Annotated in this window: 118 protein-coding genes, 3 pseudogenes, 1 riboswitch and 1 other annotated feature (2 of these 123 running past the window's edge); of the genes and pseudogenes, 70 read left to right on the forward strand and 51 right to left on the reverse strand. The window is 45.5% G+C overall.

Annotated features, from left to right (window positions below; translation table 11 throughout):
- Positions 1-125, reverse strand: the beginning of a protein-coding gene (locus tag ACQXR1_RS16785; protein ID WP_430772530.1) for an FAD-dependent oxidoreductase. It extends 1,405 nt beyond the left edge of the window; 125 of the gene's 1,530 nt are visible here — the first part of the coding sequence; the start codon lies at positions 123-125; the stop codon falls past the left edge of the window.
- 111 nt (positions 126-236) lie between these two features.
- Between ACQXR1_RS16785 and ACQXR1_RS16790 the strand changes: the two genes are divergently transcribed.
- Positions 237-1,094: an SDR family oxidoreductase gene (locus ACQXR1_RS16790; RefSeq protein ID WP_014663440.1), complete on the forward strand. Its 858-nt coding sequence runs from the start codon at positions 237-239 to the stop codon at positions 1,092-1,094.
- A gap of 26 nt (positions 1,095-1,120) precedes the next feature.
- Here the strand turns inward: ACQXR1_RS16790 and ACQXR1_RS16795 are convergent, their stop codons facing one another.
- Positions 1,121-1,354 (reverse strand): IDEAL domain-containing protein, encoded by a 234-nt coding sequence (locus ACQXR1_RS16795; RefSeq protein WP_014663441.1) that lies wholly within the window; start codon positions 1,352-1,354, stop codon positions 1,121-1,123.
- A gap of 292 nt (positions 1,355-1,646) precedes the next feature.
- Between ACQXR1_RS16795 and comK the strand changes: the two genes are divergently transcribed.
- The gene (gene comK, locus ACQXR1_RS16800; protein ID WP_014663442.1) at positions 1,647-2,225 is read left to right on the forward strand and encodes a competence transcription factor ComK; all 579 of its coding nucleotides are present in this window, start codon (positions 1,647-1,649) and stop codon (positions 2,223-2,225) included.
- A gap of 44 nt (positions 2,226-2,269) precedes the next feature.
- On the opposite strand, the gene ACQXR1_RS16805 is transcribed toward comK, so the two are convergent.
- Positions 2,270-3,169 (reverse strand): SDR family oxidoreductase, encoded by a 900-nt coding sequence (locus ACQXR1_RS16805; protein WP_430772531.1) that lies wholly within the window; start codon positions 3,167-3,169, stop codon positions 2,270-2,272.
- Positions 3,170-3,384: 215 nt separating this feature from the next.
- Here ACQXR1_RS16805 and ACQXR1_RS16810 point away from each other — a divergent pair, with 215 nt between their 5' ends.
- Positions 3,385-3,654, forward strand: a complete 270-nt coding sequence (locus ACQXR1_RS16810; RefSeq protein WP_024571730.1) for an excalibur calcium-binding domain-containing protein — start codon at positions 3,385-3,387, stop codon at positions 3,652-3,654.
- A gap of 43 nt (positions 3,655-3,697) precedes the next feature.
- On the opposite strand, the gene ACQXR1_RS16815 is transcribed toward ACQXR1_RS16810, so the two are convergent.
- From ACQXR1_RS16815 to ACQXR1_RS16825, 3 genes are all read right to left on the reverse strand, one after another.
- Complete coding sequence (locus ACQXR1_RS16815) at positions 3,698-5,167, reverse strand: sodium:solute symporter family protein (protein ID WP_416722792.1); 1,470 nt, start codon at positions 5,165-5,167, stop codon at positions 3,698-3,700.
- On the reverse strand, positions 5,164-5,364 hold the full coding sequence (locus ACQXR1_RS16820) for a DUF3311 domain-containing protein (protein WP_003224377.1): 201 nt from the start codon (positions 5,362-5,364) through the stop codon (positions 5,164-5,166). The genes ACQXR1_RS16815 and ACQXR1_RS16820 overlap by 4 nt, the downstream gene beginning before the upstream one ends.
- Positions 5,365-5,573: 209 nt before the next feature.
- Positions 5,574-5,936, reverse strand: a complete 363-nt coding sequence (locus tag ACQXR1_RS16825; RefSeq protein WP_069839063.1) for a hypothetical protein — start codon at positions 5,934-5,936, stop codon at positions 5,574-5,576.
- A 152-nt stretch (positions 5,937-6,088) separates the two neighbouring features.
- Here ACQXR1_RS16825 and ACQXR1_RS16830 point away from each other — a divergent pair, with 152 nt between their 5' ends.
- The 4 genes from ACQXR1_RS16830 to ACQXR1_RS16845 all read left to right on the forward strand — a co-directional run bounded on the left by ACQXR1_RS16830 (position 6,089) and on the right by ACQXR1_RS16845 (position 9,503).
- Complete coding sequence (locus ACQXR1_RS16830) at positions 6,089-6,712, forward strand: TVP38/TMEM64 family protein (RefSeq protein ID WP_243572003.1); 624 nt, start codon at positions 6,089-6,091, stop codon at positions 6,710-6,712.
- Between the two features lies 1 nt (position 6,713).
- The gene (gene lepB, locus ACQXR1_RS16835; RefSeq protein ID WP_014663449.1) at positions 6,714-7,220 is read left to right on the forward strand and encodes a signal peptidase I; all 507 of its coding nucleotides are present in this window, start codon (positions 6,714-6,716) and stop codon (positions 7,218-7,220) included.
- Between the two features lie 179 nt (positions 7,221-7,399).
- Positions 7,400-8,899: a monooxygenase gene (locus tag ACQXR1_RS16840; protein ID WP_430772532.1), complete on the forward strand. Its 1,500-nt coding sequence runs from the start codon at positions 7,400-7,402 to the stop codon at positions 8,897-8,899.
- 76 nt (positions 8,900-8,975) lie between these two features.
- Positions 8,976-9,503, forward strand: a complete 528-nt coding sequence (locus tag ACQXR1_RS16845) for a MarR family transcriptional regulator (protein ID WP_014663451.1) — start codon at positions 8,976-8,978, stop codon at positions 9,501-9,503.
- Between the two features lie 26 nt (positions 9,504-9,529).
- On the opposite strand, the gene ACQXR1_RS16850 is transcribed toward ACQXR1_RS16845, so the two are convergent.
- The 3 genes from ACQXR1_RS16850 to ACQXR1_RS16860 form a co-directional block, all read right to left on the reverse strand.
- Positions 9,530-9,757, reverse strand: a complete 228-nt coding sequence (locus ACQXR1_RS16850; RefSeq protein ID WP_069149321.1) for a hypothetical protein — start codon at positions 9,755-9,757, stop codon at positions 9,530-9,532.
- Positions 9,758-10,906, reverse strand: coding sequence for an AbrB family transcriptional regulator (locus ACQXR1_RS16855; RefSeq protein ID WP_430772533.1), 1,149 nt, complete (start codon positions 10,904-10,906; stop codon positions 9,758-9,760). It lies immediately after the preceding gene.
- A gap of 107 nt (positions 10,907-11,013) precedes the next feature.
- Positions 11,014-12,216, reverse strand: a complete 1,203-nt coding sequence (locus ACQXR1_RS16860; RefSeq protein ID WP_430772534.1) for an MDR family MFS transporter — start codon at positions 12,214-12,216, stop codon at positions 11,014-11,016.
- A 113-nt stretch (positions 12,217-12,329) separates the two neighbouring features.
- Here ACQXR1_RS16860 and ACQXR1_RS16865 point away from each other — a divergent pair, with 113 nt between their 5' ends.
- On the forward strand, positions 12,330-14,057 hold the full coding sequence (locus tag ACQXR1_RS16865) for an ABC transporter substrate-binding protein (protein ID WP_430772535.1): 1,728 nt from the start codon (positions 12,330-12,332) through the stop codon (positions 14,055-14,057).
- Positions 14,058-14,092: 35 nt separating this feature from the next.
- On the opposite strand, the gene ACQXR1_RS16870 is transcribed toward ACQXR1_RS16865, so the two are convergent.
- Positions 14,093-14,422 carry a four-helix bundle copper-binding protein gene (locus tag ACQXR1_RS16870; RefSeq protein WP_014663456.1) on the reverse strand — a complete coding sequence of 110 codons (330 nt, stop codon included), beginning with the start codon at positions 14,420-14,422 and terminating at the stop codon, positions 14,093-14,095.
- Positions 14,423-14,540: 118 nt separating this feature from the next.
- Positions 14,541-14,978 (reverse strand): ferritin family protein, encoded by a 438-nt coding sequence (locus ACQXR1_RS16875; protein WP_430772536.1) that lies wholly within the window; start codon positions 14,976-14,978, stop codon positions 14,541-14,543.
- A gap of 183 nt (positions 14,979-15,161) precedes the next feature.
- Between ACQXR1_RS16875 and addB the strand changes: the two genes are divergently transcribed.
- The 5 genes from addB (at position 15,162) to hlpB (ending at position 27,305) form a co-directional block, all read left to right on the forward strand.
- The gene (addB, locus tag ACQXR1_RS16880) at positions 15,162-18,662 is read left to right on the forward strand and encodes a helicase-exonuclease AddAB subunit AddB (RefSeq protein ID WP_430772537.1); all 3,501 of its coding nucleotides are present in this window, start codon (positions 15,162-15,164) and stop codon (positions 18,660-18,662) included.
- On the forward strand, positions 18,649-22,353 hold the full coding sequence (addA, locus tag ACQXR1_RS16885; RefSeq protein ID WP_430772538.1) for a helicase-exonuclease AddAB subunit AddA: 3,705 nt from the start codon (positions 18,649-18,651) through the stop codon (positions 22,351-22,353). The genes addB and addA overlap by 14 nt, the downstream gene beginning before the upstream one ends.
- Before the next feature lie 71 nt (positions 22,354-22,424).
- On the forward strand, positions 22,425-23,600 hold the full coding sequence (sbcD, locus tag ACQXR1_RS16890; RefSeq protein ID WP_227098357.1) for an exonuclease subunit SbcD: 1,176 nt from the start codon (positions 22,425-22,427) through the stop codon (positions 23,598-23,600).
- A complete protein-coding gene (gene sbcC, locus ACQXR1_RS16895; protein ID WP_430772539.1) occupies positions 23,597-26,989 on the forward strand; it encodes an exonuclease subunit SbcC in 3,393 nt (1,130 codons plus the stop codon). The genes sbcD and sbcC overlap by 4 nt, the downstream gene beginning before the upstream one ends.
- Positions 26,990-27,002: 13 nt before the next feature.
- Positions 27,003-27,305 (forward strand): HNH nuclease-like protein HlpB, encoded by a 303-nt coding sequence (gene hlpB / locus ACQXR1_RS16900; protein WP_014663462.1) that lies wholly within the window; start codon positions 27,003-27,005, stop codon positions 27,303-27,305.
- A gap of 36 nt (positions 27,306-27,341) precedes the next feature.
- Here the strand turns inward: hlpB and ACQXR1_RS16905 are convergent, their stop codons facing one another.
- From ACQXR1_RS16905 to ACQXR1_RS16940, 8 genes are all read right to left on the reverse strand, one after another.
- Positions 27,342-27,560: a spore germination protein gene (locus ACQXR1_RS16905; RefSeq protein ID WP_003233096.1), complete on the reverse strand. Its 219-nt coding sequence runs from the start codon at positions 27,558-27,560 to the stop codon at positions 27,342-27,344.
- Positions 27,561-27,591: 31 nt separating this feature from the next.
- The gene (locus tag ACQXR1_RS16910; RefSeq protein WP_041521292.1) at positions 27,592-27,993 is read right to left on the reverse strand and encodes a spore germination protein GerPE; all 402 of its coding nucleotides are present in this window, start codon (positions 27,991-27,993) and stop codon (positions 27,592-27,594) included.
- On the reverse strand, positions 27,993-28,169 hold the full coding sequence (gerPD, locus tag ACQXR1_RS16915; RefSeq protein ID WP_003233093.1) for a spore germination protein GerPD: 177 nt from the start codon (positions 28,167-28,169) through the stop codon (positions 27,993-27,995). The genes ACQXR1_RS16910 and gerPD overlap by 1 nt, the downstream gene beginning before the upstream one ends.
- Positions 28,166-28,783 carry a spore germination protein GerPC gene (locus tag ACQXR1_RS16920; protein WP_151256818.1) on the reverse strand — a complete coding sequence of 206 codons (618 nt, stop codon included), beginning with the start codon at positions 28,781-28,783 and terminating at the stop codon, positions 28,166-28,168. Before ACQXR1_RS16920 ends, gerPD begins: the two co-directional genes overlap by 4 nt.
- Positions 28,784-28,805: 22 nt before the next feature.
- A complete protein-coding gene (gerPB, locus tag ACQXR1_RS16925) occupies positions 28,806-29,039 on the reverse strand; it encodes a spore germination protein GerPB (RefSeq protein WP_014663465.1) in 234 nt (77 codons plus the stop codon).
- A 14-nt stretch (positions 29,040-29,053) separates the two neighbouring features.
- The gene (locus ACQXR1_RS16930) at positions 29,054-29,275 is read right to left on the reverse strand and encodes a spore germination protein (RefSeq protein ID WP_003233088.1); all 222 of its coding nucleotides are present in this window, start codon (positions 29,273-29,275) and stop codon (positions 29,054-29,056) included.
- A gap of 402 nt (positions 29,276-29,677) precedes the next feature.
- On the reverse strand, positions 29,678-29,848 hold the full coding sequence (locus tag ACQXR1_RS16935; RefSeq protein ID WP_014663466.1) for an aspartyl-phosphate phosphatase Spo0E family protein: 171 nt from the start codon (positions 29,846-29,848) through the stop codon (positions 29,678-29,680).
- A 144-nt stretch (positions 29,849-29,992) separates the two neighbouring features.
- Positions 29,993-30,916, reverse strand: a complete 924-nt coding sequence (locus ACQXR1_RS16940) for a CotH kinase family protein (RefSeq protein WP_069839051.1) — start codon at positions 30,914-30,916, stop codon at positions 29,993-29,995.
- A gap of 154 nt (positions 30,917-31,070) precedes the next feature.
- On the opposite strand from ACQXR1_RS16940, the gene ACQXR1_RS16945 reads away from it, so the two are divergent.
- From ACQXR1_RS16945 to wprA, 3 genes are all read left to right on the forward strand, one after another.
- Positions 31,071-31,976 (forward strand): fumarylacetoacetate hydrolase family protein, encoded by a 906-nt coding sequence (locus ACQXR1_RS16945; RefSeq protein WP_430772540.1) that lies wholly within the window; start codon positions 31,071-31,073, stop codon positions 31,974-31,976.
- A gap of 115 nt (positions 31,977-32,091) precedes the next feature.
- Complete coding sequence (locus ACQXR1_RS16950; protein ID WP_014663470.1) at positions 32,092-32,448, forward strand: YisL family protein; 357 nt, start codon at positions 32,092-32,094, stop codon at positions 32,446-32,448.
- Between the two features lie 167 nt (positions 32,449-32,615).
- Positions 32,616-35,300 carry a cell wall-associated protease WprA gene (gene wprA / locus ACQXR1_RS16955; protein WP_430772541.1) on the forward strand — a complete coding sequence of 895 codons (2,685 nt, stop codon included), beginning with the start codon at positions 32,616-32,618 and terminating at the stop codon, positions 35,298-35,300.
- Positions 35,301-35,331: 31 nt separating this feature from the next.
- Here the strand turns inward: wprA and ACQXR1_RS16960 are convergent, their stop codons facing one another.
- The gene (locus ACQXR1_RS16960) at positions 35,332-35,913 is read right to left on the reverse strand and encodes a DUF2777 domain-containing protein (protein WP_430772542.1); all 582 of its coding nucleotides are present in this window, start codon (positions 35,911-35,913) and stop codon (positions 35,332-35,334) included.
- Between the two features lie 145 nt (positions 35,914-36,058).
- On the opposite strand from ACQXR1_RS16960, the gene asnB reads away from it, so the two are divergent.
- Both asnB and ACQXR1_RS16970 read left to right on the forward strand, forming a co-directional pair.
- Positions 36,059-37,903, forward strand: a complete 1,845-nt coding sequence (asnB, locus tag ACQXR1_RS16965; RefSeq protein WP_430772543.1) for an asparagine synthase (glutamine-hydrolyzing) — start codon at positions 36,059-36,061, stop codon at positions 37,901-37,903.
- An 81-nt stretch (positions 37,904-37,984) separates the two neighbouring features.
- Positions 37,985-38,814, forward strand: a pseudogene (locus ACQXR1_RS16970) (phytoene/squalene synthase family protein).
- 29 nt (positions 38,815-38,843) lie between these two features.
- On the opposite strand, the gene ACQXR1_RS16975 reads toward ACQXR1_RS16970, so the two are convergent.
- Positions 38,844-40,211 (reverse strand): MATE family efflux transporter, encoded by a 1,368-nt coding sequence (locus tag ACQXR1_RS16975; protein ID WP_418657090.1) that lies wholly within the window; start codon positions 40,209-40,211, stop codon positions 38,844-38,846.
- Positions 40,212-40,334: 123 nt separating this feature from the next.
- Here ACQXR1_RS16975 and ACQXR1_RS16980 point away from each other — a divergent pair, with 123 nt between their 5' ends.
- From ACQXR1_RS16980 to iolX, 3 genes are all read left to right on the forward strand, one after another.
- Positions 40,335-41,198, forward strand: coding sequence for an AraC family transcriptional regulator (locus ACQXR1_RS16980; RefSeq protein ID WP_069149336.1), 864 nt, complete (start codon positions 40,335-40,337; stop codon positions 41,196-41,198).
- Between the two features lie 17 nt (positions 41,199-41,215).
- On the forward strand, positions 41,216-42,229 hold the full coding sequence (degA, locus tag ACQXR1_RS16985; RefSeq protein ID WP_069839045.1) for a transcriptional regulator DegA: 1,014 nt from the start codon (positions 41,216-41,218) through the stop codon (positions 42,227-42,229).
- A gap of 191 nt (positions 42,230-42,420) precedes the next feature.
- A complete protein-coding gene (iolX, locus tag ACQXR1_RS16990; protein ID WP_151256820.1) occupies positions 42,421-43,449 on the forward strand; it encodes a scyllo-inositol 2-dehydrogenase in 1,029 nt (342 codons plus the stop codon).
- Positions 43,450-43,498: 49 nt separating this feature from the next.
- On the opposite strand, the gene ACQXR1_RS16995 is transcribed toward iolX, so the two are convergent.
- Positions 43,499-44,008, reverse strand: coding sequence for a DinB family protein (locus tag ACQXR1_RS16995; RefSeq protein WP_147772418.1), 510 nt, complete (start codon positions 44,006-44,008; stop codon positions 43,499-43,501).
- Positions 44,009-44,058: 50 nt separating this feature from the next.
- Positions 44,059-44,708: pseudogene (locus ACQXR1_RS17000) on the reverse strand (LysE family transporter).
- Positions 44,709-44,787: 79 nt separating this feature from the next.
- Here ACQXR1_RS17000 and ACQXR1_RS17005 point away from each other — a divergent pair.
- Entirely contained in the window at positions 44,788-46,242 is a 1,455-nt protein-coding gene (locus tag ACQXR1_RS17005; RefSeq protein WP_430772544.1) for a PLP-dependent aminotransferase family protein, read from the forward strand.
- 7 nt (positions 46,243-46,249) lie between these two features.
- Here the strand turns inward: ACQXR1_RS17005 and ACQXR1_RS17010 are convergent, their stop codons facing one another.
- The gene (locus ACQXR1_RS17010; protein WP_014663482.1) at positions 46,250-46,888 is read right to left on the reverse strand and encodes a pentapeptide repeat-containing protein; all 639 of its coding nucleotides are present in this window, start codon (positions 46,886-46,888) and stop codon (positions 46,250-46,252) included.
- A 204-nt stretch (positions 46,889-47,092) separates the two neighbouring features.
- On the opposite strand from ACQXR1_RS17010, the gene ACQXR1_RS17015 reads away from it, so the two are divergent.
- Positions 47,093-47,899: an alpha/beta fold hydrolase gene (locus ACQXR1_RS17015; protein ID WP_430772545.1), complete on the forward strand. Its 807-nt coding sequence runs from the start codon at positions 47,093-47,095 to the stop codon at positions 47,897-47,899.
- A 26-nt stretch (positions 47,900-47,925) separates the two neighbouring features.
- Here ACQXR1_RS17015 and cysC read toward each other — a convergent pair whose 3' ends face one another.
- The 3 genes from cysC to ACQXR1_RS17030 form a co-directional block, all read right to left on the reverse strand.
- Positions 47,926-48,525, reverse strand: a complete 600-nt coding sequence (gene cysC / locus ACQXR1_RS17020; protein ID WP_430772546.1) for an adenylyl-sulfate kinase — start codon at positions 48,523-48,525, stop codon at positions 47,926-47,928.
- Complete coding sequence (gene sat / locus ACQXR1_RS17025; RefSeq protein ID WP_430772547.1) at positions 48,522-49,691, reverse strand: sulfate adenylyltransferase; 1,170 nt, start codon at positions 49,689-49,691, stop codon at positions 48,522-48,524. Before sat ends, cysC begins: the two co-directional genes overlap by 4 nt.
- 113 nt (positions 49,692-49,804) lie before the next feature.
- Positions 49,805-50,515 carry a phosphoadenylyl-sulfate reductase gene (locus ACQXR1_RS17030; RefSeq protein ID WP_430772548.1) on the reverse strand — a complete coding sequence of 237 codons (711 nt, stop codon included), beginning with the start codon at positions 50,513-50,515 and terminating at the stop codon, positions 49,805-49,807.
- Positions 50,516-50,700: 185 nt separating this feature from the next.
- Here ACQXR1_RS17030 and ACQXR1_RS17035 point away from each other — a divergent pair, with 185 nt between their 5' ends.
- Positions 50,701-51,387: a 2-phosphosulfolactate phosphatase gene (locus tag ACQXR1_RS17035; RefSeq protein WP_430772549.1), complete on the forward strand. Its 687-nt coding sequence runs from the start codon at positions 50,701-50,703 to the stop codon at positions 51,385-51,387.
- Entirely contained in the window at positions 51,384-52,142 is a 759-nt protein-coding gene (locus ACQXR1_RS17040) for a phosphosulfolactate synthase (RefSeq protein WP_071582240.1), read from the forward strand. Before ACQXR1_RS17035 ends, ACQXR1_RS17040 begins: the two co-directional genes overlap by 4 nt.
- A gap of 44 nt (positions 52,143-52,186) precedes the next feature.
- On the opposite strand, the gene ACQXR1_RS17045 is transcribed toward ACQXR1_RS17040, so the two are convergent.
- From ACQXR1_RS17045 to ACQXR1_RS17075, 7 genes are all read right to left on the reverse strand, one after another.
- On the reverse strand, positions 52,187-52,816 hold the full coding sequence (locus ACQXR1_RS17045) for a YitT family protein (RefSeq protein WP_009966972.1): 630 nt from the start codon (positions 52,814-52,816) through the stop codon (positions 52,187-52,189).
- A 94-nt stretch (positions 52,817-52,910) separates the two neighbouring features.
- Positions 52,911-54,026: a mandelate racemase/muconate lactonizing enzyme family protein gene (locus ACQXR1_RS17050; RefSeq protein WP_430772550.1), complete on the reverse strand. Its 1,116-nt coding sequence runs from the start codon at positions 54,024-54,026 to the stop codon at positions 52,911-52,913.
- A gap of 8 nt (positions 54,027-54,034) precedes the next feature.
- The gene (locus tag ACQXR1_RS17055) at positions 54,035-55,303 is read right to left on the reverse strand and encodes an MFS transporter (protein ID WP_181216965.1); all 1,269 of its coding nucleotides are present in this window, start codon (positions 55,301-55,303) and stop codon (positions 54,035-54,037) included.
- A gap of 111 nt (positions 55,304-55,414) precedes the next feature.
- Positions 55,415-56,263 (reverse strand): GNAT family N-acetyltransferase, encoded by an 849-nt coding sequence (locus tag ACQXR1_RS17060; protein WP_430772551.1) that lies wholly within the window; start codon positions 56,261-56,263, stop codon positions 55,415-55,417.
- Between the two features lie 4 nt (positions 56,264-56,267).
- Positions 56,268-56,717 (reverse strand): GNAT family N-acetyltransferase, encoded by a 450-nt coding sequence (locus ACQXR1_RS17065; protein WP_430772552.1) that lies wholly within the window; start codon positions 56,715-56,717, stop codon positions 56,268-56,270.
- 89 nt (positions 56,718-56,806) lie between these two features.
- Positions 56,807-58,645: a bifunctional homocysteine S-methyltransferase/methylenetetrahydrofolate reductase gene (locus ACQXR1_RS17070; protein ID WP_430772553.1), complete on the reverse strand. Its 1,839-nt coding sequence runs from the start codon at positions 58,643-58,645 to the stop codon at positions 56,807-56,809.
- An 89-nt stretch (positions 58,646-58,734) separates the two neighbouring features.
- Positions 58,735-58,852: riboswitch (SAM riboswitch) on the reverse strand.
- Positions 58,853-58,958: 106 nt separating this feature from the next.
- Positions 58,959-59,450 carry a YajQ family cyclic di-GMP-binding protein gene (locus ACQXR1_RS17075; protein WP_014663495.1) on the reverse strand — a complete coding sequence of 164 codons (492 nt, stop codon included), beginning with the start codon at positions 59,448-59,450 and terminating at the stop codon, positions 58,959-58,961.
- 98 nt (positions 59,451-59,548) lie between these two features.
- On the opposite strand from ACQXR1_RS17075, the gene ACQXR1_RS17080 reads away from it, so the two are divergent.
- Positions 59,549-60,445: a CvfB family protein gene (locus tag ACQXR1_RS17080; protein ID WP_430772554.1), complete on the forward strand. Its 897-nt coding sequence runs from the start codon at positions 59,549-59,551 to the stop codon at positions 60,443-60,445.
- A gap of 52 nt (positions 60,446-60,497) precedes the next feature.
- Here the strand turns inward: ACQXR1_RS17080 and ACQXR1_RS17085 are convergent, their stop codons facing one another.
- Genes ACQXR1_RS17085 through ACQXR1_RS17095 form a run of 3 tightly spaced genes read right to left on the reverse strand, consistent with a single transcriptional unit; the run spans position 60,498 to position 62,529 of the window.
- Complete coding sequence (locus ACQXR1_RS17085) at positions 60,498-61,082, reverse strand: sporulation delaying protein family toxin (RefSeq protein ID WP_003244950.1); 585 nt, start codon at positions 61,080-61,082, stop codon at positions 60,498-60,500.
- Positions 61,079-62,008, reverse strand: coding sequence for a sporulation-delaying protein SdpB family protein (locus ACQXR1_RS17090; RefSeq protein WP_040083476.1), 930 nt, complete (start codon positions 62,006-62,008; stop codon positions 61,079-61,081). The genes ACQXR1_RS17085 and ACQXR1_RS17090 overlap by 4 nt, the downstream gene beginning before the upstream one ends.
- Positions 61,993-62,529, reverse strand: a complete 537-nt coding sequence (locus tag ACQXR1_RS17095; RefSeq protein WP_040083475.1) for an SdpA family antimicrobial peptide system protein — start codon at positions 62,527-62,529, stop codon at positions 61,993-61,995. The genes ACQXR1_RS17090 and ACQXR1_RS17095 overlap by 16 nt, the downstream gene beginning before the upstream one ends.
- A 177-nt stretch (positions 62,530-62,706) precedes the next feature.
- Between ACQXR1_RS17095 and ACQXR1_RS17100 the strand changes: the two genes are divergently transcribed.
- The 4 genes from ACQXR1_RS17100 to nprB all read left to right on the forward strand — a co-directional run bounded on the left by ACQXR1_RS17100 (position 62,707) and on the right by nprB (position 65,703).
- Positions 62,707-63,054, forward strand: a complete 348-nt coding sequence (locus tag ACQXR1_RS17100; RefSeq protein WP_003245674.1) for a PadR family transcriptional regulator — start codon at positions 62,707-62,709, stop codon at positions 63,052-63,054.
- A complete protein-coding gene (locus ACQXR1_RS17105; RefSeq protein ID WP_430772555.1) occupies positions 63,051-63,638 on the forward strand; it encodes an HAAS signaling domain-containing protein in 588 nt (195 codons plus the stop codon). Before ACQXR1_RS17100 ends, ACQXR1_RS17105 begins: the two co-directional genes overlap by 4 nt.
- 18 nt (positions 63,639-63,656) lie before the next feature.
- Positions 63,657-63,950: a DUF3784 domain-containing protein gene (locus tag ACQXR1_RS17110; RefSeq protein WP_003233021.1), complete on the forward strand. Its 294-nt coding sequence runs from the start codon at positions 63,657-63,659 to the stop codon at positions 63,948-63,950.
- Positions 63,951-64,086: 136 nt separating this feature from the next.
- Entirely contained in the window at positions 64,087-65,703 is a 1,617-nt protein-coding gene (nprB, locus tag ACQXR1_RS17115) for a neutral protease NprB (protein WP_430772556.1), read from the forward strand.
- Positions 65,704-65,749: 46 nt separating this feature from the next.
- Here the strand turns inward: nprB and ACQXR1_RS17120 are convergent, their stop codons facing one another.
- The gene (locus ACQXR1_RS17120) at positions 65,750-66,601 is read right to left on the reverse strand and encodes a DegV family protein (protein WP_069149351.1); all 852 of its coding nucleotides are present in this window, start codon (positions 66,599-66,601) and stop codon (positions 65,750-65,752) included.
- 138 nt (positions 66,602-66,739) lie between these two features.
- Between ACQXR1_RS17120 and ACQXR1_RS17125 the strand changes: the two genes are divergently transcribed.
- Both ACQXR1_RS17125 and ACQXR1_RS17130 read left to right on the forward strand, forming a co-directional pair.
- Positions 66,740-67,582 carry a YitT family protein gene (locus tag ACQXR1_RS17125; protein ID WP_003245017.1) on the forward strand — a complete coding sequence of 281 codons (843 nt, stop codon included), beginning with the start codon at positions 66,740-66,742 and terminating at the stop codon, positions 67,580-67,582.
- An 18-nt stretch (positions 67,583-67,600) separates the two neighbouring features.
- The gene (locus ACQXR1_RS17130; protein WP_014663502.1) at positions 67,601-68,056 is read left to right on the forward strand and encodes a BsuPI-related putative proteinase inhibitor; all 456 of its coding nucleotides are present in this window, start codon (positions 67,601-67,603) and stop codon (positions 68,054-68,056) included.
- 30 nt (positions 68,057-68,086) lie between these two features.
- On the opposite strand, the gene ACQXR1_RS17135 is transcribed toward ACQXR1_RS17130, so the two are convergent.
- The 3 genes from ACQXR1_RS17135 to yitU form a co-directional block, all read right to left on the reverse strand.
- Complete coding sequence (locus ACQXR1_RS17135; protein ID WP_003233010.1) at positions 68,087-68,284, reverse strand: DUF3813 domain-containing protein; 198 nt, start codon at positions 68,282-68,284, stop codon at positions 68,087-68,089.
- Entirely contained in the window at positions 68,285-68,437 is a 153-nt protein-coding gene (locus tag ACQXR1_RS17140) for a hypothetical protein (protein WP_003239346.1), read from the reverse strand.
- A 103-nt stretch (positions 68,438-68,540) separates the two neighbouring features.
- A complete protein-coding gene (gene yitU / locus ACQXR1_RS17145; protein WP_069839028.1) occupies positions 68,541-69,353 on the reverse strand; it encodes a 5-amino-6-(5-phospho-D-ribitylamino)uracil phosphatase YitU in 813 nt (270 codons plus the stop codon).
- 119 nt (positions 69,354-69,472) lie between these two features.
- Here yitU and ACQXR1_RS17150 point away from each other — a divergent pair, with 119 nt between their 5' ends.
- The 13 genes from ACQXR1_RS17150 to ACQXR1_RS17210 all read left to right on the forward strand — a co-directional run bounded on the left by ACQXR1_RS17150 (position 69,473) and on the right by ACQXR1_RS17210 (position 82,736).
- Positions 69,473-70,240 carry a prolyl oligopeptidase family serine peptidase gene (locus tag ACQXR1_RS17150; RefSeq protein ID WP_151256836.1) on the forward strand — a complete coding sequence of 256 codons (768 nt, stop codon included), beginning with the start codon at positions 69,473-69,475 and terminating at the stop codon, positions 70,238-70,240.
- Between the two features lie 63 nt (positions 70,241-70,303).
- A complete protein-coding gene (locus tag ACQXR1_RS17155) occupies positions 70,304-70,612 on the forward strand; it encodes a metal-sulfur cluster assembly factor (protein ID WP_014663505.1) in 309 nt (102 codons plus the stop codon).
- A 64-nt stretch (positions 70,613-70,676) separates the two neighbouring features.
- The gene (locus tag ACQXR1_RS17160) at positions 70,677-70,847 is read left to right on the forward strand and encodes a YqaE/Pmp3 family membrane protein (protein ID WP_003232996.1); all 171 of its coding nucleotides are present in this window, start codon (positions 70,677-70,679) and stop codon (positions 70,845-70,847) included.
- A 62-nt stretch (positions 70,848-70,909) separates the two neighbouring features.
- Positions 70,910-72,340, forward strand: coding sequence for an FAD-binding oxidoreductase (locus ACQXR1_RS17165; RefSeq protein WP_306646091.1), 1,431 nt, complete (start codon positions 70,910-70,912; stop codon positions 72,338-72,340).
- Positions 72,340-72,879 (forward strand): MFS transporter, encoded by a 540-nt coding sequence (locus ACQXR1_RS17170; protein ID WP_014663507.1) that lies wholly within the window; start codon positions 72,340-72,342, stop codon positions 72,877-72,879. The genes ACQXR1_RS17165 and ACQXR1_RS17170 overlap by 1 nt, the downstream gene beginning before the upstream one ends.
- Before the next feature lie 204 nt (positions 72,880-73,083).
- Entirely contained in the window at positions 73,084-74,121 is a 1,038-nt protein-coding gene (gene argC, locus ACQXR1_RS17175; protein ID WP_418657085.1) for an N-acetyl-gamma-glutamyl-phosphate reductase, read from the forward strand.
- Between the two features lie 19 nt (positions 74,122-74,140).
- A complete protein-coding gene (argJ, locus tag ACQXR1_RS17180; RefSeq protein WP_168780808.1) occupies positions 74,141-75,361 on the forward strand; it encodes a bifunctional ornithine acetyltransferase/N-acetylglutamate synthase in 1,221 nt (406 codons plus the stop codon).
- A 14-nt stretch (positions 75,362-75,375) separates the two neighbouring features.
- Positions 75,376-76,152, forward strand: a complete 777-nt coding sequence (gene argB, locus ACQXR1_RS17185) for an acetylglutamate kinase (RefSeq protein WP_069149359.1) — start codon at positions 75,376-75,378, stop codon at positions 76,150-76,152.
- On the forward strand, positions 76,149-77,306 hold the full coding sequence (locus ACQXR1_RS17190) for an acetylornithine transaminase (protein WP_430772557.1): 1,158 nt from the start codon (positions 76,149-76,151) through the stop codon (positions 77,304-77,306). Before argB ends, ACQXR1_RS17190 begins: the two co-directional genes overlap by 4 nt.
- A gap of 71 nt (positions 77,307-77,377) precedes the next feature.
- Entirely contained in the window at positions 77,378-78,439 is a 1,062-nt protein-coding gene (locus ACQXR1_RS17195) for a carbamoyl phosphate synthase small subunit (protein ID WP_069839021.1), read from the forward strand.
- Positions 78,432-81,524 (forward strand): carbamoyl phosphate synthase large subunit, encoded by a 3,093-nt coding sequence (locus ACQXR1_RS17200; protein ID WP_430772558.1) that lies wholly within the window; start codon positions 78,432-78,434, stop codon positions 81,522-81,524. Before ACQXR1_RS17195 ends, ACQXR1_RS17200 begins: the two co-directional genes overlap by 8 nt.
- A complete protein-coding gene (argF, locus tag ACQXR1_RS17205; protein ID WP_069839019.1) occupies positions 81,512-82,471 on the forward strand; it encodes an ornithine carbamoyltransferase in 960 nt (319 codons plus the stop codon). The genes ACQXR1_RS17200 and argF overlap by 13 nt, the downstream gene beginning before the upstream one ends.
- An 85-nt stretch (positions 82,472-82,556) precedes the next feature.
- Complete coding sequence (locus ACQXR1_RS17210) at positions 82,557-82,736, forward strand: YjzC family protein (protein ID WP_003245356.1); 180 nt, start codon at positions 82,557-82,559, stop codon at positions 82,734-82,736.
- A 45-nt stretch (positions 82,737-82,781) separates the two neighbouring features.
- Here the strand turns inward: ACQXR1_RS17210 and ACQXR1_RS17215 are convergent, their stop codons facing one another.
- On the reverse strand, positions 82,782-82,967 hold the full coding sequence (locus ACQXR1_RS17215; protein WP_003245236.1) for a YjzD family protein: 186 nt from the start codon (positions 82,965-82,967) through the stop codon (positions 82,782-82,784).
- A 250-nt stretch (positions 82,968-83,217) separates the two neighbouring features.
- Between ACQXR1_RS17215 and ACQXR1_RS17220 the strand changes: the two genes are divergently transcribed.
- From ACQXR1_RS17220 to comZ, 4 genes are all read left to right on the forward strand, one after another.
- The gene (locus ACQXR1_RS17220) at positions 83,218-83,952 is read left to right on the forward strand and encodes a hypothetical protein (protein WP_040083462.1); all 735 of its coding nucleotides are present in this window, start codon (positions 83,218-83,220) and stop codon (positions 83,950-83,952) included.
- 81 nt (positions 83,953-84,033) lie between these two features.
- Positions 84,034-84,591 (forward strand): hypothetical protein, encoded by a 558-nt coding sequence (locus ACQXR1_RS17225; protein WP_069149365.1) that lies wholly within the window; start codon positions 84,034-84,036, stop codon positions 84,589-84,591.
- An 89-nt stretch (positions 84,592-84,680) separates the two neighbouring features.
- A complete protein-coding gene (med, locus tag ACQXR1_RS17230; protein ID WP_430772559.1) occupies positions 84,681-85,634 on the forward strand; it encodes a transcriptional regulator Med in 954 nt (317 codons plus the stop codon).
- 14 nt (positions 85,635-85,648) lie between these two features.
- Complete coding sequence (gene comZ / locus ACQXR1_RS17235; protein ID WP_003224559.1) at positions 85,649-85,840, forward strand: ComG operon transcriptional repressor ComZ; 192 nt, start codon at positions 85,649-85,651, stop codon at positions 85,838-85,840.
- 29 nt (positions 85,841-85,869) lie between these two features.
- Here the strand turns inward: comZ and ACQXR1_RS17240 are convergent, their stop codons facing one another.
- Positions 85,870-86,097, reverse strand: coding sequence for a hypothetical protein (locus ACQXR1_RS17240; RefSeq protein WP_080478200.1), 228 nt, complete (start codon positions 86,095-86,097; stop codon positions 85,870-85,872).
- A gap of 164 nt (positions 86,098-86,261) precedes the next feature.
- Between ACQXR1_RS17240 and fabH the strand changes: the two genes are divergently transcribed.
- The 9 genes from fabH to ACQXR1_RS17285 all read left to right on the forward strand — a co-directional run bounded on the left by fabH (position 86,262) and on the right by ACQXR1_RS17285 (position 96,118).
- Positions 86,262-87,200 (forward strand): beta-ketoacyl-ACP synthase III, encoded by a 939-nt coding sequence (fabH, locus tag ACQXR1_RS17245; protein ID WP_014663519.1) that lies wholly within the window; start codon positions 86,262-86,264, stop codon positions 87,198-87,200.
- A 22-nt stretch (positions 87,201-87,222) separates the two neighbouring features.
- On the forward strand, positions 87,223-88,464 hold the full coding sequence (fabF, locus tag ACQXR1_RS17250; RefSeq protein WP_014663520.1) for a beta-ketoacyl-ACP synthase II: 1,242 nt from the start codon (positions 87,223-87,225) through the stop codon (positions 88,462-88,464).
- Between the two features lie 74 nt (positions 88,465-88,538).
- On the forward strand, positions 88,539-89,324 hold the full coding sequence (locus ACQXR1_RS17255) for a DUF2268 domain-containing protein (RefSeq protein ID WP_430772560.1): 786 nt from the start codon (positions 88,539-88,541) through the stop codon (positions 89,322-89,324).
- A gap of 192 nt (positions 89,325-89,516) precedes the next feature.
- The gene (appD, locus tag ACQXR1_RS17260; RefSeq protein WP_430772561.1) at positions 89,517-90,503 is read left to right on the forward strand and encodes an oligopeptide ABC transporter ATP-binding protein AppD; all 987 of its coding nucleotides are present in this window, start codon (positions 89,517-89,519) and stop codon (positions 90,501-90,503) included.
- Complete coding sequence (appF, locus tag ACQXR1_RS17265; protein WP_095432627.1) at positions 90,500-91,489, forward strand: oligopeptide ABC transporter ATP-binding protein AppF; 990 nt, start codon at positions 90,500-90,502, stop codon at positions 91,487-91,489. Before appD ends, appF begins: the two co-directional genes overlap by 4 nt.
- An 87-nt stretch (positions 91,490-91,576) precedes the next feature.
- Entirely contained in the window at positions 91,577-93,205 is a 1,629-nt protein-coding gene (locus ACQXR1_RS17270; RefSeq protein ID WP_430772562.1) for a peptide-binding protein, read from the forward strand.
- Between the two features lie 74 nt (positions 93,206-93,279).
- Positions 93,280-94,230 (forward strand): ABC transporter permease, encoded by a 951-nt coding sequence (locus ACQXR1_RS17275; RefSeq protein WP_015252362.1) that lies wholly within the window; start codon positions 93,280-93,282, stop codon positions 94,228-94,230.
- 15 nt (positions 94,231-94,245) lie between these two features.
- Positions 94,246-95,160, forward strand: coding sequence for an oligopeptide ABC transporter permease (gene opp4C, locus ACQXR1_RS17280; RefSeq protein WP_430772563.1), 915 nt, complete (start codon positions 94,246-94,248; stop codon positions 95,158-95,160).
- 205 nt (positions 95,161-95,365) lie between these two features.
- Complete coding sequence (locus ACQXR1_RS17285) at positions 95,366-96,118, forward strand: YjbA family protein (protein WP_014663526.1); 753 nt, start codon at positions 95,366-95,368, stop codon at positions 96,116-96,118.
- 40 nt (positions 96,119-96,158) lie between these two features.
- Here ACQXR1_RS17285 and trpS read toward each other — a convergent pair whose 3' ends face one another.
- Positions 96,159-97,151: a tryptophan--tRNA ligase gene (gene trpS, locus ACQXR1_RS17290; RefSeq protein WP_040083808.1), complete on the reverse strand. Its 993-nt coding sequence runs from the start codon at positions 97,149-97,151 to the stop codon at positions 96,159-96,161.
- A 58-nt stretch (positions 97,152-97,209) separates the two neighbouring features.
- Positions 97,210-97,424 (reverse strand) — a binding site (T-box leader).
- Between the two features lie 471 nt (positions 97,425-97,895).
- Between trpS and oppA the strand changes: the two genes are divergently transcribed.
- The 8 genes from oppA to spx all read left to right on the forward strand — a co-directional run bounded on the left by oppA (position 97,896) and on the right by spx (position 106,139).
- Complete coding sequence (gene oppA, locus ACQXR1_RS17295) at positions 97,896-99,533, forward strand: oligopeptide ABC transporter substrate-binding protein OppA (RefSeq protein WP_040083451.1); 1,638 nt, start codon at positions 97,896-97,898, stop codon at positions 99,531-99,533.
- Positions 99,534-99,639: 106 nt separating this feature from the next.
- A complete protein-coding gene (oppB, locus tag ACQXR1_RS17300) occupies positions 99,640-100,575 on the forward strand; it encodes an oligopeptide ABC transporter permease OppB (protein ID WP_041345470.1) in 936 nt (311 codons plus the stop codon).
- Between the two features lie 3 nt (positions 100,576-100,578).
- Positions 100,579-101,496: an oligopeptide ABC transporter permease OppC gene (gene oppC / locus ACQXR1_RS17305; RefSeq protein WP_430772564.1), complete on the forward strand. Its 918-nt coding sequence runs from the start codon at positions 100,579-100,581 to the stop codon at positions 101,494-101,496.
- A 4-nt stretch (positions 101,497-101,500) separates the two neighbouring features.
- Complete coding sequence (gene oppD, locus ACQXR1_RS17310) at positions 101,501-102,577, forward strand: oligopeptide ABC transporter ATP-binding protein OppD (protein WP_080488797.1); 1,077 nt, start codon at positions 101,501-101,503, stop codon at positions 102,575-102,577.
- A gap of 1 nt (position 102,578) precedes the next feature.
- Positions 102,579-103,496 carry an oligopeptide ABC transporter ATP-binding protein OppF gene (gene oppF / locus ACQXR1_RS17315; RefSeq protein WP_003239287.1) on the forward strand — a complete coding sequence of 306 codons (918 nt, stop codon included), beginning with the start codon at positions 102,579-102,581 and terminating at the stop codon, positions 103,494-103,496.
- Positions 103,497-103,603: 107 nt separating this feature from the next.
- A complete protein-coding gene (locus ACQXR1_RS17320) occupies positions 103,604-104,821 on the forward strand; it encodes an MFS transporter (protein WP_430772585.1) in 1,218 nt (405 codons plus the stop codon).
- A gap of 163 nt (positions 104,822-104,984) precedes the next feature.
- A complete protein-coding gene (locus ACQXR1_RS17325; RefSeq protein ID WP_003244921.1) occupies positions 104,985-105,563 on the forward strand; it encodes a GNAT family N-acetyltransferase in 579 nt (192 codons plus the stop codon).
- Positions 105,564-105,743: 180 nt separating this feature from the next.
- On the forward strand, positions 105,744-106,139 hold the full coding sequence (gene spx / locus ACQXR1_RS17330) for a transcriptional regulator Spx (protein WP_003245483.1): 396 nt from the start codon (positions 105,744-105,746) through the stop codon (positions 106,137-106,139).
- A gap of 254 nt (positions 106,140-106,393) precedes the next feature.
- On the opposite strand, the gene ACQXR1_RS17335 is transcribed toward spx, so the two are convergent.
- Positions 106,394-107,050, reverse strand: a complete 657-nt coding sequence (locus ACQXR1_RS17335) for a TerC family protein (RefSeq protein WP_014663533.1) — start codon at positions 107,048-107,050, stop codon at positions 106,394-106,396.
- 169 nt (positions 107,051-107,219) lie between these two features.
- Here ACQXR1_RS17335 and ACQXR1_RS17340 point away from each other — a divergent pair, with 169 nt between their 5' ends.
- Together ACQXR1_RS17340 and mecA are read left to right on the forward strand one after the other, a co-directional pair.
- Positions 107,220-107,360, forward strand: a complete 141-nt coding sequence (locus ACQXR1_RS17340) for a hypothetical protein (RefSeq protein ID WP_134975725.1) — start codon at positions 107,220-107,222, stop codon at positions 107,358-107,360.
- Positions 107,327-107,983 carry an adaptor protein MecA gene (gene mecA / locus ACQXR1_RS17345; protein ID WP_430772565.1) on the forward strand — a complete coding sequence of 219 codons (657 nt, stop codon included), beginning with the start codon at positions 107,327-107,329 and terminating at the stop codon, positions 107,981-107,983. Before ACQXR1_RS17340 ends, mecA begins: the two co-directional genes overlap by 34 nt.
- Here the strand turns inward: mecA and ACQXR1_RS17350 are convergent.
- Positions 107,978-108,097: pseudogene (locus ACQXR1_RS17350) on the reverse strand (hypothetical protein). The gene mecA and the pseudogene ACQXR1_RS17350 overlap by 6 nt on opposite strands.
- Before the next feature lie 43 nt (positions 108,098-108,140).
- Here ACQXR1_RS17350 and ACQXR1_RS17355 point away from each other — a divergent pair.
- A complete protein-coding gene (locus ACQXR1_RS17355; protein WP_430772566.1) occupies positions 108,141-109,292 on the forward strand; it encodes a competence protein CoiA in 1,152 nt (383 codons plus the stop codon).
- Positions 109,293-109,521: 229 nt separating this feature from the next.
- A complete protein-coding gene (gene pepF, locus ACQXR1_RS17360; protein WP_168780813.1) occupies positions 109,522-111,351 on the forward strand; it encodes an oligoendopeptidase F in 1,830 nt (609 codons plus the stop codon).
- 37 nt (positions 111,352-111,388) lie between these two features.
- Here pepF and ACQXR1_RS17365 read toward each other — a convergent pair whose 3' ends face one another.
- The 5 genes from ACQXR1_RS17365 to ACQXR1_RS17385 form a co-directional block, all read right to left on the reverse strand.
- On the reverse strand, positions 111,389-111,556 hold the full coding sequence (locus ACQXR1_RS17365) for a hypothetical protein (RefSeq protein ID WP_003244944.1): 168 nt from the start codon (positions 111,554-111,556) through the stop codon (positions 111,389-111,391).
- Positions 111,557-111,870: 314 nt separating this feature from the next.
- Complete coding sequence (gene spxH / locus ACQXR1_RS17370) at positions 111,871-112,770, reverse strand: protease adaptor protein SpxH (RefSeq protein WP_041521296.1); 900 nt, start codon at positions 112,768-112,770, stop codon at positions 111,871-111,873.
- Positions 112,767-113,165 (reverse strand): group 2 truncated hemoglobin YjbI, encoded by a 399-nt coding sequence (locus ACQXR1_RS17375; RefSeq protein ID WP_003232928.1) that lies wholly within the window; start codon positions 113,163-113,165, stop codon positions 112,767-112,769. The genes spxH and ACQXR1_RS17375 overlap by 4 nt, the downstream gene beginning before the upstream one ends.
- Positions 113,166-113,416: 251 nt before the next feature.
- Positions 113,417-114,151 (reverse strand): bifunctional muramidase/murein lytic transglycosylase, encoded by a 735-nt coding sequence (cwlQ, locus tag ACQXR1_RS17380; protein WP_041521297.1) that lies wholly within the window; start codon positions 114,149-114,151, stop codon positions 113,417-113,419.
- Between the two features lie 14 nt (positions 114,152-114,165).
- On the reverse strand, positions 114,166-114,172 hold the 3' portion of the coding sequence (locus ACQXR1_RS17385) for a CYTH domain-containing protein (protein WP_103031882.1). 566 nt of this gene lie beyond the right edge of the window; the window shows 7 of its 573 coding nt (coding positions 567-573); its start codon lies beyond the right edge, outside the window; the stop codon is at positions 114,166-114,168.

Raw genomic sequence — 114,172 nt, forward strand, 5'->3', positions numbered from 1 at the left:
ATCCCGCCTCCGATAATGGTGACGTCACATTCAGTGTCCTCTTGAAGCGCAGGAAAAGAAGGCAGGTCAGTTGATGTTTTCCAGTATGTTTCAGGTGCTTCCTTTGCAAAATGTTGATTAGCCAAGCCGTTATACCTCCAATCAGATTTATTCTTAATTTTTCCATATTCTATCTTTTCATACATAGGAAGCAGGCATTGTTCATAACATAATAAGGTTGAAAAGGAGTGATTTCATTGGCGAATCAAAAAAAGAAAACATTACCGCCTCAGCACCAGAACCAGCAGCCTGGTTTTGAATATCTCATGGACCCGCGTCCGGTTTTTGATAAGCCGAAGAAAGCGAAAAAATTAGAGGGCAAAACCGCTATTATTACTGGAGGAGACAGCGGAATTGGACGCGCTGTATCGGTGTTATTCGCAAAAGAAGGGGCTAATGTGGTCATTGTGTATTTGAATGAACATCAGGACGCCGAGGAAACAAAGCAGTATGTAGAAAAGGAAGGGGTAAAATGCCTGCTGATTGCAGGAGATGTCGGGGATGAAGCGTTTTGCAATGATGTAGTCGGAAGGGCAAGCCAAGCGTTTCCATCCATTGATATATTGGTTAACAATGCAGCTGAGCAGCATGTCCAGCCCAGCATTGAAAAAATCACCAGCCACCAGCTGCTCAGAACCTTCCAAACAAACATTTTTTCCATGTTTTACTTAACAAAGGCAGTGCTGCCTCATTTAAAAAAAGGGAGCTCTATCATTAATACCGCTTCAATTACCGCCTATAAAGGCAATAAAACGCTGATCGATTATTCAGCGACAAAAGGAGCGATCGTCACGTTTACAAGATCCCTTTCCCAGTCGCTTGTTCAGCAGGGCATACGGGTCAATGCGGTGGCACCGGGTCCCATTTGGACACCGCTTATCCCGGCCAGCTTTGCCGCAAAAGACGTGGAAGTGTTTGGTTCAGACGTGCCGATGGAGCGTCCGGGACAGCCGGTCGAAGTGGCGCCAAGCTATTTATACCTAGCCAGCGACGATTCCACATATGTCACAGGACAGACGATTCACGTCAATGGCGGAACCATTGTGAATGGATAATAAAAAGCCAATCCTTAAGGATTGGCTTATTCGCTCTGCTTGAGCGTTGCATATTCTTTAGAGAGCGTCAGAAACGCATCTTTATCTTTTTCGTCCAAGGCTTTGTTGATTTGGTCCGTCAGCATGGCCAGCCGACGCTTATACAAGGATTCATCGAGCACCATTTGAATATAGACATCCGTCATTGTGACATCAAGTTCTTTTGTTTTTTGCGTGTTGCGGGACTTCATGAGCTCAGTGTACGATTTTTTCTCTTTCATAAAGAATCCCCCCAATGCCTTTTTTATAGTATATGGATAACGGTCGAAAAAATCAATAAATTTTTATAATTTTTAGACAACTAATACTTGGCAATCTATCGACATATCCTGCAAAATGCCGTAAACCGGCAAGTCTAATCAAAGTAAAATCGGTTTATTACTAGTCATTTAGTACCATTAAATATCATTAAAAGATGATTTTATCTTAATTGTTAAAAAAACCTGTCGTTTTATAAAAACAGATGATAGATTATTAGTATAAATTTTGCAGAAAAAGGATGGAGGCCAAAATATGAGTCAGAAAACAGACGCACCTTTAGAATCGTATGAAGTGAACGGCGCAACAATTGCCGTGCTGCCAGAAGAAATAGACGGCAAAATCTGTTCCAAAATTATTGAAAAAGATTGTGTGTTTTATGTCAGCATGAAGCCGCTGCAAATTGTCGACAGGAGCTGCCGATTTTTCGGATCAAGCTATGCGGGAAGAAAAGCAGGAACTTATGAAGTGACAAAAATTTCACACAAGCCGCCAATCATGGTGGACCCTTCGAACCAAATCTTTTTATTCCCTACACTTTCTTCGACAAGACCTCAATGCGGCTGGATTTCCCATGTGCATGTAAAAGAATTCAAAGCGACTGAATTCGACGATACGGAAGTGACGTTTTCGAATGGGAAAACGATGGAGCTGCCGATTTCCTATAATTCGTTCGAGAACCAGGTATACCGAACAGCGTGGCTCAGAACCAAATTCCAGGACAGAATCGACCACCGCGTGCCGAAAAGGCAGGAATTTATGCTGTACCCGAAGGAAGAGCGGACGAAGATGATTTATGATTTTATTTTGCGTGAGCTGGGGGAGCGGTATTAGAAAATAGAAAGGAGCTGACCCACAGGGCAGCTCCTTTCATAAAGCTATGCCGTCGGAATTCCCCCGGTGATGCCATATACCTGAGATGTTACATAGCTTGAATTCTCTGAAGCTAAAAATACATAAACATCCGCCAATTCCGCTGGCTGTCCAGCGCGGTTTAATGGAGCTGGAGGCGTGCCTTGTCCGAATTTCGGGATGTTTTCCGTCGGCTGTCCGCCGGAAATTTGCAGCGGTGTCCAAATGGGTCCGGGCGCAACTGAATTCACTCTGATTCCTTTGGAAGCCAGCTGTTTTCCCAGTCCGACGGTAAAGCCGATAATGGCGTTTTTCGTTGCTGCGTAATCTAACAGCATCGGGCTTGGATTATAGCCTTCAACTGAGGTAGTTGTGATAATTGAAGCTCCCTCCGGCAAATACGGAAGCGCCGCTTTTACTACCCAGTAAAGGGAGAAGACGTTCACTTCAAATGTTTTATAGATTTGTTCAGTAGGCAGATCTTCGATGTTTTCGATTGCTTGCTGTTTGCCTGCAACGAGCGCCAGCACATCCAGTCCTCCGAGCTCCTGCTGCGCCTGTTTGACCAGATCCTGGCAAAAGGATTCGTCGCTCAAGTCTCCGGGGATCAGCACTGCTTTTCGACCTTCTGCTTCGATCAGTTCTTTTACCTCTTCAGCATCAGGCTGCTCTGCGGGCAAGTAATTAATGGCCACATCGGCGCCTTCTCTGGCGTAAGCGATCGCGGCAGCGCGGCCGATGCCGGAATCGCCGCCGGTGACAAGCGCTTTCCGGCCGATTAGTTTACCAGACCCCTTGTAGCTTTTTTCTCCGCAATCAGGAACAGGCTTCATGTTCTTTTGCAGGCCTGGCGGCTCTTGATATTGTTCAGGAAATTCATCATGGAAAAATGCTTTTATAGGATTCGTAAGATTTGAATCAGACATCATCAACGCTCCCTTTCTGTTTGGTGTACATTCGTATGTGTACCCCTGAGCATGTAGAGAAAAACATGTGTTGGCAGTTTGAATAGTGAAGGAAAAAGAAAACAAGAAAAACAAACTCTTCTTCCATATTTATCTTGTCAAATAAGACTATATGAATTATGATAAATTCGAGCTATAAATCAACTAAATATTGGGTGTTGGGGGAGTGAATTGTCATGAAAAAAGCGGCGGCGGTTTTGCTGTCACTCGGTCTCGTTTTCGGTTTTTCATACGGAGCTGACCATGTGGCGGAAGCCAAAACAAAGGTGAAGGTCTATAAGAACTGCAAGGAGTTAAACAAAGTATACAAAGGCGGAGTGGCACGCACATCGAAGGTGAAAAATAAAGGCGGAAAAACGAAGTACAAGCCTTACGTCTCTAAGGCCCTTTATGATGCCAATAAAAAGAAAGACCGCGATAAAGATCTTATCGCCTGTGAACGGTAAATAAGAAAAAGCAATCTGGTGTCCAGATTGCTTTTTCTATTGCTTAAGCCGCCTGATCGGCCGCAGCGCTTTTCGCCTTCCTTGTCATAAGGCTGACTGCCGTCATGACCATGATATTCAAAAGCAGGGCGACGATGCCGACATTCAAGTCTTTTGCGGCTTGCGGCAACGCCGGAAATAAAGTGCCGATCGTCGTTTCCGTCATTGTAATATAAGTAACTGCTCCAACACCTGCAATAATGCCGGCGAAGGCTCCCTGCTTTGTCACCATATTATGCTTGAACAGGCTGAACAAAAGGGCGGGGAATAGCTGTGTGACAAGGCTGTAGCCCATCAAAAGCAGCGTAACGATGGTATTCCCGCCTTTGAAGGTAAAATACACCGAAATCAGCGCGATCACCGGCACTAAAAACTTAGCAAGCGCCGATACTTGCTGTTCCGTCGTGCGGGGCGCGATTACCTTGTACACATTTTTTGCAAACAGCGTGGAGGCGGACATTAAGATCATAGAGCCTGGCACAAGTGCTGTCAGCAGTCCGGCAGCACCGATAATTCCGACAAACCATGGGTCAAATGCTTGCAGGGACAGTCTCAAAAGCGATAGATCCCCGTCTGCGCCTTTCAGATCTGGAACTTGCAGGATAGCCGCGAAGCCAACGAAAAGGACGAAGAGCAGGACCAGCTGGTACAAAGGCATGATGATGGCGTTTTTGCGAAAGACTTTTGGATTTTCAGCTGAATACGAAGCGGAAAACGTGTGAGGCCACATGTAAAATCCAAGCGCTGTCAAGAGTACGGTTGAACTGAACCACGCCGTACTTTGTCCTGTTTCGGGCAGCGTAAGAAAGCCAGGCTTTGCCGTTTCAATCTGCTGAAACATGTCTTGAAATCCGCCGTAGTAATGAATTGGCAAATACACACCTAAAAACAGAACGACAACCAGAATCATGATGTCCTTCACAACCGATATCCAAGCTGACCCGTGAATGCCGGAAACCATAACATAAACCGTAATGGAAATGGCACCGATCCAGATGGCGGCGGTCGGGGTGATTTTGCCGTACGAGGTTTCCGATACAATCAGCCCGAGGCCTTTCAGCTGCAGTACAAGATAGGGAATGAGTGCGGCGATGCCGACCAGTGAAACGAGAATGCCAAGCAGCGGACTGTTGTATTTTTTTGTGAAAAAATCAGACTGCGACATCAGTTTATGCTGTTTCGCGTACGTCCAAACTGCCGGAAGAAGCCAGTAAGATAGGATGTAGGCCAGGCATCCGTAGGCGATGATATAAAAGGCTGGACCGCCCTTTCCGTAGGCCCAGCCGCTGCCGCCGAGAAACGTAAAAGTAGTGTAAATTTCGCCTGCCATCAAAAGGAAGACGAACACAGTTCCGAAGCCGCGTCCTCCGACCGTCCACTGCTCCAGGTTCATGTCTTTTCCTTTTTGGGCGCGTATACCGAGAAAAATACTCAAGAGCAGGACGCCAAAAATGATGATGAGAGCTGCGTTCATTCTGCTTCCTCCTTTTTATTTTCCTTGTCGAGGACATACACAATTGCCATCAGCGCAGAGGTCAAAAGAGCCCACATCACAATATAGGCAAGGATAAACGGCATGCCGAACACATAGGGGGTCACTTTATTTGCAAAAGGGATGCCGAGTAAGATTCCGATAAAGGGCAACGCGGCGAGAACGTGAATCAGTTTCATAAAATCCTCCTTCTCATTAGGATTGGGGGTGTACAAGCCCGGCCGTACTGAAAATGGTGTCGTCGATATGGCAGTACATGTCATATTTCGGGGTGAAAGGCTGTGGTTCGAATTATAAATAAATTTATTTTGTTTGTATAGTGTGAATTGTCTGAAATTTATGATCGGGATCGCCCCGAAGAGGGAACGGACAATATGATTCAAAAGGCTCAGGTCCTGTCCGGGGCAAATAGATAGTATGTTAATAATTCGCTGACCTGCTCACGGATTCGGGGATTAAAATAGCGGTGCTTTTCTTCATAACCGTCCATGACAAATACATAGAGCGTAAACGCCTCATCGCGTTCCATCTCGCGGATCGCAATTTTCCTCTTCCTCAGTTCTTTTCTGACCTCTATCAAATCCTTTTGTGCTATTTTTAATGATTCGCTGATAAGCTGTTTATAAGGATGCTTCAATTTTAATGTGCTTTCTTCAATTGCGGCGAGATCACGGTTAAAAATCGTAATGGCCATGGGCAAAAAGAGAGCACGTTCAATTAAATCGTATATTTCCTCTTGCAGATTCGGCATGTTGACTCCTTCTTTCTAAAGGGAACATTTGTTCTATTTGTATTCTATATCGGCTGGTGAAATGTTTCAAGACAGAAAAAAACACCAAAACTTTTTAGTTTTCTGCTGATAATGTGTAGAATAAGGATAGACAAACCCGGTAAGGAGTATAAATGTTGGAGCATTTTTTATCCTATTTGACACAAGAACATTTAACTGAATTATTTCAAAGCTATAGGGCTTTCGGTCCGCTCATAGCTGTGCTGCTGCCTTTAATTGAAGCGTTTCTCCCGTTTTTGCCGCTGATCGTGTTTGTGGTGGCGAATACGAACTCGTTTGGCTTATGGGAAGGATTCATCCTGTCCTGGGCGGGATCAACTGCTGGTTCCATTCTCGTATTTTTGATCGTCCGTCAATACGGACAGAGAAAATTGCTTGGATTTATCCGCAGTCATCCGTCTGTCAGAAAGCTGATGTTATGGGTGGAAAGACACGGCTTCGGCCCCATGTTTCTTCTGCTTTGTTTTCCATTTACACCGTCAGCCGCGGTGAATGTTGTTGCCGGTTTGTCAAGGATCGGATCGCGGCCGTTTATTTTGGCGGCAGCCTCAGGGAAGCTTGTCATGATTTTTATGATCAGCTTCATCGGATATGATCTGCACGCGCTGATTACACAGCCGATTCGAACGGTCATCGCCGTATTGGTGATCACTGTCTTATGGTATGTCGGCAAAAAGGTGGAGCGGCATCTGCATGTAAGAGCCAGTCAGCGTGAGCATGATGGAGGGAGACAGTAACATGAAAAAACGGTTTTTGTTTCTTGCCGGTGTAGTGTCCGTCGTTCTCGCCATTCAGGTTAAAAATGCCGTCTTTATTGATTACAAGGTAGAAGGTGTCAGTATGAACCCGACGTTTCAGGAAGGGAACGAATTGTTGGTCAATAAATTTTCACATCGATTTAAGACTATCCATCGTTTTGACATCGTTCTTTTTAAAGGCCCTGATCATAAAGTGCTGATTAAACGGGTGATCGGCTTGCCCGGTGAAACGATCAAATATCAAGATGATCAGCTGTATGTGAACGGAAAGCAGGTTGCTGAGCCATTTTTGAAGCATTTGAAATCCGTTTCTGCCGGAAGCCATGTAACAGGTGATTTTTCTTTGAAAGATGTGACGGGAACAAGCAAGGTGCCGAAAGGAAAATATTTTGTCGTTGGAGATAATCGCATATACAGCTTCGACAGTCGGCATTTTGGTCCGATAAGAGAAAAAAATATTGTCGGTGTGATTTCTGATGCCGAATAAAAAGACGCTAATTGAAGAGGCGTCTTTTTGTATGCCGTTTGGAAAAATGTGTTGAAGAAAAATTTGTAAGGAGCTATAATCAATATTGTTACGTGTGTAACAATATTCGTATACTTTTTGATTGGAGGTCCATTTTTATTGGGTTTTGTTCGTTTTTTATGAAACAAAAGGAGTGGTGAATGATGATGAAATATGAAGCAGTGATTATAGGTGGAGGGCCGGTCGGATTTATGCTGGCTTCTGAGCTTGCGATGGCCGGGGTGAAAACATGTGTGATTGAACGGCTTGAAAAACCTGTTCCACATTCCAAAGCGTTGACATTGCATCCCCGAACGCTGGAGCTCCTTGAGATGAGAGGGATTTTAGAGCGGTTCGTATCCAAGGGAAGCAAGATACCTTCCGGACATTTTTCAATGCTGGATACCCGTCTGGATTTTTCAGGCTTGGATACGAGTTGCCCTTACACGCTTTTGCTCCCGCAGTCCAAAACAGAAAAGCTGCTTGAAGATCGTGCACGACGTCTGGGTGCAGAGGTGTTTCGGGGTGCAGAGGCGCTCGCGGTAACGCAAAATGGGGAAGCGGTGCAAACGATTTTTAAGGATCGTGACGGCAGTGTACGGACGATCACAAGTAAGTTTGCCGTTGGTGCCGATGGCGGTGGAAGTACCGTCCGGAAACAGGCTGGAATTGAGTTTCCGGGAACAGACAGTACTGTCACCGCTGCGCTTGGAGATGTGGTGCTCCATTCTCCGCCGCCGTCAGGAGTACTGTCCCTTTGCACAAAAGAGGGCGGTGTTATGATTGTTCCGTTATCACCAGGCCAATACCGTGTAGTTGTCGTCAGCCCTTATCGCACACAAACGCCGAAAGATGTGCCGGTGACTGAGGAGGAGCTGAAAGCTGATCTTCTGCGAATTTGCGGGACTGACTTCGGTTTAACCGACCCTTCGTGGATGTCGCGGTTCGGAAACGCCGCGCGCCAAGCAAAACGGTATCGGAACGGCAGAATCTTTCTAGCAGGTGATGCCGCACATATTCATTTTCCAGCGGGCGGGCAAGGATTGAATGTCGGCCTTCAGGATGCGATGAACCTTGGGTGGAAGCTTGCAGCGGCGATCAAGGGCTCTGCGCCTTCATGGCTTTTGGACAGCTATCATGACGAGCGGCACCCGGCAGCTGAAGGGCTTTTGAGGAACACGGAGGCACAGACAAGGCTGATCGATTTTACTCAAGCAGGTCTCCATTTGCGAGGGATGATGTCGAAGCTGCTGGCCTTCCCTGATGTGAATCGATATGTAGCGGGGCAAATTTCTGCGCTTGATGTCAGATATGAAGCTGATCTCACCATGCCGCCGCATCGTTTGAATGGAGGAAGGCTCCCTGATATGGAGCTGATTCTTTCCGACGCCAGTTCGGAACGGCTGTACAGCCTTCTCCGAAACGGGACATTCGTTTTGCTGTCGTTGATGCAGGAAGCTGATGATCATATCAAAGTGAAAGGCTTACGAACGGTGAACGCCTCGCTTGCAGAACCGAATGAAAAGTTGCGGGATGTGCATACCATATTGATTCGTCCTGATGGACATGTAGCCTGGGCGGTAGATGCATCAGCGCCCGATTGTGCCGAGGTGATTCAAAAAGGGATCAGCCGCTGGTTTTCCGTCACCAGCCGAGTATAATTCAATTCGATTGTTTCATCTGTAACAAAACGGTATGATAGAAGAAACAATCGAATGAAAAAGGATGGAAAACCCGATGAACACAGATCATACGAAACGCAATCTTTTTGAATTGTATGCGGAGCTCATTCATCAGCAGGAGAAATGGGAGGGGCTTATTAAAGCTTTTTTATCCGACGAATTGAGGAAGCTGGATGTAGAGCACGGGAGTAAATCTCAATTGACGATGACAGAAATTCATGTTCTGTCCTGTGTCGGGGACAATGAACCAATCAATGTCACGTCGATAGCAGAAAAAATGAATACGACAAAAGCGACTGTATCACGCATCAGCACAAAATTGCTCGGCGCAGGCTTCCTGCACAGAACACAGCTCAGCGATAATAAAAAGGAAGTCTACTTCCGATTGACGCCTGCTGGAAAAAAGCTGCACAATTTGCACAAATATTATCATCAGAAGGCTGAACAGCGTTTTCTGTCATTTTTTGACCGCTATACCGAGGAGGAAATTCTTTTTGCGGAACGGCTGTTTCGTGATCTGGTGACAAAATGGTATCCGACGTCAGAAGAAATTGAAGGAGGCCTTCCCGGCATTTTTAAATAAAAAACACGCACTGCGGTGCGTGTTTTTTACGTTTTTTCTTTCTTTTTTAGGATGATGAGGTAAATCAAATTTCCTCCGACTAAAATCGTAAGCGGCAGTCCGGGGGAGCCGGTTGCCACCAAATTATAAATCAGCCAGATTCCTAAGCATATGCCATAATATAAGTGCATTGCCTTCTCTGGATTGTCGCGCAGCAAAAGAGTCACTCCTTCCCCATCTGCTATAAGTGTATCATGGAAGGATTTTGTTTCCAATTATGCATTGCTGCTGATCGAGCCCTCTTTTCCTTTTTTTTCACCATGGAGATGGTGAAGCAGACGATAAAACGGTGGCAGCAGGGCAATGACAAGGATGACGCGGATGACCTGAACCGCAACGACAAAGGTGGAATCAGCATGTAATGTAACTGACGTCGTCGCCATCTCTGCAATCCCGCCGGGCGCAAATGCCAGAACAGAGGTGATGAGCGAGATTCCTGTCAGTTCGGATACGATCACGGCGCTCAAAAACATAGCTGCGATTAAACCGACGGACGAGACAAACCCGACGATGATAATGCGGGTGACGCCGGCAAACATGCTTTTGTACATTTTAGAGCCGATCGTTGCCCCGAGAAATACTTGTGATACATGGTTCGCTTGTGACGGCCACCATGCCGTCATGTCGTGCCCTATCGCCGCAGCTCCGCCAACATGTACAATTGCTACACCGAGCATGCTGCCAAGCAGCCATGGAGCCGGAAACTTTAAACATTTCGCCGCTTTACAGGCTCCCCAGGCAGCGAGAATCAGAATGATGGTCCACAAAACGGGAGCGAGCCTAAAATCTGTCGTTGCTGAAGAAAGCCCTGCCGCAGCACTTGTGGAACTGTCTTGTTTTGTATAGATCATGATAACCAAAAACGGAATGGAAAGGACCACGAGCAGCACCCGCATCATTTGCACGAGGCTGACAATGGCGGTGTTGGCGCCGACCTCCTGTGCGATGCTCGGCATGGCAGAAAGCCCGCCGGGAGCTGTGCCGACAAAGCTAGTCATCATATCCGTTTTGCTGAAACGCCAAAGCACATATCCTGACAGCATGGCCAGCAGGATAGACAATATCAGCATAACGCCGACTGAAAACCAATGGTCTTTGAGAACAGAGAGAACGGATAAATTCAGCTTTTGGCCCAATTCGATGCCTAGGATCATCTGCCCGAGGGCGAGCCATCGTCGGTTAATTCCTTTTTGGTCTGGTGCCATCATCAGCCATGCCGGCCGTATCATGGCGAGGCAGCAGGCGACAATCAGCGTTCCGATCATCCATCCAATTGATATTCCGGTTAATGAAAGAATAAACCCCCCGGCTGCACTGATTGCGATAAACCATAGATCTTTGAGGAGATTTTCGTCTTTCTTCAATGTAAACCCTTCTTCCTTTTCGCGTAACACTCCAATTGTTCACGTAGTGAATGTATTTATTACTATAGTATATTTTTGTTGATAAAGAAATTATGAATTATTTTCTATTAGTGATTCACTTTTCTTATGACTTTATGTTCGAGCTTCTCTATTGTGTAAGTCAGGCATAAACCCGCTGCCAGCAGACACACGGCAAGGGCGTAAAATATCACTTCTCCGCCAAACGATGTCAGGATCAGCCCGCCAGCGAGCGGTCCGATTGAGCGGGATATATCCCAATGCAGACCATAGACAGCATAGAACCGGCCAAGCAAATGAGGCGGTGCCAATTTTGAGATGAAGGTCTGGATGTGAGTTAATCCGATGCTTTCGCCAACCGTCATTACCGCTGCCGTCACTAAAAGCATTGTCGGGGATGTTGAGCATGCAAAGCCGGCAGCCGCAAGGGAGTAGCAGATATAAGTAATGAAAAGAATCGTTTTCATTGTAAGCTTTTCAGTCCCTTTGACAAGAGGAACCTGGAAAACAAAGCTGAATAAAGCCTTTGCTGCTGAGTAGATGGTCAGCATGGACAGATAATCAGAAAACATATTTTTGCTGAACAGTCGGTATGTTGTTTCTGTTTGCGCATATAACATGCTGATGGGGAGAGAAAGCAGCAAAAGAAGCAGGACGGGCCTGTATATCGTAAAGCTCGCAGACTTTTCCTGTGTCACAGCTGTGTTTTGCGGCTTTGTCTCAGGAAGTTTCAATGCAGCTGCCAGAAAGTAGATGAACAAGGCTGCGGCATCTAAAGCGAATATCCATTCAGGATTTTGTTTGTACAGGAGCATTCCGAGCAGCGGCCCTGCCGTCAGGCCGGCTGAATAGATCGCGTTGATGACCGCAAATACTTCCGAACGCCTGCTTTCTGGCGTGCTTTCGGCGATTTGGGCGCGGGAAGCGGGAATGTATAACGATCTTCCGATGCCATTCACGACATAAAGAATGGCGAAAACATACGCATGCTCAGCAAATACAAACCCTGTCATTGCAGATGATTGCAGAAGCAATGCGATCAAAATCGCTGTACGCCGCCCAAGCTGGTCCGTCACTCGTCCGGCAGCGAGCGTCAGGAAAAGATCAGCAAATGGCTGAAGGCTGATGATCAGCATTGGCATCATGACATTGCCGTTTAATTGTGCATGCAGATACAGCACCATAAAAGGTCCCATCATTGCACCTGTCAGGCTTGTCAGCATTTCGCCGAAAAAGCGGAGCCAAACGGGAGCGGTATATCTTGATTTAATAGATTGAAAGCTGGTCAGCATGTGATCGCCGCCTTTCGGTGTTTGTTATAGTAGTAGTGTATAGAAGGGGCGGCGACCCAAAAAGTGAAGAAAAGAAGAGATAAAAGTTCCCCTTTTGTCGGGAGGTGCGGGGATTGAAGCTAATTGAGCACTACGTGGCACTTGTAAAAACAGGACGGGCTGAGTATGGGCAAATGAACGAAATGACGCTCACTGAGATTGCCGACAGTTTATTTTGTACGGAAAGAAATGCAAAGCTCATTTTACATAAGCTGGAGAACAGCAATTGGATTACCCGGGAAAGCGGGGCGGGGCGCGGCCGTAAATCAAAAATCGCGTTTCTTCGGAGGCCTGAGGAACTGCTTCTTCAAACTGCCAAGGAATATACCATGGCTGGAAAGCTTAAAAAGGCAAAGGAGCTGCTTCATCAGTATCAGTCCGCGTTTCCGGAGCTTCAAAATGAATATGGTATGTGGTTTTCTGAGGTATTTGGTTTTGTGACAGAGTCCGGCCGGGACGGGGTAAAGGATGTTCTCCGGCTGTTCATCTCCCCTGAATCTGTCAGCAGTTTTGATCCATGCCAAATATTTTTGCGGTCTGAGGGCCATTTCGTCAAACAGATATTTGATACGCTTCTCACGTTTGATCCGGATATGCAGGAGCCGAAGCCTCATTTGGTTCATGGATGGGAAGAGGACGGAAAAAAACGGTGGAGATTTTTTCTTCGAAAAGGTGTGTCGTTTCATAATGGGCAGCCGCTGACATCGCGGGACGTTGCGTTTACGTTTCAGCGCTTTTTGGAACTGGCTGACAACCCGTATAAATGGCTGCTGCACGGAGTGAAACAAGTCTTAGAAAAGGGCCCTTATTGTGTGGAGATCATACTCGATAAGCCGAATGTGTTTTTGCCGTATGCTCTTTGTGATGAACGGTTGTCCATATTGTCGGCAGAGCAGGGCAGCGGGATCAATGGAACAGGGCCTTTTCGGGTGAATCAGCATCACGGCTGGATGCTTGTGCTTGAAGCCTATGAGCGCTACTTTAAGGGGCGCCCCTATTTGGATCGCGTGGAGTTTGTGTTTTCTGAACAAGCCGGTGAGATGAACGGATTTACCATTCAAGAAAAACAAACATGTCCTGAGCAGCAAACTGTTTTTGATGAGCGGCATGTCCAGTATTTGTCGCTCAATCTGAAAAAGAAGGGGCCTCTTCAGCACCGAAGCTTTAGAAAAGCGCTCCGGCTGTTGATTTCCTCTGAACGGCTCGTTCGTGAAGCGGGAGGGCACCGAAGAATCCCGGTTACGTCCTTTTGGCATTCGAGTTCTTTTGAGTTAGAGGGCGTTACGCCATCTGAATTGTTGAAGAAAAGCGGATACGAGGGCGAAACAATGGTGCTGTATACCTTTTCGGAAACGGATCATCGTGAGGACGCCGAATGGATTCAAAATATGTGCGCCCAACACGGGATCAAGCTTACACTTCGATTCTGTGATGCTGATGATCTGCGACGGCCGGAAGTCGTGCAGATGGCGGATATCATTCATGACAGTGCGACGTTTTATCAAGATACCGAGTTTGGTTTTCTGCATTTGCTGCTGTCGGAGAACAGTTTTTTGTGCCAGCATCTATCTGAAAAGCTGACACAATTCTGCTCGGGAATGATAGAGCGGATGTTTTCCATGCCTGACCGCTGTTCGAGAATGAATATCCTGCGTGACATTGACCGTCAGCTTACACAGGAGCTGAATGCAATTCCGCTATATCAAAATGTGCTACAGGTGACATCAAGTAACAATGTAAAAGGCCTGGTGCTTGATGAAGAGGGATGGATTGATTTATACTCCGTGTGGCTGTCCAAATAAAAAAGAGGGTTCAATCATTGAACCCTCTCCGTCTTTTAAGACGCCGCCATGCTGCGGCATTGTTCAGCGCAGGCGAAGCAGGCTTTCGCACATGCTTGGCAATGATCATGATCATGCTTTTCGCATTCAGTGCCGCACGCTTCACAAATATCGGCGCAAAGTGCACAAATTTCTTTCAAAAACGGGCTGTCCGTTTGCATGGCTTTGATTGCCAGGGCGCAAATATCCGCGCATTCCCTGTCAAGCCGGATGCAGCCGCTGAGATCGTGGTGCGCGCTTTCTTCCAAACATTTTGTAAAACAATGATTGCAAGCCTCCATACAATCAATGCAAGCCTCAATACAAGCTTCTGAATATTGCTCCATGGTTGATTCCCCCTGTATGGCAGTGTATGATTTTATGTTTCCCGGCTGCATTTGAAAAAAACGGAGGAATGTGTTTTTAGCTGAGGAGATATGTACATATACCCTAAAACGGGTATATCTAACGTTTGGCCAGATAGTATAGGAACCAGACAGCGTGATTTTGCTCATCACGTGCGGCGCGCGTGAAGACGCCTTTCGCTTTTAAGTTTGACGTTTCCTCGGCTGCACGCAAGTAAAAGTCGACGGTTTCTTGTTCATCTTTAAAAGCGGCGTCCAGTCCTCTCGTGAAATGGTCCGAGCACTCCTCCGTTTGTTTCGGCATGATGTGCTTGCCGGTAATCGATCCGTACAGTGTGGAAAATTCACGAAGGTGGCGGATCTCGTCACGTCTGATTTCTTCAATCTGTTTTCTGACTTCATCGCGGTGGGCTAGTTCGGCAAGCCTGCGGTAGCATTGAATTGCACTGAATTCTCCGTTGATGGCCTTCTGCAAATTCCGAATCAAAACAGGATCTTCCCGGTACGGCACCGGATAGGGATAGTAACTGTAATGCAAGAGGATTCAACTCCATTCCTAGGAATTGGGCTTCTGTAAAAGTATATGTTGGGCAAGGAGAGATGTGCGGGGATAATCAGCTTTTTATATGTGAAAAGGCCGTTTTTACCAATAGATCAGATTGGTCATTTTCGTCAACATTCGATAAAATATATAAAGATAAAAAGAGAGGGGTCTTCTAATTTGGGAGCAGAGTTTTTAGTAGGCAGGTCCGGGAGTGGAAAAACGAAGCTGATCATCAACAGCATTCAGGATGAATTACGCCGGGCTCCATTCGGGAAGCCGATCATTTTTCTAGTCCCGGATCAAATGACGTTTTTAATGGAATATGAGCTTGCTAAAACGCCAGATATGGGCGGGATGATACGCGCTCAAGTGATCAGCTTTTCACGATTGGCCTGGCGCGTCCTTCAGCATACGGGAGGAATGAGCAGGCCGTTTCTGACAAGCACCGGCGTACAAATGCTCCTGCGGAAGCTCATTGAGGAGCATAAACAGGAGTTCAAAGTCTATCAAAAAGCGAGTGACAAAAACGGGTTTACCGCACAGGTTGAGCGGATGCTGACAGAGTTTAAGCGGTATTGTCTGGAACCGGAGGATATCCGCCGGATGGCGGAAAGCGGAACGGCTTCCGAATATCGCGGAGAACGTGTGTTATCTGAAAAGCTCCATGACTTATCGATTCTGTATCAGCAAATGGAAAAAAGCCTCGCAGATCAATATCTTCACTCTGAGGATTATTTGACATTGCTGGCAGAGCATATCCCGCTTGCGGAAGATGTAAAAGGCGCGCATATCTATGTGGATGGCTTTTATCAGTTTACACCGCAGGAATTCAGGGTGCTGGATCAGCTTATGGTTCATGCAGAGCACATCACGTTTTCGCTCACAGCGGACAAGCCGTCATATGAGCGGGAGCCGCATGAACTGGAATTGTTTAGAATGACGGGAAAAACCTATTACCGCCTGCATCAGAAGGCGAAGGAACTGAATTTAGACATTACGTATAAAGAGCTGAGCGGGACTGAGCGGCATACACAGACACCTGAATTGGCCCATCTAGAGGCGCAGTATGAAGCGCGTCCGGCCGTTCCTTACGCAGAAAAACAAGAAGCACTGACTGTAATGCAGGCCGCGAACAGACGAGCTGAGCTGGAAGGTATTGCCCGGGAAATTCACGTCCTCGTCAGAGAGAATGGATATCGCTATAAAGATGTAGCAATTCTTGCGCGCCAGCCGGAAGACTACAAGGATATGGTGAAGGAAGTTTTCGCAGATTACGAGATTCCTTATTTCATTGACGGAAAAGCATCTATGCTGAACCATCCGTTAATCGAATTTATCCGGTCAAGCCTTGATGTTCTGAAAGGGAATTGGCGTTATGAAGCGGTGTTTCGCTGTGTGAAAACCGAACTGCTATTCCCGCTCAATGAACCGAGGGCCAAAGTGAGAGAACAGGTCGATCAGCTCGAAAATTACTGTATCGCTTATGGGATCAAAGGCGACCGCTGGACAAAGGGCGACCGTTTCCAATATAGGCGCTTTGTATCATTGGATGATGATTTTGCGCAGACCGATCAGGAAATCGAAATGGAAAACATGTTGAATGACACCCGCGATTGGATTGTTCCGCCGCTTTTTCAGCTTCAAAAACGAATGAAAAAAGCAAAGACGGTACATGAGAAGGCGGAGGCACTCTATTACTATTTAGAAGAGACGGAGGTGCCGATGAAGCTGGATCAGGAAAGGCAGCGTGCTGAGGAAGACGGCAGAATCATTGAAGCGCAGCAGCATCAGCAGGCGTGGGACGCAGTCATTCAGCTGCTTGAGGAGTTTGTTGAAATGATGGGAGATGATGAGATTTCTCTTGATTTGTTTCAGCAAATGATAGAAGCCGGCGCGGAGTCGCTTACATTTTCGCTTATTCCGCCTGCGCTTGACCAGGTATTTGTCGCCAATATGGATTTGTCCAGAATGTATGGCACATCCTGTACCTTTGTGCTCGGGGCAAACGACGGCGTTCTGCCGGCACGCCCTGATGAAAACGGGGTTCTGTCGGATGATGACCGGGAATGGCTGAAAACGATCGGGGTTGAGCTTTCCTCAGGCGGACGGGAGCGTTTGCTTGATGAGCATTTCCTCATCTACATGGCATTTTCAAGTCCGTCTGACCGGCTTTATGTATCGTATCCGATTGCAGATGCGGAAGGAAAAACGCTTTTGCCGTCGATTGTCGTTAAACGGCTGGAAGAACTGTTTCCGCATCATAAGGAGCGCCTGTTGACAAATGAACCTGAGCAGGTCAGCGATGAGGAACAGCTGAAGTATGTCGTCAATCAAAGCGTGGCACAGTCCTTTACTGCGAGTCAGCTCAGATTATGGACCCGGGAATACGACATCAGCGACGTCTGGTGGAGCACGTACAATGTGCTGATGAGTGAGCCGGACAGGCTGCAATCGAAAAAGCTGTTCTCAAGCCTGTTTTTCCGGAATGAAGTAAAGCAGCTTGAACGCAGTGTGTCAAGACAGCTCTATGGTGAACGCATTCAGGGCAGTGTATCGAGAATGGAAACCTTTAACGCATGCCCGTTTTCCCATTTTGCGTCACACGGGCTGCATCTGAAGGAACGGCAATTTTTCAAGCTTGAAGCGCCGGATATCGGCCAGCTGTTTCATTCCAGCTTAAAGCTGATTTCAGACAGGCTGCGTGAGCAAAAGCTGGATTGGCGAGATTTAACGAAAGAGCAGTGCGAGCTGTTTTCTTATGATGCGGTAGAGCGGCTGGCACCGAAACTGCAAAAGGAAATTTTGCTCAGCTCAAACCGGCATTATTATGTAAAGGAAAAACTGCAAAAAATTGTGACGCGTGTGTCTGGTATTTTAAGCGAGCATGCGAAAGCGAGCGGATTCGTACCGATCGGGCTTGAACTGGGCTTTGGAGGAAAAGGGCCGCTTCCGCCGCTGACCTTTCAACTGAAAAATGGCTGTACGATGGAGCTCGTTGGGCGTATTGACCGTGTGGATAAAGCTGAAAGCTCAAAAGGCCTGCTCCTCAGAATTGTCGATTATAAATCAAGCGATAAAGGGCTTGACTTAGCGGAAGTATATTACGGATTGGCGCTGCAAATGCTGACGTACCTTGATTTATCGATTACACATTCAGCTGACTGGCTCGGAATGAGGGCAACGCCTGCAGGAGTGCTGTATTTCCATATTCATGATCCGATGATTCAATCTAATCTCCCGCTCGGGCTTGACGAGATTGAACAGGAGATTTTTAAGAAATTTAAAATGAAGGGCCTGCTCCTCGGCGATCAGGAAGTGGTTCGCCTCATGGATACAACCCTTCAAGAGGGACGGTCAAATATCATCAACGCCGGCTTGAAAAAAGACGGCTCTCTCAGATCAGACTCGGCAGCAGTCGGTGAAAAGGAATTTGATCTTTTGACAAAGCATGTGCGCCGTACCTTCCAAGAAGCAGGCGAACAAATTACCGACGGCCGCGTATCCATTGAGCCGTACAAAATGAAGAACAAGACACCGTGCACATACTGTGCGTTCAAATCAGTGTGCCAATTTGATGAATCACTAGAGGAAAACAAGTATCGCCCATTAAAAGCTGAGAAAGACAAGACGATACTTGAGTGGATAAAAAAGGAGGCGGATGGCAATGAACATTCCTAAACCGGCAGACAGCACATGGACAGATGACCAATGGAATGCCATTGTTTCAACCGGCCAGGATATTCTCGTGGCAGCGGCTGCGGGCTCTGGTAAAACCGCTGTGCTTGTTGAACGAATGATTCGGAAAATCACCGCAGAGGAAAACCCAATTGATGTAGACCGCCTTCTCGTTGTGACATTTACAAACGCCTCAGCGGCAGAGATGAAACACCGAATTGCGGATGCCTTGGAAAAAGAGCTTGTACAACGCCCCGGCTCGCTGCATATCAGACGGCAGCTTTCTCTTTTGAACCGGGCCAGCATTTCGACGCTTCATTCCTTTTGCCTGCAAGTGTTGAAGAAATATTACTACTTGATCGATCTTGATCCGGGTTTTCGGATAGCTGATCAGACGGAAGGCGAGCTGCTTGGGGATGAAGTGCTTGACGAGCTGTTTGAAGACGAATACGCAAAGGGCGAAAAGGCATTTTTTGAGCTTGTTGACCGCTACACGACAGACCGGCACGATCTGGATCTCCAATTTCTCGTTAAACAAGTGTACGAGTATTCCCGATCCCATCCCAACCCGGAGGCGTGGCTGGAAAGCTTTGTTCATTTGTATGATGTATCAGAAAAGAGCGCCATCGAGGAGCTGCCGTTTTATCAATATGTCAAAGAGGATATTGCAATGGTGCTTAACGGGGCGAAGGAAAAGCTCTTGCGCGCGCTTGAGCTGACGAAAGCGCCGGGCGGACCGGCGCCGCGTGCTGACAATTTTCTTGATGATCTTGCGCAGATTGATGAACTGATCGAGCATCAGGACGATTTTAGTGAACTATATCGTCGTGTGCCCGCCGTCTCTTTTAAGCGTGCCAAAGCAGTAAAAGGGGATGAGTTCGATCCGGCGCTCCTTGATGAGGCGACAGATTTGAGAAACGGCGCAAAAAAACTGCTCGAAAAGCTCAAAACCGACTACTTTACGAGAAGTCCTGAACAGCACTTGAAAAGCCTAACCGAGATGAAGCCTGTCATTGAAACGCTCGTACAGCTTGTTATCAGCTATGGAAAACGGTTCGAAGCCGCGAAGCAGGAAAAATCAATCATCGATTTTTCTGATTTGGAGCATTACTGTTTAGCGATTTTGACAGCTCAGAATGACAAAGGTGAATATGAGCCGAGCGAGGCTGCAAGGTTTTATCAGGAGCAGTTTCATGAGGTGCTCGTTGACGAATATCAGGATACCAACCTCGTACAGGAATCGATTCTGCAGCTCGTCACAAGCGGGCCGGAGGAGACTGGCAACCTGTTTATGGTAGGCGATGTCAAACAGTCAATTTATCGATTCAGGCTTGCGGAGCCGCTTCTTTTCCTCTCTAAATACAAACGGTTTACAGAGAGCGGGGAAGGCACGGGACGGAAAATCGACTTGAATAAAAATTTCCGAAGCCGTTCAGATATATTAGACAGCACAAACTTTTTATTTAAACAGCTGATGGGCGGCAAAATCGGTGAGGTCGATTATGACGAGCAGGCTGAGCTGAAGCTTGGTGCGGCGTATCCGGACAATGACGAGACGGAAACGGAGCTGCTGCTGATCGACAACGCAGAAGATACGGATGCAAGCGAGGAAGCAGAAGAGCTTGAAACCGTGCAGTTTGAGGCCAAAGCCATCGCTAAGGAAATTCGCAAGCTGATTTCATCGCCATTTAAGGTGTATGACGGAAAAACGAAAACACATCGCAATATTCAATACCGAGATATTGTGATTTTGCTCCGCTCCATGCCGTGGGCTCCGCAAATCATGGAGGAGCTGAGAGCACAGGGCATACCGGTTTACGCCAATTTAACGTCAGGCTATTTCGAAGCGGTCGAAGTCGCCGTCGCGCTTTCGGTGCTGAAGGTGATCGATAATCCGTATCAGGATATACCGCTTGCCTCTGTGCTGCGTTCACCGATTGTCGGTGCAGATGAAAACGAGCTGTCTTTGATCCGGCTTGAAAATAAAAAAGCGCCGTACTATGAGGCGATGAAAGACTACCTGGCTGCTGGTGACCGGAACGATGAGCTTTATCAAAAGCTGCATACGTTTTACAGACTTCTGCAAAAATGGCGCGTCTTTTCGAAAAACCACTCAGTATCTGAGCTGATTTGGGAAGTGTACCGCGACACGAAATACATGGACTATGTCGGCGGGATGCCGGGCGGAAAACAGCGCCAGGCCAATTTGCGTGTTCTTTATGACAGGGCGCGCCAATATGAATCAACGGCATTTCGCGGCTTGTTTCGTTTCCTGCGGTTTATCGAACGCATGCAGGAGCGGGGCGATGATCTTGGTACGGCGAGAGCGCTCAGCGAGCAGGAGGATGTTGTCCGCTTAATGACGATCCACAGCAGCAAAGGGCTCGAATTTCCAGTCGTGTTTGCAGCGGGTCTCGGCCGGAATTTTAACATGATGGATTTAAATAAATCGTACCTGCTGGACAAGGAGCTCGGATTCGGCACGAAGTATATTCATCCGCAATTGCGCATCAGCTACCCGACGCTGCCTCTCATTGCGATGAAGAAAAAAATGCGCAGGGAGCTGCTGTCAGAGGAATTGCGTGTTCTCTATGTTGCATTAACGAGAGCGAAGGAAAAGCTGTTTCTGATTGGCTCGTGCAAGAATCATCAGAAACAGCTCGCAAAATGGCAGGCATCCGCGTCCCAAACTGATTGGCTCCTTCCGGAATTTGACCGCTATCAGGCGAAAACATATTTAGATTTCATCGGACCGGCTCTTGCCAGACATAGAGACTTGGAGGCTTTGGCTGGAAACGGAGCACCAGTACACGCTGATATCTCAGGCCATCCAGCTCGTTTTGCCGTTCAAATGATTCATTCCTATGATTTGCTTGATGATGATGTGGAAGAAAGAATGGAAGAAAAAAGTGAACGTCTGGAAGCGATCCGCCGAGGGGAACCAGTTCCCGGCTCGTTTGCATTTGATGAAAAAGCCCGCGAGCAGCTGAACTGGACCTACCCGCATCAAGAGGTGACACAAATTCGGACAAAGCAGTCGGTTTCTGAGATCAAGAGAAAAAGAGAGTACGAGGATGAATACAGCGGCAGGGCCCTTGTAAAACCGGCTGACGGAAGCATTCTGTACAGACGTCCCGCTTTTATGATGAAAAAAGGCCTGACAGCGGCAGAGAAAGGTACTGCCATGCATACGGTGATGCAGCATATCCCGTTGTCACATGTGCCGTCGATAGAAGAAGCTGAGCAGACGGTTCAAAGGCTTTATGAAAAAGAGCTGCTTACTGAAGAACAAAAAGACGCTATTGATATAGAAGAAATCGTGCAATTTTTCCATACAGAAATCGGGGGACAGCTGATCGGTGCGAAATGGAAGGACCGGGAAATACCTTTCAGCTTGGCGCTCCCGGCTAAGGAGATCTATCCTGATGCACACGAGGCGGATGAGCCGCTTTTAGTGCAGGGGATCATTGACTGTCTCTATGAAACTGAGGACGGATTATATTTATTGGATTATAAGTCGGACCGGATTGAGGGCAAATTCCAACATGGATTTGAAGGAGCGGCCCCGATCTTGAAGAAACGATATGATACCCAAATTCAGCTGTACACGAAGGCAGTTGAGCAAATTGCAAAAACAAAGGTAAAGGGATGTGCGCTTTATTTCTTTGACGGAGGGCACATTCTCACATTATAGCGAGATCCGTAAGCTCCGGGATTTCAGGCGGAGCGGGTCTCGTTTTCTATATAAAAGAGAGGTGAAAGCATTTGCGGATTTTACATACAGCTGATTGGCATCTTGGAAAAACGCTTGAAGGAAGAAGCAGGCTGAGTGAGCAGGCCGATGTGCTGGATGAATTGAATACGATTGTAAAGGATGAGCAAATTGATGCCATTGTAATGGCGGGAGATGCGTTTGACACCGTGAACCCGCCGGCTTTAGCTGAGCAGTTGTTTTATGAAAGCCTGTCTGCGCTCAGTGACAGAGGAAAGCGCCCGATCGTTGTCATTGCCGGAAACCATGATAATCCTGATCGTTTGTCCGCCGCTTCACCGCTGACACATGAAAACGGCATTTATTTAATCGGTTATCCGACAACAGAGCCGATTCATTTTGAAGTGCCCTCAGCAGGGGAGCTTTTGGCGGTTGGAGCGCTGGCGTATCCATCAGAAGCGCGGTTGAATGAAGTGCTATCCGATACGTTTGATGAAAAGCTGCTCCGTGATCATTATGACGTGAAAATCAGGCAAGCGTTTGAACATATGACAAGCCGTTTCCGGAACGATGCAGTGAAGATTGCCGCCAGCCATATTTATGTCGCGGGCGGAAACCAAACCGATTCAGAGCGGCCGATTGAAGTCGGGGGTGCATACACGGTGGCTGCTGAAAGCCTGCCTGCGGGTGCTGCTTACGTCGCGCTCGGCCATTTGCATCGCCCGCAAACGATCAAGCGGGCGCAGACGCTTGCGCGTTATTCAGGATCTCCGCTCGCTTACAGCTTTTCTGAAGCAGGCTACGCTAAATCAGTGACAATCGTGGACGCAAAGCCGGGGGAAGACGCCACTTGGCGTGAGGTATTATTATCAAGCGGCAAGCCCCTTGTGAAGTGGAAAGCGGCAAATGGATTAAGTGAGGTGTACAGCTGGCTGGATGAAGGCAGGGATCAGAATGCTTGGATTGACCTGGAAATCCGTGTCACGGACCAGCTGTCACTTGAAGAGATTCACAGGCTGCGGAAGGCGCACCCGGGCTTTATCCATATCAGGCCGGTTTTTGAAGAACAGAATAAAGACCGGGAACGGATCGAGGTTAAACATATCTCAATCGAGGACCGCTTCAAGAAATTTTATGAAAAACAAACTGGCGGCGCGGTGCCGGATGAAGAAATGGTGAAGCTGTTTTTAGAGCTTGCATCAGGCGTTGAAGAGGAGGATGCGAAATGAAGCCGATCGCCTTAAGCATTAAGGGGCTCCACAGCTTTAGGGAGGAGCAGACGATAGATTTTGAAGGCCTTTCCGGTGCCGGTGTTTTCGGCATTTTCGGCCCGACAGGAAGCGGCAAATCCTCTATTCTCGACGCAATGACGCTTGCTTTATACGGAAAGGTGGAACGGGCGGCAAATAATACGCACGGAATCTTAAATCACGCCGAAGATACGCTGTCTGTTTCCTTTACCTTTGCGCTTCAGTCGAATCATCAAATCTCATACAAAGTTGAGCGTGTGTTTAAGAGAACGGATGAAATGAAGGTGAAAACGGCACTTTGCCGCTTCATCGAAATCAAGGATGAGCATACGGTGCTGGCTGATAAAGCCAGCGAAGTGAATAAAAGAGTGGAGGAGCTCTTGGGGCTGACGATCGACGATTTTACGAGAGCGGTGGTGCTGCCGCAAGGGAAATTTGCTGAGTTTCTGTCTTTAAAAGGGGCAGAGCGCAGGCATATGCTTCAGCGTTTATTTCATTTGGAGCAATACGGAGACAGGCTTGTGAAAAAACTGAGGCGGCAGGCACAGGAGGCCAACGCGAGAAAAAATGAAATGCTCGCTGAGCAGTCTGGTCTCGGTGAGGCGAGTTCAGAGGCAGTTGAGCAAGCGGAAAAGGCTCTCGAACAAGCCGAAACCAGGCTGGAAGCGATGAGGAAGAGCCTTGATCAGGCGAAAGAGCGATTTACGGAGCATCAGGAGATTTGGAATGTCCAAAAGGAACAATCCGCTTATGAAGAAGAGAAAAAACGTCTCGCGGAAGAACAGCCGCATGTAGACATTATGCAAAAACGCCTGCTGGAAGCAGAAACAGCCGCCGCTCTTAAGCCCTATGCGGACCGATACGCAGAAGCGATCCAGCATGAAGCGAAAGCTGAAAAGGAACAAACGCTAGCCCGCAAGGATTTAGAAGACCGGAATGCTTTCTTTCAGCAAAAACATGAAGAGTATGAAGCGTGGCGCCAGCATAAAAGCGAGAAAGAGCCTGAGCTTTTAACTAAGCAGGAACAGCTTTCCCGTTTGCAGGAAATCGAAATGAAACTGAGTGAGGCCAAGCAAGAGGAAGAGCGCAAAAAGGCTGAACTCCGGCAGAAAGAAGAGGCTCTTCAATCTGTCATGAGTGAATTGGAGACGGTAACAGACCGCCTGACACGAGGGCAAAACAGACAGACGGAATTGAAGCAGCAGCTCAAATCCCTGCAGGTGACATCCGATGAGCGAAGAAGCTGCCAGCAGGCCGCAGAAATGGCATTGCACATCAGGCAAACTGAAGAGCAAATCAAAAAAGAGAAAAATCGAAGTGACGAATTGAGCCTCGTGCTGCAGAAGATGAATGAAGAGAAGAATACACTTGTTCAAAGGACGGAAGCGGAAGAAAACAACATCATTCAGGCATATGAGGCTGTGCAAACCGTGTACCATTTGGTGTGCGAGGCGGAACACTCATTAACACGTATGACTGAAGAGGCTAGAAAGAATCAACATACGCTTCACCTACAGCGTGAAAAAGCAAGGATGGCACTCCTGACAAAAGAGTTAGCGCAAAAACTGACCGCCGGCAAGCCTTGCCCGGTCTGCGGTTCAACCGATCACGATCCATCCGCGTCAGTACATGAAACATATGAAGCCGACAGCCATCTTGAAGAGGACATCAAACGGACAGATGTGTTATTGACGGAAGCAGCAGCTCTCAGCCAAGAGATTCTTTCAGCCAAAATTACGCTTGAAGAACAGTCCGCGCGCTTTATGGAACAGTGTCCGTTTTTGCAGACCAGTCAAGCGCAGAACCTTGAAGCGGCGGCTTCCTTCGAGAATCAGCCGGTGTATGAAGCATTTGAAACTGCCAAATTTGAATGGAAACGAATCAAGCAGGACATTCTTTCTGTTAAAACACGGATGGCACAAATGATCGGCGCCTATCAGGAGTCTTTAAAAAAGGCCGAGCAGGTTAATGAAAAAATCGGTTTTGAAAAAAGAGAGGCTGACCGTATTGAAAGCATCATCACCGGGCTTCAAACCTCATTGGACAGCCGTCTGAACATGTTCAAAGAAGCATTTCAGGATCAATCTGTGGACGAAGCAGAAAAATGGCAGCAAGCCATTGAAGAAAAGGACCGGGCTGCAGAAGAATGTGAAAAACGAATTGAGAAGAGTATCGCGTTTCTTGCTGAGCATGAAGCACAAAAGGAAAAACTGCGGGAATCGGGGCATCGGCTTGAACGGGAAAAACTGGAGCTTCATTATGCCGCTGAACGCATCAAGAGCGTGATAGCTGATTATGAGAACGAACTTGGAGATTATGCAAAAGGAGATTCCATTCAAGTCAAACTCCGCTCTGTCCAGCAGGATCTAAAGTTGTTAAAGGAAAAAGAACAATTTTTATATGAAGAACTGCAAAGCGCCCAAATGAAGCTCAATCAGGCGAAAAGCCGCGCTTCGGCAAGCGAGCTCACTCTTCAAGAGGCGAAGGGGAGATTGGAAAAAGCAAAAGCTGCTTGGCTTGAGCATGCCAAAAACACCTGCTTTACCCGGACTGAGGAGGTTGAACAAAGTCTCATCCCAGCCGATGAACTTGAAAAGATGAAAACCGGCATAGACCAGTTTATGGATAAACTGAAGCAAAATGCTGCAAACTTAAAACGAGTAGCAGAGATACTTGATGGCAGAGCGATATCAGAGAGCGAATGGAGCGAAACTGTTGCAGCATTACAAAAAGCTGAGGACGCATTTGGCGCTGCTATAGAGGAAAAAGGCGCGGCTGCGAAAGCACTGGCCGTCATTCGCGACCATCATAAACGATTTAAAGAAATTGAAGTGGAACTGAAAAAGTGGCAGACGCATATCGACAGGCTGGACAAGCTGCAAGCTGTGTTTAAAGGCAATACCTTCGTCGAATTTTTAGCTGAGGAGCAGCTTGAAAGCGTTGCGAGGGACGCCTCAGCAAGACTCGGTATGCTGACGAGACAGCGCTATGCCATCGAAGTAGATTCTGAGGGCGGCTTTGTGATGCGGGATAATGCGAACGGAGGCGTAAGACGCCCGGTATCCAGTTTGTCTGGAGGAGAAACCTTCCTCACTTCGCTATCACTCGCTCTTGCGCTGTCTGCCCAGATCCAGCTTCGCGGAGAATACCCGCTCCAGTTCTTTTTCTTAGATGAAGGATTCGGCACACTGGATCAAGATCTGCTTGATACGGTTGTAACGGCCTTGGAAAAACTTCAGTCAGACAATCTGGCTGTCGGTGTCATCAGCCATGTGCAGGAACTGCGTGCCCGGCTTCCGAAAAAACTGATCGTCCATCCGGCTGAACCGAGCGGCCGCGGTACACGGGTATCACTTGAGTTGATGTAAAGGGGGAGCTGGTATGGCAAAGCAGACTGCCGGAATATGTGAGCTGTGCGGCCGGAGCGATGTCCAGCTGACAGAGCACCATCTCACACCGAAAGAAGAAGGCGGAACGTTTTTGCCGACAGCGATGCTCTGTATTCCTTGCCATAAACAAATTCATGCCTTATATACCAATCAAGAGATCGCTGTACGCTTAAACGGAATAGAAAAGCTCAGAAGCGATCCAGAGCTTGCCCGGTTTGTCAAATGGATCAGAAAACAGCCGCCTGAAAAACTGATCAAAACCAAGAAATCAAATGAGCGAAAAAAGAAAAAATGACTAAAAAGCAGCCCTCTCTTTGCAGAGCGGCTGCTTTTATCCGTTTCCAACCATATCCTGATCGTTGACATCGGGGTCTATATAATTTGTCGCGTTGACTGCGTTATTTAATAGAAGGAAATCTCCCGTGTTTCCTGCTCCCGAACCGAGCGCAGATTTTGAAGAGCTTTTCGGAGAAAGGTAAAAGGAATCACCAAAGTTTACGACTCCGCCCGATATGGAATTGATAGCTATAGGCCCGACAATTGCTGGCATAAACGACACCCTTTATCGAAGTCTCTGTTTATTATATGTTCTTGGCGGGCGATTGTGAGCGCGGAGACTGAATCTGTCTGATATGTTTGAGTCTCGCATCACCGCGAATATGCGAAGCTGATCCGGCATGTAAAACAGAAGAGGCTGAGACCCCTTGAATTTTGATGCTGCGAACATAAATAGCCGGCACCTCGTGGCAAAACGCGCTTTGTACACCTGTTTCGGGAAGCGGCTTCACGGCCTGCTGCTGAAAGATCTGATACTCCTTTTTGTTAAATGAGCCTTCATTATGGTAAAACGTGGATAGAGAACGCTGCACAGCAAATACTTTTACACTCATATCGATTTCATTTGTGTCGCCAACTTGAAACACACTTGCGATCCCGAGAGAATTAAACTTAACTAGTCTGATGCGCGATATGCGTTTAAGCATTATTCTGGCGCAAGCGGAGCAAACGGCCCGATAATAAGAGATTCAGGCGGTGTATCAAAAATAGAAGACAGGTAGATGGATTCAGTGTCTCCGATGTGGAAAACGGAGGAACTGGACACACCGTTCATCCGGATGTCCCCGACTTCCAAGCTGCGGTTGATGACTGTAAAGATCATGCTTGCTCATCTCCTTTCATTTCGGATGGAATATGCTCCAGAAAGTGTTCTACAGCGCGGATCACATCACGCTTCACATGCTCAGCGATATGTTCTGCATATTGTGCAGGCGGTATATGCTCTTCTTTTTTGATATGGGACATATAATAATGGATTCGGCTGTCCATTTGTTTTCTGATGTCTTCAATGATATGGTGTCTGTTTGTATCGTCAAGTCTGCTGTCATATTGGTTTTCAAGCTGCTCCAAAATATCTGGGATTTCCTCGGTTAAGTACATGTCGACATTCTGGCGGATCTGCTGCATGAGCTGAGCGCTCTCTTCCTGCTGCATCATCCCGATTTGCGGTGTCGACTGGCTGACGTCAAAGTTTTGAACGCTGTTCGGATCAGTCGGATTTAAGCCGATATTCAAAGTCCCGTCGAGCCTTTCAATTTTCAGCTGATCAAACTTATATTCCACACGCTCAATGGTAGTGGCCGGCCGCTGTTTCATCGTATTCATTTCAGTTTGAATCTCCTTAAGCTGGCGTTCGAGCTGCTGAATGTGAATCGCCTGCTGCTGAACAAAGGAATTCAAGTTTTGCAAGTAAGAGGAAACAGATTGATCATACATGTTCTTCACCTCTTTCATATGATTAACGGCCAGGAGGCTGGAGCGGGACCAATGAACCTGTGTCGGGTTCCTGCAGCTGGAGCGGTTGCCCTGTGCCTGAAACCGCTGGTGCCGGTTCTACATAGCTGCCCGTATTATACAAATTTGACAGAGACTTGATTGATCCGGCGCTCCCAATTTGCAGAATGGAGGAATTGCTGATTGATTCCAGCCGAAGATAGTTGATTTGAATGGTTTGATTAATATAGAAGTTCATGAGCCTCACTCCTTTTACGCATTGGCTACGATCGGCTGATCAACCGCATCATTGTCATACACATTCGTCGCGTTTTGATAATTCATCACCTTGAGGCTGTCGCCGGTATTAAAGCTGCCAGCGCCGGCAAATGTTCTGACCTGAGCCTGAGGAGAAATCGTAATGCAGTCCCCGATGTGAACGACTCCGCTCGTACCAATCGCATTAATTTTAAACGCTCCGACAATGGCTGGCATACGAGCACATCCTTTGTTGAAAAATTTAAAAAAGACAAGTAAAGTGAAAATACAATTCTGATTTCAATTGGGCTATTCACGATAGCTTATGACAAACGCACATATGTGTGAGAGAAATTTAAAGGGGACATATCGGCTCTTGATGAAAACGCTTTAATTTTTCGAGCCGTTATGTTTTGTGTATAAGTTGAGCGGACATGCGGCTAAGGATGCCGCGATCCGCCTATGGTTATTTTGGTTTGTTTCTTTGGTGTTTTTGCGTGTAGAAATGCTTTTTGGAGTATGTCGTGCTGCGGTATACGATTGTTGGGCGGGCACATTCTCGCCCTGAGGTATATCCCAGAAGTGCTGAGCAAAAAGCGGAGTTGCATGTGGTGTATTCGAATCGTTATCGAAAATGGTTTACATACGGGAGTTTTCAAGATATCCCGAAAACATCATTTCTTCTTTTATCCGGGTATTCAGCAGGATATCCAGCTCTTGGCTGCATTGAATCGTTTCCTTTGAATTCATGCCGTATTTTTGTGCTGTTTCAATTAGTGTGATTCTCATTTCTTCAATTTTACAGTTCATTACGCTATCTCCAATTCTAGATTTTATTTTGATATAAATACAGGATATCGTTAGTATAACCTATTTTGGCTGAAAAGGTTGCCTTTCGTCAATTTGACTAAAAAAGCGACATTTTTTGCTGCGGCTTTTTTGAAGGAGAAAGGACTATAGTCTTGCTAAGTGTGCTTGTAAAAAGTCCTGCCGTTCCTCAATTTCTCTAAGTATGTTTGTCTGCTCCTTTTCGATTTGAAAGGGGATTTTTTTTAGAAAAGGATCATCATCAGCTCTTTGACAAATGTCAAGATGCCATTCGCTGATGAAAGGAGACAATCGTTCAATAGTAAACGACCGGTTCAGCACGTTTTTCATTAATGTGTGATATTGCGAGCGGAAGGCGGGAATGGAAAGAAGCCTTGACGAAAGCGTCTCTCCTTTTGCCAGAAGCGGGTCCTCATCATACCTTCCTTGAAAGGCAAGTGATCTTGTCTCTATCGGAGAAACGTAAATCCGGCTGGATTCATTTAAACAAAATGTGTAATAAAAGCCTTGATTGGTGCAGGCATTGCCAATCAGCCACAAAAAAAACAGCTTGACATCCAGATACAATTTAATGCGTTCGGCCAATTCGTCATCTCCAGCTGTGCGGATCAGTATGAAAAATTCATGCAAGAATGCGGAAGAATCATCGTTAAAAACAGACACTGGAATCCTTGGATCGGCGGTCTTCACTCCGTAACTCGTTCTACCCGCTGGCTGATGGTTCTTGATGTTCAAATAAATGCCTTCAGGCTGGCCATTGATGGTCAGGAAGCTGTACGAGGCAGCGGGAGCAGGTACGCCGATCTGGTCAAAAAAACAATAGGCGAGTCTGCGCCGCATCAGGGACGGATCATCCTGTTCCGCATTCAAAAAGAGTGTCCTTTCACCAAGCAGAGACCTTTCCCAGCTGATTTCATAGGATGCCTTTTCCGCTCTGTCACGCTGTGTGAGAAGAATGGGAGAAACAGACCGGTCTGTTACGAAAAGCCCCTTGGCAGTACCTTTCCTTTTCAGCTGCTCCCGGTGAAAAAATAAATGCACGCTCTCCATATTCTTTCCTCCTTCTCAAAACGACATTTGTATGATATGAACAGCAAGCCCGTCCTGAAACGAAATGAAAACGAATATGAGAAAAAGGGATTTTAGCATTCGACAGAGAATACATGAAGGAGCATTCTGATTTAAAAGATGATGGAGGAATAACATGAAATTTGCGACAGGGGAACTTTACAACCGAATGTTTGTCGGCCTGATCATTGATGATGAGAAAATTATGGATTTGCAAAAGGCTGAAAAAAAACTGTTTGAACTTGAGACGATTCCGGGTTCGCTGATTGAATGTATCGCAGAAGGGGATAAATTCGTTGCGCATGCAAGGCAGCTGGCCGAGTGGGCGAAGAAACCGAATGATGAGCTTGGATCATTTATGTATTCATTATCTGAGGTGAAGCTCCATGCACCCATTCCGAAGCCATCAAAAAATATCATCTGCATCGGCAAAAACTACCGGGATCACGCGATTGAAATGGGAAGTGAGGCTGATATTCCGGAGCAGCCGATGGTATTTACTAAATCGCCGGTAACGGTTACGGGGCATGGTGATATCGTCAAGAGCCATGAAGAGGTCACCTCCCAGCTTGATTATGAAGGAGAACTTGCTGTCGTGATCGGAAAAAGCGGAACCCGCATTTCAAAAGAAGACGCATATGACCATGTTTTCGGATATACGATTGTGAATGATATCACGGCGCGTGATCTGCAAAAAAGGCATAAGCAGTTTTTTATCGGAAAAAGCCTGGATACGACATGTCCGATGGGACCCGTGCTTGTACATAAATCATCGATTCAGGAGCCGGAGCGCCTCAAGGTTGAAACAAGAGTCAACGGTGAGCTGCGCCAATCCGGTTCAGCAAGCGATATGATCTTTTCCATTCCGGAATTAATTGAAACCCTCTCAAAGGGGATGACGCTTGAAGCGGGAGACATCATTGCCACCGGTACCCCGTCTGGTGTCGGCAAGGGGTTTACGCCCCCAAAATTTTTGCGGTCAGGTGACAAAATTGATATTACAATCGACCCGATCGGAACGCTGTCAAACCAAATCGGCTGAATAAAACTGGTGGGCGGACCTGGACCCGCCCATTTTTTCTGACAATCTTCTTTGTGGCAGAGGACATGTTCATGGTACTATAAGTGGGGTAATTTATCTGATAGGGGGAACATATATGACACACCTACATATTACAACATGGGTAGTGGCGCTGATTCTGCTTTTCGTCAGCTACTCGCTGTATTCTTCAGGAAGTGCGAAGGGCGCAAAAATCACTCATATGATTCTGCGGTTATTCTATATCCTTATTATTCTCACAGGAGCTGAGCTGTTTGTCCGCTTTGCCAACTGGAACGGGGAATATGCCGGCAAAATGATTCTGGGCATTATCACCATCGGACTGATGGAAATGCTCCTCATCCGCAAGAAAAAAGAAAAATCAACAGGAGGCCTGTGGATCGGCTTTGTCATTGTTCTTGTGCTGACAGTGCTGCTTGGTCTGCATTTGCCAATCGGTTTTCAATTATTTTAATCGAAAATCCCGTGAACCCGGCTCTTTGATAGAGTTGGGTTTTTTTATAATTATCCCCTTATATACCAAATCATTTAAAATAACCTTAAAATTCCCTGTAAGCGGTATCTCGTCCTATGAAATTATGATACCTTCAAGGAGATTCATTATTTTGCAGGAGGGATATCATGAAAAGTAGAAAATTCAGCTCGTTTGTGGCGGCAGTGCTTATTTTTGCACTGATTTTCAGCCTGTTTTCTCCGGGAACCAAAGCCGCAGCGGCCGGAGCGATTGATCAGGCGGCTGCTCTGGAAAACGGCAAAGAGCAGACCGGCGCCATGAAGGAGCCGGAACAGGTGAAATGGTACAAAGTGACTCCGGGAAAGACGGATATTCAGAAAAACTCACATATGGCACTGACCGTAAAGAGTGATTCAGTACTGAATGTATCTGTATATCCAAGTAAGGAAAAAGCGCTTAAAGATGAAACGTTTGAGATGTACCGATCTTTCACAGCGGAGGATGGAAAAAGCGAAATCATTTTTCCATACGCGTGGAGCGGCCCTTACTATGTAAAAGTTGAATACCTCGGAGAAGAAGAACCGGAGGACGGCGGAACAGCAAAAGCAGCTGCGGAAGCCAAGTATACGATTGGGTATAAAGGCACCAAAAAACAGCCATCAGATTTAGAAGAGGAAGAAGCTTGTCCGGTTGAAATGAGTGTCGATCAGAAGAAATCTGGAAAAGGCATTCTGGATAAGCTGAGAGCGATTCGGGATGAGCAGCTGAGCCAAACAGCAGAAGGCAAAGAACTGACAAGCCTTTATTACAAAGCAGCACCGTTTATCGTTGGAAAGCTCGCACTCAATAAAACAGCAAGAAATGAAATCTATCAGGATCTTGTGACATTAAAGCCGTTATTTGACGATGTGTCAGAAAACGGAACGTCCTCTTCATATAAGGTCACTGAAAAGGATCAAAAAGCGATCAATCGGCTATATGACAAAGCTTTACAGTCGGTACCGTCCTTCCTTAAAGAGGAAATAAAGAAACAGGCGGATCGATTAAATATTAAGCAGCTGCAAGGCAAAACAGCAGGAACAATTTTAACTGAAAACAATATTGCAGCAAAAAGTGAAGTTCAGACAACAAAGGTTATTTTCAAGGTGAAGGATAATAAAAGCCTCTCATCCGTACATAACGAAATGAAGGGCTTTTCTGCAAGCGCGCAATCGAAAAAAGATATTTCTAATGTGAAAAAGGCAAAGAAACTGTTTGACAATCTATATTCATTTGAACTGCCAAAAGATGAGAAACAGAACGGCACATATACGGCAAGCGCCAAACGGGTCAAAAGCGCTGCCACGACATTATCCAAGATGTCTAACGTAGAATTTGCGGAACCTGTAAAGGAATACAAGAGCCTGGCAAACGATATTCAGTATCCTTACCAATGGCCGCTTAAAAACACTGGTGAAAACGGCGGTGTCAAAAACGCGGATGTAAAATACGAGCCTGCCAGCACATTGCTGTCCAAGCGCAAGCTTAACGATACACTCATTGCAGTAGTAGACACAGGCGTTGACAGCACGCTTGCCGATTTAAAAGGAAAAGTAAGAACCGATCTCGGACGCAATTTTGTCGGACGGAATAACAATGCAATGGATGATCAGGGGCATGGAACGCATGTCGCCGGCATTATCGCCGCCCAAAGCGATAACGGCTACTCAATGACTGGATTGAACGCCAAAGCGAAAATTATCCCTGTCAAAGTGCTTGATTCCACGGGCTCCGGAGATACTGAACAAATCGCACTCGGCATCAAATATGCTGCTGATAAAGGAGCAAAGGTAATTAATTTAAGTTTAGGCGGAGGCTACAGCCGCGTGCTTGAATTTGCTTTGAAATACGCAGCTGACAAAAATGTCTTGATTGCCGCAGCCAGCGGGAATGACGGAGCCAATTCTTTATCTTATCCTGCATCTTCTAAATATGTGATGTCAGTCGGCGCCACAAACCGCATGGATATGACCGCGGATTTTTCTAACTATGGAAAAGGCCTGGACATCTCTGCTCCAGGGTCTGATATCCCGAGCTTAGTGCCGAACGGAAATGTCACATATATGAGCGGAACATCCATGGCGACGCCATATGCTGCCGCTGCTGCGGGACTGCTGTTTGCTCAAAATCCTAAGCTGAAAAGAACAGAAGTAGAGGATATGTTGAAAAAGACTGCAGATGATATTTCCTTTGAAAGTGTCGATGGCGAAGAAGAAGAGTTATATGACGATTATGGCGATCCGATTGAAATTCCTAAGACACCTGGAGTAGACTGGCACTCAGGCTACGGGCGTCTGAATGTCATGAAGGCTGTCAGCGCAGCTGATTTACAGCTCAAGGTCAACAAGCTGGAAAGCACTCAAACAGCTGTCAGAGGAAACGCAAAGGAAGGCACGCTGATCGAGGTGATGAACGGCAAAAAGAAACTTGGCAGCGCCAAAGCCGGAAAAGACAATGCGTTCAAGGTTAATATCGCGACTCAAAAACAGGATCAAGTACTGTATGTGAAAGCAACAAAAGGCGATGCGAAAACATCGTATAAAGTTGTTGTCGTCAAAGGAAAACCTTCCGGCACACCGAAAGTAAACGCGGTCAAATCGAAGGATACGGCAGTAAAAGGGAAGGCGAACAGCAAAGCGATGATCAGAGTGAAAAACAAATCAAAGAAAGTCATTGCTTCTGCCAAGGCTGACGCAAAAGGAGCGTTTTCGGTGAAAATCAAAAAACAAAAAGCCGGAACGGTGCTGTACGTCACGGCTGCGGATACAGATAAAAAAGAAAGCAAGGAAGCAAAAGTTGTCGTAGAAAAGTAACCAAAAAGCGGTGCTCGATGCACCGCTTTTTTTATTTGCGCCCCCGTTGGACTGCTGAATACATGATGGATCGCTTTCCGTTTGAAGCCGTCCATTCAAACCGGTCTCCTGTCCCTTCGCTGCTGTAGTGATGTTGCATCGCGCATTGGGCGGTATCATTTGAAAAGTGATAAAAGGACACACCCTGCTCCTCCGAAGTATTTGAAAAGACTCCTTTATTATAAGAAAAGACGCAATCGAATACCGATAAGCCGAAGCTATGCAAGTGCTGCAGAAATGCGAGAAAGGTTTCGTCGTCAAGCGAATCCAAAAGTGCCATAAGCGGCCGCTTGACTGATTTCTCATAGCGGATGCGTTCTCCACCGGCAAGGGAGATGTTTTCTTCACCGCATGCCAGAACCAATTGATCCTGAAAGCCGGCTTGCTCCCACTTTCCTTTATGATGAACCCAGATTGGGCTATGTTGGAGACTGTCTGCCAAAAGTATATCACCTTCTCCGTTTTCGATTAAACAGATGCCGTCTTCGATGAGGATGGTGCCGTATTCCCATTTTCGTTCTCCTGTATATATCAATTGTTTCCGTTTCATGCATGCTGTCTCCTTTTTCTTCATTCCTCTCTTTTCTTTCCAATTCAAGCCTGTCCCATACAACTCTTTTATGGACAAATCAACTATCTGCCTATAGATGCATAAACTTACTAAGGTGCTGAAAGAAACGAAATTGTTACGATAGAAACGGGATTGGAGCTGATATCACATGTGTGGAATTACGGGTTGGGTCGATTTTAAAAAGCAGCTCGTCCAGGAAAAACAAACGATGAACAGAATGACAGACACTCTTTCCAAACGAGGGCCTGATGATTCTAACGTTTGGGGAGAGCACCATGTTTTATTCGGACATAAAAGACTTGCTGTTGTTGATATTGAAGGCGGACGCCAGCCGATGGCGTGCACCTATAAAGGCGATACGTACACCATTATTTACAATGGCGAGCTGTATAACACGGAAGATTTGCGCAAAGAATTGCGGGCTCGGGGCCATCAATTCGAGCGTACGTCAGATACTGAGGTGCTTCTTCACAGCTACATTGAATGGCAGGAAGACTGTGTCGACCATCTCAATGGCATATTCGCTTTCGCTGTGTGGGATGAAAAGCGCAATCTGCTGTTTGCCGCAAGAGACCGTCTCGGCGTAAAGCCGTTTTTTTACACGAAGGAAGGCTCTTCATTTCTCTTCGGGTCGGAAATCAAAGCGATCCTCGCACACCCTGATATAAAAGCGCGGGTGGACAGAACGGGACTTTCTGAAATTTTCGGGCTTGGACCGTCCAGAACCCCGGGCACTGGCGTATTTAAAGGCATAAAAGAAATCCGCCCGGCTCACGCGCTGACGTTTTCCAAAGACGGGCTTACGATTTGGCGTTATTGGAATGTTGAAAGCGAAAGACATACGGACAGTTTTGGTGACACGGTTGCCAATGTCAGATCATTGTTTCAAGACGCGGTGACGCGGCAGCTTGTGTCGGATGTGCCGGTTTGTACGTTCCTATCAGGCGGTTTGGACTCAAGCGCGATTACAGCGATTGCGGCGGGCCATTTTGAAAAGGAAGGAAAAGCACCGCTTCATACTTATTCAATTGATTACGAAGAGAACGATAAATTTTTTCAAGCAAGCGCTTTTCAGCCGAATGATGACGGGCCATGGATTGAAAAAATGACAGAGGCTTTCGGCACAACGCACCACAAATGTGTCATCAGCCAAAAGGATCTCGTTGATCACTTGGAGGAAGCTGTACTGGTCAAAGACTTGCCGGGAATGGCGGATGTTGACTCATCCCTGTTGTGGTTTTGCCGGGAAATCAAAAAGGACTTTGTCGTCAGCCTGTCGGGAGAGTGCGCGGATGAGATTTTCGGCGGGTATCCGTGGTTTCATATGGCTGACGTCGAGTCAGGCTTTCCATGGATGAGATCGACAGAGGAGCGGATCAAGCTGCTTTCTGACTCATGGCAGAAAAAATTGAATCTGAAAGAATACGTAAATGTCAAATACGAAGAAACCTTGGCGGAAACGCCATTATTAGATGGAGAAACGGGTGTGGATAAAGCAAGAAGACAGCTGTTCTATTTAAATATGCTTTGGTTTATGACGAACCTTTTGGATCGGAAGGATCGCATGAGCATGGGTGCGAGCCTTGAAGTGCGGGTGCCATTCGCCGATCACCGGCTCGTGGAATATGTTTGGAATATCCCATGGGAAATGAAAATGCATGACAACCGGGAAAAAGGCATTTTGCGCAAAGCGCTTGAGGGCATTTTGCCTGATGACATTTTGTATCGCAAAAAAAGCCCGTATCCGAAAACGCACCACCCCGAATATACAAAAGGCGTCAGCGAATGGCTGAAAACGATCAGAAGCCAAAAGGACTCCGTGCTCCATACCTTGCTGGACAGAAAACAATTAGATCAGCTTTTAGAAACGGAAGGTTCCTCCTTCAAGGTTCCGTGGTTCGGGCAGCTTATGAAAGGGCCTCAGCTGATCGCCCATCTAGCCCAAATTCATACATGGTTTGAAGCGTATCGCATTGATATTGATGAAGGATAAAGAAAAAGCCGATTCTGCTAAAAGGAATCGGCTTTTTCTTCATATACAATTGCGAGAAAACATAATAGACTTGAAGAAGCAGTGATACATAGGAGTGAAAAGAAATGAAAGAGATAAAAGAAGCCTATCTTGAATGCGGCCAGATTGTCAGCGCCCGCGAACCAGCCTGCTACAAAGCTTTTTCGTTTCTTCCACTGAAGCAAAGGCAGGCAGCTTGGGCGGTTGTGGCGTTTTGCCATACGGCAGCCAATGCGGATGGGAAGGCGTTATCTGCCATTGAAGCTGAGGCGGAAGATGTGTTTTCCGGGACGTATAACGGGAATGACTTTTTGTGGAAGGCTTTTGGTCATGCGTACCAAACCTTTACTCTGGACAGTGAGCCATTCCGTGAGTTTATGGCCGCACAGAAAGCGGAAGATAAACCGTTCGAAAATCTTGATGAACTGCTCATGCACGCATACCAGACGGGCGGCGCAGCCGGATTGATGCTGCTCCCGATCATGACGCGCCGGCATCGGGAACAGCTGACACATGCAGCCGGTTCACTCGGGTTAGCGATTCAGCTGATTCGGATTCTGAGAGATATCGGCACTGGCCAACAGCAAAAAAACCGCATCCCCCGGCAGGTGATGCAGCAATTTGGATATACAGAGGACGACCTTCAAAATGGCGTCGTGAATAAGGCGTTTACTATGACATGGGAGTATATCGCTTTTGAAGCGGAAGCCTATCTTGAGGAGTGTCTGGATGCATTGCCGCTATTTCCGCAGTATTCACAAAAAACGGTGAAAGCCGCTCTTCATTTGTACCGGGCTGTTTTAGAAAAAATCCGGGCGGAGCAGTATGATGTATTTCAACATCAATACGCCCTCACAGAGAATGAAGTGAAGCGGATTCTGTCTGATATCTAAAAAACACCCGGTCATGATTGAGCCGGGTGTTACGCCATACCTTTTTGAATCCAGATACGGGAGCGCCATCTTCTGTACATTAAGATTCCCCGAACCCATTCATCCGCGATAAAAGAAATCCAAATGCCGGCAAGACCGAAACCGAGGTGGATCCCGAATAGATAAGCAAGCGGAAGGCCGATGCCCCACATTGAAATCATTGCCATGTAAACCGGGAATTTCGCATCCCCCGCTGCACGCAGGGAGTTAATGATAATGACATTAAACGAGCGGCCTGGCTCAAGGATAATCGTCATGGCAATCAAAAGGCTTGCAGTCGCAATAATGTCCGGGCTTTGTGTAAAGATGCCGATCAGGTCTTTTGAAAAGATCGTCATCAAAACCGATGTGGCCGCAGCAATTCCGAGTGCCCAATATAAGCTTTTCATGCAGCGCTCATAAGCGGCATCAAACTGTTTGCCGCCGATATAACGGCCGATTAAAATTTGCGTACCCTGGCTGATCGCAGTGCCGAACAGCAAAATAAACATCGTAATATTTTGCGTATACACTTTTGTTGTCAACGCCTGCGCGCCCATGATCGCGATAAAATACGTGACAATCATTTGCGACAGGTTGTATGACAGCTGCTCTCCCGCAGAAGGGATGCCGATTTTCAGCAGCTTGCGCAAATGCTCTTTATGCATATGAAACACTTTTTTCAGCGACATCTTCAGCTGAATGCGTTTGTTGACTATCACAATCATTGCGATTAATCCGATGACGCGGGCGATAGATGTAGACAGCGCCACACCGGCAACGCCGAGAACAGGAAAGCCGAACAAACCGAAAATCACCACAAAGTTTCCGGCAATGTTTAAAATGTTCATGCCGATAGTGACAAACATTGTATCTTTTGTGTAGCCGTAGCTTTTTAAGATCGCGCTGAATGTCATGATTAAAGCCTGAATAAAGGACAGACCTCCGACAACTTGTAAAAAAACTTTCGCATCAGGCATCAGCTCGTTTGATAATCCCATCATATGAAGCAGAGGGACAGCCGCGAAAAAAATGATGGCACTGATCGCAAGGCTGATGAAGAAGTTGGCGCCGATTGACACATAAGCGACTTCCATGGCTTCTTTCTTTTGCCGCGAGCCTAAAAATTGTGAAATCACAACGGTCGTTCCAGTGGCGATAAAGCTGAACATCACGATAATTAAATTCAAAATCTGGTTGCTGACGCCGACTGCTGCCACGCTGTTATCCGAGTATTGGCTGAGCATCAGTGTATCGGCATTACCCATAAACATATATAATGAGACCTCAATAAAGATCGGCCAAGTAAGCGAAAATAATGAGAACGTTTTGTCAGCGGGTTTTTTCAAAGCAGTTGATTTGAAGACAGCTTGTTTCATCGTGTCTAACCCCTTTCGTAAATAAAATCAACGTTTTAAAGTGTACCTCCATTTCCTTATAATAAAAAGGGAGAGAAACGATACTTCTTGTAAAAATCCGACTTAAAAAGGAGGATGATTCAAATGCCTCGCATCCTGTTTACAGTCCCGCCTTTTCCGGTATTTATCGCGGCCGGAGAAGGGGTTTTTAAAAAGGGAGAAACCCATGTGAAACGTGTATTCTCCGTGTTTGATCTGATATATGTCAAAGACGGAACGTTATATATTACGGAAAATGAGAAATCATTCTCCATTGAAGGCGGCGAGTATATTCTGCTTTCTCCCGGTCTCGAACACTATGGAACGAAGGGCAGTGATGAAGCAACCTCCTACTATTGGCTTCACTTCGATGAACATCGTTATGAATTTACAGCTAAGGGAGGCAGCAATTGGTCTGAGCTTCAGCAGGAAAAAGGGAGCTTCGAAGAGCCGGCCCGCTACGGACTGGCTTTGCCGAGAAAAGGCAAGGTGCAGCGCCCGCAGTTTATGGCGCAGCAGTTTGAAAGACTGATTGATTACTCCGCGGAAAACTCCGATTTGCCGCTTAGAAAGCAAATCTTATTTGAGGAGCTGATGCTGCATCTGCAAAAAGAAGCGTTCCAAATACCGTCTGCGAAAGAGCGGGTAGCCTGGGAGGCGGCCCGGTACTTACAGGAGCATTATAAGGAAAAGACGACAATCAAGGATCTGTCACTCGCCCTTCACTATCATCAGGATTATGTGAGCCGCTGCATGCAGCAGGTGCTCGGCGTAACGCCGGCACAATACACGAACCGGGTGAGAATGACAGAAGCGAAGCGTCTTTTATCCTCTACAAATGATAAAATGGGCGTTATTGCAGAAACGGTTGGAATGGAAGATCCGACATACTTTTCAAAACTGTTTAAGCAGATAGAAGGGATTTCACCAATTGAATACCGGAAAATTGTCAGCCGTAAAGTTCAATAACCAAACGAGGGATGAACATGAAAACAACAATCTACGATGTGGCAAGGGCGGCGGGTGTCTCGATTACAACTGTGTCGCGTGTGATTAACCATACGGGGAGAATCAGCGACAAAACGCGGCAGAAGGTCATGAATGTCATGAATGAAATGGCATACATGCCCAATGTCCACGCCGCGGCGTTAACGGGAAAACGAACGAATATGATCGCTCTCGTAGCGCCTGATATTTCAAATCCGTTTTACGGCGAACTTGCCAAAAGCATTGAGGAAAGAGCGGATGAGCTTGGTTTTCAAATGATGATTTGCAGCACCGATTACGATCCGGAAAAAGAAACGAAATATTTTTCTGTGCTGAAGCAGAAAAAGGTGGACGGCATTATTTTTGCAACAGGGATTGAAAACCATGACAGTATGTCTGCTTTGGAGGAAATCGCCAATGAACAGATTCCGCTTGCCATGATTTCTCAGGATAAACCGCTGCTTCCGATGGATATTGTCGTCATGGATGATGTTCGCGGCGGGTACGAGGCTGCCAAGCATCTTCTGTCACTCGGCCACACGAACATCGCCTGTATTATCGGAGACGGGTCAACAACAGGTGAAAAAAATAGAATCAAAGGCTTCCGCCAGGCGTTGGAGGAAGCGGGCGTGCCCATTGATGAGTCACTGATCATCCCGACTCGATTTTCCTTGGAAAGCGGCAAGGAAGAAGCGGGTAAATTGCTCGACAGAAACGCTCCGACGGCTATTTTTGCCTTCAATGACGTATTGGCCTGCGCCGCCATACAAGCTGCAAGAATAAGAGGCATAAAAGTGCCGGACGACCTTTCTATCATTGGTTTTGATAACACGATACTCGCAGAAATGGCGGCTCCGCCCCTGACGACCGTAGCCCAGCCGATAAAAGATATGGGGCGAAGCGTCATTGAACTGCTGGCAGAAGCAATAGAGGGAAAACGAAAGACGAAACATAAAATAGTGCTCCCGCCTGAACTTGTAATCAGACATTCTACATCACCGCCTAACACATAGGCCCGCTAATGAGCGGGTTTTTTGATTTAAAAAACATATTGCGTGTCAACAAAAGGCAGTGTAAAATGAAACCATCTTTTGAGAAAGCGCTTGCGCAAAAATGAAAGCGGAGTTGCCGCTGTTTTTTTAGCTGTTAAGAGAAAGCGCTTTCTCCAAGCGATCCTGAAATGAGACAAAGGAGAGGATGGGGAGTGGAACATCAAGTAAGATGCGCAGTATTGGGATTAGGAAGGCTCGGTTATTATCATGCGAAAAATCTCGTTACCAGTGTACCAGGGGCAAAGCTGGTCTGTGTCAGTGATCCGTTGAAAGGGAGAGCGGAGCAGGTTGCCAGAGAATTCGGTATCGAAAAATGGTCAGAGGACCCATATGAGGTGTTAGAAGATCCCGGTATTGATGCTGTCATTATCGTAACGCCGACAAGCACACATGGTGATATGGTCATCAAAGCAGCCGAGAACGGCAAACAGATCTTCGTTGAAAAACCGCTGACATTAAGCCTTGAGGAATCTAGAGCAGTTTCTGAAAAAGTGCAGGAGACAGGTGTCATTTGCCAAGTAGGCTTTATGAGACGATTCGATCCTGCATACGCAGATGCCAAGCGGCGGATTGACGCAGGTGAAATCGGCAAACCTATCTATTATAAAGGCTTTACGCGCGATCAAGGCGCGCCACCCGCAGAGTTTATCAAACACAGCGGTGGGATTTTTATTGACTGCTCCATTCATGACTATGATATTGCCCGTTATTTGATAGGGGCGGAAATCACTTCTGTTTCAGGGCACGGCAGGATTCTGAACAATCCGTTTATGGAGCAGTACGGCGATGTGGATCAGGCGCTGACGTATATTGAATTTGACTCCGGCGCAGCGGGGGACGTCGAGGCAAGCAGAACCTCTCCATACGGACATGACATCCGGGCGGAGGTGATCGGGACAGAGGGCAGTATTTTCATAGGAACATTGAGAAATCAACATGTGACCATCCTATCGGCTAAAGGGAGCAGTTTTGATATCATTCCAGACTTTCAAACTCGTTTTCATGAAGCCTACTGCTTGGAGCTTCAGCATTTTGCCGAGTGTGTCCGGGATCGAAAAACGCCGATTGTGACAGATATCGATGCGACAATCAATTTAGAAGTGGGCATCGCGGCGACCAATTCCTATAAGAGCGGCAGGCCCGTACAGCTTGATGTGAAGCGCGCTTATACAGGTATGTAAAAGCTAATATGTTGCATTTGAGGCTTTCCGCAAAAAAAGCAAGGACATTTTAGCCCTTGCTTTCTCTTTTCTCATATAAATAGTACATATAATCAGTAGGTATGCCTGAATGGCCCAGCTGTCTCAGCATGGCGGTTACGTTCCCTCTGTGGTAAGTGCCGTGATTGACGACATGCAGGATGGTGTCTGCATAGGTTGATTCCAGTGTACCTAGTTTCGGATGCTGCATTGTGAAGGTCTGTTCTAAGTCCGTCTGGCGGCTGAAGAAATCATGATACTGTGACTCCAGCTCGGCAGCGTGCTGTTTAATCGCTGCCATATTACCTTGCGCGGACTCTAATTTGCCTGCGCTTTCTATAATCTCTTGGTAGGCCACTCCCGAAAGAACATTCAGCCAAATGTAGTCAGCCCTGCACATATGAAGCAGCACGTCGCTGACAGAAGGAAATACGCTCTTTACTTCTTGATAGGCAGTTTCCTCCGGCAGGTTTTCGATATGGGTAAATATTTTCTTGTTTGCCCAAGAATGATAGTCATAAAACTGTTTTGCATCAGTCATCAGCATTGCCCCCTTTTCTAAGAAATTCGTTTTTTTCATCTGTTTCTCCTTCAATTGCAAAAGAGTGACACCCCAAAATATCCTGCCGCTGCCCACATGACCGCTGCAGAGCATTTGTTTACGATCACCATTAGCCTGCCGCTCGTATCCATTGTTTGAAACAGCCTGCCCGCTATTGCAAGACTGCTAAACCAAATCCAAGATACAGCGATACAGGCGGCCATAAAGAGCCATTTCTCAAGCCCCGAATATTGTAGAGAACTCGTGCCGATGACACCGATCGTGTCCAGAATGGCATGCGGGTTTAAAAGTGAAGCAGCGGCCGCAAACACGGCTTGCTTTTTTGCTGTAAACGTATGTTTTTCATCTTGGCTTGTTTTTGGACGGCTGTGCCAAGTTACCCAGCCCATATAAAGCAAAAATAAAAATCCGCCGGCCATCATTACTGCCTTAAACATGGGCAGCTGCTGCACAATGACAGATACGCCCGCAACAGCTAATACAATGAGCAGGGTGTCGCAGACTGAAGCACTGATGACGGCGGGGAGTGCTCGCCAAACATGCTTTTGCCACGCGCCTTGCTGAAAAATAAATACATTCTGCACTCCCAGCGGCAAAATTAAGCCAAACGCGAGCACAATTCCGTGAATGATTGCATTCATGCTGATAAAAGCTCCCTTCACATCTTTTTTTCAATCATAAAAGAGATGTTTACCAAAGTCTCCAGCCATTTGGTTGGGTTTAGACCCAGCCAAATGTATAATGTGAAAAAAGGGGGCATGACCTTGTCGCAATGGAAGCCAAGCCGAAAGTTAGATGTTCCGCTGCATCGGCAGATCGAACAATATATGAAAGACAAGATTCTTCACGGAGAGTGGGCTGTAGGGACGAAAATCCCTGCGCAGAGAACGCTGGCCGACATGTTTCAAGTCAACCGCAGCACAGTCACAGCAGCTATAGATGAACTCACGTCTCAAGGCTTGTTAGAGGGAAGAAGAGGCGGCGGTACGAAGGTTGTAAACAGTACTTGGAGCGTGCTGGCGGCTGAGCCTCCGCTTGATTGGAGCGATTACGTCCGTTCGGGCATTCATCGCCCTAACTCTTCCATCATTCAGGCTATTAATCAGAACGAACCAAGAACGGATATCATCAGATTAGGCACAGGAGAACTTTCACCGGATCTGCTGCCTGCTGATACAATGCGCCGGATGTTTCAGAAGATCAATCCGCAGGCTCTGTCTTTAGGATACGAGCAGCCGAAAGGAAACCGTCAGCTGAGGGAAGCGGTGGCGGAGCATTTAAAAGGCAAGAAGATCCATGTGTCACCGTCTGCAATTTTAATTGTGTCCGGCGCACTTCAGGCACTTCAGCTCATCTCAATTGGGCTTTTAAAACGAGACTCTGTCATTTTGACGGAGAAGCCGTCCTACCTTCAATCTTTGCATGTGTTTCAATCAGCGGGGATGCGGCTTCGCGGCTTGCCGATGGATAAAGAAGGGATCAAGGCGGGGCTTGTTTCTTCTTATCGAAAACAATATGGAGGACAGCTGCTTTACACGATTCCGTCGTTTCATAATCCGACAGGCACAGTCATGTCAGAGCAGCGGAGGAAAGAGATCATCAGCCTGTCAAAAAAAGAGCAGCTGCCCATCATTGAGGATGATGCGTATGGTGATTTATGGTTCGAAGAAAAACCGCCGCAGCCGTTGAAAGCAATGGATCACGAGGGCAATATTCTGTACCTGGGCACGTTTTCAAAAACGGTTAGCCCCGGTCTGCGAATCGGCTGGATTGCCGGTCCGGAACCGGTTATTGAAAGGCTGTCGGACATTAAAATGCAGACAGACTACGGTTCAAGCGGACTGTCCCAGTGGGCGGCTGCCGAGTGGCTGTCGCAGGGGTATTATGAAGAGCATCTGACTTGGATACGCAGGGTGCTTAAACAAAGGAGAGACGCCGCCGTTCATTTTCTCGAGCGGTATGCGGGGGACATTGCCTCGTGGCGGATTCCTGCCGGCGGCTTTTATATTTGGGTGACATTTCATAAAAACCTGCCTGTCAGCCGTTTCTTTTATGAACTGCTGAAACGGCAAGTGCTTGTGAATCCCGGTTCCATTTATGACGGCGAAGACCGAAACAGCATCAGGCTGTCATATTCCTATGCATCTCTTGGGGATTTGGAAACTGGCATTAAGGCGGCAGCCGAAACAGCCCGCCGCCTGATGATGTCCTAAGCTTTTGTTATACGATGACAGCTCCCAGCGCCCTGGCGAAAGCAATCGCGTGCTCAGGTGCGATTTTGCAGCCTTTCAATTTGTCGAGGGAGACATGAAGCTGTTCAAAACGGCACGTGCTGATGTCCATGTTTTGAAGGGACGTGCCGGAAAAGCTGGCGCCTTCCAATTCGCACCTGTCAAAGTGTGTCTGCTGGAGCACCGTATTGCTGCACTCACTTTGCATAAGAGCACAGTGATCAAATCGAACTTGTTTCATATTTGAATACGAAAATGAGCTGAAATGTCCGTGGCATTCCTCGAATGAAACATTCCGCAGCGTTGCTTCCGCCACATTCATTCCAACCATTTTTGACTGCTTAATAGAAGTTCTGTGAATGACAGCTCCGCTGAAATCGGCGTTTGATAAATCACATTTTTCAAAGATTACATCGGTCAGTTCAATATGCCGAAAGGACACATCGATAAACACGACATTTCTAAAGATCGTTTTTTCCACACAAAGTCTTTCGATATCTTCGCCGAAGATTGTACAATCTTCAAACAAATGCATGCTGATTACATCATCCTGCGTCACGGCATCATGAAAATCTGCGGTTTGCAGGTTTTCCGGTATATTCGGTTTTTGAATTGTAATTTTATTCATGTGATGACATCCTTTGCTGCCCGAAAAACAGAGGCTTCCGGGTTCAATTTAGTAGATCGTTAAGGAATTTGATACATATAGTAAATCGTAAAGAGCCTTTCTTGGTACAGCAGCCCGGTTGTTTTGTAAGCATAAATGGAAAGCTTCCTGTACGTCAAGGCGTTTACAGGCCGGGAAAGCCAAAGGGAACAGGAGGAATGCGGAATGGGGCATTACGTCAAAACCGAGGAGCATGTGACACTGTTTGTAGAGGATATCGGGCATGGAAGGCCAATCATCTTTTTGCACGGGTGGCCGTTGAATCATAAGATGTTTGAATATCAAATGAATGAGCTTCCGAAAAGAGGCTTCCGTTTTATCGGCATTGATTTACGGGGATATGGACTATCTGACCGCCCTTGGGAAGGCTACGATTATGACACGATGGCCGATGATGTGAAAGCAGTCATTTATACGCTGCAGCTTGAGAATGCGGTTCTTGCCGGTTTTTCAATGGGCGGAGCCATTGCAGTCCGTTATATGGCAAGGCATGAGGGAGCGGATGTTGATAAGCTGATATTACTGTCAGCAGCGGCACCCGCGTTCACAAAACGCCCAGGTTATCCGTACGGAATGAGGAAGCAGGATATTGACGATATGATTGAACTGTTCAAAACGGATCGGCCCAAAACACTGGCGGATTTAGGGAAACAGTTTTTTGAGAAAAAAGTGTCCCCAGAGCTTAGACAGTGGTTTCTCAATCTGATGCTGGAGGCCTCCTCCTACGGGACGATCCACTCGGGCATTGCATTAAGAGATGAGGATCTCAGAAAGGAACTTGCTGCAATCAAGGTGCCGACGCTGATCCTGCACGGGAGAAAGGATAAAATTGCGCCGTTTGATTTTGCGAAAGAGTTGAAGCGCGGCATCAAACAGTCGGAATTGGTTCCGTTTGCAAACAGCGGGCACGGAGCATTTTATGAGGAAAAAGAAAAGGTCAACAGTTTGATTGCAAAGTTCTCCGACTCATAAGAAAAAACCCGATATTCATCGGGTTTTTATATGATCCCTTTGTTTTGCAGTTCGTTAATGATGAGGTCAGCTCCATCGGAAATAGAGATCTGGTCCGACTCAATGATGAAATCGGGTGAAATGGGCGCTTCATACGGAGAATCGATCCCGGTGAAATGTTTGATCTCTCCGTTTCGCGCTTTTTTATAAAGTCCTTTTGGATCGCGCTGTTCACAAACATGCAGCGGGCACTTTACATAAATTTCGAAGAACTCATCTATTGGAAAGAGCGCTCTAACCATGTCCCGGTCTTCTCTGAATGGAGAGATAAAAGCCGTTAAAATCATTTGCCCGCTGTCGACAAATAGCTTCGCCACTTCTCCGATCCGGCGGATGTTTTCAATCCTGTCACCAGTCTGAAATCCAAGATCTTTGTTTAAGCCGTGGCGGATATTATCACCGTCAAGCACATAGCTCTGAATGCCCCTGCGGTAAAGCTTTTCATCGACTGCATTGGCCAGCACCGATTTTCCGGAGCCTGATAAGCCGGTAAACCAGAGGACGCAGCTTTTGTGTCCGTTTAAGGACTGTCTGTCAGACTTTGAGATGGCAGCGGGATGCCAAATAATGTTCGGATTGTGTGTCATTTTAATTCCCCGCTGTTTTGCTGGATGGCAACAGGCTGTTGATGAAGTCCCTTGATCAACACGGCTGCGACCTCAGGCCGGCTGAACTCTTTAGGCGGCTTTTTGCCTTGGCGGAGAAGCTCTCTCACTTTTGTGCCTGATAAGTGGATGTGGTCTCTTGAGCTGTGCGGACATGTTTTGGAGGTGCCCATGTTTCCGCATTTTCGGCAATAAAAGCTGTGCTCGAAAAACAGCGGCTTGATGCCAAGCTCCTCCTCTGTGAATGATTGAAAAATATCTTGTGCGTCGTATGTCCCGTAGTAGCTGCCGACCCCTGCGTGATCACGGCCTACAATAAAATGGGTGCAGCCGTAATTTTTTCGGACGAGCGCATGGAAAATCGCTTCCCGCGGACCTGCATAACGCATGGCGGCAGGGAAAACCGATAACATGACACGATCCTTTGGATAATAGTGATCAAGCAAAACCTGGTAGCTCTCCATTCTGATACCGCTCGGGATATCGTCTGACTTTGTTTCACCGACAAGCGGGTGAAGCAGCAGACCGTCGACCGTTTCTAACGCTGTTTTTTGTATATATTCATGCGCTCTGTGAACAGGGTTCCTGGTTTGAAAGCCGACAATCGTTTGCCAGCCGAGTTTTTGAAAGGCCGCTCTTGTTTCTGCGGGCGCTGCATAAAACTGTTCGAAAGGTTTGTCAGGCAGGCGGCTGACCGTGATAGGCCCCCCGATATAATAATCCGGGCGCGCCAGCAACTTTTTTACGCCTGGGTGGGCAGGATCGGTTGTTTTAAAAACAGACAGTGCTTCCAGTGTTTTATCAGGCCGGTATATATCGGTGACTGTGATCATGCCGTAGGTAACGCTGTCTTTCACAAGCTTGACGTGATCTCCGGCAGACAGCTGTTTTGCTGTTTCTTCTCCGACAGGCAGCGTAATCGGCAGGCTCCACGGCAAGCCGTTTGCCAGCCTCATTTCTTTCACAACACGATGATAATCCTTTTCTCCCAAAAAACCTGTTAACGGGCTGTAGCCGCCGATCGCAATAAGCTCGAGGTCGCTCAGTGCAAGCTGATCCAGCTCCGCTTCGCACGTGCACCCTTCAAAACGGCATGCGTGATCACAGCGGTTGATTAATACCCCTCCATGGGGCTCGTTTCCATTCAACGTGTTCAACCTCCATTTATACGTTTCCTTGTTTTCTTTTCTGCACTTCAATGAAAGCTTTACATCAGTGCCTTAACATCATTTCGATTCTCACAGCAAGAACCTGCCATCCGCTATTCCTGATGCAGGCCGCATTCTGTTTTCTCCCGTCCGGCCCATCTTCCAGCCCTCTCATCGTTCGGGTCCGAGGAAGGCAATGTACACATTTCACAGCCTATGCTCGGATAATGTTGATCGTGCAGTTTGTTGTAAGGCAAATTGTGCAGGCGGATGTACGTCCAAACGTCATCCCATGTCCAGTGGATGAGCGGGCAAATTTTGATGAGCTTAAACTTCTGGTCCAGGTTTACGTATTGAATATGCTTTCTCGTTGGCGACTGCTCCCGGCGCAGCCCTGAAATCCAAGCTGTCATGCCGGACAGGTGCTTTTTGAGCGGTTCGATTTTCCGCAATTGGCAGCAGAGGTTCGGGTTATGCTTCCACAGCTCTCCGCCGTACTTCGTCTCCTGTTCTGCCAGGCTCAGCTCGGGCTCGAGCAGCTGGATTGTAAATCCCGGATATCGCTCTTTGACAGCCTCGATCAGCTCATATGTTTCTTGAAAATGAAGCCCTGTATCCAAAAAGATGATGTGTGCGTTTTTGTTGATTTTTGATATTAAGTCGAGAAGCACCATCCCTTCTGCGCCAAAGCTGCAGGCGTACACGATCTTTTCTCCGTACGTTCGGTAAGCCCATTTCAACACATCGAGCTCATCGATCAATTGATCCGTTATTTGTTTGGACAGCACGTCGTTCCAAGTGTCATATGTGATGGTTTCGTTCAACGTTTTCCCCCCGTTTGCATCTGCTTTTTTATCTATTGATCGAGTTATAGGCAGACTATTCATTTTTTGCATAAAGGTTCAGGGTTTTTAGGTGCCGCGCCCGCCTAAAATGAGGAGCGGAACCATTAAGAGCCCGGCTGAATATGCTTTTAAGCAAAATGGTTTTATGCCCAAGGAGAGGTATTATGCCGATTTCCATTTATCAGGGGCATCATCATTCGCTTGCCCCGGCGGATATTAACATCGTCATTGATGTCATCAGAGCCTTTACGGTCGCCCATTATGCGTTTATCGGCGGGGCGAAAGAGATTTTGTTGGTCCGGACGGCTGATGAAGCCTTTGCGCTGAAAGACACCTATCCGGATTATGTATTGACGGGAGAGGAAAAGGGGGTCGGTATCAGCGGATTTGATTTAGATAATTCTCCTAAGCGCATGGCTGAGCAGGATATGGCGGATAAGCGTCTGATCCAGAAAACAACTAATGGCGTCACAGCGGCGTTGGGGGCGCTGAATGCAAAGCATCTGTTCGTAACTGGATTTTCCAATGCCAAAACAACGGCACAGCATGTAAAAAAGCTCGCCGCAAACGATTGTGTCATGAACATTGTGGCTTCCCATCCATCCGGTGATGACGATATGGCGTGTGCGGAGTATATCAAAGGCATCATTGAAGGGACAAATGCGGTAACGGCTGAGGAGGCGATTCAAAGAATAAAAGGCTCTTCTGTTGCAGAGAAATTTTTTGACCGCCGCCAGCCATTATTTGATTCGGAGGACATCGCTTACTGTGCAAAAGAACTGACGGGCGATTTTGTGATGCAAGTGAAACAAGATGGAGAAGTTCCAACGATAGAGAGGGTCATAATATGAATGATTTTTCACTAGAATTGCCAGTGAGAACAAATAAGCCGAGAGAAACCGGGCAGTCCATTTTAATTGATAACGGCTATCCCTTGCAATTTTTCAAAGATGCGATAGCTGGAGCGTCCGACTATATTGATTTTGTGAAATTCGGCTGGGGCACATCATTACTTACGAAAGATCTTGAAGAAAAAATCAGCACGCTAAAAGAGCATGACATTTCATTTTTCTTTGGCGGCACACTGTTCGAAAAGTACGTAAGCCAGAAAAAAGTAAATGAATTTCATCGGTACTGCACCTATTTCGGCTGTGAATATATTGAGATTTCAAACGGTACGCTCCCGATGACAAATAAAGAGAAAGCGGCTTACATTGCCGATTTTTCTGATGAATTTCTTGTGCTCAGTGAGGTGGGCAGCAAGGATGCGGATTTAGCAAGCCGGCAGAGCTCTGAGGAATGGCTTGAATATATCGTTGAGGATATGGAAGCGGGCGCGGAAAAAGTGATTACAGAAGCCAGAGAAAGCGGGACGGGAGGGATCTGTTCCAGTAGCGGCGATGTCAGGTTTCAAATTGTTGACGACATCATTTCCTCGGATATTGATATCAACAGGCTGATTTTTGAAGCGCCTAACAAAACGCTTCAGCAAGGGTTTATTCAAAAAATCGGGCCGAATGTGAATCTGGCCAATATTCCATTTCATGATGCCATCGCGTTGGAGACGCTGCGTTTAGGGCTAAGATCCGATACCTTTTTTCTGTAAAACAGCGGCTGTGGGGCTCTCGTCGTGAAGAGAGCCTCTGCCTATTATTTTTTATGGCGGTACATAGGCGTGAGATAGGGGAGCGAGGTCAGGCGGATGTTGTAGATGAAGTCGATGACTCTTGTCGATATCACCTGGCATATGAGGGCTTGAATGACGATGCCCCAGTCAATAATAGACGCGGTGACCATAAAAATGATGCAATTCATGATGAGCAGAATCGTTCCGGGATTTCCGCCGCGGTAGATAGAAATCATTAGAGCAAGGGCTCCGAATCCTCCGTTCGAAATTTTATATTTGTATAAAAGTCCGATGCCGAGCCCCAATAGCACTGCGCCGCTTGCCAGATCAAGCCACAGGTTTGATGTGATATCCGGAAAAACCGCATCAAAGATCAATACCGAGACAGAGGTGACGGTGATAGAAGCGAGGGTGCCGGTAAATGTCCTCATCTCCAGCCACTTTAAAGCAGTAAAAAGCATTGATACATTCACAGCCCATACTGAAAAGCCGTGGGGAATTTGAAACAGATAATGCAATAGCACCGCAATACCTGCTGCACCGCCTGTCGGAATATCATGCGGAAATAAAAACAAGGACATGCCGAGTCCCTGTAGTACGCCGCCTACGACAATCATAAACGTGAGTTTTGCTTTCATCAGCAGTTCAGCCATTAAGTCATTTGCTCCTTTATGAAAAGACTTGTCCGCTGTTTCCATTTTATGAGGCTGTCCATGATTTATGTCTCAAAATGAAGAAATGGCCCAGCTAATAGGCTGAGCCATCCCACTTGCAGCGATTGATGATTTCCATATTGATCTCTGTTCCAATGCCTTTTCCTTTCGGGATGTGGACCATTCCTTTTGAAGGCTGCAGGCTGACGAGATCTGTAAAAGGATTCTCCATGACGTCCCACTCGATCGGTTCAATTTGATCGTTCTTCATTTTAGACCATGGGGGCAGGCAGGCTTGTGCAAATAAAGCATAGAGCCGTGAAAGTGATCCATCATATGCATGGGCGGATGCTCTGACGCCAAAATAACGGGCGAGCTGGAGGCAGTCCCGAAACTCATCGATTCCGTTGACATGCATGACATCGGGCTGAATGATGTCCAAACAGCGCTGTGAAAGGAGAGGCGCAAATTGCGCCGCGCCTTTCATGTTTTCTCCACCGGCAACAGGAATAGATAAACGGCTGCGAAGCAAAGCGTAATCCTGCGGCTGATCAAAGGGCAAAGGCTCCTCAAGCCAGCCAATGTTCTCCCATTCGGAGAAATAGCGCTCCCATTTAAACGCCGCCGCGGCATCATAGCTTTGATTTGCGTCCAGAATCATCGTAATGGAACTGCCGGTTGTATGCTGCAGCGCATTGATGTGCCGGACATCCTCCTTGAAGGAGGTCCCGCCGATTTTGACTTTGATTTGCTCAAAACCCTTTTTTAACTGGGCTTCAACGTTGGAGACCGAGCGGCTGATCCATTGCGGGGAGTCTGAGTACGATTGAAAAGAGGCGTACACAGGAATCTCTTCTCTGAATCGCCCGCCCCATAATTCGCAAACTGAACAATCCGCAGCTTTGGCCGCAATCTCTGTCAGCGCCATGCTTACAGCGGAGGCCGCCCGCTGGTGCCATTTCTGAATCGTGCGCACTAACGACAGGCGGCTGCCGGCCTGTTTTCCTAAAAGAAACGGGATGATCCGTTTCGTAAAACCGACATGGAGAGCGGGGAGCCAATCAACACATTCTCCCCAGCCGTCTATCCCGCTTTCGGTGATAATCCTGATAAGATAACAAGTCCGATATCGTTTAAGCCCGTTGGCGTCTCCGTATGGCTTTTCTAATCGGTGCAATAGCGGAAAGGTTTCAATTCGTACAATTTTCAAACTAGGTGCTACCTTTCCTCAGCGGGCTGCAGCCGATTGCCAGCCATTTTAGGGTCTTCTTTCTCTTTTGCTTCTTCATTGTTTTGCTTCACATGGATTAACATCATCACAAGAATGCCGACAACGAGAGTCAATCCCGCAATGCTTAAAAACATGCCGGGTCTGGACCATTGCATCAGGCGGCCGAAAATCGGAGGGCCGATTGCTACCCCTAAGAAGCGTACAGATCCGTACAGCGAGGTGACAAATCCCCGTCTTTCCTTGCCGACAGCCCCGGTAATGAAACTGTTCACACAAGGAAGGACAAGACCTGAGCCGATACTGCTCAGCACGAGAACACTGATAAAGAGGACAAGATTCTCAATGAATGACAGTGCCGCGTAAGATACGGTCATGAACGCCAATCCGAGTACGATCAGTTTTTTCATTAACGATTGCTTTTGCCCGATTTTGCTTCCTGTTGTATAAGACGTCACACACATAACCAAAAGTGGAATCGCTAAAATCAAGCCTTTTTTCACGCCGTCGGTGTCGTATGTTTTTTCAAGAACATCTGAGAGGTAAAACAGGATGCCGAATAAAGTAAACAAACAGGTCGCACCGGCTAAATAAGCGGTAAACAGCCATCTGCCTTCATGTTTAAAAACACTTAACAGCCCTTTCGCATATTTTCCGATAGGTGGCGGTTCTTTTTCTTTTTTCTTCTCTTTAATAAAAATCCAAGTCAGCACGATTGAAATGATACAAAACACAGGGAAGGCAAAAAACGCGCCATACCAGACAAGCAGGGCGATAAGCGAGCCAATGATCGGTGAAAGCACTTTCCCCATGCCGTTTGAAGCTTCAACAAGGCCCAGCACCTTGCTCTCCTGGGCGCCTTTAAACAGATCTCCCGTCAGTGCCATGGCAATTGGGCCTGTTCCGGCTGCCCCGATTCCCTGAAGCGCTCGTCCTGCCATGACCCAAGGAAAGGCATTGTCAAAAAAACCTGCCGCAAACCCGGCTAACAAACCGCCGGCACCATACAAAATTAAGCAGGGAATAATGATGATTTTCCTTGAGAATCGGTCTGCGAGATAACCGACGATCGGAATCGCAAATGCTGCAATCAAGGAAAATACTGTGATCACCAGACTGACTTGAAATTGTGATAAATGAAGTTCAGATTTCATTTTTGGCAAAATCGGAATAAGCATCGAGTTTCCGAGGGTCAATATTAAAGGGATTGAACCGATTGCTACAATCGTCATTCCGTTATTTTGTTTTGATGATTCCATCTCAGAGCACACTCCTTTTCTTCTGCTTAGAATGTCCCTGATGGCTTCGTTTATTCAGTAATCAGACAGCAAAAAAACCGAACAGAAGATACCTGTTCGGGAAAAAGAGGACTAGCCGAGAGCCTGTGAAATCAAAGCATATAAGTGTCCATTTTGAATAGGCGCTTTTTTCTGATAGAACAAAAGCGGAGGTTCATCATCTTTATGAAATCCCATTTCTATCAGGCTGTCATGCAGAGACGTGTGTTCACCCGGTATATCGATTCGCATCGGGCCTTGTTTTCCGGCCGCCAGCCTGCTGATTATTTGTGCAGCAACGTCTGGTGATGGAGCGATAATGGGGCCGAATTTCAAATGGGCCGGTGTTTGTACAGATAGTCCGTACCCAATGAACTGTCCGTCAGGTTTTCTGGCGATGACACATTCGCATGAAGTGGAAATAAGCTGCTGCAAAAGGTTTGATCGATCTCCGCCAAAGGCGGCAAGATCCGCCGTCGCTAAGTCTTGAAAGTCTTGTTCTCTAAAGGATGACAGTTTAGTGTCAAGCTGTTTTGTATAAGGTTGAAAACTGTGACAGCTGTACTTTCGCACTGTTCCTGCCGTATGAAAGCCTGCTTTTTCATAAAGCGGCAAACCTTCTTTTGTGGCGCAAAGCCTGATGGAGGTGTTTTCATCCGTTTGGGCGATACAGGCGTTTACCATACGCCTGCCGAGACCAAGCCGTTTATATTCCTTGTCAACGATAACAAGGCCGATAGAAGCAAGACGGCCAAACAAAAACAAGCCGATGCAGGAAATCATCTCACCGCTGACATTTTGATAACCGAAAAAGCGTCCCTGCTGAACAAGCAGTTTCAGCTCTTGTTCGCCATAATCCGGCCACCCGGCTTGCCCGCAAAGCCGCAATAAGCCGGAAACGTGTTCTTCATGAAGCTCAATCAGTTCATCCACTACGTCCATAAGATCACCTGCTTGTTCTAAGTGTTTTGTACATGACAATATGATTGCCAATGCCGGGAATGTCAAATGGTTCGCCAAGTTCCTTCCAGCCAAGCTTGGCATAGTAGCCCTTGACATGGTGTCTTGCGTTGCACCATACCGCCTGAACGCCGCTCTCCGCTAGTTTGTGCTCCGCATGTTTGATCAGCGTGCTTCCAGCTTTCTTATCGCGATATCCTTCGAGCGTTGCCATGCCTCTCAGCCGATACGCAGGGGTTTCCGTTAATAAAGGCTGACTTTGCGGGGAAAAAGAAGCGATGCTGATCAGCGTTCCATCATAAAACGCGCCGAGATGAAAGGAGCCTTCTGCATGATCCTCTTCATATTTGCATTGTTCGATGGATTGATGGGGACGCAGAATTCGGTGCCGGATTTCATATGTATCTTCCGCGGAAATGGTTTTGACTTCGAGCATAATGTTCCTCCTCATGATTGTTTTTCTATATCGTAACACGAATCTCGTTGAAAAAGACTGCCCGATTCGATCAGGCAGTCTTTTAGGAATTAATGCAAAAAGATATTTTGGCGCTGCTCATCTTTTTGCTGAATATATGACGTCAGCTCGGCGGTTAAGTCAGATCTGAGGAAAGGTGTAATCAAGTAGATGCCGTTAAACAGCTCGCACGCCGTATCCAGAAGGGAGCGTGCAATCGCAAGGCCTTCCGCCTTTTGCTTTTCTTTATCTTCACCCGCACGGGCCATTTTTTCGCGAATCGTATCAGACAGCTTAATGCCGGGAATTTCATTGTGGATGAATTCGGCATTCCGGCTGCTTGTCAGCGGCATGATGCCGATATAGATCGGCGTCTTCAGATGTTTTGTTTCGTTATGGATATCGACAAGCTGCTGCTCGGAATAGACAGGCTGAGAAACAAAATAATCTGCGCCGCAATCTATTTTTTTCTCCAGCCGTTTTACCGCTTTATCCAGATGGCGGACGTTAGGGTTAAATGCGGCGGCGACTGAGAAATTTGTTTTCTTGCCGAGCGGTTTTCCAGACAGAGACAGACCTTCATTGAATTGTTTGATCAGCCTGATTAAATCAAAGGATGTTAAATCATACACAGACGTCGCACCAGGAAAATCCCCGATTTTAGAAGGGTCACCTGTAATAGCAAGCACGTCATTCAGCCCTAACGTATCAAGGCCCATTAAATGTGACTGCAAGCCGATAATGTTACGGTCGCGGCACGTAATATGGACGAGGGAACGCATATCGAGCTGCTGCTTGACAAGGGCGCCGCAGGCAACATTGCTGATCCGCGGGGTTGCCAGAGAATTATCGGCGAGTGTCAAGGCATCGATTCCGGCTTCTTTTAATTCAGCGGCCGCCGATAGAAATTTGTCAAAGCTCAGTTTTTTCGGCGGATCCAGTTCTACGATAATAGAGCGTTTTTTCGCCGCGATCTCATTCAGGCCGGGCTCGGTTCGCTCGTGCTGAACTGATATGAATTCTTTCGCCCGGGTTTTGACTTCTTTTTTCGTAATCGGAGCCAGCCCGCCAACCGCTTCTGCCATCGCCCGGATATGATTTGGCGTGGTGCCGCAGCAGCCGCCAATAATCCGCGCACCTTGCTTACGGAATTCTGACGCGCTGTTTTGAAAATACGTGTCATCTGTTTCATAGACGAGCCGTCCCTCTTCAAGCGAAGGAAGGCTGCTGTTTGGATAAACGGATAAGAACACGTCATCAAAAATCGGCACTTCGCTGAGCGCTTCAATCATATGATAAGGGCCGAGGCGGCAGTTAATGCCAACAATATCAGCTCCGAGATCCGCAATCGAGCGCAATGCGTCAGAAAGCGGCGTTCCGTCCTGCAATACGCCTTGCTCGTGCATGGATACATTGAGCATAATCGGAAGATCAGTCTCTTTCCGCGCGATTTTCAGCACTTCACGGGCTTCTTCCAAATCATAATACGTTTCTAGCAGCAAGCCATCCGGCTCTTCATGCAGCAGCAGGTACAGCTGCTCGCGGAAGCTGCGCTTAATGTCGTCAAGGCTGTACGCGTTTTTATTAAATGTGCGTATGCCGCCCATCGTTCCAAGCACGTATGCATCACCTGCTGAAGCCCGCGCGATCTTTACGGCCTCCTGATTCATTTTTTTGATGTCATCCTCAAGACCGTGTCTGGATAATTTAATATAGTTTGCCCCGTACGTATTCGTTTGAATAATGTTTGCTCCAGCTTCAACGTACGCTTTATGTATGCGCTGAATTTCCTCCGGCTTTGAAATGTTGAGCTCCTCAAAACACCTGTCAATGCCATAGGAGTAGAGGAGCGTCCCCATGGCGCCGTCACCGATTAACACCTGTCTTTGCAAATCTTCTAAAAGTCCCATTGTCTGCCTCCTTTATTCACATCAGCAAGGAAAAAAGAGAAATAAAAAAAGTCCTCTTAAGAAGAAGACTTTGTCAGTGATTTTGTCTCTTCTTATCTTCCAAGCTGTTCGAGCTTGCTGGATTTAGCACCTTGGTCATGGCTGATCGCCATTACACCGGTTGCTGAAGCTTCGTCGGGCCAGTCCCTCTGCTTCTCTTGATAAGAACGGATATGAAATTTTCGTGTCAGGAAGTGCCGTAAGATACTTGGCGTTTTTCCCTTTCTCCAAATTTACCGAAAATAAAGACAATAATCAATAGGAATCAGAAAATTTATCTGAAATTTATAAATTGAACGTCAATTGGCAGATCTGCTCCACTCACAGCTGAAATAATCTGCTGAAGGTCATCTTTGTTTTTTCCGGTGACGCGCACTTGATCATCCTGCACCTGAGATTTTACTTTCAGTCCGGAGTTTTTGATGATCGTATTGATTTTTTTTGCGTTGTCCTTATCAATGCCTTGAACAAGCTTTGCACGCTGGCGTACCGTTCCGCCTGATGCATTTTCCACCTTGCCGTAATCAATGTTTTTTGTCGGTACATTTCGTTTAATCAATTTGCTGACCAGCACATCTTTCAGCTGGCTTAATTTGAATTCGTCATCGGAAACGAGGACCAGCTCCTCTTTATCTAAGGAAATATCGCTTTTGCTTCCTTTAAAGTCATATCTTGTACTGATTTCCTTCAGTGCAATTTGGATTGCGTTTTGCACTTCAGGCAATTCCACCTTTGATACAATATCAAATGAACTTTCTTTTGCCATATGAAAACCTCCATAACATTTAACTTATGTGTTGATTATAGTAGAATAAAGAGAAACTTCCAACAGAACAAAGAATCAATTTGGGATGATTGGAAAAAATGTTAACAAAATCCGCAGAGAATAAGCGGAACAGGAAGGACGATAGCATGAGACCAGGGCAGCAATTAACCTTGAGTATAGATCACCAAACCGACTTCGGTTACTTTTTAACCGATGGGGAAGATACGATTCTCTTACATAACAGTGAAATGACTGAGGATATCGAGGACAGAGAGGAAGTAGAAGTCTTTATATACGTCGACCAGCAGGAAAGGCTTGCGGCCACGATGAAAATTCCGGTCATCAGCGCGGATGAATATGGCTGGGTTGAAGTGGTGGATAAAGTGGAAGATATGGGCGTTTTCGTTGATGTCGGTTTATCGAAGGACGCGCTAGTCGCAACTGAGCATTTGCCGCCGTACGAAGATGTCTGGCCGCAAAAAGGGGACAAGCTTTACTGTATGCTGAAGGTGACGAACCGGGGGCGCATGTTTGCGAAACCAGCGCCGGAAGATATCATCAGCGAATTGTTTACCGACGCTTCAGAAGATCTGATGAATAAAGAGCTGACAGGTACGGTGTACAGGCTGATCGCATCGGGTTCATTCGTGATTACGGATGACGGGATCCGCTGTTTTATTCACCCGTCAGAAAGAAAAGAGGAGCCAAGACTCGGTTCAAGAGTCACAGGGCGGGTGATTCAAGTGAAAGAAGACGGTTCGGTCAACTTGTCGCTGCTTCCAAGAAAACAGGATGCAATGTCTGTTGATGCCGAGTGCATTCTAACGTACATGAGAACGAGAAACGGCGCCATGCCGTACAGTGACAAAAGCGAGCCTGACGATATCAGAGAACGTTTTAACATGAGCAAAGCCGCCTTTAAACGCGCGCTTGGCCATTTAATGAAAAACGGAAAAGTGTATCAGGAAGATGGATGGACATACGAGAAAAAATAGCATGAAAACGGCTCGCCTGCAGCAGAACTGCGGAGCGAGCCGTTTTTTATGTCTAGTTTAATTCATCAACAAGCGTTCTGATTGCCATTTCGCGATCAACATTGTCTGAAATCGCAATCGGCGTAATATCGATGGCGAGAATGATCAGTATCAGGGCACCGGCTGCAGCAACATAAGAAACATAATAGAAATAGTTAGCGGTATCAACAGTGTTGACAAGCTCGGCCTGAACTCTGGATGTATCATCCTTGGAAGCGGCGATTTCCTTTGCGGCTTCTACTTTTTCTTCAACGATTTGACCTGCTTTTTTCAGCAGTTCATCCACTTTCAATGCATCTTTGCTGTAAACAGCTTTCTTCAGGTTGTCAAAAAAGTCAGCATCCTCTTTTTTAATATCAGCGACAACCTGATTGGCAAAAGCCTTTGCCTGTTTTGTGTTGAGTTTGTCTGTCATCGCTTTATTAAAGACCTCTGGCAGCTGTTTGCCAACTTCCCCTTGGGCAAACACAAACCCTTTAAAAATTTCCTCACCTGAATACTCAAGCTGCTTTGCCTGTGCCACACTTTCTTGCTGTTTCACCAAAAACACAGTCGTCACCAATACAACCGACAAAAATACGAGAAACGCCTTCTTCAAACTGAAACCTCTCCCTTCTTTTGTTTTTTATTCCACAACAGTCTGCGAATATATGTAAAGTGAATCGTGGAATCGATAGGTGTGAGATACAATATCAAAATGCCGGCCATGATAAGCGAGAAACTGATCAGACCCAGCATGACTGCAAAAATCTCATGCATAAAAACAGCGATGATCAAAATAAATCTCCAATGCTTCTTCGGCGCAAACAGCGCCGCAAAGATGACGATTTGAACCAGCAGCGTCCCCCATGTCGGAATCACCACGAACGGGCTTGTTACAATTGGCTTTGTTAACGCCTGAAAAAAGCCGTTGAAGCCGATGGTTTTTTCCTGGGCGAAATAATAGACGGCTGTTCCGTCCACCCATTCCTGCTGAGACAGCTTAGCAACGGTAGAGTGAAAATAAAGCACCGCCACTTGAATTCTGATCACAAAATACGAAATAAAAGCTGTTATTTTTCCAAGTGTTCTTTTGCCCTCTAGAGGTCTCGTGCTCCAATGCCATTTTCTCGGATCGGTCAGCGTGATGGGAAGCAATAAAAAGGTCATGACAGCTGCTGCCTGCTCGCCTCCGTCGATGACGATCAGCGATGACTGCAGGCTGTAACTGACATACCAATGCAGAACCCCGGTGATTCTGGGGCGCCAGCCAATGACAACAAGCACCAGAATGGCAATGCAGACCCATCTGAGAAGATTTAACATCATATAGTTATTTTCGCCGAGGCAAAAGAGACTGAGATTCATTTTACAAGCAGGATAACTGCTGATTCCGCTGGCTGGCTTCATGATGAGGCTCGGGTGATTGATGAGCAGCGTCAGCAGGCTGGATAGCGCAATGATGCTTCGCGCGAGGCCGTATACATTCGTCCACGGGTTTCTATCGTCCCAACTGGTGATGGTCTTTTTTATGTTTTCGAGCATGAGATCACAACCTTGACTATGCTTTTTACCTGATAAGACGAAGGGGTGTATTTAGAATAGCTCCAAGGTACAATATCCTCTTTCGTCAAATAGTAGCTGCCGCAAAGCAGCGGGCGGGGAGCGGGTGTTTTTAATTGCACGGTTTTTGCTTTGCTTTTGCATGCGCCGAGGTTCTTTTCTTTGCATGCGGTCCACTGTTCCTTGCCGACTTGGCTGTAGATCACGCCCATTTCAACGCCTTGTGACCGCCCATACCGATACAGGCCGAATAGGTTATCAGCCCTCATATTGGGCCATCTGACCTTGGCGCTGGCATCTTCAGCCTCATATAAGCCGATCGAAGTATCGCGCGGATTTTTGCTGAAAAAGCCCCAGCCCTGAGGAAGGATGCTGGACATGAGAAATTTGGAGTCCTTTGTCAGCGGGATCGGGGTTGTCCCTAAGCTGCCAATAATAGAAAACAGAAATATCGAACCCCAAAGGACTGAAAAAATGATAAAAAATGATATCGATTTCTGCATTCGACTGCTCCTTTTAACCTGAAGAATCGTTTTCACACTTTTCATAATATAAAAACATTTATGTAATAAAAAGGTTAAAAAGTATGAGAAATTCCATTTTTGTCAAAAGAAAAAACAGGACATTTTACACTGCTATATATGATTGATATATAGTGGTTTTTTCGATATATTGAAACCATGAAAACGAATCAAGTGAATGACCGCTGGATAGTTCAATTTCGAAAAGGGATTTTTGAGCTGGCCATCCTTTCCCTTCTGCGATCTAAACCGATGTACGGTTATGAGCTGACGTCATCCTTAAAAACCACCTCGGCGCTCGCTATTTCTGAGGGAGCGATATATCCGATTCTGAAACGAATGACCGAGAAGGGATGGATCGAATTTTTTTGGGAAGATTCACTGGACGGCCCGAAAAGAAAGTATTACAAAATGACGCAAAAAGGAGAAGAAATGTTAAAAGAACGGCTGGAAAAATACTTGGAAACCCATCAAGCCTTACTGTCTTTATCGGGGGATTTGCTATGAATGCCCAGCATATCATTGACCGGTACATGGAGGAACTAAATGCAGAGCTGGCGAATATGCCTGATGTAGAGAGAGAAAACGCTATCGACGAATTAAAGGGGCATATCACCGCTTTCGTTCAAGACAGAATCAAAGCCGGCCTTAGTGAAGAGGAACTGCAGGAAGCTATTGAATCTGAATTTTCTCATCCGAAGGAGCTTGCCGAAGTGATGATGGGTGATGGGAAAGAGATGAATAGGAGGAGGTCATTATTGGGCAAAAGCTGGCTTTCGGTTCTTCTCATTGTCGCGATTATCGCCCTGCCGCTGCTGCCGCCCGATTTCAGACATCTGCCGCTGGCTGTTTATTTAGCGGTGCTCGCCGGATATGTATGGAAGCGGAAAAAAATGATGATGTTTGCCGGCGTCAGAAAAAACAAAATGCGCTCTCAAAAGGAGATTGTCACGATTTCGCGAGTCGGTGCGGCTTATCTGCTGTTTTTAGCAGTGCTGCTTCTTTTGAGCCCGTTCCTCAAGGCGTTTGTCGTCCTGCTGCTGATTGCAGTAAGCTGCGCCGCTTTTTTTCTTTTTCTTAACATCAAGTAATGTGTAGGAGGCTGTAAGATGGAAATCAGCATCAATTATCTATTAATCGTCATCGCGCTCTTATTCTTTGTGGTTGCCTATTTTGTCGGGATCAAAAAACAAACCTGGATGCTGGCCGGATTTAACGAGGCGCGCATACGGGATAAAGATCGGCTGGCCAGAATAGCAGGCTACTTTTTCCTGAATTCCGGTTTGTTTATTTTGCTGAATAGTTTTATCTCATTTCAAGGCCAGGAGCAGCTCATACCACCGCTTATACTGGCATATGGCGCAGGGGTTATAATTTATGTCAATAAAAAATTAGTAGAGTAGAAAAAGAGGGGCAGAGCGAAATATCTCTGCCCTTCTTTTTTTGGGAAAATAAGAACGAAGCACCACATACAAGTTTTTGTATTTTTGATAGGATGAAGAAAAATGATAGATTCCAAAATAGGAAGGATGTGGTGTTTTGCGCAATCTGACTAAGACTTCTCTATTACTGGCCGGCTTATGCACGGCGGCCCAAATGGTTTTTGTAACACATGCCTCAGCTGATCAAAGCATCAAATACGACCATACGTATCAAACCCCTTCATACATCATCGAAAAGCCATCACAGAAGCCGGTACAAAACACAACTCAGAAAGAATCGTTATTTTCCTATCTTGATAAACATCAATCGCATTTTAAGCTCAAAGGGAATGCGAACAGCCATTTTCGTATTTCGAAAACCATAAAGGATCCAAAAACAAAACAAACGTTTTTTAAATTAACGGAGGTTTACAAAGGAATTCCGATTTACGGCTTTGAACAAGCGGTCGCGATGAAGGATAACAAACAAGTGAAAAGTTTCTTTGGAAAGGTGCACCCGCAAATCAAGGACGTCTCTGTCACACCGTCTATTTCTGAGAAAAAAGCAATACGTACAGCGCAGCGTGAGCTCGAGGCTGCCATTGGGAAAATCAAATATCTTGATGGGGAACCAAAGGGCGAATTATATATCTATCCACACGACGGGAAATTCGCTCTTGCCTACCTTGTGAGACTCTCGACATCTGAACCTGAGCCTGGCTATTGGCATTATGTCATCGATGCCAAAAACGGAAAGGTCATCAAGTCTTTTAATGCCATTCATGAAGCGGCAGGTACAGGAATCGGCGTGTCAGGCGATGAAAAAAGCTTTGACGTCACAGTACAGGATGGGCGCTTTTATTTGGCCGACGAAACAAGGGGAAAAGGGATCAATACGTTTGACGCGGAGAACCTGAACGAAACCTTGTTTACTCTTTTGTCTCAACTGATCGGATATACGGGCAAAGAAATAGTCAGTGGCACTTCCGTATTTAATGAACCTGCGGCTGTAGACGCGCATGCAAATGCGCAAGCCGTTTACGATTATTACAGCAAGACATTTGGCCGTGATTCTTTTGATCAAAACGGAGCAAGGATTACGTCTACCGTGCATGTCGGCAAACAATGGAACAATGCAGCGTGGAACGGCGTCCAGATGGTGTACGGTGATGGAGACGGTTCAAAATTTAAGCCGCTGTCCGGATCGCTCGACATTGTCGCGCATGAAATTACACACGCAGTCACACAGTATTCCGCCGGCCTATTATATCAAGGAGAACCCGGTGCATTAAATGAGTCCATTTCCGATATTATGGGCGCAATGGCTGACCGTGATGATTGGGAAATCGGCGAGGATGTCTATACTCCGGATATTGCAGGAGATTCATTGCGGTCGTTAGAGGACCCATCTAAGCAGGGAAATCCAGATCATTACTCGAACCGCTACACAGGAACAGAGGATTATGGCGGAGTCCATATCAATTCGTCCATCCACAATAAAGCAGCTTACCTTCTGGCAGAAGGAGGCGTGCACCACAATGTGCAGGTTGAAGGGATAGGGCGTGAAGCATGTGAACAAATTTACTATCGGGCTTTAACATATTATGTAACGGCATCTACAGATTTCAGCATGATGAAGCAAGCGGCGATTGAAGCCGCCAATGATTTATACGGTGAAGGATCGAAGCAATCAGCTTCAGTCGAAAAAGCGTATGAGGCTGTCGGCATTTTATAAGCAAACAAAAACAGTCAGGGCACAGAGTCTGACTGTTTTTGTTTGCTCATTTTCTTAAAAAGAATATCGCCAATGTACCTGGACCGGCGTGCGAGCCGATTGCAGAACCGATAGAATGCATAATGATTTCTTTCGGCTTGAAGGCTTCCTCAATCAAGTGTTTCATGTCCGTGGCTTTTTCTTTGTTCGCGGCGTAGCTGATCCCGATGGTTTGATTGCTCCAATCATCCCCGCGCTCTTTCATAAGCTCGATGATCCGTTTGAAAAGTTTCTTCTGTCCGCGGATTTTTTCCAGCGGCACAAGCTTGCCGTCCTCCATTTGAAGCAACGGTTTTATATTCAGCAGGCCGCCGACAAAAGCGGATGTTTTGGATATCCGGCCGCCCCTTGCGAGATATGTTAAATCATCAACGGTAAAAATATGTTCAAGCTGGTTGCAAAAGTTCTTTACAGACGTTTCAATTTCTTGTATTGTATTCCCGTTGATACAGAGATCGGCAGCATGCCGGACAGCCAGGCCGTATCCTAATGAAGCGCATTTGGAATCAATGACCCGCAAATCGAAATCAGGGAATTCCTCCTTCACTTCATTGGCGATCATTACAGCTGTCTGATACGTGCCGGAGAGACCTGAGGAAAAGGCAATGTAAAGAGCGGGATCACCTGTTTCGGCATATTGCAAAAATACATTTTTAATCGTTTGCGGTGAGGCTTGGGACGTCTTGGGCGTTTCTCCATTTTGCATCGCCTCAAATATTTGATCAGCATGAATTGTGACTGCATCTTCGAATTCTTTATCGCCGAGTGAAACCCTGAGCGGAATAAAGCCAATGCTTTTTTCTTCAAAATAAGAACGCGGCAAATCAGCTGCGCTGTCAGCGATGAGATGAACTGTCATATTGCTTCCCTTCTTTCCGTTATCGCTCGTTATCATGAGAGTTTAAGCCAACTATATCATATTAATTTGCCAAAATCGTGTTCAAATATTTGTTTTAAGGGAAAACATAATAAAGAAGAAAGAGCGGAGGAACATGCCATGGTACTAGATCAAACAAAAAAATTACTCATCGTCATCATTGGCGCTTTACTCAATGCAGCCGGGCTGAACTTATTTTTGATTCCGGCAGATGTATATGCCAGCGGATTTACAGGTGTCGCCCAGCTTTTATCAAGCGTCGTTGATCAATATGCCCCCTTTTACATATCGACGGGAACGCTCTTGTTCCTCTTAAACATTCCGGTCGGTATTTTAGGATGGCTGAAGGTCGGCAAATCGTTTACGGTGTACAGCATTTTAAGTGTCGCACTCACTACTCTGTTTATGGGGATCCTGCCGGAAACAAGCTTATCACATGATATTTTGCTGAACGCGGTGTTCGGCGGCGTCATTTCAGCGGTTGGTATCGGCTTAACATTAAAATACGGGGCTTCGACAGGCGGGCTTGATATCGTCGCCATGGTCCTTGCAAAGTGGAAGGATAAACCCGTCGGCACGTATTTCTTCATTCTAAACGGGATTATCATCTTGACGGCAGGATTATTGCAAGGTTGGGAGAAAGCATTATATACCCTGGTTACACTATATGTGACAACGAGGGTGATCGACGCCATTCACACCCGCCACATGAAACTCACGGCCATGATCGTGACGAAAAAAGCGGACGAAATTAAGGAAGCCATTTACGGAAAAATGGTGCGCGGCATCACAACTGTTCCGGCAAAAGGAGCATTTACGAACGAACAGAAGGAAATGATGATTATCGTCATTACGAGGTACGAACTGTACGATTTAGAGAAAATCGTCAAAGAAGTTGATCCGAAAGCATTTACAAACATTGTACAGACGACAGGGATTTTTGGCTTCTTTAGAAAAGACTGACGAAAGCAGGTGGAAGTCGTGAAACGGCTGCTTGTGATGCTCCTCCCCGTGCTGCTTTTGATAGGCTGCGGGAAAGATGAGCAGACAGAACCCGATAAGGAGGTATCAGGCGGAATGGAGAATCAAGAGGTTGTTTTATCTGTTGACGCAATTCAGGAGCCTGAACAAATCAAGTTTAACATGTCGCTGAAGAACCAAAGCGAACGTGCTGTCGAGTTTCAATTCAGCACAGGGCAAAAATTTGAACTTGTCGTGTATGATTCTGGGCACAAAGAAAGATACCGTTATTCGAAAGACAAAATGTTTACGCAGGCTTTTCAAAACCTGACACTTGAACCCGGAGAAACATATGATTTCTCTGATGTGTGGAAGGAAGTCCCTGAGCCCGGAACCTATGAGGTAAAGGTGACATTTAAGGGCAGAGCGGAAAATCTAAAGCAAGTTCAGGCTGTTCAGCAGTTTGAAGTCAAATAAGAGGCTATGGCGACTCGCCATAGCCTTTTTTTATTGCAGTTTGTCCAGCTGATTTTGAAATTGATGCAGCTGGCGACGTTCCGCATCTGTCGAATTGGCATACGCAGAAGATACAGCATTTTTGGCTCTCAGAATCGCTTGCTCCTGATCGCCCTCCTCAAAGCCGTTTGTCACCATGACCGCCTGTTGAACAAATGATTTTGCCTGCTGAAACAGTTCGTTTCTCATTTAATATTCAACCTGTCTTTCGGCCGAGTCTCGTGCCGCGGCATGCTGGTGAGCTTCTTCTAAAGTAGACCGATATGGAAATCTTGCGGCGTGTAGCCCGATGGAGTCTTTACCCTGCTGAATAAACCTTCTGGATTTGCTTCGTTTACCCATTTTGAGACTGCCCCCTTCCATACTTTGACGAGATGAGTCGTCTTCAATAGTATGGTGGGGTAAAGTAAGGTTTATGAGTGGGAAAAATTAATACGGACCGTCCTTAAAGTGAGAAATATTCTTTCAAAAATCTTGCCACGCCGTCCTCTTCATTTGCAGCCGTTGTTCGGTTGGCAATCTGCTTGACCGCGTCAATTCCATTTCCCATTGCGACGCCGCAGCCGGCAAATTCAAGCATTTCCAAATCGTTATCCTCATCTCCGAAAGCGATGATCCGCTCTCTCGGCACGCCGTAAAAATCGCTGATTTTCTGCAGGCCGACCGCTTTATTCATGCCGCTTTTGATAATTTCAATGACATGCCACGGAGCGGCCCATCTTCTATGGTCGATCACCTCGGCATGAACATCCGATAAATAAGAGCGTATTGCCGGCACATCTTCTTCTTTTGCATGGATGAGTACGGACGTCACATCTTCACCGAGATTTTCCCGCAAGTCTCCGACCGTTACATTTGTTGTGTTCATGTTAAAGACATCAATCAGGTGCTCATCATGGTAATGGAAGTATACGTCATCAATGACTTCAGCAAGCACATTATGTACGTTGTAGCTCTCGCTGATATCCACGAGCTGTTTGACAACATCAAGCGGGAGTGACGTATGATATCGTCCCCAGCTGTCGTCCAGCGGATGATGGACAAATGCTCCATTAAAATTGACAATCGGCGTTGTCAATTCCATCTGCTGGTAGTACATAGAACTTGAACGGTACGGACGCCCTGTTGAGATGCAGACATAATGCCCGCTATCTTTTAGGCGCTGTATCGTCCGAAGAGTGTTTTCTGATATGGTTTTATCATCCTTTAATAACGTTCCATCTAAATCTAATGCGATTAAATAGGGTTTTGTCTCCATGAAAAGCTCCTTTAACCTTAGATTTTGCTTGTTTTCCCTTAAGTACAGTGTAGCTTTTTACCATCTTTATTGTCTACATGTTACACTTATGATTATGGTTATCCTAAGGAGGGCACATTGTGATACAAATTGAGAATCAAACCGTTTCCGGTATTCCTTTTTTACATATTGTAAAGGAAGAGAACAGGCACCGCGCTGTTCCTCTCGTATTCTTTATCCATGGTTTTACAAGCGCGAAGGAACACAACCTTCATATTGCTTACCTGCTTGCGGAGAAGGGCTTCAGAGCCGTTCTGCCGGAGGCTCTGCACCATGGTGAACGGGGAGAAGAAATGGCTGTTGAAGAGCTGGCGGGCCATTTTTGGGACATCGTCCTCAACGAGATTGAAGAGATCGGCGTGCTTAAAAACCATTTTGAAAAAGAGGGCCTTGTAGACGGCGGCCGCATCGGTCTCGCAGGCACGTCAATGGGCGGCATCACAACGCTTGGCGCTTTGACTGCATATGATTGGATAAAAGCCGGCGTCAGCCTGATGGGAAGCCCGAATTACGTGGAGCTGTTTCAGCGGCAGATTGATCATATTCAATCTCAGGGAATTGATATCGACGTGCCGGAAGAGAAGGTACAGGAGCTGATGAAACGTCTCGAATTGCGGGATCTCAGCCTTCAGCCGGAGAAACTGCGCCAGCGGCCGCTTTTATTTTGGCACGGTGAAAAAGATAAAGTCGTGCCTTACGCGCCGACCCGGACATTTTATGAAACGATTAAATCCCATTACAGCGAGCAGCCGGAACGCCTGCAATTTATCGGAGATGAAAACGCCGACCATAAAGTCCCGCGGGCAGCAGTGTTAAAAACGATTGAATGGTTTGAAACGTATTTATAAAGCACTGCGTTATGAACAAGGGCTTAATTTACGTTATACTGTAGAAAAAAGGAGTGAGGGAACGTGGAAGAAGCATTAAAAGAAAACATCATGGGCGCCCTGGAACAGGTTGTCGATCCTGAGCTTGGCGTTGATATCGTGAATCTTGGCTTGGTATATGACGTTGATATGGATGAAGACGGCTTAACGCACGTGACGATGACACTGACATCGATGGGCTGCCCTTTAGCGCCGATTATCGTGGATGAAGTGAAAAAAGCATTAGCGGACCTTCCTGAAGTGAAAGAGACAGAGGTTCACATTGTATGGAATCCGCCTTGGACAAGAGATAAAATGTCCAGATACGCAAAAATTGCGCTTGGCATTCAATAAAACAAAAAAGGACAGCCTGACATGTGAGGCTGTCCTTTTTTACAGCTGAAAGGAGTGAAAGGAAATGATGTACCTGCTTGCTGTTTTGTGCCCGCCGCTTGCTGTTTTGTTTTCGGGAAAACCGTTTCAGGCCTTGCTGAATCTCATATTGACCTGTATCTTTTGGCTGCCGGGCGCGATTCACGCCTGCTTTATCGTCGCCGACCGCCGTGCCGAAAAACGGGCTAGAAGATAATATGGAAAAATGAGGGCGCAGACATGGTATAATGGTTGTAAAAAAACAGCAGGGAGAGCACTATGAAAAAGAAATTGCTTGCATTCGCGCTTTGTACTGGCGCGTATGCGGCCCTGTTTGCGTACTCTGTGCACTCAGAGCAAAAAACAGACACAAGCGAGATGACGGATGTCAGCCGCCTGATGCCTGTGAAAATAAAGCAGACAGTGAAAGGGCAGGAAGAGGAAACGCTCCTTGACACAGTCAAAGAGGCAAATCGAAAAAACATAAAAATTTCAATCGCCGGTGCTCAGCACTCCATGGGCGGCCATACATATTATGAGGACGGCATCGTTCTCGACATGACAGGCTACAACAAAATCCTGTCACTCGATAAAGAGAAGAAAACCATCAGAGTGCAAAGCGGTGCAACGTGGAATGACATCCAGAAATACGTGAATCCATACAGACTCGCGGTAAAAGTCATGCAGTCACAAAACATCTTTACAATTGGCGGCTCTCTCAGCGCTAATGCCCATGGACGTGATATCCGCTACGGCTCGCTGATTGATACAGTCAAATCATTTCGGCTTTTAAAAGCTGATGGGACAATTATCACCGTCACTCCAAAAGACGAGTTGTTCACGGCAGTCATCGGAGGGTACGGTCTTTTTGGTGTGATTCTTGATGTAACGCTTGAACTGACGGATGATGAGCTGTATGTCATGCAGACTGAAAAAATGAATTACAGCGCATACGCAGACTATTTTACAAAGCACGTAAAAGGAAATCCAAAAGTCCGAATGCATTTGGCGCGAATATCAACAGCGAAAAAAGGATTTCTGAAAGACATGTATGTCACGAATTACGTATTGGCTGATCAACAGGATCAGCTGACTTCATACAGCGATCTCAAAGAAGATGAATATACGGGAGCCACAAAGTTTGCACTCGGTTTGTCAAGGCGGTATGAATGGGGCAGGAATTGGCTGTGGGGCACGCAGCAATCCTATTTCCTAAGCCAAAACGGCACAGAGATCTCACGCAATAATGTCATGCGGTCCGAATCCAAATTTCTTGAGTATGAAAACAATGACAACACAGATGTTCTGCAAGAATACTTTGTGCCCGTGAAGGAGTATGCGGCTTATATTGACGACCTGAGACAAACGCTGTCGGGCGAAGATCTCAACCTGCTGAACATTACGATCCGCTACGTGCAGAAAAATGAAAAGGCCGACCTTTCCTATGCGAAGGATGATATGTTTTCGCTCGTGTTATTAATAAATGAGGGCTTTTCAAAAGAAGACCAGGCAGATACTGCCCGAATCATCAGGCGCATGACAGACGTTGCTATCAAGCATGGCGGCAGCTATTATCTGCCTTATATGACCTACCAGACAAAGGCGCAAATGAGACAGGCATATCCGAAAAGCGAAGCGTTTTTTCAGAAAAAACGAACCTATGACCCGGATGAACGCTTTATGAATTACTTTTATCAGAGGTATAAATAATGGGGAAAAACAAATTAAAATGGCTGACATTATCACAAAGCAGCGTGTTTTTCGCAAGCAGCTTAATCTTTCCGTTTTATATACTGTTTGTGAAAAATATCGGCTCAAGCTACACGCAGTTCGGTTTTTCCTACGGATTGTTCGGGCTGAGCGGCGCACTCATTTATCCGCTCCTCGGACGGCTGTCTGAAAGGTTTGACAGCCGTTATTTTCTGCTTGCGAACTCTTGGGGCATGGCTGTTCTGCTTTTATATGTCCCGCATATCGGAAGCGTCGTTCACGTGTATATCGTCCAAGTGCTGTTAGGGCTTTTTGGAGCGATGCAAAAGCATGGAGAAAAAGTGCTGATCGCTGATTTTACAGACAGTGGAGAGCGTGGAAAGAAGATTGGGAATTATCATTTTTGGACAGCTGTCTTTTCAGCAGCAGCCATTATGCTCGGGGGTTTTCTCGCTGACTTTTTCACAGTGCAAATGATTTTTTATGCAAGCTCTATTCTATATTTTTTGAGTGGATTGATGATGATGAAAACAGGCTGACCGCGTCAGCCTGTTTTTTTATGCGGCTGAAAAGGGGCGTCATATCAACATTTTTCGGTGAGGTTGTATTGATTTTTTTGAATGGAATTTCCATTGAACAGAAAATTTATAAATGAATAAAAATATTAAATATACGATTGAATTAATTTTTATTCATGTTATAATGTTAAATAATTTCACAAAGACCAAGAGGGTGAACTTGTTTTGAAAATAGGAATTGTAGGTGCTACAGGGTATGGAGGCACCGAACTTGTCAGGATTCTTTCGCATCATCCTCATGCAGAGGAATGCATACTTTATTCATCCAGCGGAGAAGGAAATGTCTATAGCGAGGTTTATCCTCATCTTATCGGCTTAGCGGATCAGAGGCTGAAGCCAATTGATATGAATACGATCAAACACGAAATAGATATCATGTTTCTTGCTGCGCCGCCCGGAGTATCAAGTGAATTGACTCCGAAGCTGGCAGATGCGGGAATTCCGGTTATTGACCTGTCAGGTGATCTGAGGATACAAGAGCCTGCTGAATATGAAAAATGGTATAAACGGACAGCGGCACCGAAGGCGGTGATTCAAGAGGCGGTATACGGTCTCGCAGAACTGAATAAAAAGCAAATTCAACAGGCGAAACTCATTGCCAATCCGGGCTGTTTTCCAACAGCTGTTTTGCTTGGCCTCGCGCCTTTGGCTCAAAAGAAACTGCTCGATGAATCTTTCGTTATCGTTGACGCGAAGACCGGGGTTTCCGGAGCGGGAAGAAAAGCATCCATGGGAACTCATTTTTCTGAGCTGAACGACAATTTTAAAATTTATAAAGTCAATGAACATCAGCACACGCCGGAAATTGAGCAGGCGCTGAATGAATGGCAGCCAGGTCTCGGGCCCATTACATTTTCGGCTCACTTGGTTCCGATGACAAGGGGCATCATGGCGACGATGTATACGCAGTTAACCTGTGATTTATTGGCAGATGACCTGCATAACCTATATTCGGAATTTTACCAAGATTCATATTTTGTGAGAGTAAGGCCAAAAGGCTATTATCCGCAAACGAAGGAAGTGTACGGCAGCAATTTCTGTGATATCGCCGTGACCCACGACGAGAGAACGAACAGAGTCACGATCGTCTCGGTCATCGATAATTTAATGAAGGGTGCCGCCGGTCAGGCAGTGCAGAACTTTAATGTAATGAATGGCTGGAATGAAGAGACCGGTCTCGCCATCACGCCAATTTATCCATAGAACGGGAGAGAATCGAACCATGATTCAGTTAAGTGAAGATCAAATTGTAAAAGTAACAGGTGATGTGTCCTCGCCAAAAGGATTTCAGGCAAAGGGTGTGCATTGCGGGCTGCGCTACTCGAAAAAAGACCTCGGCGTCATTATCAGCGAGACACCGGCCGTGAGTGCAGCGGTTTATACCCAAAGCCACTTTCAGGCCGCTCCGATCAAAGTGACACAAGACAGCTTAAAGCATGGGCCGGCCTTGAAAGCCGTCATCGTCAACAGCGCCATTGCCAACGCCTGCACGGGAGAACAGGGACTAAAGGACGCATACACAATGCGGGAGAGCTTTGCTTCACAGCTTGGCATTGAGCCGGAGCTTGTCGCTGTTTCTTCAACGGGCGTCATCGGCGAACATTTAGACATGAAAAAAATTCAGGCGGGGATCGGGCTGCTGAAAGAAACACCTGCGGGATCAGGAGATTTTGAAGAAGCGATTTTAACAACCGATACGGTGATTAAGCAGACGTGCTATGAGCTGGCAATCGGCGGCAAAACAGTCACGATCGGCGGAGCGGCTAAAGGCTCAGGGATGATACACCCGAACATGGCCACGATGCTGGGATTTGTGACAACTGACGCGGCAATCGAAGAAAAAGCGCTGCAAAAGGCGCTTCGGGAAATCACTGATGTTTCATTTAACCAAATCACAGTTGACGGAGAAACATCCACGAACGACATGGTATTGGTTATGGCGAATGGCTGCGCCGAAAACGAGTGCCTGTCAGAAGATCATCCAGACTGGCCGGTCTTTAAAAAAGCGCTCTTGCTCACTTGTGAGGATCTGGCTAAAGAGATTGCCAGAGACGGAGAAGGCGCGACAAAACTAATTGAAGCCCAAGTACAGGGAGCGAAAAACAATCTTGATGCAAACGTCATTGCCAAAAAGATTGTCGGCTCAAATCTCGTGAAAACGGCAGTATACGGAACAGATGCCAACTGGGGGCGGATCATCGGAGCCATCGGACACTCCGCAGCTCAAGTGACGGCAGAAGAAGTAGAGGTTTATCTTGGGGGCCAATGCCTGTTTAAGAATAACGAGCCTCAGCCATTCTCTGAATCTCTCGCCAAGGAATACCTTGAAGGAGATGAAATCACCATTGTCATCAAGATGGATGAAGGAGACGGGAACGGAAGAGCGTGGGGCTGTGACCTGACCTATGACTATATCAAAATTAACGCGAGCTATCGCACGTAATAAAGGGGAGCATTATGAAGAAAACAATTGTCTTTAAATGCGGGGGAAGTGTCATCCGCGAGCTGTCGGAGGGATTTTTTCAAAATCTGAAAGAGCTGACGGCGTCAGGCTGGAAACTGGCGATCGTACATGGCGGCGGCCCGGAAATTACAAATATGCTGAAGCGGTTAAATATCAAAACAGAGTTTTCGGGCGGACAGCGGAAAACAACGAAGCCGGTGCTGGAAGTGGCGGAAATGGTTTTATCCGGTTCTGTCAATAAATTTTTCGTTGCAGAGCTTGCCAAACACGGACTGCGAGCCGCAGGGATTTCTGGTAAGGACGGCGGTCTTTTGGAGGCTGATTATCTCGATTCGGAAGCATACGGAGAAGTCGGAGAAATCAAAAAAGTCGATGCATCCATGGTGAACGCGCTGATGGAAAAGGACATCATCCCCGTTATTGCGCCGCTGTCTATGACAAGCGACTGCAAAACGTTGAATGTAAATGCCGATCTGGCTGCCTCAGCAGTTGCCGGAGCACTTGAAGCCGATAAGCTGATGTTCGTCACAGATGTTGATGGAATCATGAAGGAAAAGCAGCGTCTGGACGTCCTGACCCCTGAAGAGATTCAGACGCTAATCGAGCAGGAAGTGATCACAGGAGGGATGATCCCGAAGGTCAATTCAGCCTTGTCAGCTTTATCAGATCAGGTGTCTGAAGTCATGATCGTAAACGGAAAAGGATCATTCTTCGCAGAACAAACCTTTCAAGGGACAAAAATCGTCAAAGCAAAGGAGGCTGTTTCATGAGCAGCTTGTTTCAAACCTACGGCCGCTGGGATATTGACATTAAAAAAGCAAAGGGAACGCATGTTGAGGATCAGAACGGCAAAACGTACCTCGATTTCATTCAAGGGATTGCGGTATCAAATCTAGGCCACTGCCATGAAGCGGTGACAGAGGCAGTCAAAAAACAGCTCGACAGCGTATGGCACGTATCCAACCTATTTCAGAACAGTCTCCAAGAGCAAGCGGCACAGAAGCTGGCGGAACACAGTGCGGGTGATCTCGTCTTTTTCTGCAACAGCGGTGCGGAGGCGAATGAAGGTGCGATAAAGCTCGCCCGAAAAGCCACTGGAAAAACAAAAATCATCACTTTTCTTCAGTCTTTTCATGGCCGCACGTATGCAGGGATGGCGGCGACCGGACAGGATAAAATCAAAACAGGCTTCGGCCCGATGCTTGAAGGCTTTCACTACCTTCCATACAACGATCCTTCTCTTTTTGAAGCTCTTGGGGCGGAAGACGATATTGCCGCGGTGATGCTTGAAACAGTGCAGGGAGAAGGCGGAGTCAATCCGGCGAGCGCTGAATTTTTAACAGCCGTTCAGTCATTTTGCAAGGAAAAAGAGGCTCTTCTGATTGTTGATGAGATTCAAACCGGCATCGGACGGACGGGAAAAGGCTTCGCATATGAGCACTTTGGACTCTCACCGGATATCATCACAGCCGCCAAAGGATTGGGAAATGGCTTTCCAGTCGGCGCTGTCATCGGAAAGAAACAGCTTGGAGAAGCGTTTACCCCTGGTTCTCACGGAACGACTTTCGGAGGAAATATGCTGGCGATGGCTGCTGTGAATGCCACATTGCAAATTGTATTCGAGCCTGACTTTTTGCAAGAGGCTGCTGACAAAGGAGCGTTTTTAAAAGAACAGCTTGAGGCGGAGCTAAAAAGCCCTTTTGTTAAACAAATCCGCGGTAAAGGATTAATGCTTGGAATTGAGTGTGATGGCCCGGTTGCTGGCATTATTGCAGAATTGCAAACATTAGGCTTGCTTGTATTGCCGGCCGGCCCGAAAGTGATTCGTCTGCTGCCGCCGCTCACCGTGACTAAGGATGAAATGGCAGAAGCTGTAAGAAGGCTGAAACAGGCAATTGCTCAGCATACCGCTGTAAACCAGTGATTTTTTTTTCGATATAAAGGTATAAAAATTCATTTTTATAATTAATTATTCATCAAGAGGTGGGCTGTTAGATGGAAGGTTATTTAGTGTTAGAAGATGGGACATCGTTTAGCGGCGAGCTGGACGGTCATGAAAACTGCACGGGAGAAGCTGTTTTTTTCACAGGAATGACAGGCTACCAGGAAGTGCTGACAGATCCATCATATAAAGGGCAGATTATCGTATTTACCTATCCGCTGATAGGCAACTACGGCATTAATGAAAAGGATTTTGAAAGCAAGAAACCGCAAGTAAAAGCCGTGGTTGTCTATGAGGCGTGTGATCATTTTTCTCATCATGAAGCGGTATACAGCCTCAAGGAGTATCTACAGAAATGGAACATTCCGCTGTTGACCCATGTTGATACAAGGGCTGTCGTGAAAAAAATCCGGGCAAATGGAACGATGGGTGCGACAGTCACAGCCTCTAAAGAAGGAGCTGAGATTGCCCTCCAACCAGAGAATGTGGCAGAGCAGGCTTCCGCACAGGAAATCAGCACATTTGGCGACGGGAATAAACATATCGCTCTCATTGATTTTGGCTATAAAAAGTCAATCGCATCATCACTTGTCAAACGGGGCTGCAAGGTCACCGTGGTGCCATACAAGCAAATGGAAGCTGTATACGATATAAAGCCGGACGGCATTGTGCTGTCGAACGGTCCTGGAGATCCGAAAGCCATTCATCCATATCTAGGAAAAATCAAAAGCATCATCAGCCGCTTTCCGACTCTTGGCATTTGTCTCGGACATCAGCTGATCGCACTCGCATTCGGAGGGAATACATTCAAGCTGCCATTCGGCCACAGGGGAGCAAATCATCCGGTCATCGACCGTGAAACGAAACGGGTCTTTATGACAAGCCAAAACCACAGCTATGTGGTTGACGAACAGTCGATTAATGAAAAAGAGCTCACGATCAGATTTCATCATGTCAATGATACGTCAGTTGAAGGGCTTGCTCATAAAAAACTGCCAGTCATGAGTGTTCAATTCCATCCGGAAGCCCATCCCGGACCGGCGGAAAGCGAATGGATTTTTGATGATTATCTAAAGAATGTGATACCAGCAAGGAGAGAAATCGCGCATGCCTAAAGACACCAGTATTTCAAGCATATTAGTAATCGGATCAGGCCCGATCATCATCGGGCAGGCGGCAGAATTTGATTATTCAGGCACTCAAGGGTGCATCGCGCTGAAGGAGGAGGGCTACCGGGTGATTCTCGTCAACAGCAATCCGGCGACAATTATGACCGATGAAGCCTTTGCTGATGAGATTTATTTTGAGCCTCTGACAGCAGAAAGCCTGACAGCCATCATTAAGAAAGAACAGCCTGATGGACTTCTTGCCAATTTAGGCGGTCAGACCGCGTTGAATTTAGCGGTGGAGCTTGAAGAAACGGGTGTTTTAAAGGAGCACGGCGTCAAGCTTCTCGGCACATCCGTTGAAACGATACAAAAAGGAGAAGACCGGGAAAAATTCCGTTCGTTAATGAATGAATTGAAACAGCCCGTGCCGGAGAGTGAAATTGTTGATAACGAGGCCGATGCCCTCCATTTTGCGGAATCCATCGGTTTTCCCGTTATTATCAGACCTGCTTACACATTAGGCGGAAAGGGCGGAGGAATCGCCCCTGATAAAGAAGCCTTTACAGCTATGATTAAACAGGCGCTATTAGCAAGCCCGATCAATCAATGCCTTGTCGAAAAAAGCATTGCGGGCTTTAAAGAAATTGAATATGAAGTCATGCGTGACGGCAATAACACATGCATTACCGTCTGCAACATGGAAAATATCGATCCGGTCGGCGTGCATACAGGTGACTCTATCGTTGTGGCGCCTTCACAAACATTGACAGATGAAGACTATCAAATGCTGCGGACGGCTAGTCTGACCATCATTTCAGCACTTGATGTCGTAGGCGGCTGCAATATTCAATTCGCGCTTGATCCTTTCAGCAAGCAATATTACGTGATCGAAGTGAATCCGCGTGTCAGCCGGTCATCGGCTCTCGCATCTAAAGCGACCGGTTATCCGATTGCAAAGATGGCTGCTAAACTGGCAGTCGGATACACACTTGACGAGCTGAAAAATCCGCTCACAGGTTCAACTTACGCAAGCTTTGAACCGGCACTCGACTATGTGATCGTCAAATTTCCGCGCTGGCCGTTTGATAAATTCAAAAACGCAGACCGCAAGCTTGGCACAAAAATGAAAGCCACCGGTGAAGTGATGGCGATTGAACGGAATTTAGAAGCGGCAATACAGAAGGCAGCCGCGTCCCTTGAATTAAAAAATATCGGCACACACCTTCCAGAGCTCAGCGGCTTGTCAATTGATGCGCTATGGGAGTTGGCAGTCATTCCGGATGACCGCAGATTTTTCGTTGTCATGGAGCTGTTGAGCCGCAGCGTCTCGATTGATGACATTCATGCGAAAACAAAAATTGATCCGTTTTTCCTGTATACCTTTAACAATATCATCAAATTGGAAAACCGCCTGATGGAAGAGGGCGGCGATCTCTCTTTTGACTTATTGAAAAAAGCAAAGGAAAAGGGGTTCTCAGACGCAACGATTGCCTCGCTGATCGGCAAAACAGAAAAAGAGGTGCGCGCGCTTCGCAAGGAGATGGGCATTACACCTTCCTTCAAAATTGTCGATACATGCGCGGCTGAGTTTGATGCGAAAACAAACTATTTTTACTCCACATATTTCGGAGAGACCGATGGAGATATCAGCCGCAAAAAGAAAAAACGCGCGCTGATTATCGGATCGGGCCCGATTCGGATCGGCCAAGGCGTTGAATTTGATTACAGTGCGGTTCACGGCGTGCTGACACTGCAAGAGCTTGGGTTCGAAACCATCATGATTAACAATAACCCGGAAACGGTCAGCACAGATTATGAAATTGCGGATCGCCTGTATTTTGAACCGATGACAACGGAGCATATTGTAAACGTGGCGGAGCAGGAAAATATTGATTTTGCAATCGTGCAATTCGGCGGCCAAACTGCAATCAATGCTGCTGAAGCACTTGAAAAAGCCGGCATTACCCTTCTCGGCACTTCGTTTGAAACGCTCGATGTGTTAGAGGATCGTGATCAGTTTTATCAGCTTCTTGATGAACTAGGATTGAAGCACGCAAAAGGAGAAATTGCCTATACAAAAGAAGAAGCCGCTTCAAAAGCCAGTGAGATTGGCTATCCGGTGTTAATTCGTCCATCTTACGTTATCGGCGGAATGGGCATGATCATTGTTGACTCGCAAGACCAGCTTTCTCAGCTGCTGAATGATGAGGACAGCATGCCATATCCGATTTTAATTGATCAGTATGTGTCTGGAAAAGAAGTCGAAATTGATTTGATTTCCGACGGCGAGGATGTCTTTATCCCGACATATACCGAGCATATTGAACGGGCGGGTGTCCATTCGGGAGACAGCTTTGCCATCCTTCCGGGACCATCAATCACAAGCGGGCTGCAGCAGGGCATGAAAGAGGCCGCACAAAAAATTGCCCGAAAACTTTCATTTAAAGGCATCATGAACATCCAATTTGTGATCGACAATGGAAACATACTCGTGCTTGAAGTGAATCCGAGAGCGAGCCGCACGGTTCCGGTCGTCAGCAAAGTAATGGGCGTGCCGATGATTCCGCTTGCCACACGTTTGCTGGCGGGTGCGTCCTTAAAAGATATAAACCCGGCCGTTCAAAATCATCATGGAGTTGCCGTGAAGTTCCCTGTTTTTTCTTCTCATGCGATACAGGATGTGGATGTGAAGCTTGGACCGGAAATGAAATCAACGGGAGAAGGCATGTGTGTCGCATATGATGCCGACAGCGCCTTGAAAAAAATCTATACACGTGTCTGGAATCAAAAAGGAAGCATATACTTGCAAAACGGTCCGGAAGATGTGAAGGAATTAGCGGAAAACGCCGGTTTCACCGTTCATGAAGGGACATTCGCCTCTTGGATGGAACAGAAAGGAAAATCGCTCCACATCAATCTGAGCGGTTCTGAAGAAGCGCGCAAAGAACGTCTGGAAGCCATGACGCACGGCATCACCGTCTTTACAGAAGAAGAAACCGTGCGGGCGTTTTTACAAAGCGGTTCAGGCCATCCGCAGCCTGTATCTCTCAAAGATCTCTATAAAAAGGAAGTGGCATCATGCACACAGTGACGCAAACCAGTTTATACGGAAAAGATTTATTAACGTTAAAAGATCTTAGTGAACAGGATATAAACGCCTTGCTTGCAGAAGCCGGTGAGCTGAAGCAAAACAAAATCCAGCCTATTTTCCATGGCAAAACCTTGGCGATGATTTTTGAAAAATCATCAACGCGGACCCGTGTTTCATTTGAAGCGGGCATGGCGCAGCTGGGCGGGAACGCCCTCTTCCTAAGCCAGAAAGATCTGCAGCTGGGGCGCGGTGAGACTGTCGCTGATACGGCAAAAGTGCTGTCAGGCTATGTGGATGCCATCATGATCCGGACCTTTGAACATGAAAAGGTGGAGGAGCTTGCCAAAGAAGCTGATATTCCGGTAATCAATGGACTGACGGATAAATACCACCCATGCCAGGCGCTCGCGGATCTCTTGACGATTAAGGAGATAAAAGGAAAGCTTAAAGGCGTAAAAGTCGCATACATCGGTGACGGAAATAACGTGGCGCACTCCTTGATGATCGGCTGCGCGAAAATGGGCTGTGATATCTCAATCGCTTCCCCAAAGGGATATGAAGTGTTAGATGAAGCAGCTGAAGCGGCAAAAACATATGCGCTTCAATCCGGCTCTTCCATCACGCTGACAGATGATCCGATTGAAGCGGTAAAAGACGCGGACGTGATTTATTCTGATGTGTTTACTAGCATGGGACAGGAAGCGGAAGAGCAAGAACGTCTTGCTGTCTTTGCGCCTTATCAGGTGAATGCGGCGCTGGTCAGCCATGCCAAGCCTGACTATACATTTTTACATTGTCTCCCTGCGCATCGCGAGGAAGAAGTGACTGCGGAGATTATTGACGGGCCGAATTCTGCAGTGTTCCAGCAGGCGGAAAATCGTCTTCATGTGCAAAAAGCACTGTTGAAGGCCATTTTATACAATGGGGAATCATCAAAAAACTGCTGAGTCAAACTCAGCAGTTTTTTTGATGGCAACATATTCACAGCCGCTTAGGCGCATACTACAGCAAAAAGGAAAAGGAGGAAAAACTGTGGGACAGCAGCATCAATTCCGGCCCGGACAGAAAGCGCCTAATAACGGTGTCTACGTAGAGATCGGCGAGACAGGGAGCATGGTGAAAAACCCCCAAAAGGTTCATCTGTCAGCAGGGGAAATGTTCCCCGAAACATCAAATCACAACCGGCTGTGGACATACAAAAGAAAGCCGTGACCACTAAAAAACCCAAAACAATCAATGTTTTGGGTTTTTGGCTTCTTAATGCTGGCTTGCATTTTTGTTCATAGGCATGATTTCTGCTAAAACCATGATTAAGACATACAGTACAACAGCAATGACAGATGATGTTTTGAAATTATACGTAACGCTGTTCATGCTTGCAACCAAGTAGCATGCCATATGTGATAAAAGGAACGTCCAAATAAAGGCAATAATATATCGCACGTTTCCACCTCGTCCTTCTCATTCTATTCTAAAAGCTATCATACCATACAAAAAGCGAAGGGGGAATCCAATTTTAGCAGAAAGTGAGGTGACAAAAGAGTCTGATTCGTCACATTTTAATGGTAAAATATAAAAAACGTCAATCGGTGTAATAGCCAAAAATGTAAAAGGCTAGGACTTTACCTTATTCGTTTCTTTTCTATTTACATAAGATAGCGTGAGATGAAGTGTGAAAGGAGGCGGGCAAGCGATGGGAATAACGGAAAGATACTTTCAACTGGGAACGGAGCATAATGTCATTCATCTGCCCTATCGCCCGAACGGCTTCGGCATCTTTATCTTGGGGGACAGAACCCACTTTGTCGGGGAAGATTCAAGCTTTTGGCTGCAGCATTACGGCAGAAATCAGCTTCTGAATATGTTGAGGAATGAAGGATATACTCTTTTTAACAGCAATCTGTTCGGAAGGCATTGGGGGGCGGAAAAAGCAGTCACCTATGCTAAACAGCTGATCCATTCCGTGATGAAGCAGGAAATCCTCAATCCGAAGATTCATATTTTAGCAGAAGGCATGGGTGCTCTCGTGGCCGATGAACTGCTTCGTTTTTCCCCGGATCATATCCGCTCAGCCGCAATGTTGAATCCTTGTCTCGATCTTCAGGCACATTATGAATCAGAAAAAGAAAATAAATTTTTCTATAAGCAATTTTTAAAAGAAGTATCGAAAAGCTACGGAATTTCTGAAAAAGAAGCGGAAGCGCTTCGTTACAAAACCATTCAAAGCTATCCGAGCGGCGTTCCGGTTCATATATGGCAGCGTATGACCGGAGCTCCATATCCCTACAGCGTACATGCGGAAGCTTTCAAGGAAAAACAGCAAAAGCAAGGCTCACCGGTCGACATGACATTTCATTTATTTGAGCATCCGAGCAGAATTTATGCATCAATCTGCAAATTCTTTCATAGTCATGAAAAAGAATTATAGGGAATATAATGACAACAGCCTTCTCTTTTGCGGAGGCTGTTTTGTTTTGGAAAATGAAAAACCGGAAGGGCGGCAGATGCAATGGAATCAACGCTGATTGTAGGTGCGGACGAATTTTTCGGCCTTTCATTATGTGAACGAATGATGGATGAAGGCATACATGTTGACGTTATTCTGGCGGAAACAGAAGATAAAATGAGACAAATGTACTTAGAAGAAAGACTCATGTGGCTTGGGAGAAATGAACTCTTTCGCCAGCTTGAACGCATTGGAGATCAAAAGTATGATACAATTTGTATCCAGTTTGGAGTTTCTTTGCCCTTGGACCAATATGATTCTTCTTATATTTTAGTATATGAACAAGACCGGAAAGAATGGGAGAAGCGTGAAAAAACAGGCTCGGAAAAAGCCGTGTTCCTGCCGAAAATGTATGGGCCATGGAAAGAAGAAACAGAGGAGGACGGCTATTACACAGATGATGTGGCTGACGAGTTGCTGAAATTCCTGTTAAAGCAAGGCCGTCATAGCAAAGACCAGTTTTTTGAATTACAAGTATCAGAAAAAACCTCAAAAGAAGAAGCAAAAACAAAAATTATCGAGTGGAAAAGACAATTTTCATCAATTTTCGACAAATATTAAGAAAAACCTTCCATGTTTCGAGTTTTCTAGATACAATAAACGTATAAAACAATACATGTTATAGCTTGTCAAAAGGAGTTGAACATGACTTGATCACAAGGCTTGTCATGATCTTTTCTGTCCTCCTTTTATTGAGTGGATGTGGACAAACTCCGTTCAAAGGAAAAATTGAGAAGGTCGGCATGCTCTTTCCTGATACGATTAATGACCTCGTATGGGGCACAAAAGGGTATAAAGGATTACTGAATATACAATCCAAATACAATGTGGACGTCTACTATAAAGAAGGCGTTAAAACAGAAGAAGATATCATAAATGCGATTGAGGATTTTCATAAGAGGGGCGTCAATCTGCTCTACGGCCATGGGAGTGAATATGCAGAGGTGTTTAACTTGGTCGGCGAAGATTATCCAGATATGGAATTCGTCATTTCCAATGCGAAAGCGAAAGCTGACAATGTGACGAGTGTCCATTTTAGCGGGGAAGCAATGGGCTTTTTTGGAGGAATGACTGCTGCCCATATGTCGAAAACCAATCAGGTCGGTGTCATTGCTTCCTTTACGTGGCAGCCTGAGGTTGACGGTTTTATCAAAGGAGCCAAGTATGAAAATCCAGATATAGAAGTAAACACGAAATATACGGATCATTGGGATGATGATACGACAGCAGTAAAGCTTTATCAGAAAATGAAGAACGAAGGCGCGGATGTTGTGTATCCCGCTGGAGACGGGTATAATGTTCCTGTTATTCAGCAAATCAAAAAAGACGGGCTTTATGCCATCGGCTACGTTACAGATCAATCGGACCTGGGCGAGAATACCGTATTAACCAGCACGGTGCAAAATGTGGACAAGGCTTATGAAATCATTGCTGAGCAATTCAACAAAGGCACCCTTGAAGGCGGCGATCATTACTACGACCTTGATACGGGAGTAGTCGAGATGGGAACATTCAGCCCGCTCGTCGATGAAGACTTTCAGCAAAGAATCACCAAGCTGATCAAAACGTACAACAAAACAGGCGAGCTGCCAAAAAACGAGTAATGGAGTGACGTCACATGCAGCACGAAAAATCACTTGAATTCTTGCAAATTGCCATGAAATACCTCCCTGAAGCGAAAGAACAGCTTGAGAAATCAGGCATTGAGCTCTCAATGGAGGCCATACAGCCGTTTATGAATCTATTTACAACGGTAATGGCGGAAGCTTACGAGCTTGGCAAGTCTGATGCTAAATCTGAAACCGAATAAAAAGAAGCCACTTTTGCGAAAGTGGCTTTTCACATGATTTTCTTTTTAATCGCGGTGATCATGGGCGCAAGCTCCTTTAGAGCGGGCTTGATTTGATCAAGAGAGTTCATAATTGAACCGATTTGGTCCATAATATGCATGTAATGAATCGTCTCTTCGTCGTTGGTCTGAGAAACCTCCTCTTGCTGTTCCTCCTTCTCTTCTGTTGGTTTTGCGGAATCGCCGAACATCATTTTTGAAAATACATCCAACTGCATACGCCTCCTTTCTATATACAATACTCTATGAGTAAGTTGAACTGATAGTTTAGACGAATATATTGCCATGCGAAAAAAAATAGGATAGAATTAGTACCTGATACTAATAATTGATCACAACCTGATTGATCTTCTAAATTTAAGATATAAAGGAGTCTTCCCTTATGAAAGCTGGAATACTTGGTGTTGGACGTTACATTCCTGAGAAGGTTTTAACAAATCATGATCTTGAAAAAATGGTTGAAACTTCTGACGAGTGGATTCGTACAAGAACTGGAATAGAAGAAAGAAGAATTGCCGCAGATGATGTGTATTCATCACATATGGCTGTTGCAGCAGCGAAACATGCGCTGGAACAAGCTGAAGTGGCTGCTGAGGATTTGGATATGATCCTGGTTGCAACTGTTACACCTGATCAGTCATTTCCTACGGTCTCTTGTATGATTCAAGAACAGCTCGGCGCTAAAAAAGCGTGTGCTATGGATATCAGCGCTGCTTGTGCGGGCTTTATGTACGGCGTTGTAACCGGAAAACAATTTATTGAATCCGGAACCTACAAACATGTTCTAGTTGTCGGTGTAGAGAAGCTCTCAAGCATTACAGACTGGGAAGACCGCAATACTGCCGTTCTGTTTGGAGATGGGGCAGGCGCCGCGGTAGTCGGACCAGTCAGTGATGACAGAGGAATCCTTTCATTTGAGCTAGGAGCCGACGGCACAGGCGGTCAGCACTTGTATCTGAATGAAAAACGACATACAATCATGAATGGACGAGAAGTTTTCAAATTTGCAGTCCGCCAAATGGGAGAATCATGCGTAAATGTCATTGAAAAAGCTGGACTTTCAAAAGAGGATGTCGACTTTTTGATTCCGCATCAGGCGAACATCCGCATCATGGAAGCTGCACGCGAGCGTTTAGAGCTTCCTGTCGAAAAGATGTCTAAAACCGTTCATAAATATGGAAATACTTCTGCCGCATCCATTCCGATCTCTCTTGTAGAAGAATTGGAAGCCGGTAAAATCAAAGACGGCGATGTGGTCGTTATGGTAGGGTTCGGCGGAGGACTAACATGGGGCGCCATTGCAATCCGCTGGGGCCGATAAAAAAAGGTGAGGTGCACACAAGATGACTAAAAAAAGAGTAGTTGTTACAGGACTTGGAGCATTATCTCCGCTTGGCAACGACGTCGATACAAGTTGGAATAACGCAATCAACGGTGTGTCCGGAATCGGTCCGATCACTCGTGTTGATGCTGAAGAATATCCGGCAAAAGTAGCCGCTGAATTAAAAGACTTCAATGTTGAAGATTATATGGATAAAAAAGAAGCCAGAAAAATGGACCGCTTTACACAATATGCGGTTGTAGCTGCGAAAATGGCAGTTGAAGACGCAGATCTTAACATTACGGATGAGATTGCGCCGAGAGTCGGTGTTTGGGTAGGCTCCGGTATCGGAGGACTTGAAACACTAGAATCTCAATTTGAAATCTTCCTAACAAAAGGCCCGAGACGGGTAAGCCCGTTTTTCGTGCCAATGATGATTCCTGACATGGCAACAGGCCAGATTTCTATTGCGCTAGGAGCGAAAGGAGTCAACTCTTGTACGGTTACAGCATGTGCTACAGGAACGAACTCTATCGGTGACGCGTTTAAAGTCATTCAGCGCGGTGATGCAGATGTGATGGTCACAGGCGGAACAGAAGCGCCGCTGACAAGAATGTCATTCGCGGGCTTCAGTGCCAACAAAGCACTGTCTACTAATCCAGATCCGAAAACAGCGAGCCGCCCGTTCGATAAAAACCGTGATGGCTTTGTCATGGGTGAAGGTGCAGGGATTATCGTTCTTGAAGAGCTTGAGCATGCCCTGGCCCGTGGTGCTAAAATCTACGGAGAAATTGTCGGCTACGGCTCAACAGGAGACGCTTATCATATCACAGCGCCGGCCCAAGATGGCGAAGGCGGAGCGAGAGCGATGCAAGAAGCTATTAAAGATGCGGGCATTGCGCCACAAGAAATTGATTATATCAATGCTCACGGAACAAGCACGTATTACAACGACAAATACGAAACAATGGCGATTAAAACCGTTTTCGGCGAGCATGCGCATAAACTTGCGGTAAGCTCTACAAAATCAATGACAGGCCACCTTTTAGGTGCAGCTGGTGGTATTGAAGCCATTTTCTCTATCCTTGCCATTAAAGAAGGCGTGATCCCGCCGACAATCAATATTCAAACACCTGACGAAGAATGCGATTTGGATTATGTGCCTGATGAAGCTCGCAGACAGGAGCTCAATTATGTTCTCAGCAACTCATTAGGATTCGGCGGGCACAATGCAACATTAATCTTTAAAAAATATCAATCATAATCAAGCCAAACCGGCTGCCCCTAAAGGGTAGCCGGTTTTTTTTATGTGCATAGATTAAAAGAGGAGGCGATCACATGAGTGTAGAACAAACACATAGCTGGCTCAGGAAGGCTGCTTCAATAGATGATTTGGCACCTTACATTATCCCGCTTTTTTCAGGTGCGGGGAAAAAGAGCTGGAAGGGCATTTTGGGGCATCTTCAGCATCATGGGATGTTTAAAAACATGACAGAGGGTATTCAGACTGCTTCCAAGCTGAAGGAAAAAGGTTTTTACGACCATATCCAAAAGGAAGAACAGTATCTCAAAAACAAATGGCAAGGTCCTGATGTACCAATTGTTCCGCTGCCGGTTGATGAACGAAATAGGAGAATTCGTTTAGAATTTGGATCAAAATCAGGACTCGCGTTTCAAGACAAAATGTTCCTCTTTCTTTCGTCAGATTTAGATTTTGGATCAGTATCTGCCCTGATGACGCATGAGTATCATCATGTTTGCCGGTTAGGTCATCTCACAAAAGAGGAAAAGGATGTCACATTACTTGATACAATCATCATGGAAGGGCTGGCGGAATATGCTGTTTATGAGAGGTTCGGCCGAAGTCAAACGGCTGAATGGACGACTTGGTATACCCCAGAGCAGCTTCAGGCTTTATATGAAAAAAAGATTGCGCCCCATCAGGATATCAAACGGGATGATCGATTATTTCCCCAGCTGTTATTCGGCAAAGGATATCAGCCGAAAATGCTTGGGTACGCAGTTGGATTCAATATTGTAAAAAAGTATTTAACTGCCAACAAGGCAAGCGCCGCAGACGGACTTTCCATTCCTGCTGAAACCTTTTTGGATGCAATGCTTTAAAAGGATAAAATAATGGAATTTCGTTAATAATATTACATTTATCCTAAAAAATTCTTGATTTTGCAAAATGATTGTAATAATATACAACTATAAAATTTTTCGATAATTCAATATTATTTATTATTTCTGAATAAAGGGATTGCTTTCTCTTGAAAACGATTGACCACAAGAGGGGGGGAAAGGGGAGCTAGCATGAGCACACTATTAGAAGTGAATAATTTAAAGACTTATTTTTTCCGGAAAAAGGAGCCGATCCCTGCGGTTGACGGAGTCGATTTTCACATCAGCAAAGGCGAGACCGTCGCGCTTGTAGGTGAATCGGGCTCCGGAAAAAGCATTACTTCCTTATCAATTATGGGCCTCGTCCAAAGCTCAGGCGGAAAAATCATGGACGGCTCTATTAAACTCGAAGACAAAGACCTCACCTCATTCACTGAAAACGATTATTGCAAAATCCGCGGAAACGAAGTATCCATGATCTTTCAAGAACCAATGACCTCCCTTAATCCGGTGTTAACAATCGGAGAACAAATTACCGAAGTGCTGATTTACCATAAAAACATGAAGAAAAAAGAAGCCTTTCAGCGAGCTGTTGAACTCTTGCAGATGGTCGGTTTCTCCCGGGCGGAGCAAATAATGAAGGAGTACCCGCATCGGCTGTCAGGCGGTATGAGACAGAGGGTGATGATTGCCATCGCACTAAGCTGTAATCCTAAATTGCTCATTGCCGATGAACCGACGACAGCGCTGGATGTGACAATACAAGCCCAGGTGCTGGAGCTCATGAAAGATCTCTGCCAGAAGTTCAACACATCGATTCTTCTGATCACACACGACTTAGGTGTCGTGTCCGAAGCGGCTGATAGAGTGATTGTCATGTACTGCGGACAAGTCGTAGAAAACGCCACTGTTGATGACTTATTTTTAGAACCGCTTCATCCTTATACAGAAGGCCTGCTTACGTCAATTCCTGTTATAGATGGAGAGATTGATAAATTAAATGCGATTAAAGGCAGCGTGCCTACACCTGATAATCTGCCGCCGGGGTGCCGTTTTGCCCCAAGGTGTCCGAAAGCTATGGATAAGTGCTGGACAAATCAGCCTTCGCTTTTGACACACAAAAGCGGAAGAACGGTGAGATGCTTTTTATATGAGGAAGAGGGTGCAGAACAATTATGACAGCAGCTAATCAAGAAACAATCTTAGAGCTTCGTGACGTAAAAAAATACTTTCCGATCCGCTCAGGCCTTTTTCAAAGAAAAGTCGGTGATGTAAAAGCGGTGGATGGTGTGTCATTTTCGTTAAAAAAAGGAGAGACACTCGGAATCGTTGGAGAGTCGGGCTGCGGAAAATCGACTGCCGGCAGAACGATGATCAGACTGTACAAACCGACAGAAGGCCAAATTCTTTTTAAAGGGCAGGATATTTCCAATCTGTCAGAGGAGAAGCTGCGGAAGAGTGTCCGCAAAAATATTCAAATGGTTTTCCAAGATCCATTTGCCTCCTTAAACCCGAGAAAGACGCTGCGGTCTATCATAAAGGAGCCGTTTAATACGCACAACATGTATACGATGCGTGAACGAAACGAGAAAGTCGAAGAGCTGCTTGCGAGAGTTGGCCTTCACCCGTCGTTTGCCGGACGTTATCCCCATGAGTTTTCCGGCGGCCAGCGTCAGCGGATCGGCATTGCCAGAGCACTCACTTTAAATCCAGAGCTGATCATTGCTGATGAGCCGGTTTCCGCACTTGATGTATCCATCCAGGCCCAAGTGATTAACTTGATGGAGGAATTACAGGAGGAATTTGATCTTACGTATCTATTTATCTCCCATGATCTAAGTGTCGTCCGCCATATCAGCGACAGAGTCGGAGTGATGTATCTTGGCAAAATGATGGAGCTGACCGGCAAGCATGAGCTTTATGACAACCCGCTTCACCCATATACCCAAGCGCTTTTATCCTCCGTTCCGGTTACAAGAAAAAAAGGATCTGTCAAACGTGAACGCATTGTCCTGAAGGGAGAGCTGCCAAGTCCGGCCAACCCGCCAAAAGGCTGCGTATTCCACACAAGATGTCCTGTTGCAAAACCGATATGCAAGGAACAAATACCAGAATTTAAAGAAGCTGCTCCCAGCCACTTTGTGGCTTGTCACCTTTATAGCTAATGTTGCCCGCACAGCTTTGAGAGGGGGTATGCATACTACATAAACAACAGCTGAGAAGAACGAACATTTTAAAAGGGGGAATATCTAATGAAAAGACGGAAAACCGCACTGATGATGCTAAGTGTATTGATGGTCCTGGCCATCTTTTTATCAGCCTGCTCGGGCTCAAAATCGAGCAGCAGCAGTGAGAAAAAATCAGCAGGCAAACCTCAGCGAGGCGGGGATTTGGTTGTCGGTTCAACTGGGGAGCCAACATTGTTTAATCCACTCTATTCTACAGACGTTTCCAGTTCAGATATTGAAGGGATGATCTATAGTACATTATTAGAAACGGATGAAAAACTAAATGTGAAACCTGCTTTAGCTGAAAAAGTAACAGAATCCAAAGATGGCCTGACTTATGATGTCAAAATTAGAAAAGGTGTAAAATTCCATGATGGAAAAGAACTTACAGCCGATGACGTTGTTTTCACTTATAGCATACCATTAAACAAGGACTATAATGGTGAACGCGGTTCTGGTTTTGAATCACTAAAATCTGTTACAAAAAAAGGTGATTATGAAGTTGAATTTAAATTAAAGAAAAAAGATGCATATTTTTATAATGTTGTTTTAGACAGCTACGGCATTCTGCCCAAACACATTTTAGGGAAAGTGCCAGTTGCAGATTTAGGCGAAAATGAATTTAACAGGAAGAATCCAATTGGTTCGGGTCCATTCAAGTTTGTTGAATGGAAAAAGGGCGATTATGTAAAACTTGAAGCAAATGATGACTACTATGGCGGTAGACCGTATTTAGATACAGTGACAGTTAAGACGATTCCTGATTCTAATGCCGCTGTTGCTCAATTAAAAGCTGGGGATATTGACTTCTTTGTTGTACCAGGAACAGACTTTGAGACAGTTAAAACATTTGATAATGTTCAAGTTAAATCTGATCTTGGTTTGAACTACAGTTATATTGGATGGAATGAAAAAAATAAATTATTTAAAGACAAAAAAGTCCGCCAAGCTCTTACCTATGCGCTTGATCGAAAAGCAATGGTAGATCAGGTGTTAAATGGTGATGGAAAAGTTGCAAACGTTCCTGAAAGTCCGCTTTCTTGGAACTATCCAAAAGGTGATGTACCTACATTTGATTACAATCCTAAAAAGGCTAAAAAGCTCTTGGAAGAAGCAGGATGGAAAGATACAGATGGAGACGGTTACCTTGATAAGGACGGAAAGAAATTCTCATTTACCATTAAAACGAACCAGGGTAATAAGATTCGTGAGGATTTAGCAGTTGTTGTGCAGCAGCAACTTAAAGAAGTAGGAATTGAAGCAAAACCGCAAATTGTAGAATTTAGTGCTCTTATTGAACAAACAAGCGCACCGAATTGGGATTATGATGCACTACTGCTCGGTTGGAGTTTGGCTACATTCCCAGATCAATTTTCAATTTTCCACTCCAGTCAATCTAAGAACGGATTAAACAACATTTGGTATAAGAATCCTAAAGTCGATAAACTTTTAGAAGAAGCTAAATCAATTACAGACAGAAAAGAATATCAGAAAAAATACGAAGAAATCTATAAATTGATTGCTGAGGACCAGCCTTATTCATTCCTGTTTTATTACAATTATCATAGGGCAATCCCGAAAAACATGCATGGCTATGTATTCCATCCGAAAAATGACTTATATCATATTGAAAAATGGTGGCTTGAACAATAATAGTTAAATCCCTAGAGAGGTGAGGATTATGCATCCTTTCCTCTTTATCCTATTTTAGAAAAGGGGACAAGAATATGGTTACATATATTGTTCGTCGAACATTAATGTCTCTGCCAATTCTTTTGGGCATTACAATTTTATCATTTGCGATAATGAAAGCGGCGCCAGGTGATCCGATGTCACTTATGATGGATCCGACAATCAGCCAAGCTGACAGAGCCAAATTTATTGAAAAGTATGGACTCAACGATCCGGAACCTGTTCAGTACTTAAAATGGCTTGGGAACATGCTCCAAGGCGACTTTGGGACATCTATTGTGAAAAAGGGGACACCAGTTTCCGATCTAATCCTTTCACGTTTACCAAATACTCTGGTGCTCATGGTTTTTTCAACTCTTGTTGCTCTTCTGATTTCAATTCCTTTCGGTGTTCTTTCTGCAAAACGCCCTTATTCTAAGCTTGACTATGGTATAACTGTCACGTCATTTTTAGGGCTGGCGATACCAAATTTCTGGTTCGGATTAATTCTTATTATGGTTCTTTCCGTAAATCTCGGTTGGTTTCCTACGGGAGGTGTCGGCACTTTAAACGCTGACTTTAACATTTTTGACAGGCTCCATCATTTAATTTTGCCTGCATTTGTTTTAGCAACTGCGGATATGGCCGGTATTACTCGTTATACACGTTCAAGCATGCTCGATGTATTAAAGCAAGATTATATAAGAACAGCTCGAGCAAAAGGTTTTAAAGAAAATAAAGTGATTTTCAAACATGGCTTGAGAAATGGCCTGCTTCCTGTTATTACAATTTTCGGATTGATGATTCCTTCATTTATTGGCGGTGCTGTCGTAGTTGAGCAGATTTTTACTTGGCCAGGATTAGGAAAGTTATTTATTGATTCGGCATTCTCTCGAGATTATCCGGTTATTATGGCCATGACTGTGATTTCTGCTGTTTTGGTTGTACTGGGAAACTTGATTGCAGATATTTTGTATGCATTAGTTGATCCGAGAATTGAATATTAAAAGGGGGGGACACACATGACAAATCCAAACACTGCGGCTCCCTCTAATGAGGTAAAGCTAAAAGAAAATATTAGAAAAAAACCAGAAACAATGACTAGGATCTTTTTTGAGAAATTTTTCAAAAATAGGCTTGCTGTTGTTGGGGGGATTATTTTATCAGTTATCATCTTAATGGCGGTCTTTGCTCCTTTTATTGCACCTTACTCGCCTGAGAGTCAATCTCTTTTAAACAAACTGAAGCCGCCAAGCGCTCAAAATCTAATGGGGACGGATAAGTTTGGGCGCGATATATTTACAAGGGTGTTATATGGAGCACGTGTGTCTTTATTAGTTGGTTTTGCTTCAGTAATTGGTGCGATTACAATTGGTACGGTTGTTGGAGCCTTAGCAGGATACTTTAAAGGAATAGTAGATGCTGTGTTGATGAGGGCTGTCGACGTAGTTTTATCTATTCCGGATATTTTTCTGCTTATTACCTTAGTTACAATTTTTCAACCGGGAATGGATAAGTTAATTTTAATTTTTTCTCTGACGGGCTGGACTACAACAGCGAGACTAGTCAGAGGTGAGTTTCTATCCCTACGGTCAAGGGAATTTGTATTGGCTGCTAAAACAATAGGCACAAAAAATTACAAAATTATTTTTTCGCATATATTGCCGAATTGTATTGGGCCAATTATTGTTTCCGCTACTTTAAAAGTAGGTGGTGTCATTCTAGCTGAATCAACGTTAAGTTACTTGGGTTTCGGTATCCAGCCGCCAATTGCTAGCTGGGGAAACATGCTTCAGGATGCTCAAAACTTTACATTAATGATTCAAGCATGGTGGTACCCGTTATTTCCCGGGCTATTTATTTTAATGACCGTTTTATGCTTCAACTTTGTCGGTGATGGCCTGCGGGATGCGCTTGACCCGAAAAATATTAAATAAAAATGAATATAATATCTGTTATAAAATATCACCAAATCAGAAAAAAAGCAGGTCTCCCTTTGTCAGAAAATATACAAAGAGATCTGCTTTTTGTGATTCTTGCATAAAACCAGTGATTCCAGATTTCCTCAATCTCTTTGGAATAATTTCTCTATCCCTTGCCTATACTGTGGACAACAGTTTTTATAAAAGTGAGGGGTTAGAGATGTTATTTCTTCATGATGTGTGGGTCAATTGGTTTGAAGGGGAAGAAAATGGCTACAATGTATGCCACTTTCACGAATGGCGCAAGGAAGATACGGTTGAGCTTTTGGATCAGGTGCCGCTGTTAAGGGTGCCGTCAGTACTGTTTCATTACATAGAAAACGATTTGTCAGAGCTTCCGAAAGGTTTGCTTGAAGACGTACATCAGAAATCGTACATTCGAAAAAATCATGAGCGGACAAAGCTTGAGTATTGTTTTGTTGTAACAGACGGAATCGGCATTTTGGCTGTCGACACGATCGGCTATACAATCCCTGTCAGGAAAAGCCGTCTGATCCCAAGACAAGAGCAGCTCGTTTATGAAATGGTAAAAGATGTAGAGCCTGAAGCGTATGAATTTGAACCAAAGAAACTGGAATCCTCTAAAGAATATCACATCTTATCATTAGCACCAGAACATGTCAGGGGTCTGACAAGAAAAGAACGGCAAATCAAGCAGCTGATGTTTATGGCGCTTGACCAATTAAAAGGGCTGAAAAACCGCGCTGAAATCGGCTATTGGTATACAGAGTGGAATCCGCATATGTATGAACAAATCAAACGGATGAGCTTTGAAGAGATTTGGGACATGCTGTATAACGAAACAATTGAAGGCTGGTCGGATAAGCACCTGGCTTTTTGCGAAAACCTAATAAAAGGACAGCCTTTTTTCGAAAAGCTGTGGGAAATGGAAAATGAATCAAAGGTAAACTGAAATAATAAAAAACCGCTCTTTGCAAAGAGCGGTTTTTTGATCAGCGTCTTTTTCTTCCAAGACCCATGGCATTCTCCATTTTTTTCAGCATTTTGTTTGCTGTCCGGTTCGCCCGTTCCGCGCCTTCATCAAGAATCCGGTCTAATTCTTCAGATTCTATCAGCTCATAATAGCGGTCCTGGATTGGTTTTAATGCGTTCACCACGACTTCTGCCAAATCACCTTTAAACTCGCCGTAGCCTTTTCCGTCGTATTTTGCTTCAAGCTCTTCAATTGTCGTATTGCCGAGGATTGAATAAATCGTAAGAAGGTTGGAAACACCCGGTTTGTTTTCTTTGTCAAATTTTACAATGCCCTCGGAATCTGTCACAGCGCTTTTGATTTTCTTTTCAAGAAGCTTCGGTTCATCCAGCAGTGTAATATAAGATTTCTGGTTCGGATCAGATTTGCTCATCTTCTTCAGCGGATCATTCAGAGACATGATGCGTGCACCGACTTTTGGAATTTTCACTTCCGGAATCGTGAAGATGTCGTTGTATTTTTTGTTGAAGCGTTCTGCGAGATTCCGCGTCAGCTCAAGGTGCTGCTTTTGATCCTCACCAACAGGCACAAGATCCGTTCCGTACAGCAGAATATCAGCGGCCATCAGCGGCGGGTATGTTAACAGGCCGGAGACGACAGCCTCATTGCCTTTGGATTTGTCCTTAAATTGAGTCATTCGTTCAAGCTCGCCGATATATGCGACACACTGCATCATCCATCCAGCCTGTGCGTGCGCGGGAACCTCTGACTGAATAAACAATGTTGCTTTTTCCGGATCAAGTCCGACAGCTAAGTAAAGCGCCGCCAGACTGCGGATATTCTTTCTTAGCTGGAGCCGATCTTGAGGAACGGTTATTGCATGCTGGTCCACGATGCAAAAATAGCTGTTATAATCATGCTGCAGTTCGACAAACTGCTTCATTGCACCGATATAGTTGCCAAGCGTAACAGAGCCGCTTGGCTGAATGCCTGAAAAAATCGTTTGTTTCATGAAAACATCAACCTCATTTCTTAAAACATAATAAAAAAGGCTCATTCTTCCCCTATAAAAAAGGGACGAATGAACCGTGGTACCACCCTGATTATTCCATTAAAATGGAATCACTCTGACGTTTGTAACGGAGTCTGCTCCGGCTGAGCCTACTTTTTTCGGGTTCGGTCAGCTGCTCCAAAGTCCATTCCACATTGCCCGTTATCTGCTCCCAGCACCGCAGACTCTCTTCAAACAGGTGAAATGTGTACTACTCTTCTTCATAGCACGCTTTTCTTTTGATTGCTTCATTATAAATCAATTATAACCAATTGTCATCATGAAAAAACATTCTTTTTCCCAGTAACATTGTAATGATATAAATAACATGGGTGCTGTAAAACCCTTAAATGATAACTGCTATCAGTGTAAAAACAGGCAGATATTATATGTAAAAAGCAATATGGATAGAAAACTCATGAAAAAGTTTTTAATCAATTTATGCTTTAAATGGTAGAAGGATATTATGTTCGTGGAAGAAAAACTAACGAAGTTTAAATATTTTAAATTGATAAAATAATATTGCAATAAATTATTTGTTTCATTATAATGAACTTGTTCACTCTATTGTTACAGCTTTTTTACAAAAATAATCAGAAAAGACGGAACAGAATAAAAGTTATGGAAACTTAGGTTCATTTGTCTGATATTTCTGAGGATTTAGCCGTAAGGAGCTGAAAAATTCTTATTAGGGGGTTTGCGAATATGAAAAAACGTTGGTCGATTGTCACGTTGATGCTCATTTTCACTCTCGTGCTGAGCGCTTGCGGCTTTGGCGGCAGCGGATCAAACGGTGAAGGGAAAAAGGACAGTAAAGGAAAGACAACACTTAACATTAATATTAAAACTGAGCCGTTCTCCTTACATCCGGGATTGGCAAATGATTCAGTTTCAGGCGGTGTCATCCGTCAGACTTTTGAAGGATTGACACGCATTAATGCAGATGGGGAGCCTGAAGAAGGCATGGCATCTAAAATCGAAACAAGCAAGGACGGTAAAACATATACATTCACTATTCGTGATGGTGTGAAATGGTCTAATGGAGACCCTGTAACAGCACAAGATTTTGAATATGCTTGGAAATGGGCGCTTGACCCTAATAATGAATCACAATACGCTTACCAGCTCTACTACATAAAAGGTGCTGAAGCGGCGAATACAGGCAAAGGCAGCCTAGATGATGTGGCAGTAAAAGCCGTGAATGACAAAACGCTGAAGGTTGAATTAAATAACCCGACTCCATATTTCACTGAATTAACTGCGTTCTATACGTATATGCCGATCAACAAGAAAATTGCAGAGAAAAATAAAAAGTGGAATACAAATGCTGGGGATGATTATGTATCAAACGGGCCGTTCAAAATGACAGCATGGAAACACAGCGGTTCTATTACTCTCGAAAAAAATGACCAGTATTGGGATAAAGACAAAGTCAAACTGAAGAAAATTGATATGGTTATGATCAACAATAACAATACGGAATTGAAAAAATTCCAAGCTGGCGAACTTGATTGGGCCGGTTTGCCGCTCGGACAGCTTCCGACAGAATCTCTCCCTTCCTTGAAAAAAGACGGTTCTTTACATGTTGAGCCGATGGCAGGTGTGTATTGGTACAAATTCAACACAGAAGCTAAGCCGTTAGACAACGTCAATATCCGTAAAGCATTATCTTATGCGATTGACCGTCAATCGATTGTTAAAAACATTACGCAAGGAGAGCAAATCCCAGCAATGGCTGCGGTGCCGCCGACAATGAAGGGATTTGAGGATAACAAAGAAGGCTACTACAAAGACAACGATATCAAAACGGCAAAAGAATACCTTGAAAAAGGCCTAAAAGAAATGGGCTTAAGCAAGGCATCTGACCTTCCGAAAATCAAATTGTCTTATAACACTGATGATGCACATGCGAAAATCGCTCAAGCTGTACAAGAAATGTGGAAGAAAAATTTAGGCGTAAATGTTGAGCTTGATAACTCTGAATGGAATGTCTATATCGATAAGCTCCACAGCCAAGATTATCAAATCGGCCGTATGGGCTGGCTTGGCGACTTTAACGATCCTATTAACTTCCTAGAATTGTTCCGTGACAAAGACGGAGGAAATAACGATACGGGCTGGGAAAACCCAGAATTCAAAAAATTGCTGAATCAGTCACAAACTGAAACAGATCAAAACAAACGTGCAGAGCTGCTGAAAAAAGCGGAAGAAATTTTCATTGATGAAATGCCGGTCGCTCCAATTTATTTTTATACGATTCCTTGGGTGCAAGACGAAAATCTGAAAGGAACCATTATTACTGGAACTGGAGAAATTTATTTCAGAAACGCGTACTTTCAATAAGTCTTATTTGTGAAAACAATAACCTCAAGGTATATGGGGACCTATTTCCCATATACCTTTCTTACTGAAGAATATAAAAAAGTAAAAACCATGGAGGTGTTCCCCCTTGCTAAAATATATCGGAAGACGCTTAGTCTATATGATTATCACACTATTTGTGATTGTAACTGTGACATTCTTCTTAATGCAAGCAGCACCGGGCGGGCCATTTTCAGGTGAGAAAAAGCTTCCGCCTGAAATTGAAGCAAACTTAAATACGCACTATGGCTTGGACAAGCCGCTGTTTGTACAATACGTCAGTTATTTGAAATCAGTTGCAATGTGGGATTTCGGACCATCATTTAAATATAAAGGTCAGAGTGTTAACGACCTGATCAATTCAGGTTTCCCCGTTTCATTCACTCTTGGAGCAGAAGCTATTCTCCTCGCTTTAGCGTTAGGTGTATTGTTTGGAGTCATTGCAGCTCTTTACCATAATAAGTGGCAGGATTATACCGTCGCGATTTTAACGATATTTGGTATTTCAGTTCCAAGCTTTATCATGGCGGCTGTTCTGCAATATGTGTTCTCCATGAAGCTTGGGCTGTTTCCGGTCGCGGGGTGGGATTCCTGGGCATACACCTTTTTGCCTTCAATCGCACTTGCTTCCATGCCGATGGCGTTCATTGCCAGACTTTCCCGTTCAAGCATGATCGAAGTGTTAAACAGTGATTATATCCGCACTGCGAAAGCGAAAGGGCTGTCCCGCCCAGCAGTTACTGTGCGGCACGCCATTCGAAACGCGCTTTTGCCGGTTGTTACATACATGGGCCCGATGGCTGCCCAGGTCTTAACGGGAAGTTTTATCATTGAAACGATTTTTGGGATCCCGGGTCTTGGTTCACACTTCGTAAACAGTATTACAAACCGTGATTATACAGTCATTATGGGTGTAACGGTGTTCTTCAGTGTCATCCTGCTATTGTGTGTATTAATCGTAGACGTGCTTTACGGCATTATTGATCCAAGAATCAAGCTTTCCAAAGCAAAGAAAGGAGCCTAGGCCATGCAGAACATTCCGAAAAACATTTTTGAACCAGCCGCAGCGAATGCCGGCGATGCAGAAAAAATAAGTAAAAAGAGCCTTTCCCTCTGGAAAGATGCGATGCTTCGCTTCCGCAGCAATAAGCTTGCAATGGTCGGGCTTATCATTATCGTGCTCATTATCCTTATGGCCATTTTTGCGCCGATGTTCTCAAGGTATGATTATTCAACTACTAATCTCTTAAATGCGGATAAGCCGCCTTCAAAAGATCACTGGTTCGGCACAGATGATCTTGGACGGGACATTTTCGTCCGTACCTGGGTAGGAGCGCGAATCTCAATCTTTATCGGTGTCGCAGCCGCTGTTCTTGATTTGCTGATCGGCGTCATTTGGGGGAGCATTTCAGGCTTCCGCGGAGGAAGAACAGATGAAATTATGATGCGTATCGCTGATATCCTTTGGGCAGTTCCTTCATTATTAATGGTTATCTTACTTATGGTTGTTCTTCCGAAAGGGCTATTTACGATTATTATTGCCATGACGATTACGGGCTGGATTAACATGGCCAGAATCGTGCGCGGACAAGTGCTGCAGCTGAAGAATCAAGAGTATGTGCTTGCTTCACAGACACTGGGTGCAAAAACATCCCGTCTGCTGTTTAAACATATCGTGCCAAACGCAATGGGTTCCATTTTGGTCACGATGACATTGACAGTTCCTACTGCGATTTTCACAGAAGCCTTTTTAAGCTATTTGGGACTCGGTGTCCCGGCTCCGCTGGCAAGCTGGGGAACGATGGCTTCTGACGGATTGCCTGCATTGACCTATTATCCGTGGCGTTTATTCTTCCCTGCCGGATTTATCTGCATTACAATGTTTGGCTTTAACGTTGTCGGCGACGGATTAAGAGACGCATTGGATCCTAAGTTACGTAAATAAGGGAGTGATACGGGTGACACGCCTATTAGAAGTAAAAGATTTAGCAATTTCATTTAAAACATATGGCGGAGAGGTCCAAGCGATCCGCGGAGTGAATTTCCATCTGGAAAAAGGAGAGACGCTGGCTATCGTCGGAGAATCAGGTTCCGGAAAAAGTGTAACCTCTCAGGCGATTATGAAGCTGATTCCAATGCCTCCGGGTTATTTCAAACGCGGTGAAATCCTGTTTGAAGGGAAGGATCTGGTGCCGCTGTCCGAAAAAGAAATGCAAAATGTCCGGGGAAAAGAGATCGGCATGATATTCCAAGATCCGATGACCTCCTTAAATCCAACGATGAAGGTCGGTAAACAAATTACGGAAGTGCTTTTTAAACACGAAAAGATCTCAAAGGAAGCGGCTAAAAAACGCGCGGTTGAACTGCTGGAATTAGTCGGTATCCCAATGCCGGAAAAGCGGGTGAACCAATTTCCGCACGAATTTTCAGGCGGTATGAGGCAGCGGGTTGTCATCGCCATGGCGCTTGCGGCGAATCCGAAGCTTTTGATCGCCGACGAGCCGACCACTGCACTTGATGTAACGATTCAAGCGCAAATTCTGGAATTGATGAAGGATTTGCAAAAGAAAATTGACACGTCCATCATCTTTATCACACACGATCTTGGTGTTGTGGCAAACGTTGCTGACCGGGTCGCTGTCATGTACGCGGGACAGATTGTAGAAACAGGTACGGTAGACGAAATTTTCTACGATCCGAGACATCCGTATACTTGGGGGCTACTTGCATCCATGCCGACACTGGAAAGTTCAGGAGAGGAAGAGCTGACTGCCATTCCGGGCACGCCGCCTGATTTGACAAACCCGCCAAAAGGAGATGCTTTTGCCCTGCGGAGCCCTTATGCGATGAAAATCGATTTTGAACAGGAGCCGCCAATGTTTAAGGTATCTGATACTCATTATGTCAAATCGTGGCTGCTTCATCCCGACGCGCCAAAGGTAGAGCCGCCTGAAGCGGTAAAAGCGAAAATGCGTAAACTGGCAAACACGTACGAAAAACCTGTCTTAGTGAGAGAAGGTGAATAAATTGACTGAAAAACTATTAGAAATCAAACATTTAAAACAGCACTTTGTCACGCCGAGAGGAACGGTTAAGGCTGTAGATGATTTATCATTTGATATCTATAAAGGTGAAACATTAGGGCTGGTTGGTGAATCTGGCTGCGGTAAATCGACAACAGGCCGAAGCATTATCCGGCTGTACGAAGCAACCGATGGTGAGGTGCTGTTCAACGGCGAAAATGTGCACGGGAAAAAATCGCGGAAAAAACTGTTGGAATTCAACCGCAAAATGCAGATGATTTTCCAAGACCCATATGCGTCCCTGAATCCGAGAATGACAGTTGCTGATATTATTGCTGAAGGGCTTGATATTCATAAGCTGGCGAAAACGAAAAAAGAGCGGATGCAGCGGGTTCATGAACTATTGGAAACAGTGGGATTGAACAAGGAACACGCGAACCGCTATCCCCATGAATTTTCCGGCGGCCAGCGCCAAAGAATCGGGATTGCCAGAGCGCTTGCTGTTGATCCGGAATTCATTATCGCGGATGAGCCGATTTCCGCTTTGGATGTATCCATTCAAGCGCAGGTCGTGAATTTAATGAAAGAACTGCAAAAAGAAAAAGGGCTCACATACCTGTTTATTGCCCACGATTTATCGATGGTCAAATACATCAGTGACCGTATTGGAGTCATGTATTTCGGGAAACTGGTTGAGCTTGCGCCGGCAGATGAGCTTTATGAAAATCCGCTTCACCCGTATACAAAATCATTGCTTTCTGCGATTCCGCTTCCTGATCCAGACTATGAGAGAAATCGCGTCCGCCAGAAATATGATCCGTCCGTCCATCAATTAAAAGATGGGGAAACGATGGAATTCCGTGAAGTCAAACCGGGACATTTTGTGATGTGCACGGAAGCCGAATTTAAAGCTTTTTCATGATTCATCAATCCTTCAAGAGAAATCTCTTGAAGGATTTTTTTGCGTCCTCATAGAAAGTGAGAATGATAACATTTACAATTAGAGGAAAATAGCGGAGGCGAAATACGATTCAATTTTTGCATAACAAAAATGTTTTTGCGCTATTGCTGTCTCAATCTCTTCAATCCTTAGCAGGAGTCCTTGTCACAATCGTTTTAATGGTCCGTGTTTATCAAATGACTGACTCCGTTTTTTTGGCTGGACTCGTATTATCGTTCATGTCGTTTGCAAGTATAGCTGCAAGCTTTTGCGTCTCTCCGGTGCTTCGCAATCTCGGTTTTAAAAAGGTGCTTGCGGGCGCAAATCTGCTGAGAGCGGTCTTTACAATCCTGATGGCATACAGTGTCACTCATCACGGACAGGCATTCTTTTGGATTACGCTGCTCTTTGTGTTCTGTTTTTCCTTCGCGGGCGCTTTTTTTCAGCCGGCAAGATTCGCGCTGTTGCCGATTATTGTTCCAAAAGAGCACTATGTAAAAGCGAATGGCGTGATCTCCCTCTCGAATCAATTGTTCTTAACAGCAGGCTGGGGCCTTGGAGGCCTTCTGACGTACGCCGTCCCTTTTGAAGTCGTTGTCGGTGCAGCCATTTGCCTGTTTGTTCTTTCGGGAGTTTCCCTCAAGGGGCTTCATATAAATGAAAAAACGACTGATGAAACAGATGAAAAAGCATCTGGCAGAAGTATATGGAAGGATTTAATGATTATTCCTATTGTAAGAGACATTACTTTTATGGACATGATAGAAGCTTTGGCGGGTTCTGTTTGGTCGTCTGCTATTCTTCTCGCCTTTACTGCGGTTGTTTTGCATGAAACAGAAGCGTGGTGGGGGATGTTTAACGCTTCTTATTTTATAGGTGCCATTGTCGGCAGTGTGATTGCGATTCGTTTTTCTGCTTTTTTTGAGCGGAACATGGGCTGCGCTATTATTTTCTGCTCGCTTGTGATGGCGGCGCTGACCCTTCTGTTCTCAATTTCTACAATCCCGTTTTTATGCGCGCTGGCTTGTGCCGCAATGGGGCCTTTTTATCAGGTGCGTGATATTTGCCAGGAAACCATGCTGCAGGAGGTTATTCCCGAACAGAAACGTATCGGAATCATGGCTGCAAAAAATGCAATTTTAACTCCTTGGGCAGGCGTCACCTACTCCATTATGGGATTAGTGGCTGATGCGGCTGGTGCGAAAACAGCTTTTATTGCAGCTGCTGCATTATATATCATGACGTTTCTGATTGCACTGGCACAGCCCCGGCTTGTTCATTACAGGCGGGAAAACCGGATTCAATGAGATGCACTTCAGAATAAACGGAGCAGCTGGCTCCGTTCATTCTGAAAAAAAATGAAACCATGGCGGAAGTTCGTACGTCTTTATAGATGTAAGGCTGTTTAAACAAGAAGAAATGGGGTATATCTAAAAGTATGAAGACAATGAACTCATAAGGAGCAAATCAATGAACTGGTATGAAAAGCTTAGCGAGTACTTTCCAATTGAAGAAATGAAATCAAAAGCGCATATGGAAGCTCTTCTGAAAGAGCGAAGCGATATTTATCATAAAGATGAAGGCAAACATCATATTTTAATGTTTGCGGAATTCGATTCTTTTATTTTCGTTGATTATCTGTATGTATCTAAGGATGCAAGAGGGCAGGGGCTTGGCGGCAAATTGATCGCAAAGCTGAAAAAGAAAAATAAGCCCATATTGCTCGAGGTGGAACCTGTTGATGAAGATGATACTGATACAGAAAAACGCCTGAGGTTTTATCAAAGAGAGCATTTCAAGCATGCTCAGTCAATTGGGTACCGTCGCCGGTCATTGGCTACGAATGAAGTAAACAAGATGGAGATTCTGTACTGGTCACCGAAAACAGAATCAGAAGAAGAAATTCTTGAAGCCATGAAACAGACATATGAAAACATTCATACTTATAAAGATGAGAAATGGTACGGAGAATCGTACGAAAAAACGGATGAAGTCTTGGAAATCATCGATGAAGAAAAACAAAAAAATATTTTCGATCAGTTAAGCTAATTGAGAATAAGAACATATCATGAACATTAAAAATTTGCTGGATTGACACATTTTTTTCTTAGGATACTGTTCACACTTACTTTTTTATAGTATAATACCTGTAAAGATTCCTTTTTTAGAGTAATTTCAATTTAAGAATAAAATAGATGTTCATCCTACTAATTAGAGGAGTGAAGATGAATGGTTACACTATACACATCACCAAGCTGTACTTCATGCAGAAAGGCGAGAGCGTGGCTCGAGGAGCACGAGATTCCATTTGTAGAAAGAAACATTTTCTCTGAACCTTTATCAATTGATGAAATAAAACAAATTCTTCGAATGACTGAGGACGGAACAGATGAAATCATCTCAACCCGTTCAAAAGTATTCCAAAAACTCAATGTGAACGTTGAATCTATGCCGCTGCAAGATTTGTACCGCTTGATCAACGAGCATCCAGGTTTGCTTCGCCGTCCGATCATCATCGACGAAAAACGTTTGCAAGTCGGATATAACGAAGACGAAATCAGACGTTTCCTGCCAAGAAAAGTTCGCTCTTTCCAATTAAGAGAAGCACAGCGTTTGGCAAACTAATAGATCGTATCATCAAAAGAAGGCTGAGTCATCAGCCTTCTTTTTTAGATAGTTGACAAAATCCTAAAACGGTTTTTTGTTTTAGGATTTTGTTACCTTTTCAGTTCAGCGTGATTGAAAACCTTTGAAGTCTAGGAAGGCCGAGCATTGGAGCACAACGAATATGTTTATTCGTGAGCACCGACGCGTAGGTCTGACAACGAATGCAAAGGTTTGTCGACACGCTGAAAGAAGGCTGAGTCATCAGCCTCCTTTTATTTTTCAACCTGCTGGTAATAAATGCTCGCAAGAATGACAAAGGCAACCGTCAAAATGGGGAGGAGTGTTTCGACTGTGCCGTGCTGCGCCATAAAAAGTGACAGCTTTTTGTCTCTGACAATCATTTCTCCGCCAGTATAAGCAAGCAGCCCGCTTCCCGCGTAAATCAGAAGCGGTATTTTCCCTAGTGCAATATGGATGAGTTTGCTGCCCCAAATAATAACCGGAACCGATACACACAAACCTATGACGACGAGAGAAAACTCACCGTGTGATGCTCCTGCAACTGCGATGACATTGTCCAGCGACATAAAGAGATCTGCAAGCACAATCGTTCGTATCGCTCTCCACAAAGAGGTGCTGCTTTTAATGTGCTGCGTATCCTTTTTTTCGATCAGCAGCTGATATCCTAAATACAGCAGGAAAATTCCGCCGGCGCACTGCAAGAACGGAATGTTCAAAAGATATACTGCTGCACTTGTTAATCCGATTCTCATGGCAACGGCTATAAATGTTCCGAGAATAATAGCTTGCTGTCTTTGCTTGTCCGGCAAATGTCTGCTGGCCATGGCAATGACGACCGCATTATCTCCGCCAAGGATCAGGTCGATCCCAACAATTACAAGCAGAGAAATCAGATAGTCATGCTCCATGAATCGGCACCTCGCTTTCAGTCCTTCGCTTGTACTACTACTATATGAGACAGGCCGCATTTTATGATATCAGCAGCCTGAACTGCCGTTTTTTAGGCAAAGGTGCATTTTTATTTCTTTTGTGACTGTTTTATCATAAAATAGAAATACAAAGGAATTCACACTGGCCTTGCTTAAGGTTAAGATGTGGACGGAATGGGTAAAGTGTAGTAAAGTACAATTAATCGGGAGCTTAGATGTCCCTTCAACATCTTATATAGAAGGGAAGGTTGGCAAATGGAAATTGAAAGAATTAACGAGCATACAGTAAAATTTTATATGTCTTACGGAGATATTGAAGATCGCGGTTTTGACAGAGAAGAAATTTGGTATAACCGTGAGCGCAGTGAAGAACTGTTCTGGGAAGTCATGGATGAAGTTCATGAAGAAGAGGAATTCGCTGTGGAAGGCCCTCTTTGGATTCAAGTTCAGGCGCTTGACAAAGGATTAGAAATCATCGTCACAAAAGCCCAGCTTTCCAAAGACGGACAAAAGCTCGAACTGCCGATTCCTGAGGATAAAAAGCAAGAACCAGCATCTGAGGACCTTGACGCCTTGCTGGATGATTTCCAGAAAGAAGAGCAGGCCATCAATCAGGAAGAGAAGGAGCAAAAGCTTCAATTTGTCTTGCGATTTGGCGATTTTGAGGATGTTATTTCTCTATCTAATTTGAACGTTAACGGAAGCAAAACGACTTTATATTCGTTTGAGAACCGATATTATTTATATGTGGATTTTTGCAATATGACTGATGAAGAGGTTGAAAATCAGCTAAGCATCCTGCTGGAGTACGCAAATGAATCCTCAATCAGCATACACCGTCTTAAAGAGTACGGCAAGCTGATTATTTCAGAGCATGCTCTAGAAACGATAAAAAAACACTTTGCATCATAGCAAACCGATTTCTTTCCGGAAATCGGTTTTTTTATGCACTAAAATGCCATTTTAAGATGTGAAAAATCGAAAACATACGTACAAGCGAAAATACAGCGAACAGGAGTTGATCAATTTATCCAGAAAGTATACCTCATCTGGAAAGGAGAGATGACAATTGTTTAGTGCTGTGACTGAAGACGGTCAAATGTTTCACCTTTTAGGCGCTCAGCAAAGCCAAAAATTAAAGCGGAAACGATTCTTCTGTCCGGTATGCGGAGAAGAGCTTGCTGTGAAGCTCGGACTTCAAAAAGCGCCGCATTTCGCCCATAAACAGAACAAGTCCTGCTCCATAGACATAGAACCGGAAAGCGCCTACCATTTAGAAGGAAAAAGACAGCTGTACGTATGGCTGAAAACACAAAAGGCTTCTCCCATATTGGAACCGTATATTAGGGAAATCAACCAAAGACCGGACGTCTTGGCAAGGATCAAGGAGCGTATGCTTGCTGTTGAATATCAATGCGCCACGATCAGTCCGGATGTCTTTCAAAAGCGGACAGAGGGCTTCAAACAAGCAGGGATCATCCCGCAGTGGATTATGGGCCGCAGCCGGTTACAACGGACTGCTGCGTCCTTTTATCAGCTTTCAGCTTTTCATTGGCAGTTTATCAATGCAAATCCATACAGAGAACTGATATGTTATTGTCCGGAAAGGCGTTCTTTTTTCAGGCTCAGCCACATCATTCCATTCTACACAACCCATTCTTATTCCTCAGTCCAAACGATCCCTATCCATCAGGCAGGTATAGACGATCTATTTTTCACCAAATCGAAATCCTCAATTCAATATTCAGGCTGGACGAAAGCGATTCACCGTTTTCGCCATAAACCCCACCGGTTTAACTCAAAGGAAACAAATCGCCTTAAGCAGCTGTTTTATGAGAAGCGGCAGACGCCCTTTTCTTTTCTGCCGACTGAAGTGTTTGTTCCTGTTGTAAAAGGGGCAGTTTTTAAGAGTCCGGTTTTTGTGTGGCAGGGGTTTCTTTACCTGTTTATCACGGATCTTGGAGAGAAACATGCGCCAATTCGTTTTTCAGCCGTTTTACAGCAATGCAAACTGTACATTCATAAAAAGAACATTGCACTCAGATTCGAATGCAGCGAAGAGTGGCTTTCAGAAGCTGTTAAACAGTACATTGATTTTTTGTGCAAGAAGGGATTTTTAAGGGAGACTCAGAAAGAAGTATATGTGCTGAACCAGCCTGCAGATGGCATTCGCTCAATGCAGGATCTCATAGAAAGAGACCGCAGCTGTTTTATAGAATGAGTTTGTCTGATTTGGCTCACCCTAAGACAAAGGTGGTGGGCTGGCTGTGAACGGCACAAAAGGAAAGGTTTTTCGTGTTTTTACTGCTTTTTTGGCATTCGTTCTCTTCATTACTGCATATGATTTGACAAAAGGCAGTGAAAAACCGGAAGATATTCACAACACAAGTTTATTGAGAAACAGTTGCTTTTTCAATTGGCTTGAATCAAAGAAGACGAGGGGGATCACCATGGCTGAGGAAAAAAAAGCAAATCAACTGCCTGACAGAAGTGAGGTAAAGGCAGAAGACACATGGAGACTTGAGGATATTTTTCCTAGTGATGAGGCCTGGAATAAAGAATTTCAAGCTGTAAAAGAATTAATTCCGAATTTATCTAAGTATAAAGGAAAGCTGGCCGATTCAGCTGATCATTTATACGAGGCTCTTACGTACCAAGATAAAGTGATGGAGCGGCTGGGAAGGCTGTACACATATGCGCATATGCGCTCTGACCAGGATACCGGGAACTCCTTTTACCAAGGGTTGAATGACAAGGCGGGAAACCTGTATACACAGGCCGCAAGCGCGACAGCTTATTTGGTTCCTGAAATTTTATCCATAGAAGAAGACAAACTGCAGCAGTTCATTCTTGAAAAAGAAGAATTAAAGCTGTACTCTCATGCGATTGAGGAGATTACAAAAGAACGTCCGCATGTGCTGAGCGAGAAGGAAGAAGCGCTGCTTGCTGAGGCTTCCGAGGTATTAGGATCATCTTCAAATACATTCAGCGTGTTAAATAACGCAGATATTACGTTCCCGTCCATTAAAGACGAAGATGGGAATGAAAAACAGATCACACACGGCAACTTTATTAACTTCTTGGAAAGTGAAAACCGCGAAGTCCGCAAAAATGCGTTTGACGCAGTGTATAAAACGTACGGACAATATAAAAACACAATGGCCACGACACTAAGCGGCACTGTGAAAAAGGACAACTTCTACGCGAGAGTGAAAAAGTACAAGTCAGCGCGTGAGGCTGCGCTTTCTAACAACAGCATTCCTGAGGAAGTATACGATAACCTCGTGAAGACGATTAATAAGCATTTGCCTCTTCTTCACCGATATATCGCGCTGAGAAAGAAAGTGCTAGAGCTTGATGAAGTGCATATCTATGATCTGTATACACCGCTTGTGAAGGATGCGGGGATGAAGGTGACATACGAGGAAGCCAAAGATTACATGCTGAAAGGCCTCGCACCTTTAGGGGAGGAATATGCCTCTATCCTAAAAGAAGGACTGGAAAACCGCTGGGTGGACGTTTATGAAAATAAAGGAAAACGCAATGGCGCTTATTCATCAGGAGCTTACGGCACGAATCCGTATATTTTGATGAACTGGCATGATAACGTCAATAATCTCTTTACGCTCGTGCACGAGTTTGGACATTCCGTACACAGCTACTATACGAGAAAGCACCAGCCATATCCATACGGCAATTACAGCATCTTTGTCGCAGAAGTTGCTTCTACGACAAATGAAGCGCTTCTTGGCGAATATCTGCTGAATAATTTAGAGGATGAAAAACAGCGTTTATATATTCTCAACCATATGCTTGAAGGCTTTAGGGGAACGGTCTTCAGACAAACGATGTTTGCCGAGTTTGAACATCTGATCCATACAAAGGCGCAAGAAGGCGAGCCGCTTACACCTGAGCTTTTGACAAATGTTTATTACGATCTGAATAAAAAGTATTTCGGAGACGGCATGGTGATTGATAAGGAAATCGGCCTTGAATGGTCGCGGATTCCGCACTTCTATTACAATTACTATGTGTATCAGTATGCGACGGGGTACAGCGCTGCCCAAGCATTAAGCAGCCAGATTTTGAAGGAAGGGAAGCCTGCGGTTGACCGTTATATTGACTTCCTGAAAGCGGGAAGCTCACAATACCCGATTGATGTCCTGAAAAAAGCGGGCGTTGATATGACGTCTCCAGAGCCAATCGAAGCTGCTTGCAAAATGTTTGAAGAAAAACTCGATGAAATGGAAGAGCTGCTGATGAAAGTCAAGCAGTCTTAAAAAAGTAAGCCTGTGCGGAAATGACGCACAGGCTTTTTTAAAACCCTTTAAAGGTTTTCCGGTGATTCAAGCGGTAGAGGGTAAACAAAATAGACAGAAACAGCAGAGGAGAGGTAATATAAAGCGGCAACATATGCATCATGCCTAGGATATTCAGACAGAAAAAAACGGCAATGCACACAATCGAGATCAAAGTAGACATCATGGCGGTCCTCCTCGTCCTTTTTCCTTATAAGGATATGAGTGAATGGACTCCGTTATGTTTTGTGACAAAAATATGAACATTAAGCATAGAGGTTGTCAAAAGTCGACATCTTTTGTTATCATAAGGATGTGAAATTGATCACAAACAAACATTACCCCTTTGTTTGACCGTGAAAAATTTCTCCCATCCCCTTTGTTGTCGTTAAGACATATGAAACCGCGCTTATCCCGGCGCGGTTTCTTTAGTATTAAATTTAGAACATATGTTTGGTTCTAGCGCAAAAAAAACAGCCTCAAGCATATGCACGCCTGCGGCTATTTTTCACATGATTGATATTCATCAGAATAAGTGCTGAGAGACTTCCAAAACATTCCGTGTTTGGCCTCCACTTTGGCAACCTTTTTAGCAAACGCCAATTTTTTCATTTCTTTTTCTACCTCTTCAAGGCTCAGGTCATACACAAGAGCAATTTCCTTCGAGGCAACGAAGCGGAAATATTCAATAAAACATTCTAAAGGCGGTGTTTCCGACGGCTTCGGCTCGTCGCCAAGCATCTCAAATAAAATTTCTTCATATACATCATATGAGTAGCTTCCAGGAACTTTAAGCCCTTCATCCTCATGCTGCGTATTGAAGAACGTCAGTGTCGGATTAACAGAAACATCCATCTCAGCAGCAATTTTCATGTCACATTGAAGCGCCTTGACCGCGCTTTGAGAATGCAGATCTTTTTTAAATTCTTCAAGATCGAGACTTGTATTTTCAGCAATCTCCAAAAGCACATTTTCATCGGTGATGTTTTTCTTTGAAACAAATAGGCTCTCCTGCATATTTCTGAGAAATTGCATACCGGCTTTTCTTCCTTGCAATTCGGCTGCTTTAAAAGCGAGAGCAGCCATATAAGGTGATGAAAGCGGCTGATCTTGCTCGAACCAGAGATTGCCGTCACACGACATGCCTGAGCGGCTCGCGATCTTTTCCCATGCTTCTGCGAGAAGATGCTTTTTTCGCTTTTTATTTAAAGCGGTAAGGCTTGCGGAAGCGATAATACGTAAGGTGAAAAAACGTCCGTATCTAATTTTCAGCTTTTTGATGACGGGCTCTAAGGACCAGCATTCAGGACATAAAGGGTCTACAAACATATAAATCTCAAGCGGTTTTTTTGGATGACCGTGGCAATGGGCGAAGTATAGCTCATGCTGATAGTTTGTCAAGATGATCGATCCTCCGCTTCCGTTTGATTCACCATATGCCTTGCTGTCAACTCCAGGCGGCCAAACAAAAACTCGCGAATTTCGCCCTCCAGCCCTACATGGTCCATTGCGTCCTTCATACAGCTGAGCCACGCATCAGCTCTCTCGTTTGTAATTGGAAAGGGAAGATGCCTTGCTCTGAGCATAGGATGGCCGTGTTCCTCAGTATAAAGAGGAGGCCCGCCTAAATACTGAGTTAAGAATTGCTTCTGTTTCCTGGCGGTTTCTGTCAAATCGCTCGGAAAAATCGGCTTCAGCAAAGGATGAGACGCGACACGCTCATAAAAAGTATCAACAAGTTGCGATAGAAGTTCCTCTCCAATCGCTTCATAAGGTGCGTTAAACGATTGTCCCATGTTGACTACTCCTTTAAATATGGCTAATAGGAATCATAAATCCTATTGCAAAAAGTAATTTTCTGTATTTCATTGTTTCATCTAGGTTTATTTTAGCAACAAGGCATCATTTCTACAAACAAACTGCCTTTTTTGCGTATGATAACTCATTTCGGCTGACAGCCGGGGTTTGTATTTCATATCATATCACATAAAAATCAGGAATGCGTAAGATTTCACTTCGCAAAAAAACCAGAGGGGGAGCCCTCTGGTTACGCGTAATAAGCTGAAGTTATTTTTTTTACATAGTTTTGCGTTTCTTGGAAAGGAGGAATGCCTCCGTACCGGTCAACATTCCCCGGTCCGGCGTTGTAAGCCGCTAATGCCATAGACACATTGCCGTCGTATTTATCCAACATTTGTTTTAAATATTTCGTTCCGCCCTCCACATTTTGCTGCGGATCAAGCGGGTTGGAAACGCCTAGTGAGCTTGCTGTTGATGGCATCAGCTGCATGAGGCCCATCGCACCTGCTCCGCTGACCGCTTTTGCATTAAAGCCTGATTCCTGCTTGATGATGGCACGAATCAGTTTTTCATCGACGCCATATTTATCAGCGGCTTTTTTAATCGCACTGTCAACGGAGAAGTCTCCCGAACTGATCTGATTTGCTTCATGTTTGTTTGAAGCTGAATCTGCAGCAGCTGTTTCGGTGTTTTCTGCCGCTTTTGTGATTGAACCTGAATTGCTGCTCGTATATGAGTTGAGCCCATACGCTGAAAGCAGTGACGGCGCTGTTGTATTCGCGCTGTTCAGCATGCTGAGCGGGCTTGGCGATGAAGAAGGTGCTGATTGCTGAGATGCCAGACCGTTTGTATATTGGCTGAGCAAAGAGCTAAAACTTGAAAGCGGGCTTTCCGTATTCTGAGTGTCCGAGCTGCTGCGTGCATTAGATATGGACTGTAGTGCCTGAAGCTGAAGTAAAGCTGCCCAATTCGTTACATTCACGATGTCATTCCACCTTATATA

The sequence above is a fragment of the Bacillus sp. ATD genome (genome assembly GCF_050585765.1).
GTDB classification, from domain to species: Bacteria; Bacillota; Bacilli; order Bacillales; family Bacillaceae; genus Bacillus; species Bacillus stercoris.

Excerpts from the sequence above, each read along its gene's own strand:
- ACQXR1_RS16795 (WP_014663441.1), bottom strand. The coding sequence starts at position 1,354 with ATGAAAGAGAAAAAATCGTACACTGAGCTCATGAAGTCCCGCAACACG.
- comK (WP_014663442.1), top strand. The coding sequence starts at position 1,647 with ATGAGTCAGAAAACAGACGCACCTTTAGAATCGTATGAAGTGAACGGC.
- ACQXR1_RS16805 (WP_430772531.1), bottom strand. The coding sequence starts at position 3,169 with ATGTCTGATTCAAATCTTACGAATCCTATAAAAGCATTTTTCCATGAT.
- ACQXR1_RS16810 (WP_024571730.1), top strand. The coding sequence starts at position 3,385 with ATGAAAAAAGCGGCGGCGGTTTTGCTGTCACTCGGTCTCGTTTTCGGT.
- ACQXR1_RS16815 (WP_416722792.1), bottom strand. The coding sequence starts at position 5,167 with ATGAACGCAGCTCTCATCATCATTTTTGGCGTCCTGCTCTTGAGTATT.
- ACQXR1_RS16820 (WP_003224377.1), bottom strand. The coding sequence starts at position 5,364 with ATGAAACTGATTCACGTTCTCGCCGCGTTGCCCTTTATCGGAATCTTA.
- ACQXR1_RS16825 (WP_069839063.1), bottom strand. The coding sequence starts at position 5,936 with ATGCCGAATCTGCAAGAGGAAATATACGATTTAATTGAACGTGCTCTC.
- ACQXR1_RS16830 (WP_243572003.1), top strand. The coding sequence starts at position 6,089 with ATGTTGGAGCATTTTTTATCCTATTTGACACAAGAACATTTAACTGAA.
- lepB (WP_014663449.1), top strand. The coding sequence starts at position 6,714 with ATGAAAAAACGGTTTTTGTTTCTTGCCGGTGTAGTGTCCGTCGTTCTC.
- ACQXR1_RS16840 (WP_430772532.1), top strand. The coding sequence starts at position 7,400 with ATGATGATGAAATATGAAGCAGTGATTATAGGTGGAGGGCCGGTCGGA.
- ACQXR1_RS16845 (WP_014663451.1), top strand. The coding sequence starts at position 8,976 with ATGAACACAGATCATACGAAACGCAATCTTTTTGAATTGTATGCGGAG.
- ACQXR1_RS16860 (WP_430772534.1), bottom strand. The coding sequence starts at position 12,216 with ATGCTGACCAGCTTTCAATCTATTAAATCAAGATATACCGCTCCCGTT.
- ACQXR1_RS16870 (WP_014663456.1), bottom strand. The coding sequence starts at position 14,422 with ATGGAGCAATATTCAGAAGCTTGTATTGAGGCTTGCATTGATTGTATG.
- addA (WP_430772538.1), top strand. The coding sequence starts at position 18,649 with ATGAACATTCCTAAACCGGCAGACAGCACATGGACAGATGACCAATGG.
- sbcC (WP_430772539.1), top strand. The coding sequence starts at position 23,597 with ATGAAGCCGATCGCCTTAAGCATTAAGGGGCTCCACAGCTTTAGGGAG.
- hlpB (WP_014663462.1), top strand. The coding sequence starts at position 27,003 with ATGGCAAAGCAGACTGCCGGAATATGTGAGCTGTGCGGCCGGAGCGAT.
- ACQXR1_RS16905 (WP_003233096.1), bottom strand. The coding sequence starts at position 27,560 with ATGCCAGCAATTGTCGGGCCTATAGCTATCAATTCCATATCGGGCGGA.
- ACQXR1_RS16910 (WP_041521292.1), bottom strand. The coding sequence starts at position 27,993 with ATGCTTAAACGCATATCGCGCATCAGACTAGTTAAGTTTAATTCTCTC.
- gerPD (WP_003233093.1), bottom strand. The coding sequence starts at position 28,169 with ATGATCTTTACAGTCATCAACCGCAGCTTGGAAGTCGGGGACATCCGG.
- ACQXR1_RS16920 (WP_151256818.1), bottom strand. The coding sequence starts at position 28,783 with ATGTATGATCAATCTGTTTCCTCTTACTTGCAAAACTTGAATTCCTTT.
- gerPB (WP_014663465.1), bottom strand. The coding sequence starts at position 29,039 with ATGAACTTCTATATTAATCAAACCATTCAAATCAACTATCTTCGGCTG.
- ACQXR1_RS16930 (WP_003233088.1), bottom strand. The coding sequence starts at position 29,275 with ATGCCAGCCATTGTCGGAGCGTTTAAAATTAATGCGATTGGTACGAGC.
- ACQXR1_RS16935 (WP_014663466.1), bottom strand. The coding sequence starts at position 29,848 with ATGAACTGTAAAATTGAAGAAATGAGAATCACACTAATTGAAACAGCA.
- ACQXR1_RS16940 (WP_069839051.1), bottom strand. The coding sequence starts at position 30,916 with ATGGAGAGCGTGCATTTATTTTTTCACCGGGAGCAGCTGAAAAGGAAA.
- ACQXR1_RS16945 (WP_430772540.1), top strand. The coding sequence starts at position 31,071 with ATGAAATTTGCGACAGGGGAACTTTACAACCGAATGTTTGTCGGCCTG.
- ACQXR1_RS16950 (WP_014663470.1), top strand. The coding sequence starts at position 32,092 with ATGACACACCTACATATTACAACATGGGTAGTGGCGCTGATTCTGCTT.
- wprA (WP_430772541.1), top strand. The coding sequence starts at position 32,616 with ATGAAAAGTAGAAAATTCAGCTCGTTTGTGGCGGCAGTGCTTATTTTT.
- ACQXR1_RS16960 (WP_430772542.1), bottom strand. The coding sequence starts at position 35,913 with ATGAAGAAAAAGGAGACAGCATGCATGAAACGGAAACAATTGATATAT.
- asnB (WP_430772543.1), top strand. The coding sequence starts at position 36,059 with ATGTGTGGAATTACGGGTTGGGTCGATTTTAAAAAGCAGCTCGTCCAG.
- ACQXR1_RS16975 (WP_418657090.1), bottom strand. The coding sequence starts at position 40,211 with ATGAAACAAGCTGTCTTCAAATCAACTGCTTTGAAAAAACCCGCTGAC.
- ACQXR1_RS16980 (WP_069149336.1), top strand. The coding sequence starts at position 40,335 with ATGCCTCGCATCCTGTTTACAGTCCCGCCTTTTCCGGTATTTATCGCG.
- degA (WP_069839045.1), top strand. The coding sequence starts at position 41,216 with ATGAAAACAACAATCTACGATGTGGCAAGGGCGGCGGGTGTCTCGATT.
- ACQXR1_RS16995 (WP_147772418.1), bottom strand. The coding sequence starts at position 44,008 with ATGACTGATGCAAAACAGTTTTATGACTATCATTCTTGGGCAAACAAG.
- ACQXR1_RS17005 (WP_430772544.1), top strand. The coding sequence starts at position 44,788 with ATGACCTTGTCGCAATGGAAGCCAAGCCGAAAGTTAGATGTTCCGCTG.
- ACQXR1_RS17010 (WP_014663482.1), bottom strand. The coding sequence starts at position 46,888 with ATGAATAAAATTACAATTCAAAAACCGAATATACCGGAAAACCTGCAA.
- ACQXR1_RS17015 (WP_430772545.1), top strand. The coding sequence starts at position 47,093 with ATGGGGCATTACGTCAAAACCGAGGAGCATGTGACACTGTTTGTAGAG.
- cysC (WP_430772546.1), bottom strand. The coding sequence starts at position 48,525 with ATGACACACAATCCGAACATTATTTGGCATCCCGCTGCCATCTCAAAG.
- ACQXR1_RS17035 (WP_430772549.1), top strand. The coding sequence starts at position 50,701 with ATGCCGATTTCCATTTATCAGGGGCATCATCATTCGCTTGCCCCGGCG.
- ACQXR1_RS17040 (WP_071582240.1), top strand. The coding sequence starts at position 51,384 with ATGAATGATTTTTCACTAGAATTGCCAGTGAGAACAAATAAGCCGAGA.
- ACQXR1_RS17045 (WP_009966972.1), bottom strand. The coding sequence starts at position 52,816 with ATGGCTGAACTGCTGATGAAAGCAAAACTCACGTTTATGATTGTCGTA.
- ACQXR1_RS17055 (WP_181216965.1), bottom strand. The coding sequence starts at position 55,303 with ATGGAATCATCAAAACAAAATAACGGAATGACGATTGTAGCAATCGGT.
- ACQXR1_RS17060 (WP_430772551.1), bottom strand. The coding sequence starts at position 56,263 with ATGGACGTAGTGGATGAACTGATTGAGCTTCATGAAGAACACGTTTCC.
- ACQXR1_RS17065 (WP_430772552.1), bottom strand. The coding sequence starts at position 56,717 with ATGCTCGAAGTCAAAACCATTTCCGCGGAAGATACATATGAAATCCGG.
- ACQXR1_RS17070 (WP_430772553.1), bottom strand. The coding sequence starts at position 58,645 with ATGGGACTTTTAGAAGATTTGCAAAGACAGGTGTTAATCGGTGACGGC.
- ACQXR1_RS17075 (WP_014663495.1), bottom strand. The coding sequence starts at position 59,450 with ATGGCAAAAGAAAGTTCATTTGATATTGTATCAAAGGTGGAATTGCCT.
- ACQXR1_RS17080 (WP_430772554.1), top strand. The coding sequence starts at position 59,549 with ATGTTAACAAAATCCGCAGAGAATAAGCGGAACAGGAAGGACGATAGC.
- ACQXR1_RS17090 (WP_040083476.1), bottom strand. The coding sequence starts at position 62,008 with ATGCTCGAAAACATAAAAAAGACCATCACCAGTTGGGACGATAGAAAC.
- ACQXR1_RS17095 (WP_040083475.1), bottom strand. The coding sequence starts at position 62,529 with ATGCAGAAATCGATATCATTTTTTATCATTTTTTCAGTCCTTTGGGGT.
- ACQXR1_RS17100 (WP_003245674.1), top strand. The coding sequence starts at position 62,707 with ATGAAAACGAATCAAGTGAATGACCGCTGGATAGTTCAATTTCGAAAA.
- ACQXR1_RS17105 (WP_430772555.1), top strand. The coding sequence starts at position 63,051 with ATGAATGCCCAGCATATCATTGACCGGTACATGGAGGAACTAAATGCA.
- ACQXR1_RS17110 (WP_003233021.1), top strand. The coding sequence starts at position 63,657 with ATGGAAATCAGCATCAATTATCTATTAATCGTCATCGCGCTCTTATTC.
- ACQXR1_RS17120 (WP_069149351.1), bottom strand. The coding sequence starts at position 66,601 with ATGACAGTTCATCTCATCGCTGACAGCGCAGCTGATTTGCCGCGTTCT.
- ACQXR1_RS17125 (WP_003245017.1), top strand. The coding sequence starts at position 66,740 with ATGGTACTAGATCAAACAAAAAAATTACTCATCGTCATCATTGGCGCT.
- ACQXR1_RS17135 (WP_003233010.1), bottom strand. The coding sequence starts at position 68,284 with ATGAGAAACGAACTGTTTCAGCAGGCAAAATCATTTGTTCAACAGGCG.
- ACQXR1_RS17140 (WP_003239346.1), bottom strand. The coding sequence starts at position 68,437 with ATGGGTAAACGAAGCAAATCCAGAAGGTTTATTCAGCAGGGTAAAGAC.
- yitU (WP_069839028.1), bottom strand. The coding sequence starts at position 69,353 with ATGGAGACAAAACCCTATTTAATCGCATTAGATTTAGATGGAACGTTA.
- ACQXR1_RS17160 (WP_003232996.1), top strand. The coding sequence starts at position 70,677 with ATGATGTACCTGCTTGCTGTTTTGTGCCCGCCGCTTGCTGTTTTGTTT.
- ACQXR1_RS17165 (WP_306646091.1), top strand. The coding sequence starts at position 70,910 with ATGAAAAAGAAATTGCTTGCATTCGCGCTTTGTACTGGCGCGTATGCG.
- ACQXR1_RS17170 (WP_014663507.1), top strand. The coding sequence starts at position 72,340 with ATGGGGAAAAACAAATTAAAATGGCTGACATTATCACAAAGCAGCGTG.
- argJ (WP_168780808.1), top strand. The coding sequence starts at position 74,141 with ATGATTCAGTTAAGTGAAGATCAAATTGTAAAAGTAACAGGTGATGTG.
- argB (WP_069149359.1), top strand. The coding sequence starts at position 75,376 with ATGAAGAAAACAATTGTCTTTAAATGCGGGGGAAGTGTCATCCGCGAG.
- ACQXR1_RS17190 (WP_430772557.1), top strand. The coding sequence starts at position 76,149 with ATGAGCAGCTTGTTTCAAACCTACGGCCGCTGGGATATTGACATTAAA.
- ACQXR1_RS17195 (WP_069839021.1), top strand. The coding sequence starts at position 77,378 with ATGGAAGGTTATTTAGTGTTAGAAGATGGGACATCGTTTAGCGGCGAG.
- ACQXR1_RS17200 (WP_430772558.1), top strand. The coding sequence starts at position 78,432 with ATGCCTAAAGACACCAGTATTTCAAGCATATTAGTAATCGGATCAGGC.
- argF (WP_069839019.1), top strand. The coding sequence starts at position 81,512 with ATGCACACAGTGACGCAAACCAGTTTATACGGAAAAGATTTATTAACG.
- ACQXR1_RS17220 (WP_040083462.1), top strand. The coding sequence starts at position 83,218 with ATGGGAATAACGGAAAGATACTTTCAACTGGGAACGGAGCATAATGTC.
- ACQXR1_RS17225 (WP_069149365.1), top strand. The coding sequence starts at position 84,034 with ATGGAATCAACGCTGATTGTAGGTGCGGACGAATTTTTCGGCCTTTCA.
- comZ (WP_003224559.1), top strand. The coding sequence starts at position 85,649 with ATGCAGCACGAAAAATCACTTGAATTCTTGCAAATTGCCATGAAATAC.
- ACQXR1_RS17240 (WP_080478200.1), bottom strand. The coding sequence starts at position 86,097 with ATGCAGTTGGATGTATTTTCAAAAATGATGTTCGGCGATTCCGCAAAA.
- fabH (WP_014663519.1), top strand. The coding sequence starts at position 86,262 with ATGAAAGCTGGAATACTTGGTGTTGGACGTTACATTCCTGAGAAGGTT.
- fabF (WP_014663520.1), top strand. The coding sequence starts at position 87,223 with ATGACTAAAAAAAGAGTAGTTGTTACAGGACTTGGAGCATTATCTCCG.
- ACQXR1_RS17255 (WP_430772560.1), top strand. The coding sequence starts at position 88,539 with ATGAGTGTAGAACAAACACATAGCTGGCTCAGGAAGGCTGCTTCAATA.
- appD (WP_430772561.1), top strand. The coding sequence starts at position 89,517 with ATGAGCACACTATTAGAAGTGAATAATTTAAAGACTTATTTTTTCCGG.
- appF (WP_095432627.1), top strand. The coding sequence starts at position 90,500 with ATGACAGCAGCTAATCAAGAAACAATCTTAGAGCTTCGTGACGTAAAA.
- ACQXR1_RS17270 (WP_430772562.1), top strand. The coding sequence starts at position 91,577 with ATGAAAAGACGGAAAACCGCACTGATGATGCTAAGTGTATTGATGGTC.
- ACQXR1_RS17275 (WP_015252362.1), top strand. The coding sequence starts at position 93,280 with ATGGTTACATATATTGTTCGTCGAACATTAATGTCTCTGCCAATTCTT.
- opp4C (WP_430772563.1), top strand. The coding sequence starts at position 94,246 with ATGACAAATCCAAACACTGCGGCTCCCTCTAATGAGGTAAAGCTAAAA.
- ACQXR1_RS17285 (WP_014663526.1), top strand. The coding sequence starts at position 95,366 with ATGTTATTTCTTCATGATGTGTGGGTCAATTGGTTTGAAGGGGAAGAA.
- trpS (WP_040083808.1), bottom strand. The coding sequence starts at position 97,151 with ATGAAACAAACGATTTTTTCAGGCATTCAGCCAAGCGGCTCTGTTACG.
- oppA (WP_040083451.1), top strand. The coding sequence starts at position 97,896 with ATGAAAAAACGTTGGTCGATTGTCACGTTGATGCTCATTTTCACTCTC.
- oppC (WP_430772564.1), top strand. The coding sequence starts at position 100,579 with ATGCAGAACATTCCGAAAAACATTTTTGAACCAGCCGCAGCGAATGCC.
- ACQXR1_RS17325 (WP_003244921.1), top strand. The coding sequence starts at position 104,985 with ATGAACTGGTATGAAAAGCTTAGCGAGTACTTTCCAATTGAAGAAATG.
- spx (WP_003245483.1), top strand. The coding sequence starts at position 105,744 with ATGGTTACACTATACACATCACCAAGCTGTACTTCATGCAGAAAGGCG.
- ACQXR1_RS17335 (WP_014663533.1), bottom strand. The coding sequence starts at position 107,050 with ATGGAGCATGACTATCTGATTTCTCTGCTTGTAATTGTTGGGATCGAC.
- mecA (WP_430772565.1), top strand. The coding sequence starts at position 107,327 with ATGGAAATTGAAAGAATTAACGAGCATACAGTAAAATTTTATATGTCT.
- pepF (WP_168780813.1), top strand. The coding sequence starts at position 109,522 with ATGGCTGAGGAAAAAAAAGCAAATCAACTGCCTGACAGAAGTGAGGTA.
- ACQXR1_RS17365 (WP_003244944.1), bottom strand. The coding sequence starts at position 111,556 with ATGATGTCTACTTTGATCTCGATTGTGTGCATTGCCGTTTTTTTCTGT.
- ACQXR1_RS17375 (WP_003232928.1), bottom strand. The coding sequence starts at position 113,165 with ATGGGACAATCGTTTAACGCACCTTATGAAGCGATTGGAGAGGAACTT.